This is a genomic window from Methylobacterium sp. Leaf456, assembly GCF_001425465.1.
GTDB lineage: Bacteria > Pseudomonadota > Alphaproteobacteria > Rhizobiales > Beijerinckiaceae > Methylobacterium.
Map to the genome: position 1 here is coordinate 55,820 of NZ_LMQV01000043.1, position 113,066 is coordinate 168,885.

The following is a 113,066-nucleotide window of genomic DNA, read 5'->3' on the forward strand; positions in this document are numbered from 1 at the left end:
GGGGATCGCGGCGGCCCCCAGCGCCAGGAACCACACCACCATGACCGGCCCGAAGAAGGTCGCGACGCGGGCGGTGCCATGGCTCTGGACCGCGAACAGGCCGACGATGATCGCCACCGTGATCGGCAGCACGACACCGTCGAAGGCGGGCGTGACGAGCTTGAGGCCCTCCACCGCCGACAGCACCGAGATCGCCGGGGTGATGACGGAATCGCCGTAGAACAGCGAGGCCCCGAGCAGCCCTAAGACGAACACGAGCTTGGAACCGCCGAGCGCCTGACGGGCCTTGGCCATCAGCGAGAGGATGCCGCCTTCGCCGTTGTTGTCCATCCGCAGCAGGATCGCGACGTACTTGATCGTGACGATCAAGAGCAGCGCCCAGATGATGAGCGAGGTGGTGCCGATCACCTCCTCGGGCAGCAGGATGCCGTCGACGCGGGAGGGGGCGAGCGCCTCGCGGAAGGCGTAGAGCGGGCTCGTGCCGATATCGCCGTAGACGACGCCGACCGAGCCGACGGTCAGCGTCCAGAAGCCGGTGCGGGCGTGGCCGTGGGCCGCTTCCGCGGAGGCGTCCGCGGCCCCGGCGGCGGTCGCAACGGGGCCGCCCTCGCCGGGCGCGGGGCCGCCGGCGCCGGACGCCGGAGGCGTGGCCTGGGCGGAAGCCGGGCGGGGATCGGCCGGCAGGCTCGGGCTGGCAGGCTGGGTCATCGGACCATGGGGTTCGGGTGCGCGCATCGTCGGCAGGACTCTGCCGGAATCGCGTGAAGGGGGTGCGTCGGTCGCCCAGTCGGGCGCCGGCCCGCCGCCGGGGCAGGTGCCCTCGCGACGGAGGGACGCGCCGGGGGCGTCGGATGTCTCGGGGTCGCAAGGTTCGGGCCGGACATCACGGCCTCGCGGGGCGCTCAAGCTCGGTCGGCTTTATCACGCGGCACGGGCCCCGGATACGGCTCCGGGGCCGGCAGTCTTTCCGGGGCAGGCGCGCCTTACTCGGCGGCGTCGCGCTTGCCCTGGCCGAAACGGCGCTCGATGTAGTCGATGACGATGCCCTCGAAGTCCTTGGCCAGCGTCGCGCCGCGGAGCGTCATCGCCTTCTTGCCGTCGATGAAGACCGGGGCGGTCGGGGTCTCGCCGGTGCCGGGCAGCGAGATGCCGATGTCGGCGTGCTTCGATTCGCCCGGCCCGTTGACGATGCAGCCCATCACCGCGACGTTCAGGCTCTCGACGCCCGGATAGGTCTTCTTCCACTCCGGCATGGAGGTGGTGATCCAGTTCTGGATGTCGCGGGCCAGCTCCTGGAACGTGGTCGAGGTGGTGCGGCCGCAACCGGGGCAGGCGGCCACCAGCGGCACGAACGTCCGGAAACCCATGGTCTGCAGGAGTTCCTGGGCGGCCTTCACCTCCACGGTGCGGTCGCCGCCAGGCTCGGGCGTCAGCGAGTAGCGAATCGTGTCGCCGATGCCCTCTTGCAGCAGCACGCCGATGGCGGCCGAGGCCGCGACGATGCCCTTCGAGCCCATGCCGGCCTCGGTCAGGCCGAGATGGATCGCGTAGTCCGAGCGGCGCGCGACCTCGCGGTAGACCGCGATCAGGTCCTGCACCGCCGAGACCTTGGCCGAGAGGATGATGCGGTCCTGCGGCAGGCCGAGTTCCACCGCGCGGTCGGCGGAGGTCAGCGCCGACTGCACCATCGCCTCGCGCATCACCGCGCGGGCATCGATGGGCTTCGCCGAACGGGCGTTCTCGTCCATCAGGTGCGTCAGCAGGGCCTCGTCGAGCGAGCCCCAGTTCGCGCCGATGCGGACCGTCTTGCCGTACTTGATCGCCTGCTCGACGATGGTCGAAAACTGGACGTCCTTCTTCTCCTTGAAGCCGACATTGCCCGGATTGATCCGGTATTTGGCCAGCGCCTCGGCGCAGGCCGGATGGTCGGACAGGAGCTTGTGGCCGATATAGTGGAAATCGCCCACCAGCGGCACGTGGCAGCCGATGCGGTCGAGGCGCTCGCGGATCTTCGGGACGGCGGCGGCCGCCTCGTCGCGATCCACGGTGATGCGCACCAGTTCCGAGCCGGCCCGCGCCAGCTGGGCGACCTGGGCCACGGTGGCGTCGATATCGGCGGTGTCGGTGTTGGTCATCGACTGCACGACGATCGGCGCGCCGCCGCCGACGGTGACCGCCCCCTCGCCCTCGCCGATCTGCACGCCGACGGTGCGGTGGCGCGGGGCGGGCCCTGCGATCTCCGGCCCGCGCATGTTCGGGCTCTGAGCCTCGATCGGGTTTGCCAGGGCGTCGGGAGCTTCCATGACTTCCATCGTGCCTTCGCGGGTCGTCTGAACCTGTCCGCGCGTGCCGGCCTCGGGGCGTCCCGCGGGCGCGGAAACGATCCTATCCGAATCCGGCGCGATCCGCGACCTGCCGCTCACGCCCGCGCGAACGGATGCGGAGCCTGCCGTGTATTCAAGGCCGCTTCCATGTCGCATCCGAAGCGGGATGTCGAGCGCGGGCACCGCGAATGCAAGGATGTCGCCGCGTGGCCCGCGCGTTCACCTGTCATGCACCGGGTGCCTGCAAGCCGCGCTTGCTGAGCGGGTCAAAGCACCGCACGGAACCGGATGCTGCTTTGCACCATCTAAGAACGCACTGCAATAATTCGGCGAGGCACGATGGACAGGATCAGCTCCGAGGCGAGCGACAGCCCGACGGCATCGGAGATGCCCGGCGATGACGCTCACAATCCTGTGACCGTGGTCCCGAGCCCGATCGCCCACACGACCCGTCCGGGCGAAGGCTTTCGCGGGCTGGCCGGGCCGCGGGCCGAGAAGGCGGTGGCGCTGGCGCTCCAGGGCGGCGGCTCGCACGGCGCCTTCACCTGGGGCGTGCTCGACGCGCTGATCGAGGACGGGCGTGTCGCCTTCGAGGCGGTGACGGGCGCGAGCGCGGGCGCCATGAACGCCGTCGTCCTCGTGGACGGCTGGCTCGCGGGCGGGCCGGACGGGGCGCGCGCCGCCCTCGCGGCCTTCTGGCGCGAGGCGAGCCTGGATGCCGACCTCAACCCGATCAAGCAGAGCTGGATCGACGGCCTGTTCCACGTCTGGAAGGGCAATCCCTTCGTCGAGGCATGGCTGAAGATGCTCAATCCCGGCCCCTATGCGGCCAACCCCCTCAACATCAATCCCCTGCGCGGCGCGCTGGAGCGGGTGGTCGATTTCGAGCGCCTGCGGAAGTCTGAGACCGCCAACGTCTTCATCTCGGCCACCAACGTCTGGACCGGCAAGCTCGCGGTGTTCGAGCGCGAGCGCCTGACCGCGGATCACCTCCTGGCCTCAGCCTGCCTGCCCACCGTGTTCCAGGCGGTGGAGATCGACGGCGTGCCCTATTGGGACGGCGGCTATCTCGGCAATCCGGCGCTCTACCCGCTGCACGAGGCGCGCACCCGCGACATCCTGCTGGTACAGATCAACCCTGTCGAGCGCCGCGAGACCCCGCGCACGGCGCAGGACATCCAGAACCGGCTCAACGAGATCACCTTCAACGCCAACCTGATGCGGGAGCTGCGCGCGATCGACTTCGTGCACGGCCTGATCGAGGAGAACGGGCAATCGGTCGAGGGGCTGGCGCCCGTCTTCCTCCACCGCATCGACGGCACCGACCTGCTCGACGACCTCGCCGCCTCCTCCCGCCTCGACGCCCGCTGGCGGATGATCGAGCGCCTGCGCGACAAGGGCCGCGCCGCGGCCAAGGCTTGGCTCGACGAGGGGTATGGCGAGGTCGGCGTGCGCTGCACGCTCGATCTGAAGCAGGCGTATCAGTGAGCCGCTCGCCTGCGGCGCGAACGCCGCCGCAGGCCCCGACGGGCCGTACGGCGAAGGGGGATTCGCCTAGCGAGTTCGCTTGGCGAGCCGGCTGGGATCGCGGGGACGCTTATCGGTCGCCCGCGCCCGACAGCAGTTTTTCGATCTGCGCCATCCCATTCTCGCGCGCTTTATCTTCGGTTCGGAGGTCGCGATCCGATCTTTGGGCGAGCTTTCCATTCTTGCGGATCGCCCATTGGAACGAGCCCCCCTCCTTTTTCGGAGAAAGAATTTCGAGGCTGTAGGGGTGCGTTGCCGAATTGGTCATCAACCGACAATGCCATGCTCAGCCGCCGGGACCAAGAGCGAGTCACGCGGGGCGAATCTCGATCCGACCCACGACCGAAGCCTCAGCTCACGGAGGCGACCGCCGGCGACCGAGGCACATCGGAACGACGGCGCGATTTCGCTTGCGCCTTCTTCGCTGCGCACATAAAGATATCTTTATGTCTAGCGAGAGCAGCCACAGGACGGCCTCCCCCGCAGCGTCGGTGCCCTTCGCCGAGGCGCTGGCCGTGCTGCGCGCCGCCGCCGAGGAGACGCGGCTGCGCATCCTGGCGCTGCTGGCGGAGGGCGAGCTGTCGGTCTCCGACCTCACCGACATCCTGGGCCAGTCGCAGCCGCGCATCTCGCGCCATCTCAAGCTGCTGGTCGAATCCGGGCTGATCGAGCGCCACCGCGAGGGGGCCTGGGCGTTCTTTCGCCTGCGCGAGGCGGCGGTCGGCTTCGTCGAGCCGCTGATCGCCGCGCTCCACCGCGAGGCACCGCCGCTTTCCGAGGACCGCGCCCGGCTCGATTCGGTTCGGGGCCAGCGGGCGGAGGCCGCCCAGACCTTCTTCGCCCGGCTCGCGCCCAAATGGGACCGGCTGCGCTCGCTCCACGTGCCCGAGGCCACCGTCGAGGCGGCCGTGCTCGACGCGCTGGGCGACCGGCCGATCCGCCACATGGTCGATCTCGGCACCGGCACCGGCAAGATGCTGGCCCTGCTGGCCCCCCGCGCGGGCCGCGCCACCGGGCTCGATTCGAGCCACGCCATGCTCTCGGTCGCCCGCGCCAATCTCGAACGGGCCGGCCTGTCGCGGGTCGATCTGCGCCAGGGCGACCTGCACGCGCCGCCCTTCGGCCGGGCCGGCTTCGATCTCGTGGTGCTGCACCAAGTCCTGCACTACCTCGACGATCCGGTGCGCGCACTGCGCGAGGCGGTGCGGCTCGTGGCACCCGGCGGGCGCCTGCTCGTGGTCGATTTCGCGCCCCACTCCCTCGAGCATCTGCGCGAGACCCAGGCCCATCGCCGCCTCGGCTTCGCCGCCGAGCAGGTATCGGGCTGGCTCGTGCAGGCGGGCCTCGGCCGGGTCGAGAGCCGGACTCTCGCCCCAGACGACGGCACCGAGCACCCGCTCACCGTCACCCTCTGGCTCGCGCACGACGCCGCGGCGGCGGAGCAGCCCGAACGGGCGGTGGCCTGATACGGTCAAGCCGACACGACCCAGACACGATCGAACGACAAGACCACACGAGGACAAGGGGACGATTTCGATGCCCAGCGCTTCCCAGCACCGCGCCAGCCGCGACGGCTTCCGCCCGATCCGCGTCTCGATCGAGTTCTTTCCGCCCAAGACCGAGGAGATGGAAAAGATCCTCTGGTCCTCGATCGAGCGGCTGTCGCCGCTCCAACCCAAATTCGTCTCGGTGACCTACGGCGCGGGCGGCTCGACCCGCGAGCGCACCCACAACACCGTCGCCCGGATGGTGCGCGAGACGGGCCTCAAGCCCGCCGCCCACCTCACCTGCGTGAACGCCACGCGGGAGGAGATCGACGCGGTGGTGCAGTCCTACTGGGATGCGGGCGTGCGCCACATCGTGGCGCTTCGCGGCGACCCGGCCGAGGGCGTCGGCTACACCTACCGGCCCCATCCCGGCGGCTACGCCCAGACCTCCGACCTCGTGGCCGGCATCAAGCGGATCGGCGACTTCAAGGTCTCGGTCTCGGCCTACCCGGAAAAACACCCCGAAGCCGCCTCGCTCGATGCCGACATCGACGCCTTGAAGGCCAAGGTCGATGCGGGCGCCGACCAGGCGATCACCCAGTTCTTCTTCGACAACGAGATCTACCTCCGCTACCGCGACAAGGTGCGCGCGGCCGGGATCGACATCCCGATCATCCCCGGCATCCTGCCGGTGCAGAACTTCAAGCAGGCGGCCAACTTCGCCCGCCGCACCGGCGCCTCGGTGCCCTACTGGCTGGCCGCCCGGTTCGAGGGCCTGGAGAACGACGTCGAGACCCGCCGGCTGGTGGCCGCCGCGGTCGCCGCCGAACAGGTGCTCGACCTCGTCGATCAGGGCGTGGAGGACTTCCACTTCTACTCGATGAACCGCTCGGACCTCGTCTACGCCATCTGCCACCTGCTCGGCCTGCGCTCGCAGGCCCCGGCCAAGCTGGCGGCGGCGAAGGCGGCGTAACCGCCTTCCACCCCTCGCCCTCATCCTGAGGTGCCCGCGGCACGCGGGCCTCGAGGAGGGCTCCAGGGATCACTGCGCCTTCTGGAGGGCTCCCCCAGAGCCCTCCGCCTCGCTCCGGCACCTCAGGATGAGGTGGGTTGATGGGACCGACGCTTTCGGCCATCGCCTTCGGAAACCCCCAGGATCGTCCGACATGACCACCTTCCCCCCCGTCGACGGCACCGAGATCGAGCGCGCGCTCCGCGAGCGGGCGGGGCAAAAAATCCTCGTCCTCGACGGGGCGATGGGCACGGTGATCCAGCGCCTGAAGTACACGGAAGAGGACTTCCGGGGTGAGCGGTTCAAGGACCACGGCCACGACCAGAAGGGCAACAACGACCTCCTGATCCTGACCCAGCCCGACGCGATCCGGCAGATCCACCTCGACTACTTCCTCGCGGGTGCCGACGTCTGCGAGACCAACACCTTCTCCGGCACCACGATCGCCCAGGCCGATTACGGCATGGAATCGATCATCCACGAACTGAACGCGGAAGGCGCACGGCTCGCCCGCGAGGCCGCCGCCCTCGCCGAAAGCCAAGATGGCCGCCGCCGGTTCGTGGCCGGTGCCATCGGCCCGACGAACCGCACGCTGTCGATCTCGCCGGACGTGAACAATCCCGGCTACCGCGCCGTGACGTTCGATGGGGTGAAGCAGGCTTATGTCGAGCAGGTGCGCGGCCTCATCGACGGCGGCGCCGAGCTGATCCTGATCGAGACGATCTTCGACACGCTCAACGCCAAGGCCGCCATCGCCGCTGCGTGGCAGGTGTTCGACGAGACCGGCATCCGCCTGCCGATCCAGATCTCGGGCACCATCACCGACCTGTCCGGCCGCACCCTGTCGGGCCAGACCCCGGGGGCGTTCTGGAATTCGCTGCGGCATTCCTCGCCGCTCACCTTCGGTCTCAACTGCGCGCTCGGCGCCAAAGAGATGCGCGGCCACATCGCCGAGCTGTCGCGCATCTGCGACACGCTCGTCTGCGCCTACCCGAATGCGGGTCTTCCCAACGAATTCGGCCTCTACGACGAAAGCCCCGAGGCCATGGGCAAGCTGGTGGGCGAGTTCGCCGAGTCCGGCCTCGTCAACATGGTCGGCGGCTGCTGCGGCACCACGCCGGACCACATCCGCGCGATTGCCGAGGCCGTCGCCGACAAGAAGCCGCGCGAGATCCCCGAGATTCCCCGCCTGATGCGCCTGTCGGGTCTGGAGCCCTTCGTGCTGACGAAGGAAATCCCCTTCGTGAACGTCGGCGAGCGCACCAACGTCACCGGCTCGGCCAAATTCCGCAAGCTCATCACCAACGGCGACTACGCCGCCGCGCTCGATGTGGCCCGCGATCAGGTCGCGGCCGGCGCCCAGGTCATCGACGTCAACATGGACGAGGGCCTGCTCGACAGCCAGAAGGCGATGGTCGAGTTCCTCAATCTGGTCGCCGCCGAGCCCGACATCGCCCGCGTCCCGGTGATGGTCGATTCCTCGAAATTCGAGGTGATCGAGGCCGGCCTGAAGTGCATCCAGGGCAAGCCGATCGTGAACTCGATCTCCATGAAGGAGGGCGAGGACAAGTTCATCGAAGCCGCCAAGGTGTGCCGCTCCTACGGCGCGGCGGTCGTCGTCATGGCCTTCGACGAGCAGGGCCAGGCAGATTCCTACGAGCGCAAGGTCGAGATCTGCACCAAGGCCTACACCATCCTCACCGAGCAGGTCGGCTTCCCGCCGGAAGACATCATCTTCGACCCGAACATCTTCGCGGTGGCCACCGGCATCGAGGAGCACAACCCCTACGGCGTCGCCTTCATCGACGCCACGCGCACGATCCGCGAGACCCTGCCCCACGCCCACATCTCCGGCGGCGTCTCGAACCTGTCCTTCGCCTTCCGCGGCAACGAGCCGGTGCGCGAGGCGATGCACGCGGTGTTCCTGTTCCACTGCATCAAGGCCGGCATGGACATGGGCATCGTCAACGCGGGGCAGCTCGCGGTCTACGACGAGATCCCGGCGGAGCTGCGCGAGCTGTGCGAGGACGTGGTCCTCAACCGGCGCGACGACTCGACCGAGCGCCTGCTGGAATCCGCCGAGCGGTTCAAGACCGGCGCCTCGGCCCAGGCCAAGACCGCCGACCTGACGTGGCGCGAAGCCCCAGTCGCCAAGCGCATCGAGCACGCGCTGGTCAACGGCATCACCGAGTACATCGTCGCCGACACCGAGGAGGCCCGCCAGGGCGTCGAGCGCCCGCTCCACGTCATCGAAGGCCCGCTGATGGCCGGCATGAACGTGGTCGGCGACCTGTTCGGATCGGGCAAGATGTTCCTGCCGCAGGTGGTGAAGTCGGCCCGCGTGATGAAGCAGGCGGTGGCCTATCTCGAACCCTTCATGGAGGAGGAGAAGCGGGCCAACGGCGGCACCGGCCAGCGCCAGGCCGCCGGCAAGGTGCTGATGGCGACCGTGAAGGGCGACGTCCACGACATCGGCAAGAACATCGTCGGCGTGGTTCTGGCCTGCAACAACTACGAGATCATCGATCTCGGCGTGATGGTGCCGGCCGCCAAGATCCTCGAGACCGCCAAGCGCGAGAACGTCGACATCGTCGGGCTCTCCGGCCTCATCACCCCCTCCCTCGACGAGATGGTGCATGTGGCCGCCGAGATGGAGCGCGAGGGCATGGAGATGCCGCTGCTGATCGGCGGCGCCACCACCAGCCGCGTCCACACCGCGGTGAAGATCCACCCGGCCTACGCCAAGGGGCAGGCGGTCTACGTGACCGACGCGAGCCGCGCCGTCGGCGTGGTGTCGAGCCTGATCTCGAAGGAGACCCGCGGGGCGACCGTCGAGCGGGTGCGCGCCGAGTACCGCAAGGTCGCCGACGCGCATGCCCGCTCGGAACTCGACAAGCAGCGCCTGCCGCTCGCCAAGGCGCGCGCCAACGCCTTCAAGGTCGATTGGACCGGCTACGCGCCGAAGAAGCCGAGCTTCACCGGCACCCGGGTGTTCGGCGCCTACGAGGTCGCCGACCTCGTCCCCTACATCGACTGGACGCCGTTCCTGCAGACCTACGAGTTCAAGGGCCGCTACCCGGCGATCCTCGACGACCCCGAACAGGGCCCGGCGGCCCGCGCCCTGTTCGAGGATGCGCAGGCCATGCTCAAGCAGATCGTGGACGAGCGCTGGTTCAACCCGAAGGCGGTGATCGGCTTCTGGCCGGCCAACAGCGTCGGCGACGACATCGTGCTCTACACCGGCGAGAGCCGCTCAGAGAAACTCGCGACCTTCCACGGCCTGCGCCAGCAGCTGTCGAAGCGCGACGGGCGCCCCAACACCTGCATTTCGGACTTCGTGGCTCCCGCAGAGACCGGCATCGCCGACTATGTCGGCAGCTTCGTGGTGACCGCGGGTCTCGAAGAAGTGCGCATCGCCGAGCGCTTCGAGCGGGCCAACGACGATTACCGCTCGATCCTCGTCAAGGCGCTCGCCGACCGCATCGCCGAGGCCTTTGCCGAGCGCATGCACGAGCGCGTCCGCCGGGAGTTCTGGGGCTACGCGCCCGACGAGGGCTTCGCCATCGACGAGCTGGTGCACGAGAAGTACGATGGCATCCGCCCGGCGCCGGGCTATCCGGCCCAGCCCGATCACACCGAGAAGGTGACGCTGTTCGACCTGCTCCAGGCCGAGCGCCGCATCGGCGTGAAGCTCACCGAGTCCTACGCCATGTGGCCGGGCTCGTCGGTGTCGGGGCTCTATCTGGCGCACCCGCAGGCGCATTACTTCGGCGTCGCCAAGGTCGAGCGCGATCAGGTCGAGGATTACGCCCTGCGCAAGGGCATGGACGTGGCCGAGGTCGAGCGCTGGCTCGGGCCGATCCTCAACTACGACCCCAGCCGCTACCTCAAGGCCGCCGCCGAATAAGCCACGCCGAATAGGTCACACTCGGCGCGGGATCGTTCCCGTGCAGGCACTTTGGCCTTGCCGGGCGGGGCCTCACGGGGGCAAGCCGACGGACCGACCGGGGCGGCGACGCCTCGGTCCCTTCAGGAAACACCCCGATGCGCCCCACGCTCCTCGTCCTCGCCGCCGCCCTGGCCTGCGGCCTCGCCGCCTGCAACAGCACGGATTCCCGCGGCTCGGGCCTGTCGCAGTCCTTCGACACCGGCAATTACCGCCGCTCGAACGACACCAACGGCACGATGGACCGCAAGGACGTGAACCGCGCCTACACGCAGCCCTCGCTCCCCTCGATCGCCAACCGCGGTTTCTGATTCTTTTCGAGAACAGGCGGCCGGGTCTCACCGGCCGCACGCGCTTCACCCCACCCGCGCCCTCGGGATGAGGGTGGTGGAAGGGAGGCACCGGGTGGCGGGCGCGGCATCCACAGCCTTCCGCGGGCTTCGCCTCGACCGGCGGGTGGGCCCTGTGCCAGCCTCGCCTTCGTGCAAACCTCCAAAGAACTCTCGAAACACCAGCTCGCCGACCTCGTCCGCGCCGCCGCCCTGACCGAGGGCGCGGCGATCGCCGCCTTCCTGCGCGACGAGGCGACCGCCTTCGCCAGCAACCCGTTTGCCGCCACCAAGGCCGGCGCGGTGCGCCATACCTGGGGCGGGCAGGCCTTCGAGTTCCGCGTGCTGGGTGTGGCCGCCGCCGGCCTGTCCGGGCTGCTGGAAGCGGTCGCCGCGCTGCCCCCCGACGAGGCCCTGGTGCAGGAGATCGTTCGGAGCGGCCCGCACACGTGCTGCGTCCTGCTCGATTCCGATCGCACCCGCGTCGTTGGCGCGGTGCTCTACGCCAAGCCCGGCATCCCGCTGCCCGATCTCGCCCCGCCGGCCCCGCCCGCGCGTCCGGCCCGGCGCGCCAAAATCCCGGCGGCGCAGCTCGACCTGTTCGCCTGAATCCGCCTCACGGCGACGTGTGGGCGGGCGACTCCCGCCTGCACGAAGTTTCCGGTAGGCTCAGTTCACGATCCGGTCCGGCGGGACGCGATGCGGCGCCTTCTCAAGTTCCTGCACACCATGGGGGCCATCGGGCTCATGGGGGCGATGGCCGCCCTGCTGGTGCTGCTCGGGCGGGTGCCGTCGCCGGCCGCGATCGAGAGCTACGCCCTGATCCGCGGCGCCATGGGGGCGGTGGCGACGTGGCTGTTCCTGCCCTCGCTGGCGCTCACCCTGCTCGCCGGCCTGCTCTCGATCGCGCAGCGCGCCTTTCACAATGCCGGCTGGGCCTGGGCCAAGCTCGCCACCGGCATCGTGATGTTCGAGTGGGGGTTTGTGGGCGTGCAGGGGCCGATGCAGGAGGAGGCGCGCCTGAGCGCCGAGGCGCTCGCCGGCCGCGGCAACCCGGCGAGCCTGGGCCAGGATCTCGGCGCGGAGCGCGGCACGCTGTGGGTGCTGTTGTTCATTGCGACGCTCAACGTCGTGTTCGGAATCTGGCGGCCGCGATTGATCAGGCGCCCACAACCGGCAAGCTGATTTTGGCAATCGAGGCCAATCGCCTGATCGGCCAAAGCAATTTATGTTAAATTTGGGCGAAACCTTCCATTAATCGCTCACCGTCATCAATGCGCGCACACATTGCGTGGGGTTGAGTGGTGATTGCGCGTTGGAAGGTTGCGGCCGCCGTCTTCGGACTGTGCTCGTTCATCGCTGTCGAGGTGCAGGCTCAGGAGCGGGTGCTGCGTCTCGGCTATCTGTTCTCGCCGACATCGCAGCTCGGCGCGGGTGCCGAGCGCTTCGCCAGCGAGGTCGCCGCGCGCACCGGCGGTCGGGTCCGGGTCGAGCCCTATCCCAACGGCACCGTCGGCGGCGAGGTCGAGATGGTGGAGGAGTTGCGCGCCGGCCATCTCGACATGGCCTTCATCACCAGCGCGCCCTTCGCCAGCGTCCTGCCGGAATTCGGCGTGTTCGACATCCCGTTCCTGTTCCGCGACGCCGCCCACGCCCACGCGGTGTTCGACGGGCCGATCGGCCGCGACTACCTGCAGAAATTCGCCGCCAAGGGGCTGGTAGCGCTCGCCTGGGGCGAGAACGGCATGCGCCACATCACCAATGCCCGGCGTCCCATCGCCGGCCCGGAGGATCTCAAGGGCCTGTCGATGCGGGTGCCGCAATCCGAGATCATGCTGACGGGCTTCCGCAGCCTCGGCGTGAAGGCCGAGCCGCTGGCCTTCCCGGCCCTCTACGGCGCCCTGCAATCGGGCCAGTTCGACGGGCAGGAGAACCCGATCGCCGTCATCAGCGCCTCGCATTTCGAGCGGGTGCAGAAGCACCTGACGCTCTCCGGCCACGTCTATTCCTGGGCCGCGCTGGTCATGTCGCGATCCGCCTGGGACGCGCTCTCCGAGGACGAGCGGGCGGCCTTCACGGCCTCCGCGCAGCTCGGCGGACAGGTCTCCCGCGAGGTCGCCGGCAAGGCCGAGCGCGAGGGCGTCGCGACCCTGCGCCAATCCGGCATGAGCGTGGTCGCCACCATCGACCGCGCCGCATTCGAGCGGAGCCTGGAGACCGCGACCGCGGGCTTCAGCCAGACCTTCGGTGCCGAGACCATCCGGCAGATCAAGTCCGTCCAGTAAGGCGTCCCGACGTGTTCAGCTCCGCCCTCCGCCTCGACCGTCTCACGGTCGCGCAGCGCATCCTGGCCGGTTTCGGCGTCGTGCTGCTGCTGCTCCTCGCCTCCGCCGCGCTCACCTTCCGCGGCGTCGGTGCCGTCAACGGCGCCATCGACGACGCCAACGCTCGGGTCGAGGCCGCGGAGCGGGCCGGCCGCTTCGACCGGGAGCTGAACGCCACCCGCCGCCTTGTCCTCAACTACACCCGCACCGAGCAGGGCGAGATGCTGGCCGAGCTGAAGGCCGGGCTCGCGAGCCTCGCCGAGGCCGGCAAGAGCCAGCCCGAGGCGAAGACGCAGGTCGAGGCCTACGGGGCCGGCACCGAGCGGCTGATCGCGGCGATCCAGGCGCGCAAGACCGCGCAGGCCGCCCTCGCCAAGCACGGCGCGGCGCTCTCCAACGCCGGCTACGCGATGGCAACGACGGCCTCGGCCGAGCCGGCGCTGGCAGCAGCCGCCTTCCGTGCCGACCGCGCCCTGCAAAGCGCGCTGGCCGCCATCCACCTGTTTCGCGGCAGCGCCAACCCGGCCGATGCCGGCACCGCCCGCATGGAATTTTCCCGCTACGGCCGCGAGCTTGAGGCTCTGGCCCGGCTCGATTCCGCAGCCACGCTCCGCGCGCCGCTGGCCGCGATCCAGGCCCGGCTCCCGGCCTTCACCGCGGCGCTCGACGGCGTGCTCGACGGCGCGGGCGCGATCGACGCGGCGTTCCTGGCGCTCCGCCAGACCGGCGACGCCCTCGTCGCCGCCAGCACCACCGCCCGCGAGGCCTCGCTCGCCGAGCAGCGCCGCATCATGGCGGCGATGACGGGCGACGCCCACGACCTTCAGCGCAACGTCGCGCTGGTCGGCCTCGTCGCGCTCCTCGTCGGCGGCTTTCTGGCGTGGCGGGTCGGCCGCGGCGTCGCCCGGCCGGTGACGGCGCTGACCGGCGCGATGGGCCGCCTCGCCTCCGGCGACACCGAGGCCGCCGTGCCGGGCGCCGCGCGCCGCGACGAGATCGGCGCCATGGCCCGCGCCGTGCAGGTGTTCAAGGACGCGCTCATCGCCAAGCGGGCCGCCGACGCGGCGGCCGCCGCCGAGGCCGCGGCCAAGGCCGAGCGGGCCGCCCGGCTGGACGCCCTCGCTCAAGGCTTCGAGGCCAACGTCTCGGTGCTGACGCAGGGGCTCGCGGGCGCCGCCACCGAGATGGAGGCCACCGCCCGCGCCATGGCCGGCACCGCCGACGAGACCGAGCGGCAATCCGGCACCGCCATGCGCGCGGCGGAGGACACCTCGGCCAACGTCCAGACCGTGGCGGCGGCGAGCGAAGAGATGTCCGCCTCGATCCGCGAGATCGCGGGGCAGGCCGGCCAGTCGGCCCGCATCGCGCGCCAAGCCTCGGAAGAGGCGCAGCGCACCGACGGGCTGGTGCGCCAGCTCGCGGCCTCGGCCGAGCGGATCGACACCGTGGTGGCGCTCATCGCCACCATCGCGGGCCAGACCAACCTGTTGGCCCTCAACGCGACCATCGAGGCGGCCCGCGCGGGCGAGGCCGGCCGCGGCTTCGCGGTCGTGGCCGGCGAGGTGAAGGATCTGGCCGGGCAGACCACGCGCGCCACCGGCGAGATCGCCGGGCAGATCGGCGCGATCCAGGACGCCAGCCGCCAGTCGGTCGAGGCGATCCGCACCATCGGCGCGACCATCGCCGAGATGGCCGCCGCCTCGAACGCCATCGCCGCCGCCATGGAGCAGCAGGACGCGGCGACCCACGAGATCGCCCGCACCGTGCAGCAGGCGGCCAGCGGCACCGGCGAGGTCGCTCAGAGCATCGCCGACGTGCGCGGCGGCGCCGGCTCGACCGGGGCGGCGGCCGCCCAGGTGCTCGCCGCCGCGCAAGAGCTGTCGCGCCATTCCGAGAGCCTGCGCCGCGAGGTCGGCGGGTTCTTGGAGGGAGTGAAGGCGGCTTGAGGCAGCTTGCCGTGCATCCCCTCTCCCCGCCGTGCGGGGAGAGGGCTTCGATGACCTTGTTGTCATCGAAGCGAGGCGGCAGCCGAAGGTGAGGGGGCTTGTCCGAACGAGCTTCTTCTGTCGAAGCCCCTCACCGCCGCTTCGCTTCCTGTAGGGACGACAAGGTCCCTACAGGCCTCTCCCCGCGTGCGGGGCGAGGGGGGAGCGGCTCGCCCCTTCGCGCTCTATCAAGAGGCGAGGGCTGACGCGCTCACGGCCCGCCGAGCCCCGCGCCCCACCGCAGCCTCCCCCGCCGCGATTGCGCTCGCGGCGAATCTCACGAGCGCCTAGAAGCCTCCCATGGTGGCCGGAAGCGCCGCCCGGGTGAGAGGCCCATGACCATCGATCTGCAGACGGCGCCGGTGAGCCCGCGACTCGGCGCCCGGCTCGTGCCGCCGGTGCCGGTGCCGCCGGAGCGGGAACTCTCGACGCTGCGCTTCGTCGCCGCGATGCGCACCAACGGCATCGGCTGCTGGCCGGCCTCGGCCTACGAGGCGCCGCTGCGCCGCCGCCGCGTGCTCGGCAAGGTGCGGTTGACCGTCAGCGACCCGGAGGCGGTGCGCCGCGTGCTGGTGGAGAATGCCGGCAACTACGCCCGCACCGCGATCTCGATCCGTATGCTGCGGCCGATGCTCGGCGACGGCCTGCTCATCAGCGAAGGCGCGGCGTGGCGCCATCAGCGCCGCATCTTGAGCCCCGCCTTCACCCCGCGGGCGGTGGAGACGCTGGTGCCGCACATCGTCTCGGCGACCGACGAGGCGGTGGCCGCCCTCGAAGGCCCGGCGGCAAGCGGGCCGGTCGATCTGTTCGGCGCGCTCCAGCACCTCGCCCTGGAGATCGCCGGGCGTACCATGTTCTCGGTCGGCATGGCCCGCCACGGGCATCGGTTGCGTGGCTTCCTCGCGGCCTATTCCGAGCGGCTCGGGCGCCCGCACCTGACCGACGCGCTGGTGCCGTTGCGCTTCGCCACGCCCCTCGACCGCGCGCGCGCCCGGTTCCGCCGCGACTGGGTCGCTTTCCTGGATACGGTCATCGCCGATCGCGCCTCGGAGCGCGACGGCCGCCCGCGCGACCTGCTCGACCACCTGCGCGCCGCCCGCGACCCGGAGACCGGCCGCAGCTTCACCGCGGAGGAATTGCGCGATCAGGTCGCCACCATGATCCTGGCCGGGCACGAGACCACGGCGCTGACCCTGCTCTGGGCCTGCACCCTTCTCGCCCTCGATCCCGAAGCTCAGGAGCGGGTCGCCGCCGAGGCGGACTTCGCGGAAAAGCCCTACACCCGCGCGGTGATCGACGAGACCCTGCGGCTCTATCCGCCGGCCTACATCATCGCCCGCTCGGCGCTGGGGCCGGACGTGCTGGCGGGTCAAGCGGTCGCGCGCGGCGACAGCGTGACGATCTCGCCCTGGCTGCTGCACCGGCACCGCCGGCTGTGGCGCGATCCTGACGCGTTCGATCCCGGCCGCTTCCTGCCCGGCGCCGCGCCCGTGCCGCGCTTCGCCTACATGCCGTTCGGGGCGGGCCCCCGCATCTGCATCGGCGCCGCCTTCGCGCTCACCGAGGCGACGCTGGCCTTGAGCCGCCTCGTCGGCCGCTTCCGCATCGCGCGGGCGGACGACCGCCCGGTCCTGCCGGCCGCCGTGGTGACGACCCAACCCGACCACGCGCCGGCCTTCCGGCTGACGATCCGGTAGATAAAGGTGGCGTATCCGGAGGTGATCCGGATACGCGCTCAGGCGGTGGCGCGCTTCTTGGCGGCCTTCGCGGTCTCGACCGGGAATTCGATGTCGACGCCCAGCGTCGACACCCCTTCGCCCCGCTCCAGCGTGATCTGCACCTTGTCGCGCTCGACCTCGATATGCTTGGCGATCACCGCGAGGATCTCTTCGCGCAACGTGATGACCAAGTCCGGGCGGCTCGTCTCCGAGCGCTCGTGCGCCAGGATGAGCTGCAGGCGCTCGCGGGCGACGGAGCCGGAGCCCCGAGGCTTGAGGAAGGTCAGGACACTCATGCGGCCCTCCGGGTGAACAGCTTGTTGATCAGGGACTTGCGGTCGGTGGGGATCGACATCGGCACGGTCTCGCCCTTGAGGCGGCGCACCGCGTCGGCATAGGCGCGGGCGGGCGCGCAGAGCGGGTTGTTGAGCGTCACCGGGCAGCCGAGGTTCGACGCGCGCAGGACTTCCAGGCTCTCCGGGATGATGGCGAGCAGCGGGATCGAGAGGATCTCCAGCACGTCGTCGACCTTCAGCATGTCGCCGCGGTCGGCCCGCGCCGGGTCGAAGCGGGTCAGGATCAGGTGCTTCTCGATGGAATCACCCTTCTCGGCGCGCACGGTCTTGGAATCGAGCAGGCCGATGATCCGGTCCGAGTCGCGCACCGAGGAGACTTCCGGGTTCGTCACCACCACGGCGACGTCCGCGTGGCGCATGGCGAGCTGGGCGCCGCGCTCGATGCCGGCGGGGCTGTCGCACACGATCCAGTCGAATTTTTCGCGCAGCTCGCCCATGACGCGCTCGACGCCCTCGTCGGTGAGCGCGTCCTTGTCGCGGGTCTGCGAGGCCGGCAGCAGGGAGAGGTTCTCCAGGCGCTTGTCGCGGATCAGCGCCTGCGGCAGCTTGGCGTCGCCGTTGGTGACGTTGATCAGGTCGTAGACCACGCGGCGCTCGGCGCCCATGATCAGGTCGAGGTTGCGCAGGCCGACGTCGAAATCGACCACGCAGACCTTCTCGCCGGCCTGCGCCAGCGCCGCGCCGAGCGCCGCCGTCGTGGTGGTCTTGCCGACGCCGCCCTTGCCGGACGTGACACAAAGAACCTTGGCCATACTGTTTCCCCTTAACCCAAGGCTGCGATTCTGATTGCGCCGCCGTCGGACCAGATCTGGACCGCTTGACCGCGCAGGTGATTGCCCATGTCCTCGGCCGTGCGGACGAGTCGGTCGATGCCGAGAAGCTCGGGCTCGAACTTGCGGCAGTAGATGCGGGCGCGCGGGTTCTTGGCGGCGCCGGCGATGGCCCGGCCGCGGAGCGCCCCGTAGACGTGGATGGAGCCGCCCGCGAGGATCTCGGCGCCCGAGGACACCGAGCCCATCACGGTCACGTCCCCCTCCGGGTGGACGATGCTTTGGCCCGAGCGCACCGAACCCTCGATGGTGAGGGAGGACACGCCCGGCTTCTCGTCCGGCGCGGCCGACGCTTCCAGGGTGTCGCCCTGCGGGCGGCCCCCGACGAGGCGCGGCGGAAGGTTCGCGGGAAGTGCGGCGTCCGCGCCCTCGATGCCGAGGATGCGCAGGCGCCTTGTGCTCAGTTCGGCGATCAGGCTCTCCAGCTCGCTCGCCGTGGGCTTGAGACCCGCGACGTCGAGGATCACGGCCTTGTCGTCGAACAGCGTCGGGTCGCGCTTCAGGGCGCCGTCCAAGAGGACGAGCCACTCGGCGGCCGGGCCTTGCGGCGCCAGCGAGAGCGCGCGGAACACGCGGCCTCGGAGGGGCAGTGAGAGTGGGGGTGGAGCGGGGCTGGTCACGGGCGTTGACGTTTCCTTACCGACGCCCCCATTGATCGTCGGTAAGGTTACCGGGCGGTTAATTTTTACGCTTGTCTCGGCAAATATTGCCGGCTCGGTCATTTTTGCCGACCGCCGCGCCGAACGGTCAAAGCGCAGCCGGGCCAAGGGCTTGGCCGCGCCGGCGGCGGGCCGGGATAATGGTTAAAGCCGGGCAGGTTCAAGAAAAGTCCTTAACCCCGGGGGATCAGCCGATCCTGTGATCGCGGGTGCAAGGGGCCTCGCGTTTCGGCTCGGCCCATCCGCCTCACCCCATGCCGCGCAAGGCCTTGGTCTTCAGGCGGCGGTTCTGGAACGTCACCGTGACCGAGCCGGACCCGCCCGGCGGCGACCAGACGTAGACCTCGAAGGTGCCGGTCCCGTCGATCACGGCGGCGCTGTCGAGCCGCCCGCGGCAGCCGAACAGCCCCTCGACCTCAGTCAAGCTCATGCCCGCGGCGACGCGCTCGAACCGGTCCCGCGTCACGAGGCAGGCCGGGGCCGGCTCGTCCGCGGCGTCCTGAATGGCGCTCTGTCGGAAGGCCGGCTCGGTGCCGAGCGCCGCGCCGGGTGCGAAGGCGACCCGCGGGGCCTCCCGGCGCGGCGCGGCGGCAGCGACCGGCGCCGGCTCGGACTTGAATTCGGGGGGCGGTGCCGGCGACGAAGCCGCCGCCGGAGCGTGCGCGGCCGCGCGGGCCGGGGCCGGCACCGCCGGGGCGGCGGCGCGGGCCGAGTCCAGCGGCACGAAGGCCGGGCCGGGGCCGCGGCGCCCGGTGCGGCGCGCGGCCTCGCTTCCGCCGCCTCCGGCCTCGGCCGCGGACAGGGCACCGGCGCGCAGGGCCGGATGGGCGGCGGTTTCCTCGACCTCGGGGGGACGCGCGCCCAGCACCACCGCCCGCTGCATCGCCTGGGCGAGGCGGTCCATCCGCTCGGTCAGGCGCCGCTCGCGCTCCGCGGTGTTTCGGCTCTGGCCGGGCCGGGCCGCCTCGCAGTCCCGGATCACCGCGACGAGGTCGCCGATATCCTCGCCGCTCCATTCCACCGCGGGCTTGCCGAACAGCAGGAGCGGGGCCGCCTCGTCGCCCGTCCCGTCGCCTTTGCGCGCCCGCTCGAAGGCGGCGAGTTCCCCCTCCACCAGGGCGCGGCTCTCGGCGCAGCCGCCCTGCTGGGTGATCGCGTCGGACAGCCGGGCGCGGAACGCGTCGTCGGCCGCAGCCAAGCTCGGGGCGAGGGCGATCAGGACCGCCAGGGCAGGCACGCGCATCGGACGACGCCTCCGGAACTGCGATCCGCGATGAAGTCGCGATTCCGTGAAGCGAGGATTAAGCCAGCGGCCAGAAGGTGGCGGCACCGGGCGGAAAACCCGGGACGAAGCCCGGTCGGCTCAGTCGAGGGCCGAGACCACGATGGCGTCGCCGTCGAGCCGCGCCTGCACCGCCTGGCCGCGGCCGGTGGCGCCGAGATCGTCGGCGGTCTTGTAGAGGCCGTCGATGGCGATCAGTTCGGGCTCGAATTTCTTGCAGAGGATGCGGGCGTTGGCATCCCCCACCGCGCCGGCGATGGCCCGCCCGCGCAGCGCCCCGTAGATGTGGATCGAGCCGCCCGCGATCACCTCGGCGCCCGAGGCGACCGAGCCCATCACGGTGACGTCGCCGTCGAGATGCTGGATCACCTGCCCCGAGCGCACCGGCGCGTCGAGCACGAAGGAGCGATGCCGGGGCTGGGCCGGCGCGGCGGCCTGGACCGGCGTGTGAGCCGCGGTCGGCGCGGCGGTGGGCGTCTCGGCACCGGGTTCGGGTGCGGAAAAGTCGTCGATCGGCTTGCCGCCCACCAGCGGCGGCGGGAAGCCGGGGCCCAGCGAGGTCGGGCCGATGCCCTCGATGCCCAGGATCGTGATCGAGCGCTTGTTCAACTCGGCGCAGAGGTCGAGCAGGTCCGAGCGGTCGAAGGACAGGCCGGTCACGTCGAGGATGATGGCGCGGACCGCGAAGAAGGCGGGCGCGCGCTGCTTCAGGGCGTCGAGTTCGGCCAGCCACTGATCGACCGGCGGCACCGGCGCCAGCACCATCGCCAGGAACGAGCGGCCGCGGAAGCGGATCGGGGGACGGGCGGTCACGGGAGGGGCGATCACACAAGAGACATGGTCGGACGGGTCATGGCAGCGAGCTTATGCCAGATCGTACGGCCGTCCGCCCAGGGGCGGGGATTGCTCAACAGCAATCGTCGGGGCGATCCGTCGGCGTGGCGGCGTGGCGGCGTGGCGGCGTGGCGGCGTGGCGGCGTGGCGGCGTGACGATGAAGGCGACGATTGGGATGTCCGTCATGGCGACGACCCCTTGAGCAGCGCGCGCAGCCGCGCCTTGTCGGCTTCCAGGGCCAGCGCGGCCTCGGCCCGGTCGAGGGCCATGCGCGACTGATGCCGCGCGGCTTCACCGAATGCGGGATCGCCGATGCGGCTGAGCGCCGAGAGCCCCTTCTGGATGCGCAGTTGCACCTCGATCAGCCCGGCCCCGTCGCGGGCCATCAGCATGACGGCGTCCTCCAGGAGGTCGGCGGCCGTCAGCGGCGGGATGTGGACGCGCGGATGCTCCGGTTCGCCGTCGGGCGGGGCGGCGCTCTCGCGCGCCCACAGGGCGAGCAGCCGGATCGAGCGGCCGATCACGTCGATGGCGGTGCCGGGATCGTTCGTCGCCGGCGACAGGGCGCGGGAGCCGATCTCGCTCAGGACCGCGAGGCCGAAGCGCGGGTCCTGATCGAACGAGCGCTCGTTGCCGACCGTGAAGGTGCGGGCGACGTTTTGCACGAGGGCGTCGCGGTCGGCCTCCGTCTCGGGCCGCGCGATCCAGGCGACCGGGGCGTCCGGATAGGCGAAGGTGCCGGGCACGGCCCGAACGAACGCCTCCGTCCCTGCGGTCTCGCACAGCTTCGACAGGGCCGGCATGTCGATGTGCTGGATGTAGCCGATCGCCTCCAGGCTTACCGGGACGGCGTCGGCCGGGATGGCGCCCGCGTCGTACAACGGGCGCCCGCCGAGATAGGGCGCGTGGAGCCGCGCCTCGATCGCCTTGCGGGCGGCGGCCTCGACCCGGTCGGTCGTCTCACCGACGCGGCCCAGCCGGGTCAGGTGGTTGATCCAGCGCAGGAGCGCGACGACGATCAGGGCGATGACCGCGATCGTCACCGCGAACAGGATGACCCGCCCCTGCGCGCCGTAGGCCCCGGTCTTCGACACGACGAGGCCGACGATGCCGAACAGGAACGAGCCGAGGAAGGTCGAGAGCACGGTCTGGGTCAGCCCGTCCTCGATCAGCAGCGTGGTGGCCCGCGGCGTGACGTTGCTCGTGGCCGAGCCGTAGGCCGAGACCGTGATGCTGAGCGAGAAGGTCGTCACCGTCAGCATGGAGGAGGCGATGACGGTGAGGATGCTGTCGAGGGCGTCGGTGCTGATCGTGCCCGGCATCTGCCAGGGCAGGTAACGATCGACACCCGCCGCCAGCACCGCGGCCAGCACGCCCGTCAGGCCGATCAGAGTCGCGCGCACCCACAGGCGCCGCGTCAGTTGCGCCATCAGCCATCGCCAGCGCGGCATCCCATGTCCCCTCGCTTCGTCCTCTTCCCTGTCCCGTCCGATATAACAGGGAAGACCCGCCCCGCGTCGCACGCCCTTGCCGGATCGGCCCTCAGCTTATATTGCGACGCGATACCGCCCGAATCGTACTTTGGCGTCACGACCGTCGAACACGGCCCGCGACACGCCGCCTTATGGCCGGGTTTCATCCGCTCCCTTCGAGAACCTCGATGAAGCTGCGCAACATCGCCATCATCGCCCACGTCGATCACGGCAAGACGACGCTGGTCGACAAGCTGCTCCAGCAGTCCGGCACCTTCCGCGAGAACCAGCGGGTCGAGGAGCGGGCGATGGACTCGAACGACCTCGAGAAGGAGCGCGGCATCACCATCCTGGCCAAGGCGACCTCGGTCGTCTGGAAGGACACCCGCGTCAACATCGTCGACACCCCCGGCCACGCCGATTTCGGCGGCGAGGTCGAGCGCATCCTGTCGATGGTCGACGGCGTGATCGTGCTGGTGGATGCCGCCGAGGGCCCGATGCCGCAGACCAAGTTCGTGGTCGGCAAGGCGCTCAAGATCGGCCTGCGCCCGATCGTGGCCATCAACAAGGTCGATCGGCCGGACGCCCGCATCAACGAGGTCGTGAACGAGGTGTTCGACCTGTTTGCGGCGCTGGACGCCACCGACGAGCAGCTCGACTTCCCGATCCTCTACGGCTCGGGCCGCTCCGGCTGGATGAACACCACGCCCGAGGGCGACCAGTCCGAGGGGCTCGCGCCGCTCTTCGAGCTGGTGCTGCAGCACGTGCCGCCGGCGCGCACCGACGAGGGTCCGTTCCGGATGCTCGGCACGCTGCTCGAGGCCAACCCGTTCCTCGGCCGCATCATCACCGGCCGCATCGCGTCGGGCACGGTGAAGCCGAACCAGTCGATCAAGGTGCTCTCGCGCGACGGCAAGGTCGTGGAGACCGGCCGCGTCTCGAAGATCCTGGCCTTCCGCGGCCTGGAGCGCGCGCCCATCGACGTGGGTGAGGCGGGCGACATCGTCTCCATCGCCGGCCTGCTCAAGGGCACGGTCGCCGACACCTTCTGCGATCCCTCCGTCAACGAGCCGATCCAGGCTCAGCCGATCGATCCGCCGACCGTCACCATGTCCTTCATCGTCAACGATTCGCCGCTCGCCGGCACCGAGGGCGACAAGGTCACGAGCCGCATGATCCGCGACCGCCTGTTCAAGGAGGCCGAGGGCAACGTCACGCTCAAGATCGAGGAAGCCGCCGACAAGGATTCGTTCTACGTCTCCGGCCGCGGCGAGCTGCAGCTCTCGATCCTGATCGAGACCATGCGCCGCGAGGGCTTCGAGATCGCCGTGTCGCGTCCGCGCGTCGTCCTGGAGAAGGGCGAGGACGGCGAGACCCTGGAGCCGGTCGAGGAGGTCGTGATCGACGTCGACGAGGAGTATTCCGGCGTCGTCGTGCAGAAGATGTCCGAGCGCAAGGCCGAGATGATCGAGATGCGGCCGTCCGGCGGCAACCGCCTCCGGCTCGTGTTCCACGCGCCCACCCGCGGCCTCATCGGCTACCAGGGCGAGCTGATGACGGACACCCGCGGCACCGCGATCATGAACCGGCTGTTCAAGGCCTACGAGCCCTACAAGGGCGAGATCGCCGGCCGCCGCAACGGCGTGCTGATCTCCAACGACAAGGGTGAGGCCGTGGCCTACGCCATGTGGAACCTGGAGGACCGCGGCCCGATGATGATCGAGCCCGGCGCCAAGGTGTACCAGGGCATGATCGTCGGCGAGCACAACCGCGAGAACGACCTCGAGGTGAACGTGCTCAAGGGCAAGAAGCTCACCAACATCCGCACCACCTCGAAGGATGAGGCCGTGCGCCTGACCCCGCCGATCCGCATGACGCTGGAGAAGTCGCTCGCCTGGATTCAGGACGACGAGCTGATGGAAGTCACGCCGAAGTCGATCCGCCTGCGCAAGGCCGTGCTCGACCCCAACGACCGCAAGCGCGCCGAGCGCGCCAAGGACTCCCTCTCGGCCTGATCTCTTCCAGAGCCAAATAAAAAGGCCACGGTACGCTCCGCGTACCGTGGCCTTTTTTCGTGAGCGGCCTCGAAGGCTCAGGCGGCCCGGACCGTGTCGAGGAAGCGGCGCACCTGCGCGTCGAGCTGCTCGGAGCGTTGCGACAGCTCGGAGGCTGAGGCGAGCACCTGGCTCGCCGCCGCGCCGGTGGTCTCCGCCGCCTCGGCGACGCCCGCGACGTTGCCGGTCACGGCGCCGGTGCCGGCGGAGGCTTCCGTGACGTTGCGGACGATCTCCTGGGTCGCCGCGCCCTGCTCCTCCACCGCCGCCGCGATGCTGCCGGCGAGGCTGTCGATCTCGCGGATGCGGCCCGCGATCCCGTCGATCGCCGCCACCGCCCGCTCGGTGATGCCCTGGACCTGCCCGATCTGGCCGGAAATCTCGTCGGTCGCCCGCGCGGTCTGGTTGGCCAGCTCCTTCACTTCCGCGGCCACCACCGCGAAGCCGCGGCCCGCCTCGCCGGCGCGGGCCGCCTCGATGGTGGCGTTCAGGGCCAGAAGGTTGGTCTGGCCCGCGATGGTCGAGATCAGGCCGATTACGTCGCCGATCTTGGCGGCGGCCGCGCTCAGGTCCTGCACGAGCTGGGCGGTGCCCTCGGCCTCGCCCACGGCGGCCTGGGCCAGGGTGGTCGAGCCCGAGACCTGCCGGCCGATCTCGCTCACCGAGGCGCCGAGTTCCTCCGCCGCCGCCGCGACCGTCTCGACGTTGGCGGCGGCTTCCGCCGCGGCGGATGCGGCCGCGCCCGATTGCGAGGCCGTCTGCGCCGCGGTGCCGGCCATGCTTTGCGCCGTCGCCTGAAGCTCGGTCGCCGCGGAGGCCACCGCCCCGACGATGCCGCCGACCGCCCCCTCGAATTCGTCGGCCATCGCCCGCATCGCCGCCTTGCGCTGCGCCTCGGCCCCGGCGCGGGCGAGCGCCGTCTCCTCTTCGAGCGCGCGGGTGCGGATCAGGTTGTCCTTGAACACCTGCACGGCGGCGGCGACCGCGCCGATCTCCTCGCGCCGCTCCCGGAAGGGAATCGCCTCGCGCGCGTCCCCCGCGGCCAAGCGGCCCATCAGGGCGGTCATCCGGCGCAGCGGACGGGACACGGTCAGCGCCAGCAGCAGGATGCCGAGACCGGACACGACGAGCATCGCCCCGAAGCCCGCGACCACGGCGAAGCGCGAGGCGGAGGCCGCCTCGTCCGCGATCCGGGCACGCCGGTCGAGCAGCGCCTCCTCGGCCTTCGAGATTTCCGCCGCGTTCGTGCGCACGGCATCCATCGACGCCTTGCCCTTGCCCGCGGCGGCGATCTGCCAAGCCTGCGCCCGGGTCGCCTCGTCGCGCATCAGCGCGATCTCGCGCTCGGCGATCTCCGCGGTCCAGGTCTTGGCGGCGGCCTCCAGCGCGTCGAGCCGCTTGAGCTGCTCGGGGTTGTCGGAGACGAGCGTGCGGAGCTCCGTCATCGTCTCGGCGAAGGTCCGGGCGCCGCCGCGGTAGGGCGCGAGGAAGGCGGGATCGGCGGCGATCAGGTAGCCGCGCACGCCGGTCTCCTGATCGACCATCGCGGCGGTGAGCCGATCGACCTTGCGCAGCACGAGGTAGGTGTGGTCGCGCCAGCGGTTGGCCTCCTCGATCGTGCCGAGGTTGCGCCAACTGAGGAGGCTCGAGCCCGACACCGCGCAGACGACCAGTCCGAACGCGAGGGCGAGCTTGGCGACGATGGGGAGGTTCGAGACAGCGCGCATGGCTTGACGTCGGGGTGATCGTTGCGGGGAACGGCCGGACGGCCGCAAGCCTCATCTGCTGCCGGAGCATGACTAACGAACGGTAAAAGGCCGGTCTCGAACCGTTAAACGGGCACGCCTTGTCGCGGAAGGACTGGTCGCCGTGTGCATCATACTGCACAGGCCCGGGCCGTGCTTGCGATCGTCGGTGCAGGCATCGAGTATTCGGTGGCGTCAACCCGAGGCGTCACCCGGAACCGTCAACCGGCATGCACGCTGAGGAACAGGCCGAGGCCCACCGCCAGCAGCACGCCGGCGATGCGGGCGAAGGTGACGGCTCCGACGCCGTCCTCCTGCCGGCGCAGATGGGCGAGCTGCGCGAAGATCGCCGCCCAATAGGCCGCCCACAGGCTCAGCACCGCGTTCATCGATGCCACATGGGCTTTGCCGCCCACCGCGGAAAGGCCCCGCGGACACCCGTCACCGCGCGGCGTAGGCAGCCAAGGTGGCGCGCAGGCCCTCATCCAGGTCGAGGTGGGGATGAAAGCCGACCTCCCCGGTCAGGCGGCGGATGTCGGCCTCGATGCAGGCCGGCTCGGTCGGGGGGAGGGGGCGGGCGCCGAAATCGATCAGGTCGGGGCGGCCGGTGAGGCGGCCCAGCGTCTCCAGCAGGGTCCGCACCGGCACGCTCGCGCCGGAGCCGATGTTGACCGGGCCCTCGACAGCGGAATCCAGCAGCGCCGCGAAGGCGTCGCCCGCGTCCATCACATGCAAAAAATCGCGCCGCTGCCGGCCCTCGCTGGTGGCGAAGCGCCGGCCGTCGAGCAGCGCCCGGGCCGCATCGCCCACGAGCCGGCCCGGCGCCTCGCCCGGTCCGTAGAGGTAGAACAGCCGGCCCCAGGCCAGCGACAGGCCGGTGCTCGCGGCGTAGCCGGTCAGCACGCGGCGCAGCCCGTCCTTGGCGGCACCGTAGAGCGTGGCCGGGCGGCAGGGGGCGGATTCCGACAAGTGTCCGCGGTGGATGCCAGCACCTTCCGCCCGTGAGAGAGGAGCGATTCCAGTCCAATCGTATTCCGCGCACGTTCCCGCCACGACGGCCCGTGTGCCGCCGGCCTCGCGGAAGCCGCGCACGAGGTCGAGGCTGGCGGCCGTCCAGTCGAGGTTTTCGGGAGCCTGCCAGTAGCGGCCGGGCTCGGTCACCCAGGCGAGGTGGAGGAGATGGCCGGCGCCAGCCGCCCGCACGGCGGCGCGGCGGGCCTGTGCGTCGAGGAGATCGGCCGGATGGAAGACGTGGACGCCCTCCGGCGCGCGACGGCCGACGGCGTGGACCTCGAAGCCGCGGGCGGCCAGGGCCGCCACCGCAGGCCGGCCGACGAAGCCGGCCCCGCCGGTGACGAGGACGCGCCTCACCGGCTCGCCCAATCCGGATAGGTGCGGTCGCGCTCGGAGATCACCGTGACGGGCTCGGGCCAGCTCACGGCAAGCGCAGGGTCGTCCCAGCGCAGGCCGTCGGCGGCGCCCGCCACGAACGGGCGGTCGATCATGTAGAGGACTTCCGTGGCGTCGTGCAGCGCCTGGAAGCCGTGGGCGAAGCCCGCCGGGATGTAGAGCGCGTGGCGGTTCTCCGCCGAGAGCGTCACGGCGCAGGAGCGGAGGTAGGTGGGCGAGCCGGGCCGCAGATCGACCGCCACGTCGTGGATCGCGCCGCTCGTGCAGCGCACGAGCTTGGTCTCGGCATGCGGGTCTTTGGCGAAGTGCAGGCCGCGGACGGTACCGCGCCGCGCGTTGAACGACACGCTCGACTGCGCGAACCGGGCGGTCAGGTCATGCTGCGAAAACTCCTCCTCGCAGACGGTGCGGGCGAACAGGCCGCGCGCGTCGGCATGCGGTTCGGGCGCGATCCGGTAGAGGCCGGGGAGGGGGAGGGACTCGAAGATCATGGCGCCGACCGAGCGGCACGCGCGTTCCCACCCACCCCCTCATCCTGAGGTGCCGCGAAGCGGCCTCGAAGGAGGGCTCCAGTCCGCGCACGATCTCTGGAGCCCTCCTTCGAGGGCGCCGCTGCGCGTCGCCACCTCAGGATGAGGGGGAGGGGGGGAGTGACGGCGTGGATGGGAGGAGCCGGCATCCGCATCAAAACACCGTCAGTTCCGGGATCGCCACCGTGAACCGCCCGCCCCAGGCGCGGATCGCCGCCATCTCGCCCGCGATCTCGTCCTTGAGGTTCCAGGGCAGGATCAGCACCGTGTCGGGGCGCAGAGCCAGGAGTTCGTCCGGCGAGACCACCGGGATGCGGCTGCCCGGCAGCCATGTGCCCTGCTTGTGCGGCGAACGGTCGGCGACCGCCGCGATCAGCTCGGGGCCGATGCCGCAATAGTTGAGGAAGGTGTTGCCCTTGGCGGCCGCGCCGTAGGCGCAGACCGTCCGGCCGTCCGCGCGCTCCTCGATCAGGAAGCGGAGTGCGGCGCATTTGATGTCGGCCACCGCCCGGCCGAAGCCCGCGTAGCCGGACGGGTCGAACAGGTTCGCGGCCCATTCCGAGAGCACCACGCGCTCCAGCGCCGGGGTCGGGGCGTGGGCGGCGGCCTCGCGGCAGGCGAAGACGCGCAGCGAGCCGCCATGGGTCGGCCATTCCTCGACGTCGAACACCCGCAGCCCATGCTGGCGCAGGAGGCCGATCACCACGCCGAGCGAGAGGTAGGAAAAATGCTCGTGGTAGATCGTGTCGAATTGCCGGCTCTCGATCATCCGCAGGAGATGCGGGAACTCGAAGGTCGCGACGCCCTCCGGCTTCAGGATTTCGGCAAAGCCGGCCACGAAGTCGTGGATGTCGGGCACGTGGGCGAGCACGTTGTTGGCCGCCGTCAGGTCGGCGCGGTGGCCGGCTTGCGCGAGGCGCCGCCCGGTGTCGCGGCCGAAGAAGGCGACCTCGGTCGGCACGCCGCGCTCGCGTGCGACGCGGGCGACGTTGGCGGCGGGCTCGACGCCGAGCACGGGGATGGCGCGGGCGACGACGTATTGCAGCAGGTAGCCGTCGTTGCTCGCGACCTCGACGACGTGGCTGTCGGGCCCGAGGCGAAAGCGCGCGATCATCGCGTCCACGTAGCTTTCCGCGTGCCGCAGCCACCCGGCGGAGAAGCCGGAGAAGTAGGCGTAGTCGGAAAAAATGGCCTCGGGGCTCTCGAAGGCCTCCAACTGCACCAGCCAGCAGGCGTCGCAGACATAGGCGTGGAGCGGGTGAAAAATTTCGCCCCGGTGGCGGTGCTCCGCGCCGACATAGGCATTGGCCAGCGGCGACAGGCCGAGATCGCAGAAGGTGCGGGTCAGTGCAGCGCCGCAGGCGCGGCAGGTCGGGCGGGTCACGGGCTCGCTCCGGGCGCGCGAAGGGTCCCGTAGCGGGCGATCTGCGCCTCGGTGAGCGCCCGCGGATCGGCGCCGGCGGCGGCGTCGCGGTACCATGCGGCGGTCCAGTCCAGCGCCGCGTCGAGGGGGAGACGGCGGTCCCAGCCGAGGCGGGCGCGAGCCTTCGAGGCATCGACCTTGAGATAGGTCGACTCGTGCGGATGGGTTTTTGGGGAGAGGTGCCAGCCGGCGCTGCCGCCCCAGCCCCGGCTCAGCCGCTCGACCAGATACGAGACCGGGCGGCAATCCTCGTCCGCCGGCCCGAAGTTCCAGCCCTCGGCGAAGGCGGCGCCGTCCGCGCCGTACAGGCATTCGGCCAGCCGCAGGTAGCCGGCCAGCGGCTCCAGCACGTGCTGCCAGGGGCGGATCGCGTGCGGCGCACGGATCTCCACCGACTCGCCGTTCTCGAACGCGCGGACGATGTCGGGCACGAGCCGGTCCTGCGACCAGTCGCCGCCGCCGACGACGTTGCCGGCCCGCGCGCTGGCGATCCGGGCCGCGTGCCCGCCGGGCCCGAAGAACGAGGCGCGGTAGGCGGCGGTCACGAGTTCGGCGCAGCCCTTCGAGGCGCTGTAGGGATCGTGGCCGCCCATCGCCTCGGTCTCGCGGTAGGCGTAGGGCCATTCGCGGTTCTCGTAGGCCTTGTCGCTCGTCACCACCACGACGGCGCGCACGTTGCTGGCGGCCCTCACCGCCTCCAGCAGGTGGACGGTGCCCATGGTGTTGACCGCGAACGTGCCGACCGGATCGAGATAGGACGGGCGCACGAGTGCGCGCGCCGCCATGTGGATCACGATGGTCGGCTGCGCCGCGGCGAAGGCGGCGCCGAGCGCCTGCGGGTCGCGGATGTCGCCGATGCGCGAAGATTCGGGCGGGAAACCGACCCGATCGAACAGGTTCGGCCGGGTCAGCGGTGGCAGGCCGAAGCCGGTGACGCGGGCGCCGAGTTTTTCCAGCCAGAGCGCGAGCCAAGCGCCCTTGAAGCCGGTGTGGCCGGTCAGCAGCACGCTCTTGCCGGCCCAGAAGGCGGGATCGGGCAAAGTCCCCAACGGCGCGCCCATCACCACACCTTCCACGGCGCGTCGCCGCGTGCCCACAGCTCTTCGAGGTGCTTCTTGTCGCGCAGCGTGTCCATCGCCTGCCAGAAGCCCCGGTGGTGGTAGGCGTGGAGCTGTCCCTCGCGGGCGAGGCGCTCCAGCGGCTCGTTCTCCCACACGGTGGCATCATCCTCGATGAGGTCGAGCACACCCGGCGAGAGCACGAAGAAGCCGCCGTTGATGGTCGCCCCGTCGCCCGCGGGCTTTTCGCGGAAGGCGCGCACGGCATCGCCGTCGAGGTCGAGCGCGCCGAAGCGGCCCGGCGGCACCACCGCGGTGAGCGTCGCGAGGCGGCCGTGCGCCTTGTGGAACGCATGAAGCGCGGTGAGGTCGATGTCGGCGACGCCGTCGCCGTAGGTCATGAAGAAATCCTCGTCGCCGAGGTAGTCGCGCACCCGCCTCAGGCGTCCGCCGGTCATGGTGGCGTCGCCGGTCTCGATCAGCGAGACCCGCCAGTCCTCGGCGGTCGAGCGGTGGAACTCGACATGGCCGCGGCCGAGATCGAGCGTGACATCGCTCAGGTGGAGCCGATAATTCAGAAAGAATTCCTTGATGACGTAGCCCTTGTAGCCGAGGCAGATCACGAACTCGGTCACGCCGTGGGCGGCAAAGATCTGCATGATGTGCCAGAGGATCGGCCGTCCGCCGATCTCCAGCATGGGCTTGGGGCGCACCACGGTCTCTTCCGACAGCCGCGTGCCGAGCCCGCCCGCGAGGATGACGGCTTTCACAGGTCGCCCCCGATCTGGTGCGTCGATTGCATCATCGCCACGCCTCTACCATGCGGCACGCAGCTTGCGGAAACCGCTCGGCGTCGAGCCCGAAGGCGGGCGGGCGGATGCCGAAGGCGTCGGGGTAGTACGGATCGCGGGCGATGCGCGCGCCCCAGCGGCGGCGGAAGCGGGCCTGCTCGTGCGGATCGACCACGGGGACGCGGTTGCGGCTCTCGTAATGGTGGAGCGCGGCATCCGCGCAATAGACCGTGCGAAGACCCCGCTCGTGCAGGCGCAGACACAGGTCGATGTCGTTGTAGTTGACCGGATAGGTCTCGTCGAAGCCGCCGACCGCCTCGAAATCGGCCCGCCGCACCATCACGCAGGCGCCGGTCACCGCGAGGTAGTTGCGGTTGGCCAGACTCGATCCGTGATAGCCGGCCTCGTCGCCGGGCCGGCCGCGGCAGACATGGTCGGGAAAGCCTTCGCCGAAGACGACGCCGACATGCTGGAGCGTGCCGTCCTCGAACAGGAGTTTGGGGCCGACCGCGCCGACACCGGGGATGGCCAGCAGCGACAGCATCGCCTCGATCCAGTCGGGCGTGATGACGGCGATGTCGTCGTTGAGGAAGATCAGGATCTCGCCGGTCGCCGCGCGGGCGCCGCGGTTCATCTTGGCGGCGAAGTGGAAGGCCGGATCGGGATAGGGCACGCCGCGGGCGCCGTGCCGCTCCATCGCGCCGCGCGCCGGCTCGGGCAGGACGCCGTGCTCGACGACGACGATCTCGATCCGCTCGTAGGCCGTCCGCTCTCGGAGCGAATCGAGGCAGTTCGCCAGAAGGTTGATCCTGCGCCCGCCCACCATGCTGTCGCGCCCGGCCGTCGGGATCACGATCGAGACCAGCGGGCGCGTCGCGAGCGCCCGGCGCAGCGCGAAGGTGCCCGGCGCGAGGCGGTGCGCGGGGCCGCGCGCCTCCAGCGCCCGCAGGGCCGCCGCGTCGTCGAGGGGCGTGTCCGTGGGGCGGTGGGCGAGCACCTGGGCGATATGATCGACGCCGGCGCCGTCCGCGGTGAGGCGGAGCGCAAGGTCGTAATCGAGCGCACCCGCGCATGCGGCGCGGAAGCCGCCGAGCGCCTGCACCCGCTCGGTGCGGTACAGGGCGGGGCGGCCGATGTAGAAGCCGGCCTCCAGCGTCTCCGGCGACCAGTCCGGCTTGAAATGCGGCTCGGCGCGGCTGCCGTCGGGCGTGAGCCGATCCTCGTCGGCATAGACGAGATCGAGACCGGGGTCGGCGACGAGGCGGCGGGCGAAGGCCAGGAGCGCGTGGGGCGGGAGCTGTGCGCCGGGCTCCACCACCATGAGATGGCTGCCCCGCGCCGCCGCCAGGGCCGCCTGGAGGGAGGCCGCCTCGCCGGGCGCGCCGGGGCGGCAGGGCCGCAGCCGCGGCTCGTCGGTGGGAAACGGAGAGTTTGTCGCGAGGCACAGCTCCCAATCGGGATAGGCCTGCGCCCGCAGGCTCGCGAGAGTGGCGGCGACGCGCTCCGCCTCGTCCGCGCCGGCCGCCATCAGCACCGAGAGCGTCGGGCGGGCGGGCAGAGCGCTCACCAACTCTTGCATCCGCTCGGAGGAAGGGAGCGCGGGCGCCTCGACCGCGGCGATCCAGTCCGCATAGCTAGCGGGCGGGCGCGCGGTCGCGCCGGCCCGGGTGAGGCGTCGCAGAATCTCGCCCGGCGGCACCGTGCGCAGCAGGCCCAGCGCGCGCCGCATCAGGCGCAGCGGCGTGCGCTCCTGCGGCGGCAGTCGTTCGAGGATTTTTCGGACCCGGTACCGGGCGGCGGCGATGCGGCTCAGCGGCTCGACCGAGACGGCATCGAGCCGAAAGAATGTGGCGCCGGGCTCGATCCGCAGGGCGCGGGTGGCCGGCGGCAGGCGGATCAGGTCGTCGATGCCGGGCTCGCCCGGAAGCGGGGTCAGCCGGTAGCGCTGCGGCGCGGCGAGCCCCTCGGCCTCGACGGCGAGCACGGGCACCGCACCCTCGTGGCGGCAGCGGACGCGGACCCGCGCCCCCGACAGACCTGCCACCGCCGCATCGGGGCCGAGCCCCAGCACCGGATCGGGGCCGGTGGCAATCCATGCGCCGTCAGGCCCGCGGCGCAGGTCGCGCAGGGCGTGGAGGTGAAAAGCCTCGCGGCGCCTCATCGCGCGCTTCCGCCGAGCCGAGCCCGCATCCGCCTCATCCGATCCCACCCCATGATCCGCGCCGTGCATCCTCCGTCGAAAGCTGTGAGGCAAGCCCGCCGGATCGGGCGTTCTGTCATCGAAGCTTCATCGCGAGGCGTCAGATGCTGCCCGCGGGGAGCACCGTCACGAGGCGGTCTCCCGGCTCGTCCCGCCTCGCGCTCAAGGAATCCGGATCATGTCGGCGACGGCAAACGAGGCTCTCGCCACGACCGGCAAGGGCGCCGACAAAGGCTCGAAGGCGGATCAGGCCAAGGGGGCGGAGAAGGGGGCGGAGAAGGGCGCGGACAAGACCGTGAAGCGGCTGCGCCCGCCCGCCGCCAAGAGCGTCGGCTGGGCGCTGGTGCAGGCAGCCCGGCTCCATCGCGCCCGCGTCGGCGACCGGCTCGCCGCGCTCGACCTGTTCGCCGGCCAGGAGCAGGTGGTGCAGGCGCTGGCGGCGGCAGGCAGCATGACCATGGGCGACCTCGCCGCGACCCTGCGCGTGCGCCCCCCGACCGCCTCCAAGACGATCTCGCGGCTGGCCGCCCTCGGCTTCGTCGAGCGGCGGGCGGAAGCCGGCGACGGGCGCATCGTCCGGGTGCGTCTCACCGAGACCGGGATGGCCAAGGCGGCGGCGATCGAGCGGATCTGGAACGAGGTCGAGGCCGAATTGCTGGAGGGCTTCGACAACAAGGAACGGCGTCGCCTGCGCAAACTCCTGCGCAAGGTCGCCCGCAGCCTCGCCGAGGCCGCGGGCGTGACCGGCCACGAGGCCGACCACGAGATGGACGGCGAGGGCGACGACGACGAGGCCGACGCCCTGCTCGGTCCCAGCGCCGCCGACGGGGTGGCGACGGCGCCGTGAAGCATCGGTCTGACAAAGTGGGTCCGGGTTTCGGAAAAAGCCGATGCGTCACCCGAACCTATCAAATCAATCCTCGTCGTCGTCCTCGTCGATTTCGTAGACGCGGCGGACCGAGCGGCGCTCGATGACGCGCACCGGGCGCTCCTCGAACTCCTCGACGCGGCGGTACTGCCGGGCGGGCCGGTAGCCGTCGCGGTATCCGTCGTCGAGCACGCGGGCGCAGCCGTAGCCGACGCAGGTGCCCCCGCCCCAATCGTAGGCCTGGGCAGGCTCGGCCAGCAGCGCGGCGGCGCCGGCGCCGGCCAGGATCGCGGCAAGCTTGGTCATGAGCTTCGTCTCCTCAGCTTCGATGGGGCGGACAACGATCTTTTTGGCGGTTCCGTTCCCGTCGCGCCGATCAGGCGTTCCCGGTCAGGGCCGCGCGCAACGCCTGCGCGATCCGGGCGAGTTCCGTCTCGTTCCCGGCGGCGAGGCGGGCGCCGTCGGCCGCGACGATCGCGGTCCCGCGCTCGCCCAGGATGCGCAGGCCGGTCGCCACATGGGCGAGCGTCGCCTCGAGGTCGCGCAGATGGGCGGCCTGGCGCGGCCCGCGGGCGGTGATGCGCTCCGCAATCAGGGCACGGGGCGTCGCGATCGCGACGACGGCGCGCGGCGGCGGCACCATCCGGAAATAGCGCTCGGCGACGGCGGCGGCGTCGCCGTAGGAATTGGCGACGCTCATCCCGCGCTGGATCACGCCCTCGTCGCACAGCACGGGCCGCCCGGCGGCCTCCGCATCCAGCACCGTCGCCAACTCGCGCGACAGCCACTGCTTGCGCCGCCGCCGGAGGGTCTCGTCGGCGTCGCCCCGGTCGAGCATCCGCCGGCCCTCCTCCAGGAAGGCGACGGTGCGGGGATCGTCGCGCAGGGCCTCCAGCCGGCCGGGGCGCGGAGCCTCGGCCGCCGCGGCCGGGGTGAGGACGACATCGCCCAGCCGCTCGCCGAGCACGGCCCACAGCCACGATTTGCCGGAACCGGGCGCGCCGATCATCTCGGCGCGATGCGATGAAGGCGGATCGAACATGCCGTCCGATTTACGGGGCTGGCAAACCGTTGTCAGGCGCCGCCGGTGCCATTTTCGGCTGATGACCGCGCGGTCGCGAAAAACCCGGAGGGATCGAACGCGAGTCGTCCGCCCTTGCTCTCGCAGCCCGGTATCGCCCGTGGTCGGGATGCTCCCGACCGCTCCCTGGTCTAGGACGGGCTCGGACAAGCCGGATGGGGATCATGAGAACGGGTGCGGACCAAGCCGCCGAGGCGGAGCGTACGGCCCTGCGCGATCCGCGCCGGCTCGCCGGCATTGCCCTGATGTGCGTGGCACCCGTCTTGTTCGCGAGCCTCGATGCCACCGGCAAGTGGCTGGCCGGCGCGGGCGTCGATCCGCTGCTGACGACCTTCATGCGCTACGCGGTCAACGTCGCGCTGGTCACCGCCTTCCTCAACCCGGTGACGCGGCCGGGCGTGGCGCATTCGCGGCGCCTGCCGCTGCAGGTGGTGCGCTCGCTGCTGCTGTTCGGCTCCACGGCCTGCAACTTCCTGGCGCTCCGCTCGCTGCAACTGGCCGAGACGGTCTCGATCCAGTTCGCCGCGCCGCTCGCCGTGGCGCTCCTCGCCGGGCCGATGCTGGGGGAATGGTCGTCGCGGCTGCGGCTCGCGGCGGTGGCGGCGGGCTTCGTCGGCGTGCTGGTGATCGTACGGCCCGACACGCTCGCGGCCAAGCCCGCGATGCTGTTCAGCCTCGGCAACATGCTCTGCTACGCGCTCTACGTGATCGTGACGCGTAAGCTCGCGGCCTATGATTCGAGCGCGACGACGATCTTCTACACCGGGCTTGCCGGGCTCGCGCTGATGGCCCCGCTGCTGCCGTGGATCTGGACGGCGCCGGGCTCGCCCCAGGTCTGGGGGATGCTGGTGGCGGTCGGGCTGTTCGGCACCGCCGGGCACTGGCTTCTGGTGCTGGCGCATGCACGCGCCCCCGCGAGCCTGCTCGCGCCGCTGATCTACACCCAGATCCTGTGGTCGGTGCTTCTGGGTTATGCCGTATTCGGCGACGTGCCGGGGGTCTGGACGCTGGTCGGCGCACTCGTCATCGTCGCCTCGGGCCTCGTCCTCATCGGCGAGGATGCTTTAGCGCGCCGCCGGGCGAGGCGGCGCGCCTGAACTGATCCGCTCAGCGGTCGTGGCGATGACGGTGGTTGTGATGATAGCCGCGATGCGAGCGCATGCGGGTGCGGTAGGCGCGCCGGCCTGGATCGATCCCGAGCACGCCGTTGACGCCGCCGACGGCCCCGCCGACCGCACCGCCCACCACGGCGCCGATCGGTCCGCCGACGCGGTTGCCCTCGGACGCGCCGCGCTGCATGCCGCCGGGCACGCCCTGGGCCTGGGCCTCGCCGGCGAGCGGCATGAGGCAGAGCATCAGCCCTGCGGCGGCGGCGGCGAGACGGATCATGTCGGCGTTCCCTTGCATCCCGGAGCCCGGGGCCTGACGGCGCCGCACGGCAGCCGTCCCCGGTCGGGAACCCAACGAAGCTTGAGCATTCCGGTTCCGCGCCGGGTGGGTTGCTGATGGGGATGAGCGGTGGTCAGCACGGCTCTCGCCCGCGCCGACGGCCGCGAAAAACCCGCACCGTCATCGCGAGGCGGAGCCGAAGCGATCCAGAGCGCGACATCGCAGGATGAGGCGGGACGCGACGGCCGTCCCGTCATCGACGGCGTGCCTCTTCCGGGCCATGCGGAGCGCTGGATTGCGTCCGTTTCGCCTCGCAATGACGGCGGAGTGTCGGAAGCCTAAGAGTCGGGCCGTCCCGGCCCGAAAAAGCCGGCCTCGCGGGGCGAGGCCGGCTTCGTTTTCTCTTCGGCCGAAGGGCCTCAGGTCTGCTGGGTGCGGCGGGGGCGGACCTGCCAGCGCTCGAACGCCTCGGCGACGTCCTCGTCCTTGCTCGGCTCCTGCGGGTTGCGGATCGCCGCGCCGAGCGCCTTGGACAGGCTCTCGATCACGTCGTCGATCCGGGCATCCGGCGGCAGGCGTTCCTCGGTCTCGGGGGCGGCGACGGAAGCGGCGACCGGGGCCGGAGCCGGCTCCGGTGCCTTCGGCGGCTCCGCGGCTTTCGGAGGCTCGGCGGGCTTCGGGGGCTCGGCCGGCTTCGGGGGCTCAGCGGCCTTCGGCGGCTCGGGGGGCGGCGCGGGCTTGGCCGGTTCGGCAGCCTTCGGCGGTTCCACGAGCTTTTCGGGCTCCGCTGCCTTCGGCGGCTCCGGGGGCGGCGCGGGCTTCGGAGGCTCGGCGGCCTTCGGCAGCTCCGCCGGCTTGGGCGCCTCCGCGGGCTTGGGCGCCTCGGCCGGCTTGGGAGGCTCGGCGGCCTTCGGAGGCTCGGGCGGCGGCGCAGGCGGCTCCACGGCTTTCGGGGGCTCCGCGGGCTTGGGCGGCTCGGCCGGCTTCGGAGGTTCGGCGGCCTTGGGTGCCTCCTTGGGCGGCGCGGCTGGCTTCGGGGCTTCCTTGGGCGCCTCGGCGGCGACCACGGCCTCGACCGGCTTGGGGGCCTCCGGGGGCTTCGGCGGCTCGGGTGGCTTGGCCGCGGGGGCGGGCGGCGCGGCCGGGCGCGGCGGCACCGCCGGGCGGCCGCCGCCGAAGCGCGGCTCGATCAGATCCAGCACAGCGTCGAGGGCGGCGTTGGAGAGCGGCACCTCGCCGGCCGACGGCACGCCAGTGATCGCGATCGACTGGCCGTGATAGGCCGCATCCGTGCTCACCTCGGCCCCGAACCACACCGGCGGCACGAAGGCCTTGGCGGCCTCGGCCTCCTCGAACACGAGGCTGACGAGATCGAGCCCGGCCGGGCGCACGTAGCGGTCCACCAGCGCTTCGGTCCCGGCGAGCGAGACGGCGGTGCGCTCGTAGATCGCCTTGCCGGCGCAGACGTCGAGCAGGGCGTCGCCGTGGGCGCGCGGCACCTCGGTGCGCTCCTCGGCGGTGGCGCCCTCGGCACCCGTCACGAGGACGAGGAAGCAGTTGTTGCCCTGCAGGCGCACGAACGAGGTCCGGCCGGCCTGGGGCGCGAAGTAGCCCTCGGTGATGCGCGCCCCGCCGCGCTCCTTGCGCAGCAGGCGGACCAGCGAGGGCGCCACGAGAAAGCGGCGAACGACACTCATACACTTCCCTCCGGAGCCGGCTCGCATCCGGTGCGGGCGCCGCCCCGCCGGGGCGGACGGCGCCGACGGTCCCGAGCCTTCACCAAGTCTTGACCATGGCCTTCGTCGCCAAGTGATGGCGCGCAAACAACCACACGGCAAGCCTCGGGGGCGAAAAGTCGTTGATTTCGCGGGAGTACGGCCGGGATTCGAACGTCGGACTTCAGAGTGCCTCGCAAAACTCCCGTTCGCCGCCGGCTTCTCGTTCGGGCTCGACAGCCCGGCGGGAGTCTTGTGGGAGAAACTCAGTCCGCCGGCTCGAAATCGAGCGAGACGCCGTTCATGCAGTAGCGCAGGCCGGTCGGGGCCGGGCCGTCCTCGAAGACGTGGCCGAGATGGCCCCTGCAGCGGGCGCAGTGGACCTCGGTGCGGGTCATCCAGTGGCTACGGTCGACTTTCGTCTCCACCGCGCCCTCCAGCGGGGCGAAGAAGCTCGGCCACCCGCTGCCCGATTCGTACTTGGTGCCGCTCTCGAACAGCGGCGCGCCGCAGCCGGCACAGAAGAACGTGCCGGCCCGCTTCTCGGCGTTGAGGCAACTCGTGCCGGCCCGCTCGGTGCCGTGCTCGCGCAGCACGTGGTACTGCTCGGGGGTGAGGGCGGTGCGCCACTCGTCCTCGGTGCGGGTCTCGGGGGCACTCGGTGCGTCGGTTCCGGCCATGACGGTCTCCGGGGGTTTTTGTCGTTCAAAGGTAGGCACAGCCGACAGGATCCACGAGTGCGGCCCGGCGGCGCGGCTGACCCTGGTATGCCAGATATCAGGCCGCCGCGCCCACCGTATCCGCCATGCGCGCGCCGCGGCGGCCGAGCGGCCGGACCGGGCGGGTGGTCGAGTCGCGGGCGGTCTGGTGCTCGATCTCGGCGTTGATCTCGCCGCCGACCAGCACGATGATCGCCGAAATCCACATCCACGTCATGAAGCCGATCACGCCGCCGAGCGTGCCGTAGGTCTCGTTGTAATTGCCGAAATTGGTGACGTACCAAGAGAACAGGAGCGAGGCGATCAGCCAGAGCACACCGGCGACGGCGCTGCCCGCGCCGACCCAGCGCCAGCGCGCCCGCTCGCGGCTCGGCCCGTAGCGGTAGAGCACGGCGAGCCCGCCCAGCAGCACCGCGACCAGGGCCGGCCAGCGCGCCAGCGCGATCAGCCGCGCCCCGTCGCCGAGCCCGAGGAAGTTGAACACCACCGGCAGCACCACGATGGCCGTGAGCGCCAGGATGACGAACAGCAGCGCCCCCGCCGTGAAGGTGAGCGAGCGGACGTTGAGCCAGAAGAAGTTGCGCTTCTCCACCTCCTCGTAGACCACGTTGAGCGCATCGAACATCGCCTTCATGGCGGCGTTGGCGCTCCACAGCGACAGCGTCAGGGAGGTGAAGAAGGTCACGCCCAGCGTGCCCCCGCCCTTGGCCGCGATGCGCTTGACCTGCTCGCCGATGATCTCGAGGGCGCTTCCCGGCAGCACGCCCTGGAGCAGGGCGAGATGGACGTTGATGGTGTTGGCGTCCGCGATCAGGCCGTAGCAGGTCACCAGGGCGGCGATCGCCGGAAACAGCGACAGCAGCGAGTAGAAGGTGACGCCCGCCGCCACCGACATCACCCGGTCCTTCAGGAACTCCTGGTAGACCCGCACGGCGATGTCCCACCAGCCGGGGGCGGGGATTTCAGCCGGATGGTTCGCGTTGCGCCCGCGGTCTCCTTGCGTCGCCGCCACCCAGCGGGCGGCCCGGCCCTCGTGCGAGTGCGCGCCGCCGTTGGAGTTGGACTTGGGGTTGGACTTGGACTCGTCGCGGGGCTCGCCGCCTTCGTCGTCCTCGACCGGGAGGGCGGGGCCCGTCCGCCGCGGCGCGGCAGCGAGCGCCACCAGCGCCACCCCGGCGAACACCGTCCAGAGCACGGAGGCGGTGGGTGGCGCGGCGGTCTCCCCGGCCGGTCGGGGTGTGGGGCTGGGAGAGGCGGACATCGTTCGAGGGCGGTTTCGACGGCGGGACTGGCCCCGTTCAACGTCACTCAGGCTTGGCCGTTCCCGTGCTGACGGGAACCGAGGGCGGGCTCGGCGCGTCGGAGGGCCAGAACGCGAGAGAACGAGGACAATCCATGACGGACCGGACGGCGACCGGACGGCGCGCGCTCATCGTCGGCGCCTCGCGCGGGCTTGGCCTCGGCCTCGCCGAGACATTCGCCGAACAGGGCTGGCAGGTCGTCGCCACGCAGCGTTCGTCCTCACCGGAACTGGAGCGGCTGACGGGCACGGGCGTGCGCGTCGAGACCGCCGACATCGACGACGACGCCTCCGTCGCCGCCCTGCAGCAGCGGCTCAACGGCCAAACATTCGATCTCGTCTTCGTGGTGGCGGGCGTGGCGACCGAATCGGACAAGCCGCTGCACGCGGTCTCCCGGGCGGTCAACGCGCAGGTCTACCTCACCAATGCCGTGAGCCCGATCCTGTTCGCGGAGGCCTTCGCCGACAGGATCGCCCCCGGCGGCACGCTCGCCTTCATGTCCTCGGTCCTCGGCAGCGTCGCCCTCAACGAGGACGGCGGTTGGGAGAACTACCGGGCCAGCAAGGCTGCGCTCAACACCAACGCCCGCAGCTTCGCCGTGCGCCACGCGGAGCGCGACTACGGCATCCTGCTGTTGCATCCGGGCTGGGTCCGCACCGACATGGGCGGCGCGGAGGCCGACCTCGACGTCGCGACCAGCGTCAACGGCATGGTCGCGGTGATCGAAGCCTTCGCGGGCCGCCGGGACGTGGCCTATCTCGATTACCGGGGCGAGACGCTGGCTTGGTAGCCGGACCGAAGTCCATGGTTTCGCATCGGCTCTTCCGACAAGCCGGTTCCCGCCTTTCGGGCCGATGCTTCAGCGCCGCGGCTCGAACGGGCGCCCGCGGCGCTCAACCACCACGGCCGGGCGGCTGCGGCGCTCGACGATCACCGCGCGGGGCGGGGCGCGGTTGGGGCTCACGGGCGCCATGATGCGCTGCTCGATGCGGTCGGGCATCCGCGCCGGGCGCGCGGCGGCGGCCTTGGCGGCGGCGACCACGTGCGGGCGCACCTCGTCGGAGGGCAGCCCGATCAGCCCGGCGGCGATCTCGACCTGCTGCTCGATGTCGTCGGCCAGGTCCTGCGCGGCGGCGACCGCCTCGGCCACCGTCGGCGGCTCGCGGCGCACCCGGATCGGCGGCAGGTCCTGGAAGCTCTTGGGCGTCTTCTTCACGGCACGACTCGCGGTGTTCATGCGCCGATCTTAGGACGGTCCGCTCGGTTTGTGCATTGCAACAAGCTCGGGCGTGACGGACCGCCGGCCGCATGGCTGCCCGGCGGATGCTCCGGCTGCGAGGCATGCAGGATGCGCGCCGAGTATGTCCGTGCGCCAGCACATTCGATGGAGAGGCCGGAAATCGCAGGTGCCCTGTCGATATGCCGCAGAGCAACAAGCGTGGCGTTTCGTGGGCGGATGCCGAAATCCCGCCCGGATCGTGGGGTCAACCGAAGCGATGTCGCTCGATCCCCGCCTCACCCCCGCCCGGCCCGACCTCGCCGACATCCGCCTGCGGGGACAAGTCGAAGCCGAGCGCTTCGTCGAAGGCCGGCCCGCGCGGATCGCCGTGCCCTCCGCCCCCTTACGCCGCCGGCCGGACGTGCAGGCCGGGCTCGACACGGAAGCCGTGATGGGCGACGCCGTGACGGTCTACGACGTGAGCCACAACTTCGCCTTCGCCCAGATCGCCCGCGATGGCTATGTCGGCTACCTGCCGGAGGCCGCGCTCGGCCCCGCCGACCCGGCCCCGACCCACCGGGTCGCGGCGCTCCGCACCTTCGTCTACCCCGCCGCCGACCTGAAGCGCCCGCACGTCGCGCATCTGAGCCTCGGCGCCGCCTTCGCGGCGGACGGGCGCGAGGGCGAATACTGGCGGCTCACGGGCGGCGGCTACGTCTTCGCCGGCCACGCGGTGCCGCTGGATCACGCCGAGCCGGACGCCGCCGCGGTGGCGGAGCGGCTCGTCGGCACCCCGTATCTCTGGGGCGGGCGCACCAGCCTCGGGCTCGACTGCTCCGGCCTCGTCCAGCTCAGCCTGGAGCGCGCCGGGCTGACCTGCCCGCGCGACGCCGACCAGCAGGAGCGGGTGCTCGGCACCGCGCTCCCCCCCGGCCTCGACGGGCTGGCCCGCGGCGACCTCGTGTTCTGGAAGGGCCATGTCGGGATGATGCTCGACGCGACCCGCCTCATCCACGCCAACGGCCACCACATGAGCGTGGCGATCGAGCCGCTGGCGGTGGCGGTCGAGCGCATCGCCGAGAAGAGCTTCGGGGCCGTCACCTCGATCCGGCGGCTCGCGGACGGGACCATCGCCTGACGGTCCCGGATGTCAGAGAGGGTTCACGGGCTCCCCGGCCCGCGGCCGAGGCCGGCCAGCGTGAACAGATCGACCGAGAGCTTGGCGCCGACGACGAACGCGTCGGGGATGTTCTTGGTGCGGTAGGGGAACCGGGTCTGGTCCGGGTTGACGATGTATTGGAGGTTCGGCGTCAGCCGGATCGCGGGCGAGACCTGGATCCCGTAGTTCAGCTCCATCATGATCTGGTGCTCGGGAATCTTACGGTCGATGCCGAGCGAGGTCTGCGCCGCGACGATGTTCGAGAGCGCCAGCGGCGAAAACTTCTGCGTGTTGATGACGAAGCCGACCGTGTCGTAGGGCCGGCCCGCGAAGGTCCCGGTCTGCAACGCGCCAATCTCTAAAAAATAATCCTCGATCAGCCGTCCGCCGGTGCCGGTCATGGCGACGCCGAACAGGGTCAGGCCCTGGATCGCGGTCGGATCGGGGCGCCACACCATCTGGTCGAAGCGGGCATAGACGCCCGAGCGCCCGAACCGCGTGCGCGGGTCGAGCCCGGTCAGCACCGCGCGCCCGCCCGCCACGTCGCGCACCGGGTCCGCGTAGTCGGAGCGGTCGACCCAGCCGCCGATGCCGTAATTGCGCGGCAGCACGTCGTTGGCGAAGGTCGTCGAGTAGCCGAGTTCGAACGGCATGATCGCGCCGGTGGCGCCCTTGGTCGAGAAGTCGAGGCCGTTGTCGCCGGGCTGCTGGTGCAGCGGGTTCACCTCGTAGACGCCGGCATGGACAAACACCTTGTCGGTCAGCCACGCCTTGGCGTGCCCGCCCCAGCTCGCCACCGGCCAGAAGGTGAAGTTCGAGGTCTTGAACACGAAGGTCGGGTTGCCGCAGGCCGAGTTCGTCTGGAAATTGCAGTAGATCGGCGAATTCAGGAAGGCGATGTTGGCGACCAAGCGCCCGACCTCGATGTCGAGGCGGTTGTCGAACAGTTTCTGCTGGTAGGACAGCAGGGTGAGGCGGGTGGTCTGGCCGCCGCCGTAGATCTCCTGCACGCTGGTGTTGTTGCCGATCAGATCCTGGGCGAGGCTGCGGCCGTGGCGGTTGGTGACCGCGACGTGGACCGAGCCGCCCGCGATCCCGGCGAGCCGGTTGAGGTCGGCGTCGATGCCGAAGAACAGCTGGCCGGCATACGCCGTGCCCTGGCGGATGCCGCCGACGGGGTTGCCCGCGGCCTGGCCGGTGTAGTTCGCCAGAAACGTCAGGCCGTTGCCGAGATCGAACGTGCCCGGCGGCAGGGTCGGCGGCGTGGCGCTCTGACCGAGCACGTCGGCGGCGGCCGCCGCGCTGCCGTCGTTGCCGAAGATTTTTCGCGATGGGGCACGGCGGGCAACGCGGCGGACCACCGGGCGGCGTGCGGCCGGGGCGGCGACGGCGGGCGGGGCGAGACCGGGTTCGGGCGGCGCACCCTGCGCGTGCGCCTGTGTACCGAGCATCGCGCCGAGGCCGAGCACGGCCCATGCTGCTGTCACCGCCTTCATGTCGTCCCCCCGTGTAAACGATTTCTTGAATTCAGCTCGTCCGAGCCTCCGATCTGCGCCGGAGCCGGAAGGTTGCAGGGCGATAGACTTCGCGAAAGAAGTATTCGCCGGTTTTCCAAACCTATGTTGATTTTCGGGCCAGGCGTGGCCCGGATGCCGCATCAAGGTTGTGCGGGCATTCCCCTCCTCCTGCGGGGAGGGGGTAGGGGGTGGTTCAGAAGGAACCAGAACGGTGCCTTCTGCCCCACCCCCACCTCCGGCTCCTCCCCGCAAGGGGGAGGAGAGGGCGCTTCACGCCGCCCGCTTCTTCAGGAGGCCGACCAGCAGCCCCGTCACCAGCGTCCCGGTGACCAGCGCGATCAGCGCGCCGGGCAGGTTCGTCACCGCGTTCGGGATCGGCAGGACGAACAGGCCGCCATGGGGCACCTTGAGGGTCACGCCGGCGGTGAGCGCGAGGGCGCCCGCCACCGCCGAGCCCGCGACCATGGAGGGGATCACCCGTAAGGGATCGGCCGCCGCGAAGGGGATCGCGCCTTCCGTGATGAAGGCGGCACCCAGCACGGCGGCCGCGCCGCCGGCCTCGCGCTCGGGCCCCGAAAAGCGGTTGGGAAACAGCCTCGTGGCGAGCGCGATGCCGAGCGGGGGCGTCATGCCGCCGAGCATCACCGCGGCCATCGGGGCATCGACGCCGGACGAGAGCAAAGCGGCGGCGGAGGCGTAGGCTGCCTTGTTGATCGGCCCGCCCATGTCGACCGCCATCATGCCGCCGAGCACGAGGCCGAGCACCAGCGCGCTCGCGCCCTGCATGCCCTTGAGCCAATCGGTGAGCGCGGCGAGCACGGCCGCCACCGGCACGCCGACGACGTAGACCATGAGGAGGCCGGTGATCGTGGTGGCGAGCAGCGGCAGGATCAGGACGGGCTTCAGGCCCTCCAGATTGCGGTGCAGGCGGATGTGCTTGTTCAGGAACGCGGTGACGTAGCCGGCGATGAAACCCGCCGCGATACCCCCCAAGAAACCGGCCTGGAGGTTGGCGGCGAGCATGCCGCCGATCATGCCCGGCGCGATGCCGGGGCGGTCGGCGATCGAGTAGGCGATGTAGCCGGCGAGCGCCGGGACGATGAGGGCGAAGGCCGCCTTGGCGCCGATCTCGCCCAGCGCGAAGCCGAGCGTGCCGGCATTCTCCGGCTTCATCGCGTCGATGCCGCCGAACGCGAAGGCCAGCGCGATGAGGAGGCCGCCCGCCACCACGAAGGGCAGCATGAACGACACGCCGGTCATCAGGTGCTTGTATGCGCCGGCCTTCTTCTCCGCCGCCGCCGGGCGGGCGGGGCCGTCGGCCTTGGCCTCGCTCGCGGTGCCCGCCGCCTGGAGCTGCGCCTCGGCGAGCGCGGTGGCGATCAGGCCCTTGCCGTCGCGGATCGCCGCCTTGGTGTTGGTGGCGTAGAGCCGTTTGCCGGCAAAACGCGCGCGATCCACCCCGGTGTCGGCCGCGATGATGACCACGTCGGCCGCCGCGATCTCCGGCGCCGTCAGGGCGTCGCGGGCGCCGACCGAGCCTTGCGTCTCGACGCGGATGTCGTGGCCGAGCGCCTGGGCCGAAGCCTGAAGGCCTTCCGCCGCCATGAAGGTGTGGGCGATGCCGGTGGGGCAGGAGGTGATCGCGACAATCTTTTTGGGGCCGGCGGCGGCTACGGCGCCGGGGGCATCCGAGGCACCGGCCAGCAGCCGGTCGAGTACGCCGTTCACGTCGGTGAGCACGTCGTCGATGGCGGCCCGCGCGCGGGTCAGCGCGCCGAACCGGCCCTCGCCGAGATCGCCCTCGCCGACGAGGAGCACGGCCTTGGCCTCCCGGATCGCCGCCTCGGGGATCGGGTTGCCGCCGCCCTTGCCGCGGATTTCCAGCGCCAGCGCCGCGTTGCGCCGCCCGGCCGCCTTGCGCAGGGCCTCCGCCGCGAGGACGGCGTGGGTGGAGAGGTCACCGCCTCCCACCACCGCCAGGAGCTGTGCCATGGGTTCCTCCTGTGATTGGTTCTGATCGGTTCGGGTGCCGCCGCATCCCCTCTCCCCTCTGCGGGAGAGGGTGGGCCTCGCGTCAGCGAGGGTCGGGTGAGGGGAGCGACGTTGCCGAAAAATTCTCGGTGAGGGCGGCTAGGCGGAACCGTGGTTCCCCTCTCCCGCCCGCTCCGCGGGCACCCTCCCCCAACTCAAGTCGGGCTTGCCCGACTTGAGCACTTTGGATGCGGACATCGGGCAAGCCCGATGTCCGTTGGGGGGAGGGTCTTTTCGGGGCGCGTCGCGCCTAGTTCAGAGACTCCACCCGGATGTCCCGGGCGATGGCTTCCACCGCCTCGCGCCCCGGCAGGTTCGCCCCCGTGCGGCTGAGCTTGCCCGCGGCGAAGGCCAGGGCCCGGCAGGCGAGGTCGGGCAGCGCCAGCCCGTCATGCAGGCCGGCGACGAGGCCGGCCACCAGGGCGTCTCCCGCGCCGACGGTGCTTGCGATCTTTGTCGCGGGCGGCAGGGCCCGCAGCGCGCCGTCGCTTGAGACGAACAGCGCGCCGTCCGCGCCGAGCGAGACGCAGACCAGCGCAATCCCCGAGGCCTGGAGCCGGCGGGCGGCGTCGAGCAAGGCGGCGGGGGAGGGGAGCGGGCGGCCGGCCCAGTCCTCCAACTCGTGGCGGTTGGGCTTGATCGCCGAGGGCAGGGCCTCCGGCCCGGCGGCGAGCGCCGCGCTCAAGGCCGGCCCGGAGGCGTCGAGCACCACGCGGGCGCCGCGGGCACGCAGTTCCGCCGTCAGCCGGGCGTAGGTGTCGGGGGGAAGCGAGCGCGGCAGGCTGCCGGCGAGCACCACGAGACTGCCGTCTCGGGCCAAGTCCGAGAGGACGGCGCGCACCGCTTCCAGCGTCGAGGGGCCGAATTCGAGGCCGGGCAGGTTGATGTCGGTGGTCTCGCCGGTGCCGGCGTCGAGGAGCTTGAGGTTGGTGCGGGTCTCGCCCGGAATCCAGACGAAGCGGTCGTCGATGCCCTTGGCCGCGAGCACCTGCTCGAACGGCGCCGCGTTGTCCTGGCCGAGCACGCCGGTGGCGGCGACGGGAAGGCCCCAGTCGGCGAGGCAGCAGGCGACGTTGACGCCCTTGCCGCCGGCATCCGACCAGACCGAGCGGGCGCGGTGGACCGAGCCGGGCGTGAGCACGTCCAGCGTCACGGTCTGGTCGATCGCCGGGTTGAGGGTGAGGGTGGCGATCATCGCTCAGGCTCCCGTCGCGACGGTGGTGTCGAGGGCGCGGACCGACGCCGCGTCCTCCTGCTCGCAGGCCCGCAGCGCCAGGGCCTTCAGTTCGGCCATGTCGGAGGCTCTGAGGCGCGCCTTCACGCCGGGCAGGTCGCGGGGCGTCATCGACAGTTCGTCGACGCCGAGGCCCGCGAGCAGGCAGGCCCCGAACGGATCGCCCGCGATGCCGCCGCAGACGCCGACGAAGCGGTTGTGGCGCGCGGCGCCCTCGCAGGTCATGTGGATGAGCCGCAAAACCGCCGGATGGAGCGAATCGGCCTCCGGCGCGAGGTCGGTGTTCTGGCGGTCGATGGCCAGCGCGTATTGCGTCAGGTCGTTGGTGCCGATCGAGAAGAAGTCGCAGTGGCGGGCCATCGCGTCGGCCTGGATCGCGGCGGCCGGCACCTCGATCATGATGCCGAGCGGCACCTCCGGCGCGCCGATCTCGTTGCGGATCTGCTCGCAGATCTCGCGGAGCCGGATCACCTCGGGGACCGAGGTGATCATCGGCATCATGATCGAGAGCGGGGCCTCCTTGCCCTTGGGGGCGTCGGCAGGCACGTGGTCCTTGGCCGCGCGATAGAGGGCGCGCAGCTGCGGCTCCATCAGGTCGGGCCGGCGCAGCAGCAGGCGGGCGCCGCGCACGCCGAGGAAGGGGTTTTCCTCCTTCGGCAGATGCAGGTGGGCGACCTGCTTGTCGCCGCCGATGTCGAGCGTGCGCACGATCAGCGGGCGCCCGGCGAGCGCGGTCAGCATCGCCGAATAGGTCGCGTACTGGTCGTCCTCGCTCGGCGTGTCGCCGCGCTCCAGAAACAGGAACTCGGTGCGCATCAGGCCGACGCCTTCGGCGCCCTGGTCGAGGGCGAGCGGCACCTGATCCGGGTTGTTGACGTTGCCGCCCACCGCGATGCGGTGGCCGTCGCGGGTCTCGGCGGGCTTCGCCCGCTCCCGCGCCTCGGCTTCCGCCTGCTCGCGCTGCTTAGCGCGCCACGCCTCGGCGGACGCGATGTCGGCCGCGCTCGGGTCGAGGTAGAGGCGGCCCGTGGTGCCGTCGAGGATCGCGCGGGTGTGGTTCTCGATGGCGAGCAGGCCGGGGCCGCCCGCGACCATCGCCGGGATGCCGAGCGTGCGCGCCAGGATCGCGGTGTGCGAGGTCGGGCCCCCTTGCGCGGTCGCGAGCCCGATGACGCGGGCCGGGTCGAGCCCGGCGGTGTCCGAGGGGGCGAGATCGGGGGCGATCAGGATGCAGGGCACGTCCGGCAGATCGTGGCCGCTCTTCAGCGCCGGATCGATCTGCGCCAGCACCCGGCGGCCGACGTCGCGCAAGTCGGCGGCGCGGGCGGCGAGGACGGGGTTGCCCAGCGCCGAGAGTTGGCCCGCCATCCGCTCGACGGCGGCGTTCCAGGCGAACGCCACGCCGTGGCCCTCGACCATGAGCTGGCAGGCGAGCGTGATCAGGTCGGTGTCGGCGATGAGTTCGCCTTGCGCCTTGAAGATGCCGGCATCCGCCTTGCCGAGGCGGCGGGCGGTGTCGTCGGCCAGCGCTCGGAGCTGATCGCCGGTGGCGGCAAGCGCGCGGTGCAGGCGGTCGGCGCCCGAGGTCAGGGGCTCGGGCTGGTCCGGCACCACGATATCGGCGGCGGCCAGCACGTGGACCGGGCCGATGGTGAGGCCGGGGCTCGCGCCGATGCCGGCCATGGTCCGCGGCTTGTCGGCGGGGTTCCAGCCCGCCACCGGGCCGGCGGCCTTGGCCGCGGCGTCGGCCGCGCGCTGGGCCGCCGCCTTCTCGCCGGCGCTGAGGCCCGTCACCGCGGCGCAGATTTTTGCAAGTGCGGCGGCCTCGTCGTCGCCTTCCGCCGAGATCGTTACCTCGTCGCCGCAGCGCAGGCCCAACTGCAACAGCGCGATCAGGTTCTTGGCGTCCGCCACCTCGCCGCCGTGGCGGACTTGGATGCGGGCCGGGCATCCGCGCGCCGTCTCGACCCAGTGCGAGGCGGGCCGCGCATGCAGGCCGGTCGGGTAATCGACCGTCCAGTCGAAGCGCTGGCGCAGGTCGTTGGCCGTGCCGGTGCTGGCGGGCGCCGCCGAATCCTCGGTGAGGGCCTTCGCGATCTCCGCCTCGCTTGCGGTGGAGCGCAGGCGCTCCAGCCTTCCCTCGTCCTGGATCAGGCGGGTGAGGCGGCGCAAAACGGTGATGTGGGTGTCGGACTGCGCCGCGATGGCGACGACGAGGTGAGCCATCTGCCCGTCGTGCCACTCGATGCCGCCGGGCACCTGAAGCACGGCGAGCCCGCTCTCGCGCACCAGATGGCGGTCATCGACCATGCCGTGGGGGATGACGACGCCGTGGCCGAGATAGGTGTTCGACACGCCCTCGCGCTTCAGCATGCTCGCGCCGTAGGCGGCGTCGATGCAGCCCGCGGCGGACAGGAGCGAGGCGGCCTCGCGGATCGCGGCCTCCTTGTCGGCGGGCGCCGCATTCAGGCGCACGAGCAGCCGCGGGCCGGTGCGGGGGCTCGAGAAGTTCGGCGTCGGTGCGAGCATGGCGTGCTCTCCTCCCTGGCGCGCCTCCGACCGATGAAATTGATTCTTGGGCCGTCGGCGTTGTTGTGCCCAATGAAAACGTTTTCATAGTATGTGTCAAGCGCACCCGGCAGAAAAGTGCAGGGTCGCGGCTTGCCCGCACCGGCGAGCGGTGGCAGAACACGCGTCATGTCACTGAAAACGTTTCCCGCATCATGAGCATCGGCATCCGCGACGTGGCCCGCGCGGCGGGCGTCTCGACGGCCACCGTGTCGCGGGCGCTGGGCCGCGGCCCGGTAAGCGACGCGGTGCGCGAGCAGGTCGAGGCGGCGGTGCGCGCCACCGGCTACCGGCCGAACCTCTCGGCCCGGCGCCTGCGCTCGAAAGCGGCGCAGACGATCGGCCTGATCGTGGCCGACATCCGCAACCCGTTCTTCACCGCCGTCAGCCGTGCGGTGGAGGATGCGGCCTACGCCGCGGGCCTGCGGGTGATCCTGTGCAACACCGACGAGGACCCGGCCCGCGAGGCTTTGTATCTCCGCCTGATGGAGGAGGAGCGCGTCACCGGCGTAATCTTCGCCCCCACCAAGGCGACCGCCGACGCGCTGACCGCCGACAGCCTCGGCTTCCCCACCGTGTTCATCGACCGCTCGGGCCTGCCCGGCGCGCACGACAGCGTCGTCCTCGACAACGTTGCCGCGGCGGGGGCCCTGGTCGATCACCTCGCGGGCCAGGGGTTTTCCGGGATCGGCGGCCTGTTCGGCTCGACCAGTTCCACCGCCCGCGAGCGGCAGGCCGGCTACGAGGCGGCGATGGCCCGCCACGGCCTCGCGCCGCTCGTCCGCTCGGTCGCGCCCAACGCGGCCGCCGCGGAGGCGGAGGCCGCCCGCTGGTTGGGCCAAGCGGATCGGCCGGAGGCGCTGATCCTGTCGAACGGCCTGATCCTGATGGGGGCGGTGCGCGCCGCCCGCACGCTCGGCCTCGGCGTGCCCCGCGACCTCGCGCTCGCCGGCTTCGACAACGAGCCCTGGACCGATCTGGTCGAGCCCGGCCTCACCGTGATCGAGCAACCGGTCGCCGAGATCGGCGCCCAGGCGATGCGCCTGCTGTTCGAGCGCATCGAGCACCCGGACCAGCCGGTGCGCAAGGTGGTCTTGAGCGGGCGGGCGGTGCTGCGGGGCTCGACGCGGCGTGAGTGAGAGCTACGGCTCGCCGTCGCCGAGTCGGGCGAGGCGGTCCGCCGCGGCGGCGGCCTCCGCCAGCAGCGCGTCCCAATCGTCCGGCGGATGGCCGCGCCCCAACATGGCACGGAAGACCGCATAGGCGTCGCGCGAGCTTTCGTAGGCACGCAAAGTCGTCTCGTCGTTCACCCAGGCGAGCACGATGATCTGGCGCTCGCCGGCAACCCGGTAGCGGAAGAACAGGCGGTATTGCTGGAGGAATTTCGCCCGGAACCAGTGGCGATGCTCCGGCCCCAGCGTGCCGCCCTGACGGTAGGCTGGACGGCTCGGGTCCTGGGGGATGACCTCGAAGGCGACCTTGCGCACGGCGGCGAGCAGCTTCGCCGCCCGCTTGTTGCGGTAACCGGCGGGGTCGCGGGACTTGGCCTTCTCGACCTCGGTGACGAAGCCCGCGAACTGGTCGAGGAACAGCGGATGCGCGTAGAGGTCCCAGCCGTTGATGCGCAAAGGCGCGGCGCTCACGCGTCGTCCGGCGGCAATGGCTGATCGAGATCGACCTCGATCCCCTCGGTGAGAGCCGCCGCGCGCTCGGATAACGCGACCGGCACCGGCAGGAGGCCCTGCGGCCGATCCATCTCGCGCGCGAGGAAGTCGAGGAAGCGCCCCAGCACCGGGTCGTCGTCCGGCTCGGGAGACCCGGCCCGCGCGAGCGTGACCGTACCGTCGGCAAGCGCGCGGAAGACCACGCGCCCGCTGCGGTCGAGGCCGAGCATCTTGCGCATGGCGGCGGGCACGGTGGTCTGGCCGCGCTCCGTCACCGTTGCGGGGATTTCGAGGATCGCGTCGCTCTTACCCACCGGTCGCTCCTCATGACGTCCGGTATGGTAATGCATTTGCATTGCCATACCAAGCGCCGAGGCGTTTTCGCCTCACTACGCTGAAGCCGGCGCAGGCGCCTGCGTCGGCGCGCCTTCCGCCGCCACCGGCCGCCCCGGCTGGCGGCGCGAGAACGTCAGGATCAGCACCGGCAGCACCAGCAGGATCAGCAGCGGCGCGAGGCACATGCCGCCGACCACGACCAGCGCCAGCGGCTTCTGCACCTGCGAGCCAACGCCTTGCGAGAAGGCGGCGGGCAGGAGGCCGACGCCGGCGACCACGCAGGTCATCACCACCGGGCGCATCTGCGTGTAGCAGGTGCGCAGCATCGCGGGCGTTCGCTCGACGCCGGCCGCGACGAGGCCGTTGTAGTGGGTGAGCACGATGATGCCGTCCATCACCGCGATGCCGAGGAGCGCGATGAAGCCGATCGCCGCCGAGACCGAGAACGAGGTGCCGGTGACCGAGAGCGCGACGATGCCGCCGGCCATGGCCATCGGGATCACGCTGAGCGCGAGAAGCGAATCGATCACGGAGGAGAAGTTCATGAACAGCAGGATCGCGATCAGCCCGATCGCCACCGGCACGGTGACTGAGAGGCGGGCGATGGCGCCCTTCATGTTGTTGAACTCGCCGACCAACTCCAGCCGGTAGCCCGGCGGCAGCTGCACTTCCGCGGCAACGCGGCGCTGCGCCTCCTCGATGGTGCTGCCGAGATCGCGCCCGCGCACCGAGAACTTCACCGGCAGGTAGCGCTCCTGGCCTTCGCGGTAGATGTAGGCCGGCCCTGAGACGAGCTGCACGCTCGCCACCGCGCTCAAGGGGAATTGGATCGGCGCGCCGCCGCTCGGGTTCTGGCCGGCGATGCGCAGGTTGGCGATCGCCTCGATGCTGGTGCGGTATTGCGGCGCGAGGCGCACCACGATCGGATAGTGCCGCTCGGAGCCCGGATCGTAGAGGTCGCCCGCGGCGTCGCCGCCGATGGCGGTGCGGACGGTGGTGTTGATGTCGCCCGGCGTCAGGCCGTAGCGGGCGGCGCGGATGCGGTCCACGTCGATCTCGATGGTCGGCTGGCCGAGCGACTTGAACACCGCCAGATCCTCGACGCCGTGGATCGAGCCCAGCACCTTCTCGACCTGCTTGGCCGTCTCGGTGAGCTTCTTGAGGTCGGGCCCGAACACCTTGAACGAGTTCTCGCCCTTGATCCCCGAGACCGCCTCGGCGACGTTGTCCTGAAGGTATTGCGACAGGTTGAAATCGACGCCGGGGAAGGCCGCCTGGAGCTTTTTCAGCATCTCCTCGGTGAGCTTGTCCTTGTCGATGCCGGGGCGCCACTGCTCCAGCGGCTTCATCGGCGCGAAGAACTCGGCGTTGAAGAAGCCCGCCGCGTCGGTGCCGTCGTCGGGGCGCCCGTGCTGGGAGACGACGCGCTCGACCTCCGGGATCTGGGCGATGATCTTGCGCATCTCGTTGACGTAGCCGTTGCTCTCGCGCAGCGAGATCGTCGCCGGCATGGTCGCGCGGACCCAGAGGTTGCCCTCTTCCAGCTTGGGCAGGAACTCGGAGCCGAGGTTGCGCGCGGCCACGCCCACGCCCACCGCGATCAGCGCGACGACCGCCACCGTGACGAGCCGGGCGCCGAGCGCCGCGCGCACCGCCGGGCGGTAGAGCCGGTCGAGCACGCGCACCAGCAGCGTCTCGGTCTCCTTCACGTGCGCGGGCAGCAGGTAGGAGGCGAGCGCGGGCGTGACCGTGAAGGTGGCGATGAGGCCGCCGAGCAGGGCGTAGGCGTAGGTCGTGGCCATCGGCCCGAAGATGTGGCCCTCGACGCCGGTCAGCGTGAAGAGCGGCAGGAAGCCGGTGACGATGATCGCGGCGGCAAAGAAGATCGACCGCGACACGTCGCTGGAGGCCAGCGCGATGCGCCCGTCCTTCGCGTTGAGCCCGGCCGGGGGATAGCCGGGGATGCCGTGGCCCGACAGCCGCCGGAAGATCGCCTCGACCATGATGACGGTGCCGTCGACGATGAGGCCGAAATCGAGCGCGCCGACCGAGAGGAGGTTGGCCGATTCGTCGCGCGCCACGAGGATGATGACGGCGAAGAACAGCGCGAAGGGGATGGTGGCGACCACGATCAGCGCCGAGCGCAGGTTGCCGAGGAACAGCCACTGGATCGCCAGGATCAGCAGGATGCCGACCACCATGTTGTGCAGCACGGTGTGGGTGGTGACCGCGATCAGGTCGGCACGGTCGTAGATGCGCTCGATCTTGACGCCCGGCGGCAGCAGGCCCGCGGCCTCGATCTCGGCGACCTCCGCCCTCACCGCCTCGATCGAAGGCGTGCTCTTCTCGCCGCGGCGCATCAGGACGATGCCCTGGACGATGTCGTCCTCGTCGTTCATGCCGGCGATGCCGAGCCGGGGCTGATGGCCGATGGTGACCGTGGCGACGTCCTTGACCAGCACCGGCGCGCCGCCGACCTGGGCCAGCACCGTGCCGTTGATGTCCTCGATGTCGCGGATGAGGCCCACCGCGCGCACCACCGCCGACTGGCCGCCGATGGCCACCCGATTGCCGCCGACGTTGAGGTTGCTGTCGTTCAGCGTCTTGACCACGCCCGAGAGCGTGAGGCCGTAGGCCATCAGCCGGTCGAGATCGACCGACATCTCGATGGTCTTGGTCTTGCCGCCCCAGCCGATGGCGTCGATCACGCCCGGCACCGAGCGGAAGCGTTTTTTGAGTGCCCACTCCTGAAGGGTGCGGAGATCCAGCACGGAATAACCGGGCGGTGCCGTGAGTTTGTACCGAAAGATTTCGCCGATCGGGCTCATCGGCGAGATGGTCGGCTTGGCGCCCGCGGGCAGCGGATCGAGCTGCTGCAGGCGGTTCAGCACCTGCTGCTCGGCCTGGAGATAGTCGAATTCGAAGCCGAACTGGAGCTTCACGTCGGACAGGCCGTAGAGCGAGATCGTACGGACCTGCTTGAGGTTGGGCATGCCCGACGTGATCAGCTCGATCGGGATCGTGACGTAGCGCTCCATCTCCTCGGCCGAGAGGCCGTCGGTCTGGGTCACGACATCGACCAGCGGGGGCGTGGGATCGGGATAGGCCTCGATGTTGAGGCCCTGGAAGGCGGCCGTGCCGCCCACCACGAACAGCAGGAAGAACAGGACCACGAGGGGGCGCTGCCGGAGCGCCAGGGCGACGATGCCGTTCATGCCGTTGGTTTCCAAACCTTGTGCCCGAGCCTCGCTCCGCGAGGTCGGACAATTTTTTAGTTTTGGCCTCAGTCGCCGGCGGCCGCCTCCGCGGCCTTAGGCTCTCGCTCCGCTAGACGGCTTCGGCTCACGCCGAAGCCCGCTTCGCGCGGCGCTCTTCGCGCCGTGGGGCCGCTCGCGCGGCCTCGGATTAATTCTTTTGGGTCCGGGCCTCAGCCCGGATCGACCATCCCGTCGATGAACAGCGCGCCGCGCGCGATCACCCGCTCGCCGACGGTGAGGCCCTCGGTCACCTCGATGTCGTTGCCGTCGACGAGGCCGGTCTTGATCGCGCGGCTCTCGACGGCGTTGTCGGGCTTCAGCACCCAGACGCGGGCCTTGTCGCCCTCGAAGATCACCGCGTGGCGCGGGATCGCGCGCGAGACCGTCTCGCGCTCGTTGATGATGTGGACGCTGGCATACATCTCGGGCTTGAGCAGGCCCTTGCTGTTGTCCACCTCGGCGCGCATGTAGATGCGTCGGCTGGTCGGGTCGACCGAGGACGAGATGAAGTTGATCCGGCTCTCGAAGGTCTGGTTCGGGTAGGCCAGCACCTTGAAGCGGATGCGCTCGCCGAGATCGACCTTGGCCGCGTCGGTCTCGCGCAGCTGCGCGATGATCCAGACCTTCGACAGGTCGCCGATGATGTAGGACGGGTCGGAGCCGCCGGTGTTGACGTACTGGCCCGGCCCGATCTTGCGCGAGATGATGGTGCCCGAGAGCGGCGCGTTGATCGCCGTCTCGGGGTTGATCGCGCCCTTGGTCTGGAGCGCCATCATGTCGTCGTCGCGCAGCCCCAGGATGCGCAGGCGGTTGCGCACGGCCTCCAGGCCGACCTCCGCGGTCTTGGCGTCGTTCTGCGCGGTGGCGAGGTCGTTCTGCGCGGTCTGGAGTTCGCGCAAAGTGGTGACGCGCGAATCGTAGAGGTCGTGCAGGCGTTTCTCGGTGTTGGTCGCGTAGGAAAGCTGCGAGCGGGCCTTGTTGAGGACGTTCAGCGCGGCGAGATAGTCGTTCTGCGCCTGGACCATCTCGTTGGCCTGGAGCGAGAACAGCTTGTCGCCCTGGCGCACGCGCTCGCCGGAGCGGGCGAAGATGGTGATGACGCGGCCCGGATAGGGCGAGAAGACCGGGGTCGCCCGGTACTCGTCGACGCCGATCTTCCCCTCGGTGGCGATGTCCTCGAAGAACAGGCGCTGCTCGACCGGGGCGGTGGTGACGGTGGCGAGCTGGTTCGGGGTGAGCACGAAGCGCCCGTCGGCACCGGCCGCCGCGGTGACGGCGGCGGGCGAGGGCACCGCGGCGTCGACCTCCTTGGGCCGGCCATACCAGACGGCGGCGCCCGCGCCCGCGCACAGCACCAGCGCGATCACGACCTGCGCCGGCCAGCCCATCCGCTTCGGGGTCAGGCTCCCGGGCGGCAGGTGCTCTTCCTCGTGCGATCCGCTCATCGACCCATGTTTCCCGGCTGGACCCGCTTGAGGGTCGGCCCGTCGGCGTGACCGATTCGCTCGGCCCTTTGATTGCGCGCGACCGAAGCGCCCGAATTGCGCCGTTACCGTGGCGACTTGACGGGTGCGTGACGGCGCCCGGCACGGTGCGCGAATGCGATGAACGGAGCGCCCTGTCGAGGCGCCCGATGCGGGCTTTTTTCGATCAGTACTGGATCGTCGCGCGCAGGCCGAACACGCCGGCATTGCGCACCCGGCGCCCCTGCGCGTCGGCGATGCCGCCGCCGGGATGCAGGATCAGCTGCACGTCCGGCTGCAGGGTGAAGCCCGGCACCACCGCGGCCTGATAGGTCGCCTCGATCACGGTCTCGGCCCGCCGCCGCGGCATCGGCATGCCGGAAGTCACGATGGTGTCGCCGTCGGCCCGGCGGGCGTCGTCGGAGAGGCGGGCATGCGCGACACTGATCCCGATCGTGTCGTCGTCGCGGCCCGGAAACAGACCCTTGTAGGCCAAGCCGGTATCGACATAGGCCGAGATCAGGCTGGAGCGGGTCGGCGAGTACGCCGCGCGCACGAAGAAGCCCAAACCCTCGTCGTCCTTGCCGGTCTCACGATAGAGCGTCTGATCCCAGATCGCGTAGATCCCGGCATTGCCGCGCAGCGGGCGGCCGATGCCGTTCGAGCGCGGATCGGCGAGCGGCAGGCCGGTGGTGTCGAAGCGCAACGAATCGAACCGGCCGAAATGCTGCCAGCCGCCGAGCGTGATGTCGCCGGGCAGGCCCTTGGCGCCGTCCGCCGTGTTGTAGGCGTAGGTCGCCTCGGCCACGATCAGCGCCGGGTCGCGCAGGCGGAAATTGGTGCCGGTGCGGTCGAGGCGCTGCGCCTCCGGGTCCTGTCCGGGCCGGTTGGCGCCGGCCGGATCGCCGTCGTAGAGCCCGGCCTGAAGCGAGAAGCCGCCGCCCGGCACGTATTTGGCCCGGATCGCGGGCGCGGCCAGCGGATAGGCCGGCCCGCCGCTCGGCAGGTCGAGCCCGGTGATGACCGGCCAGCCGAAGGTCGAATTCACGAACACGGTCGCGGTCTGACTGACGAAGAACTCGGTGTCGGCGGCCTGCTGGCCGATGCGGATGCCGAGCTTGCCGTCGAACAGCTGCTGGTCGAGCCACAGCACGTAGAGCCGCGAGGACGGCAGTGCCTCGATCACGCTCGTGGTCAAGAGGTTGCCGACATAGTAGCGCGACAGGCCGGTGCCGTGGATGAAGTAGGCGTTGGCATGCACCGTCGCTCCGTCCCAGCCGACGAGCTTTTGCAGATCGAGGTTGAGCCGCAGGTTCAGCCGGTCCTGCACGATCGCCCCCTGCCGCAGCCCACCGAAGGCGTTGCCGAGCGTCTCGCCGACATAGGTGAGGCTGTACTCGATGCCCTTCTCTTTCAGGACGGGGCGCAGGCCCAGCGGATCGCCGAGCGGCCCGAGCGAGGGCTCGATCGAGCGCACGTAGCCGCCCGAGGCTTGGCTGGTCGATTCCGGCTGGGAGACGGAGACGCGCGGATCGCCGCCCGCGCCTTCGAAGACGGGTTTTCCGGTGGGCTGCGCCAGGGCCGGGGTGGCGGCGAGCGCGGCGATGAGGAAGGCGGGAGCCGGGCGGCGGAACACGGGCGAGGCCTCGCGGGGAGGGCGACGCTTTGTTCTACGGGGTGCGGGCCGGGGCTGCCAGTCGCGATAGGCAGGAGGCGGACACCGAAGGTCGGTTATGCGGAGCGTCTTCCGACTGCGATGCCGTTCCGAGTTCCTCAACGCCCGTCATTCCGGGGCCGCGCAGCGGAACCCGGAAACCACCGGTGATGCGACGCTGAACAATACGTCGCGGCCAGTCGTGGATTCCGGGTTCGCCTTCGGCGCCCCGGAATGACGACGGTGGCTCAATCGTCCATCTTCAGCGCGGCGATGAACGCCTCCTGCGGGATCTCCACGCGGCCGAACTGGCGCATGCGCTTCTTGCCTTCCTTCTGCTTGTCCAGAAGCTTGCGCTTGCGCGAGATGTCGCCGCCGTAGCACTTGGCGGTCACGTCCTTGGACAGCGCCCGGATGGTCTCGCGGGCAATGATCTTGCCGCCGATGGCCGCCTGGACCGGGATCTGGAACAGGTGGCGCGGGATCAGGTCCTTGAGCTTTTCGCACATGGCGCGGCCGCGGCTCTCGGCGCGGGTGCGGTGGACCAGCATCGAGAGGGCGTCGACCGGCTCGGCGTTGACCAGGATCGACATCTTCACGAGGTCGCCCTCGCGGTAGTCGGAGACGTGGTAGTCGAACGAGGCGTAGCCCTTCGAGATCGACTTCAGGCGATCGTAGAAATCGAACACGACTTCGTTGAGCGGCAGGTCGTAGACCACCATGGCCCGCTTGCCGACGTAGTTGAGGTCGATCTGGACGCCGCGGCGGTCCTGGCACAGCTTCAGCACGCCGCCGAGATACTCGTCGGGCGTGAGGATGGTGGCGCGGATCCACGGCTCCTCGACGGTCTCGATCTTCATCGGATCGGGCATGTCGGCGGGGTTGTGCAACTCCTTCAGCTCGCCGTCGCGCATCGCTAAGCGGTAGACCACCGACGGGGCCGTCGAGATCAGGTCGAGGTTGAACTCGCGCTCGAGCCGCTCCTGAATGATCTCGAGGTGGAGAAGTCCCAAGAAACCGCAGCGGAAGCCGAAGCCGAGGGCTGCGGAGGTCTCCATCTCGTAGGAGAACGACGCGTCGTTGAGCCTGAGCTTGCCCATGGCGCCGCGCAAGCTCTCGAAGTCGGCGGCGTCCACGGGGAAGAGGCCGCAGAACACCACCGCCTGGACTTCCTTGAAGCCCGCCAGCATCTGCGTGGTCTGGCGCTTGTCCTCGGTGATGGTGTCGCCGACGCGGGTGTCGGCCACCTCCTTGATCGAGCCGGTCAGGAAGCCGACCTCGCCGGGGCCGAGTTCGCCGATGTCGGACATCTTGGGCCGGAACACGCCGATGCGATCGACGCCGTAGGCGGCGTCCGCGCCCATCATGCGGATCGTCATGCCCTTCTTCAGCACGCCGTCGATGATGCGCACGAGGACGACGACGCCGAGATAGACGTCGTACCAGCTGTCGACCAGCAGCGCCTTCAGCGGCGCGTCGCGGTCGCCCTTGGGCGGGGGCAGCCGCGTGACGATGGCCTCCAGCACCGCCTCGATGTTCAAGCCCGTCTTGGCCGAGATCGGCACGGCCTGGGAGGCGTCCAGCCCGATCACCTCCTCGATCTGCTCCTTGACCCGGTCGGGCTCGGCGGCCGGCAGATCGACCTTGTTGAGGACCGGCACGATCTCGTGGTTGGCATCCAGCGCCTGATAGACGTTGGCGAGCGTCTGCGCCTCCACCCCCTGCGAGGCATCGACCACCAGCAGCGAGCCCTCGCAGGCCGCGAGACTCCGCGACACCTCGTAGGCGAAGTCGACGTGGCCGGGCGTGTCCATCAGGTTGAGGATGTAGTCCTTCCCGTCCTCGGCCCGGTATTCGAGGCGCACGGTCTGCGCCTTGATGGTGATGCCGCGCTCCTTCTCGATGTCCATCGAGTCGAGCATCTGCTCGCTCATGTCGCGTAGCGCCACGGTGCCGGTGGTCTGGATCAACCGGTCGGCGAGCGTCGACTTGCCGTGGTCGATATGCGCGACGATGGAGAAGTTGCGGATGTTGTCGATGGGCGAGGTGGTCATCGGGGTCTCCGGCACGGCGCGGCTCAGCGGGGCTCGCGCGGCGCACGGCAGGGCTGTCGGGAAGGGCAGCGGCGGAGATAGCAGCGGCGAGCCGGCACGCCAAGGCGCACCGTAGTCGCTCCCGTCTTGCCCCCTACAGATGCGCGATCAGCGCCGAGACCTCCACGGGCGCCACGCCCACCACTTCGTCCATCGCCCGGCCGACGAGGTCGCGGGCGACGTGGCAGCGGCGCAGGGCCGCCGCGTCGCCGTCGTCCGCGAGTCCGTCGAGGGCGGCGGCGAGGTCGGTCAGGCCGAAGCGCCGGGCGCCGGCCGCGATGGTGGCGGCCTCGGCCCGCAGGGTGGCGGCGTCGGCGAAGGTGGCGTCGAGGAGCGCGACGAAGCCCCGCAGCGCCCCGCGGGCGCTCTCGGTCCCGAGCGAGCCCGCGAGCCGGTCGTAGGCCGTCCGGTCGATCACCGGCATCGGCGCGGGCGCGGGCGTGCTCGCCTCCGCCATCATCACCGCGGGCAGATGCTCGGCGATGGTGGCGCAGAACTGCGCCCGGTCGATCGGCTTGGCGACGTGGCCGTTCATCCCGGCCTCGCGGATCGCGTAAACCTGCTCGGGCAGGACGTTGGCGGTGAGCGCCAGGATCGGCACGTGGCGGCAGGGATGGGGCAGGGCGCGGATGCGCCGGGTCGCGGTCAGCCCGTCCATGCCGGGCATCTGCACGTCCATCAGGACGAGGTCGTAGACGCGCGCCTGCACCGCCTCCAGGGCCGCCGCGCCGTCGTCGGCGACATCGACCCGGCAGCCCTGCCGCTCCAGGATGCGGCGGGTCAGCTCCTGGTTGATCGTATGGTCCTCGACCAGCAGGATTTTTGCGCCCACGAGCGGGCCGTCGGCAACCATGGGCTCGACGGCTTCGGGCTCGGGCGCCGCGGGGGCGGCCACGGGCTCGGGCGCGGCGAAGGCCGTCTCGGTGGCGGGCAGGTGCAGGCTGAAGCGGTAGCTCGACGCCTCGCCCGCGAACGACACCGTCTCCAGCCGCCCGCCCATCCGGGCGATCAGGCGTCCGGCGATGGCGAGCCCCAGCCCGTCGCGCTCGGCCGGCCGGGCATGGCCGCCGCTGCCGGTGAGCGCGAAGCTGATCCGATTCTCGGCGCCGCGCAGCGTGTAGAGCGAGAGGGTGACGAGGCCGCCGCGGCGCTCGCGCAGGTTGACGTTGAGCAGGTTGAGCAGGATCTGGCGCAGCCGCCGCGGATCGCCGTGCACCGCCCGCGGCAGGCCGGGCTCGATGCTGAGGCCCAGCGTCACGCCCTTCTCGGCGGCGGCGGGGCGGACGAAGGCGGTGACGCTCTCCACCGCCTCGGCGAGCGAAAAATCCTCCTCTCGCAGGTGGAAGTCGCCGGCCTCGATCCGGGCGACGTCGAGGATGTCGTCCACCGCCGTCAGCATCGTGCCGGTGGCCTCGCTGACCAGCGCGAGGGAGCGCGCCTGCTCGGCGCTCAGGGGGCCGCTGCCCCCGAGCAGCTCGGTGTAGCCGCGGATAGTGGCCAGCGGCGTGCGAATCTCGTGGCTCATCATCGCCAGGAATTCCGATTTCGCCCGGCTGGCGTTCTCGGCCTTGGCCTTGGCGAGTTCGGCCATGTCGCAGGCGATGCGCAGCTCGTCGGCCTGCTGCTTGCGCGCGGTCACGTCGCGCATCACCGCGATGACCTGCGGCTCGCCGGGGCCCGCCCCTTGGCCGACCCCTTGGATGCGGCTGCCCACGCATTCGAGCCACAGCCACGCGCCGTCGCGGTGGCGGGCGCGAAACAGCCCGGTGGCCGGGGATTGCCCGGTCCCGAGTGCGGCGCGCATGTCCTCGACGATGCGCCGGTCCTCCGGATGGACGAAGCCGGTCAGCGTCAGGCTGGCGCGGGCGCCCGCGTCGTAGCCGAGCATCCGCTCGAACGAGGGCGAGACATCGCCGAAGGTCCAGGCGCCGGCGCCGAACAGCACGATGATGTCCCCGACGTTGTCGGCCAGCATCCGGTAGCGGCTCTGGCTCGCCTCCGCCCACGCCGCGAGCGCGCCCTGGGCGGCGTCGAGGGCGGCGCGCTGCTCGTGCAGCGTGCGCGAGGCCGAGGCCAGCGCGTGCTCGACCACGCGCACCTCGCGGATCACGCTGTCCTGCGCCGCCACGGTCTCGCCCCGGCCGATCGCCTCGGCCTTGGCGGCGAGCCGCGCGGCGGCGCGGGCGATGCGGCGGGCCATGCGCAGGGCGAACCAGCCGCCCAGCCCGATCAGCGCGAGGGAGAACGTCAGGAGCAGGAGCAGCGAGCGCCGCAGCGGCGCCTCCAGCGCGTCGCGCCCGACGCCCGCGGCGAAGCGCCAGTCGGAGCGGCGCGAGCTTTCCTCGATCCGCAACACGCCGTTGGCGACCTTTGCCTGCGGAACCGAGGCCGCCTCGCCCACCGCCTCGGCCTGCCCGATGCTGGCGACGATGTCGCCGTCGCCGTCGATCACCGCCGCCCAATAGGGGTCGCCGACGTGGGGGTTGCGGATCAGCGTCTCGAAATGATCCGCCAGCGTCACCAGGGCGACCAGCTTGACGACGACGCCGTCGCGGATCACCGGCGCGTTCACGCTGACGATCGGGCGCCCGGTCAGCTTGCTGGTCATCAGGCCCGAGATCACCGGGCGGCGGGTCTCGACCAGCCGGGCGATCAGGTCCGGCCGCGGCATGGTCGGCAGGGTGGAATCGTCGGGGGCGCGGGTGTTGACGATCTGGCGCCCGTCGAGTTCGGCCAGCGTCACCGTCGCCTCGGCGGGGTCGAAGCTCGCCAGAGCCTGGGCGCGGAAGGCGGGGAGATCACCCGCATCGATCGAGGGCGAGGCCGCCAGCGTGCGGGCCACCGCCTCCATCCGGGTGAGATCGTGGTCGATCCGGTCGCGGACCTCCTCGCCGATCAGCGCGAGGGTGTGGCTCAGGCGCTCCTGTTCGCTCGCCACGTACCAGTGGGTCGCGATCACCGCGACGGTGGCGGGCGGCACCATCAGGGCCAGCGCGAACAGCGCGAAGGAGACGACCAGCGGTCGAGAGCGCACACCCCGGGTCATCACGCCGCCACGTCGTCTCGCCCTGGAGTATCGGCCCGGAAGACGGCCGCCGGCTTTCGGGACGATGGTCTAGCCGCCCGCACCCGTTCTACGGGCGCAGCCGTTAACGCTTCGCCCTTCGCGTCAGAGCGTCGCCAGGGCGGCGGCGAGGCCGAGATTGGTGAGCTGGTGCAGGAACTGGTCGAAGCCGATCAGCCACCAGAACCGCACGTCGTCGGTACTGAGCCCCAAGCGATGGCCGAGCATCGACTTGCCGCGATCGGCGCAGAAGTGGATGGTGAAATCCACGGGCGCCAGCCACCACAGGCGCGGCGCCAGGGCGAGCGCGAGGGCGAGCGTCAGCCCGGCATGGCCGAGTGCGTGCAGGGCGAGCGGCGCCAGCCAGCCGTGGCGCCGCTCCTTCCCGCGGGCGATGGCGCCGGTCTGGAACAGGAAGTCGGCCACGACATGCTTGAGCGCCAGTCCTGCAGCGAGCAGCACGAACGGGACGAGCGGGACCGAAAGGGAAGCGGACGGCACGACGATCGGTCTCGGGGGCGCGAAGGCCGGTGATTGGAACGGCTCGCGTTCGGTTCGGCAAGGCGTTCGGGTGGATTCGGAGCCGGGGAGCGGCCGGGGCGACCCGAACGCGATCATAGGTGAGCGATCCCGGAAGTTTTCCTGAGCGTACCGGCGGTCGTTACGTCCCCACCGGAGCAGGATGCGGCGTTCTCCTCCCCACAAGGGGGAGGGGACAGGCGCTCTTCGCGGCCCCGTCAGCGAGGCCCACCGCCGCCGAACCCACCGGGCCCGCCGCCCCCGCCGAAGCTGCCCGGCCCGCCGCCGAAGCCGCCGGGGCCACCGCCTCCGAAGGCTCCGCCGACCCCCCCGCCGCCGGGGCGAGGTCCGCCGACGCCCGGCGGGCCGCCGAAGCCGCCCGGCGCGGGGCCACCGTAACCGCCGCCGCCGAACCCGCCGCCGAACCCGCCCCCTTGGCCGGGCGCGGGCCGCGTGTCGATCGGGAAGTTGCTAGGGCCGACGCCGCCACGGCCCGGTCCGATGCCGCCGGCCGGGTCGCGCCCGCCGGGCCGCATGGAAGGCCCCTCGCCTCCGCCCGGACGGGCGCCCGAGGGTCCGCTTCCGGCCGGACCGCCGGGGCGTCCGCCGTCCATCGGCCCGCCGCGCGGGGCGGTGCTGTCGCCGCGCACGGATTCGACGGTCATCCGCCCGTCGCGGCCGATGCCCGCCTCGATCACCGCCGGGCCGGCGCCCGGCAACGGACTGGGGCCCGCCCGGCCCGCCACCGCGAGGCCGGAGCCGAGGCGCAGGGCGCCGCCGCCCGGCACGACGTAGCCCTCGACCGAGGCGCGACTGAGCCCCGCCGGAAAGGGACGGCTGACGTCGCGCGCCGTGGTGACCGAAAGGCCCGCCCCGTCGGGCCGCCCTTCGACCGACACGCGCCGCCCCAAAAACCCGGGCTTGAGGCCGTCGAGGGCGAGGGCGCCGATGCGGGCGGTCCCGTCGGGGCCGCGCCGCACCGGCCCGGCGACGCGGTCCGGCCCGTCGGGGCGGGGCTCGATCAGGCTCGCCACGATGGTGCCGTCGCCCCGGCGCAACCCGCTCACCGCCACCCGCTCGCCGACCGGAAAATCCTTTCCGGAGGCGAGGCCCTCGGTCGCGACCGTTTGGCCGAGCACCGTCAGGCGGCCGGGGGCGAGCGCCTCGACCGGGCCGACCACCTCGCGCGTCACCGCGATGGCCCGCGTGCTCAAGTGACCCTCGGCACCGCGGGCGACGACGCGCACGACGTGGCCGATGCGCAGGTCCGCCGCGCGGGCCGGGCGCCCGTCGATGGTGATGCGCACGTCCGCCGGGTAGGCGATGCGCAACCCGTTGACCCAGACCGAGCCGAACCGGCGGATCGTGCCGATCACCCCCGTGCCGCCGATGCCGCGGTCGCCACCCGGAAGCTCTTCGGGCTCGGGCCGCGCCCCGGTGCCACTGATCCCGCGATCCTGCGGCGGCTCGGCCCCCGCCTGGGGCCGGACGGGATGCGGCCACGCGAGCGCGGTGCCCGCGAGTAGCGCCAGCAGCCCGCGGCGGGTCGGGTGATCGGGCCGGCTCACGGCGCGCCGGCCTTCTCGGCGTCGGTCTCGAGCGCTGCCGCGAGCTCTGTCTCAGGCGCTGCCGCGGGCTCTGTCTCAGGCGCTGCCGCGGGCTCGGGCGCCTCCACCTCCTCGCGAAAGATGTAGATGCCAAAATTCCAGCGGTGGCGTCCCCCCGGATCGTCGGCGCAGGCCGCGTGCGCCTCGGCGTTGGCCTGCTTAAGCGCGTCCATGGCGATGACCCGCGCCCGCTCCTCCAGCCGCCCGGCGAGGTTTTGGGACAGCCCGTCGTAATGGACGGCGCGCTCGAAGAAGCGGGGGGCGGGGCCAGAAATGTTCTCGACCGCCGCCGCGAGATGGTCGTGCAGGTTGCGGCCGAAATAATGGAGCTGCGGCTCGCTCCCGCCGCGCGGCAGGTAGGCCGACTCCAAGAGCTGCACCCGGCCCTCCGCATCGAGCACGGCCACGCCGCGGTCGAGCCATTCGTCGAGCACGGCGCGGGGGCGCACGTCCTTGGTGACGCCCGCGACCAGGGTCTCGAACGAGGGCGCGCCGGCCTCGGCCGTGCGCGGCAGCGGCAGCGGGTGCCCGCCGCCGTCGGTGAAATCGGGCGCGGCGAGCCAGCGGGCGACGATCCGGCTCGTGCGTGAGACGGTGGCCGACACCCGGCTCACCGGTGCACCCGCGCCGCGCAGGCGCCGCACCTCCTTGCGGTGGATGCCGGTTAGCAGGCTGACGCGGCTGTCGGTCTGCTCCTTGCCGGGGAGCGCAAAGTCGTACTCGGCGACGTTCACGTAGAGTTCGCGCAGTAGATTCGTCAGCGCCGGGAAGGTGATGCCGCGCTTGACCAGCAGCCGTACCAGCGGGCGCAGCAGGCGGGCCACCGGCCCGTGCAGGGCGGCGCCGTCCGGGCTCGGAGCGGGGTCGGACGTCTCTGACATCGTCCGACCTTAGCGGCGGGGCTGTGGGACACAATCCCACGACGTGCGCTTCAGCACCGTTGCAAAGAGGTTTCCGGTTGACGTGGGATTTTTGCACACGCATATTTTTGTGGTCAATTTTCCCACGAAACGATGGAGCGGGGCGATGCGCGTGTTGAGGCCCCTTCTCGCGGTCGGTGAGGCGCCCCTGATGTTGGCACCTGCGCGGCGTCCGGTACTCGACGGTTCGTTGCGACCGCTCTGCCGCGGGTTGGTGCTGGCGACGGCCCTCGGCCTGCCGGCGCTGGGGGCGCTCGCGGCGGAGCGCCTGTCGGAGCCGAGCCCGCAGCCGGAGCCCGTGCGCCTCGCCCTCGCGACGGGCGCCGCCCGATGAGGCCCGCACCCGCCGCCCACCCGATGCCCCGGTTCGACGAGCGCGACCCCTGCGGCGGCGAGACGGTGATCGACCTCGCGCTGTGCCTGATCCTCGCCGTCGCGGTGGTCAGCCTGCTGCTGCTGGCGGCATTTTGAGCCGCCGATCGCGAGACCGGAATGGTGCGGTGCACCTGCCGAAATGAACCAGAGCCGCAAACAACCGTTGAGACCGCTCAGTCAGCCCCGCGGCGACGGCAACGGTCGCGCCGGCCGGAGGGCTGCGAGGGGAGCGTTTCGAACGGAGAGTACGACCTTGCCTATTCCCTCACTGCATCCGGCGATCCGGCGGCTGTCGCTCGCGGCCGTCCTCGTCTGCGCCCCGCTCGCGGCGTCCGCGCAGGACATCGAGGCGCCGGACGCGCCCGAGATCGAGATGCCCGCGACGCCGAAGCTCGGATCGAACCTGCCGAAGGGCGCGCTGGTGTTCCACGGCAATTACTGCGGCCCCGGCAGCCGCGGCGCCGGCCTGCCGCCGGTGGACGCCCTCGACCGGGCCTGCATGCACCACGATGCCTGCTCGCCGCCGGCGGGCCGGGGCTTGCCGTCCTGCGCCTGCAACGATCAGTTGGAGCGCGAGGCCTCGCTGGTGGCGCACACGCCGCGGCTGCGCGAGGATCTGCGCACGACGGCCGAGTTCGTCGCCGTCGGCGCCAAGGTGCTGGCCTGCGAGCCCTGACGGAAAAGGGGGCCGGATGCTCGGCATCCGACCCCCCTCTTTCGCGTTACGCCTCCGGCGGGTCCATCGCGATGCCGAGGCTGTCGAGGCCTTCCTCCAACAGAGCCGCGGCGTCCGGCGTGCCGAGCAGTTCGCGTACGGGGCTGTCGCCCGCGGCCTCGCGCTCTTTGGCCATGCGCACCGCCTCGCCCCATTCCGCGGCCTCCAGATCGCCGCGGCCGATATAGAGCAGCGCCATCAGGTTGCTGCGCTCGTCCTCGTTGAGGCCGGCGATGGCCGAGGCGATCTCCTGCTCGGTGGCGTCGTCGGTGCCGCCGACGAGCACGTCCGCCGCCCCGTCGTCGATCGGGTTCGAGCCCGAATCCGGATCGGTCGCCCCCTCCTTCGCCTCGACCGCCCGCAGCCGCAGGATGATCTCGGTGACCTTGTCGAGGGCGATGTCCATGTCCGACTCCAAACCAGCGCTCTTGTCCGAAACGCCGCGCCCGACGGGCGCGCGCTCGCGCCCGCAGTGAACCCGGAACTCGGCGTCCGGTTCGAGCGGGGGTGACGAAAGGCTGGAAGGGGGAAGGATCAGTCGCGCTTCGCGTTGAGCTCCTCGGCGCGGCGATGCCACATCAGCATCAGGCCGGAGACGATGAGCCAGGGACAGGCGATCCCGATGAAGAACAACATGAACGTCTCCCAGGCGGCGGGCGCTGTTCTGACGTATCGCCGGCCCGGCGCGAGGCCGGAGGTGGCCTCTGCCCTGTTCCGCTTACGTGATGATAGCCGGCGCCGCCCTTCCGGCAAGGCTCGGGTCGGCACAAAGTCCGGGCAGGGGAGGCGGTTTCACCGCCCGCGCCGCTCCCCTCCGTCGTCAGTCCGGGGCCGCGAAGCGGAGCCCGGAATCCACGACGGGCCGCCGCATCTCGTACCAGCCGCGCATCACGGGTGGATTCCGGGTTCGCCTGCGGCGCCCCGGAATGACGGCGGTGTTTGAATCGAGGGCGTCGTCGTTCACTCGCCAGGCCGCGTATTCGTGCGAAAAATCAGGCGAACAGGTCCGGTCGCCGCAGGCGCAGGGCCTGAACCAGGGTGTAGGTCTTCAGGTCGGTGAGTTCGCCGGCCTCCGCCAGGGCGGCGAGGTCTGCGAGCGGCATCTCGACGACGGTGATGCCCTCGTGCTCCTCGGCCAAGCCGCCGCCCGCGCCCTCGCGGTCGGCCGGGGCGTAGGGGCCGAGGAACAGATGCATCCGCTCGGTCGAGACGCCGGGCATGGTCCAGACCGTGGCGACCGGCTCCAGGGCGCCGAGCCGCACGCCGGCCTCCTCGAAGGCCTCGCGCCGGGCGCCCGCCTGCGGGTCGGCCTCGTCGAGGATGCCGGCGGGGGCCTCCAGCATCTCCGGCAGGGCGGCGGCGAAGAAGGGCGCCGCCCGGAACTGGCGGATCACCAGGGCGACCCGGCGCGTGGCATCGTAGGGCAGCACGCACACAGCCTCGCCGTGATCCTCGATCTCGCGGACGGCCTCGTGCCCGTCGGGCAGGGTAACGTCGGCGATGAGGAAGCTCGCCCAGCCGTCGTGGACCGTGCGGGTGCCGCGGATCTTCGGGGGCGAGCTTTCGGCAGGCATGCTGTCTCCTCAGGCCGGGCGGCGGATCAGGAAGCGGAAGGCGGCGCCGTCGCGCTCCTGCGCTTCCAGCGCGGCGCCTTCCTCGCGCACGGCGTTGGGGATGTCGATGCCCGCCAGCGGATCGGTGCAGATGACCCGAAGCCGCCCGCCCGGCGCCAGACGCCGCAGGGCCTTGCGGGTGCGGAGCGCCGGCAGGGGGCATTTGAGCCCGCTCAGGTCGAGGTCGATCGTGTCTTCGGAAGGGGGGGCGTCGGGCATCGGCGCGGCCCATAACACGACGAAGGCCCCGCCGGCTTGCGCCGACGGGACCCTTGGAAGCGCTTCGCGGAAGGCGCTTCCTACCAGCCGTAGTAACCGCCGTACCCGCCATAGGCCGGGTAACCGTAGCCGCCATAGCCGCCGTAATAGGCCGGGCGGGCATAGTAGACCGGGCGGGCATAGCCGTAGCCGCCGTAGCCATAGGCCGGGTAGCCGTATCCGCCGCCGTAATAGCGGTAGCGCGGGGCCGCGCTCGCCGCGATGGCGCCGCCGATCAGGCCGAGCGCCGCGCCGGCGAACAACGCGCCGCCGACACCGCCGCCGCGGCGATAGCCGTAGCCGCCGCCGTAATAGCCGCGGCGCCAGCCGACGTGATCGACAGTGGTCTTGGTGCCGCCGACGAGGTCGCCCGTCAGCGCCGGGAGCGGCGCGGCCTGGGCGGGGGCGGTTCCGACGACGGCCAGACCGGTGGTGGCGAGGCCGGCCAGCATCAGGGACGTGATGCGCGACGACATGGGTGGTTCTCCTGAAGGTGTCACGAGCACCCTCAGGAACTTTTTGTTAGGATTTGCGTTCCGCGGGCCAAACTTGGCCGGGAGCGAAATGTGCCCGGCCGCACATTCCGACGTGTCGGGGCGAACCCGCCGGGATCGGCAGGCGCCTCAAAACGTGCAGGCGACAAACGCCGGGTCGACGCTTTTGGCCCATTCGCCCTCGTAGGCGGCCAGCAAGTCCTCGGCCCGGCTGCGCCCGGCGGCGACGATGGCCTCCAGCGGCTGGAGATAGATCGCCTCGTCCCGGCCCGACCCGTCGCGGCGCGCCCGCGTCTGGAGGCCGGCGCGGGCGATGGCGAGCGCCTCCGCCGCCACCGCGCCGAGGCTGCGACCGCCGATGCAGGCCGCCAACCCCAGCCGCGGCACCGCGGCGCGTAAAGCTTCGCGCTCGGACGCGGTCCAGCCGCGCACGAGGTCCCAGGCGGCGGCGAGCGCGCCCTCGTCGTAGAGCAGCCCGGCCCAGAGCGCGGTCTGCGCCGCGATCATCGCCGGCCCGCCGACATCGGCGCCGCGCATTTCGAGGAAGCGCTTCAGGCGCACCTCGGGGAAGACGGTCGAGGCGTGGTTTGCCCAGTCCGACACGGTCGCCCGTTCACCGGGGAGTTGCGCGAGGCGCCCCTCCATCAGGTCGCGGAACGAGGCGCCGGAGACGTCGTGGTAGGTCTCGCCGCGCTTGACGAAGTACATCGGCACGTCGAGCAGCCAATCGACATACTGCTCGTAGCCGAACCCGTCCTCGAAGGCCTGCGGGAACATGCCGGTGCGATCGGCATCGGTGTCGCGCCAGATCTCGGAGCGGCGCGAGAGGAAGCCGTTCGGCCGCCCGTCGGTGAAGGGCGAGTTGGCGAACAAGGCGGTCGCCACAGGCTGGAGCGCGAGGCCGACGCGGAGTTTCCGCACCATGTCGGATTCGGACGAGAAGTCGACGTTCACCTGCACGGTCGCGGTGCGCAGCATCATGTCGAGGCCGAGTGTACCGACCTTCGGCATGTAGCCGCGCATGATGCGGTAGCGGCTTTTGGGCATGAACGGCGTGCCCTCGCGCGTCCATTTCGGGCTCATGCCGAGATCGAGGAAGCCGATGCCGAGCGGCTCGGCCGCGCGCGCGGTGGCCGCCAGATGCTCGTCGAGTTCCGCGACCGTGGCATGCACGTCGGGCAGCGGCGCGCCGGACAGCTCGAACTGCCCGCCGGGCTCGATCGAGATCGCGCCGCCGCCCTCGTTGTTGGACAGCCCGATGATGTTGGCCCCGTCGAGGATCGGCTCCCAGCCGGTCTCGCGGCCGAGGTTCTCCAGCAGCGCCCGGATGCCGCGCTCGCCCTCGTAGGGCACGGGCGTGCGGTCGGCCGTGTAGAACGGAATCTTTTCGTGTTCCGTGCCGAGCGCGAAGCGCGTCGCCGGCTTCTCGCCGTCGGAGAACCACGCGATCAGTTCGTCGCGCGAGGTCAGCGGGGTCGTGTCGGACGTGTCGCGCGCCATGCGCTGCCTCGTCGAGCCGGTGGTGGGGCAGGCGCGAAAAAAGGCCCGGTCCAGGGACCGGGCCTGCGATCGGCCACGCCGGAGATGTCGTGTCCTTAGAGCAGGCCGCAAGAGCCGACAACGCGGGGGCGCGTCACGGTGCGGGTATGACGGGATTACCGCGAGCCGAAGACGGAATATCGATCCCTGCCGTCATTCCGGGGCCGCGGAGCGGAACCCGGAATCCACGACTGGCCGCGACATTTCGGCTTCAGCCGGGCTTCGCGCATCACGGGTGGATTCCGGGTTCGCCTGCGGCGCCTCGGAATGACGGCGGAGGACCGATTAGGGAAGGCTGGGTGTCGCCGGCTGGGTACGACGATCGCCTACCGCCCATCCCCCAGCACCGCCTGCACCAGCGCCATGACGGCCACCGCCGCCGTGTCCGCCCGCAGGATGCGCGGGCCGAGCGAGAGCGCCACCGTGTTGGGCCGCGCGGCGATCAAGGCGCGCTCCTCCGCGTGAAAGCCCCCCTCGGGACCGACCAGCACGGCGAGCGGCGGAGTCTTGCCGTCGGTGGCGCCGCGGAGCGCCGCGACCGGATCGGCGACGGGGGCGTCCTCGTCGCAGAACACCAGCAGGCGCTCCGGCTCCAGGGCGGCGAGCGCGGCGGGCAGGCGCTCCGGCTCGGCGACCGTGGGGATCGCCAGGATGCCGCATTGCTCGGCGGCTTCGATCGCGTTGGCGCGGAGCCGATCGAGCTTGATCCGCTCGCCTTGGGTGAAGCGGGTGAAGACGGGGCGCAGCGTGCCGGCCCCCATCTCCACCGCCTTCTGCGCCATGTAGTCGAGCCGGCCGGTCTTCAGCGGCGCGAACAGGTAATGCAGGTCCGGCGGGGCCGGCTGGGGCCGCGTCCGCTCCACCACCTTCAGGTCGGCGCTCTTGCGGCCGTTCGGACAAATATCGGCGCGCCACTCGCCGTCGCGGCCGTTGAACAGCAGCACCGGCTCGCCCTCGGCCTTGCGCAGCACAGTGAGCAGGTAGTTGGCCTGCGCCCGCTCCAGGGGCAGGACGCGCCCCTCCGCCAGATCCGCCTCGACGAACAGGCGCGGCGCGGTGAAGTCGTAGAGGGCCATGCCGGCCTCCTCGCGTGAGGGCCCGGCGCTGTCAATCGGAGGCCCTGTGGCCGATCGGCCACACGACCTGATTTTCCGCGATTTGCCCACGACCTCGACCGCCTGGAGGCCCGCGGCACCATTGGCGCCACATTCCCGTGCAGGAACAAACTTACGAAACATCGCAAGGCCTGATCGGCGGATTCGGGGCGCGCACACCGCGCCGGGAGCCGGCATCGGGTGGGGGCTGCGAAAGCGGGGACGACACCCGCCGCGGCCGACAGGGAAAGGACCGAGCCCTCATGACTGCGTCGTCTGCCGCCTTCACCAAGATCGCCGGTTCGCTGGTGACTCTCGCGCTCCTGTCCGGCCCGGCGCTGGCGCAGGGCGCCTTCGGCCAGATGCCGGCCCCCTCCATGGAGGCCAACGCCGAGCCGGCGCCCGTCGCCCCGCCGATGAGCATGCCGATACCGACCACCACGGCGCCCGCGCCCGCGGCGCCCCAGGGCGGCACCGATTGCAGCGCGATCCAGAAGACCCTGATCGAGCGCAAGAACCTCGTCGGCAAGGCCAACGCCGCCTCGAACTCCAAGCAGAAGATGACGCCGCAGCAGGCCTGCGCCTTGTTCGGCCAGCTCCAGTCCAACGGCACCGCGGGCATCAAGTGGATCGCCGCCAACAAGGAATGGTGCTCGATCCCGGATTCCTTCGCCGAGGGCTTCCAGGCCGACCACAAGCGCGTCGGCGACATCCGCTCCAAGGTCTGCAACATGGCGGCCCAGGCCACCAAGATGGAGGCTCAGGCCCGCGCCCAGGCCCAGAACGGCGGCGGTGGCGGCGGCCTGCTCGGCGGCCCCGGCCTGACCGGCAGCTTCAAGATGCCCCAAGGGGCGCTGTGATCGGCGCGCTGTAAGCGCCTTACTTGCCTCCCCATCCCGACGCCGGTCGCGTCGCCGACGCGGTCGCCGACCACTGGGTCGATCGGCTCGCGCCGACCCGCGCCCGGCCCTATCTGCGCCTCGCCCGGATCGAGCGGCCGGTCGGCTGGTGGCTCCTGCTGCTGCCGTGCTGGTGGTCGGCGGCGCTCGCCGGCATCGCCGGGGCCCAAGCGCCCGATCCGCTCCACCTCGGGCTGTTCCTGATCGGCGCGGTGGCGATGCGCGGCGCCGGCTCGACCTACAACGACATCGCCGACCGCGACCTCGACGCCCAGGTCGAGCGCACCCGCTCGCGCCCGCTGCCGTCGGGGCAGGTGAGCACGCGGGCGGCCGCCGCCTTCCTCGTGGCGCAGGCGCTGGTGGGCCTGTGCGTTCTGCTGCAGTTCAACGGCACGGCGATCCTCGTCGGGATGCTCTCGCTCGCCCCCGTGGCGATCTACCCGTTCATGAAGCGGATCATGCCGCTGCCCCAGGGCGTGCTCGGCCTCGCCTTCGCCTGGGGCGCGCTGATGGGCTGGGTCGCGGTGTTCGGGCGCGTCGAGGCCCCGGCCCTGTGGCTCTACGCCGGCACGGTGGCCTGGATCGTCGGCTACGACACGATCTACGCGGTGCAGGACATCGAGGACGACGAGATCGCCGGCATCAAGTCCTCGGCCCGCCTGTTCGGCGCCCGGCTCAAACCCCTGGTCGGGCTCTGCTACGGCCTCGCCGCCGCCCTGATGGTGCCGGCGCTCTATGGCGCCGGGGCGCATTGGCTTGGTTGGCTCGGCCTCGCTCTGTTTTCCGCCCATCTCGGCCAGCAGGTGATCCGCCTCTCCCCCCGCGATGGGCGGCTCGCCCTCACCCTGTTTCGCTCGAACCGCGACGCCGGGTTGATTTTGTTTGCGGGGCTCGCCGCGGATGCGCTGTGGCGGGCGGTTAGTTGAGGGCATCGCCTCGGGCTCGCTGCGCGCCATATCCAGCCCATGAGCGACTCCGATCCGCACGCCTCCGCCGACGAGGCGGTTTCCGAAGGCGCCCGTGCGCGGGCGCAGGGCCGTCCCCGCGACGCCTGTCCCTACGGGCAGAACACGCCCGAGCGCACGGCCTGGCTCGAAGGCTACGACGGCGCGACGATGGACCGGGCGCCCGATCTGCCGATTGGGAACGGGTAGGATCGAACCTCCCCGCAGGACGACTTTCCGGTTCAGCCGGCGTCGTGCAGACGATCCCCGAGCGGTCGATGATGTGGTATGAAAGGTTCATACCGGCAGCCCATCAGTTGAGGAGCCTTCCGTGGCGGTGATCGAGAAGCGAACCTTCAGCCTTCCGGCCGAGCAGGCGGCCTTCATCGACGCGCAGGTGAGTGCAGGTTCGTTCGCGAGCGCGAGTGAGGTGGTACGAGCGGGACTGCGCGCGCTTCAAGAGCAGGATGCGGCCATTGAGCGGTGGCTGCGTGAGGAGGTGGTCGCGACCTACGACGCGATGAAGGCCCGGCCGGAGGACGAAATCTCCGCGCAGGATATGGCCGAGCGCATGCGCGCGCGTCACGCAGCGCGGCTCAAGAGGGACACGTGAAACGGCGGACCGTCGGTTACGCGCCAGCGGCAGCGGCCGATCTCGAATGGATCTACGACACGATCGCCGAGGCGAGCGATCTGAGCATCGCGTCCCGCTACGAAGAGCGTATCAGAAGCTTCTGCGACAACCTCGCACACGCCGCGGAACGCGGCACACTTCGGGACGACTTGCGTCCGGGCCTGCGTGTCGTCGGTTACGCCCGGCGCATCACGGTCGCCTTCGTGGTGGGAGAGGAGCGCGTGACGATCCTGCGCCTGTTCTATGGCGGGCGAAACTGGGAAGATGATTTCTGATAGCCAGCGATAAACCGCCGCTCACCCCCGCGAAAACAGCTCGCTCTCACCGCGATGGATGCAGGGGCGCGCCGGCAACCGGGTCACCTTGCGGCGGGTGAGGAAGCGGGGGCGGCGACCGCTCAGCGAGCCGTTGCGGCGGCGCTGGCGGCTGCGGCCGAGCGCGAGGCGGCCGATCTGCTGCGAGACCGGGACGAGGCTGCCGTCCTCGCGCAGGAGCATCCGGGTCAGGCCGCCCTTCGCCGAGAGGTCGCGCCACTGCGCCACCACGTCCTCCTCGGTGAAGCCGGCGAGCCGCATCAGCACCTCGCCCTCGGCATCGACGAGAAGCAGCGCGAAGCGGTCCTCGCCGGTGATCTCCGCCGCGTCGTCGTCGAAGGCGAGCGCCGCGCCGACGGGGGCCGCGCCCATCGCCGCACCGAGGATCGGCAGCGGCGTCCGCGCGACGGTGACGGGCTCACGGATCGCACCGTCTTCGTTCGCGGCCGGGCAGTCCAGAGCGGTGATCTCGAAAGTCATCATCGGTTCGATGCCTTGTCCCTGGTCGCGGTCTCTGGCGGACCCGCTGTCATGACAAGCATATGGCCCCACCACACCCCCCAGGCGCCTTAAGAGTGAGCGTTAAGCGATGGTGGACGACCCCGAAGTCTCCGGAATGCTCAACGGACCCTTTTCGCGATGGGTGAAAGACATGTGTATCGCGGGGCGGCGCCCGACCGGGGCACGGCAGGGCTGCGGCGGCGCATCCTTGTGAGGGAGTGGGCTTCCCCCTTAGAACGAGAGTGCGCTCCGCCGGCTTTCCGCGGAGCACATCATTGCAAGCGAGCCCATGACCGACACGACATCCTCGTCCGGGGCGCCGTCCGTCGCGGCGCTGGCGCCGCTGCTGCGCACGGCCGTGCGCGAGGCGGCCGGCCTTGCCCTGCCGTTCTTCGAGCCCGGCGGGCAGACGCGCGCGCGGGTCTGGTCGAAGTCCGGCGGCTCGCCGGTGACGGAAGCCGATGTCGCCGTCGACACCTTCCTCAAGGTACGCCTGTCGGAGGTCGAGCCGGCGGCGGCGTGGCTGTCCGAGGAGACGATCGACGATCCCGTGCGCCTCGGCGCGGAGCGGGTCTGGATCGTCGATCCGATCGACGGCACCCGCGCCTTCCTGTCGGGCCATCCCGACTGGTCGATCGCGGTGGCGCTCTTGGTGGCGGGCGAGCCGGTGCTCGGCGTGGTGTTCGCCCCCGCGACCGGGCGCTTCTACGAGGCGATCGCGGGCGAGGGCGCGACGCTGGACGGCGCGCCGATCCGCGCCTCGGCGCAGGCCGCCCTGGAGGGCGCGCGCATCACCGGCCCCAAGCCGATGCAGGACCGCCTGCTCGGTGGCGCCGCCCGGCTCGGGGGCGAGCCCGCGGTGACGCGGGTCGAGCGGGTGCCTTCGCTGGCGCTCCGGCTCGCCAGGGTGGCCGAGGGCGTGATCGACCTCGGCCTCGTGTCGAAGGATTCGCGGGATTGGGATCTCGCCGCCGCCGACCTGATCCTGCGGGAGGCGGGCGGGCTGGTGTGCGACCTCGACGGCCGCCCGGCGGTCTACAACCGGCCGGAGCCGCGCCACGGCGAACTCATCGCCGTCCCGCGGGCCTTGTGCGAGCCCGCGCTCGCGGCGCTCGCGCGGGGGAGCGAATAGAGCATCGGCCCGACGCAGGACGCCGGAGCGGACCACGAATCGAAAGAGCCGCCCCGGACCCGATGGTCCGAGGCGGCTCTTCGGAAACGCGAAGGGTGGGACGAAGCCCACCGCCCATGTCGGAACCGAAGCCCCTGGGACCGCGTCGGCTCCGCCGCGCGAGGATGCGCGCAGGCCAGCCCGAGGCGATCGGCCGAGTGCCGGTTACGCCGCCTCGCTCAGCCGCACGGCGCGAGGCGAGAGGCCGAGGCGCTCGGCGAGGTGCCAGCGCAGCTCGCGCGGCGAATGATACTCGTAGGAGGAATCGATCAGGTGGCTGAGATCGGCCGAGGCGTGGACGGCGGTCTCGATCAGATGGTCCACCCGGAAGGTCGCCGCATCGGTGACGGGCGAGCGGGTGCCCGAGTGGCGTCGGAATTCGAACTGCATTTTCTTGTCTGTTCTTTCTCTCACCGGATGTCCGCGGCTCTCCTGAGCCGGCCGGTGTCGTTTCTGATTGTCGTTGATGTGCGTGTCGTCGGTGTATCGCGGCACCCCGATCCGCCATGCGGGCGGGGGCCGCATCGTCGTGGGGAACGAAAAGGCCGTTCCCGGGGCGGATCAGACCGCCTGGAGGTTTCCGGCGGCGTCCTTGCCGCTGCGCTTGTCCGTCAGGACTTCGTAGGAAACCTTCTGGCCCTCGACGAGATTGCGCAGGCCGGCGCGCTCGACGGCGGAGATGTGGACGAACACGTCCTTGCCGCCGTTATCCGGCTGAATGAAGCCGTAGCCCTTGGTCTCGTTGAACCACTTGACAGTACCAGTATCCACGAACACTTCCTTCGTTCTGTCTCGCTCACGCGCAAAGGCATGCGCGCCGCGAGCGCGTCGTTTCATCCGTCGATGTACGGATTGACGGGCTGCGAGCCGTGGAAAGCATGCGGCATGGCTGCCGCCGCTCCCGTCATGTCCCTATTTAGGCTCTCGATGCGGCCTTAACAAGGCGCCTCGGCCCGGCAGGGACGCCGCAGGCTTCGGCCCCGCCCCGCCTCGGGCGGGCGCCTCCCCCGCACGCGCCCACCCTGTGACAAAGCCCGGTGCAGGTGCATATAAGGGAGAGGGGCCAGGCGGTTACGCCGGGGCATCCCCAGAGGCATTCCCCATCGCAGTCGGGCGGTTCATGGCGGGCATCTCGGTTTCCCTCGAAGGCGCGAACATCCAGCTCTCCTTCCAGAAGGACGAGCAGTCGACGGCTGTGGTGATGGACGCCCGTGCCGCCCGCGCGCTCGTGCGCGCCGTCGGCCAGCTCCTCACCGCGATCGACGACGGCGACGAGGTCGATCTGCCCGACGAGAACGACGAGGACATCGCCATGCTCGACGTGACCTCCTCGGCGATCGAGGTCGGCACCGACGAGCAGGGTCAGGCGGTGGTCGCCCTCCAGGCCGGCGCCCTGCCGCCGTTCCAGCTGCGCCTCACCGACGAGGAGGCCCGCCATGTCGCCACCAGCCTCAGCGAGATCCTGGCGGCGCCGCGGGACGTGCGGACGTCCCACGGGGGGCATTGAGGGCGGGGCTTTCCATTCCAAACCCCCTCCTTCGAGGCCCGCCGAGGCGGGCACCTCAGGATGAGGGGGATGGGTGGGGCGAGCCTGTGGAAAAGGCTCGCACCGAAAATCGGAGAAAATCAGACGCCCGGACGGCCGCGGCGGGGCCCGCGCGCGCGTTCGGCGCTCGGCAGGGTGTCCGGCACCATCGTGACGATGACCGGGTTCGGCACGTGGTCGAAGGCGGCGCCGTTATAGGCGTCCACGCCCATGCCGATCACGCCGCCGGCCAGTACGTTGCCGGCAAAGCCCGCAGCCCCCGAGCCGACGAGCTTGGTCCGCACCGGCACCGTCTGCGGCCGGTAGCCCGGCAGGGTGAAGGTGGCGTCGAACTCTTCCGAGCGCGGGATGTCGAGCGAGCAGGGCGTGGTCGGGCAGGAGCGGTTGGTCGAGGTCGTCATCGCCGCGCCCGCGGGCGCCGAGGTGAACGTGATCATCTCCGACGTGCCGCGCGTGATGCTGCCGCACGCCGAGACCCCCGCCGCGACGAGCGCGACGGCCAGACACTGACGAACCATGGAAGAATGCCCCCGAAACGCCGCCTCTGCGGGCGGATGAGCGGGTTGTCCGACGGACAAATCGGCAACGCAAGCGTGTCGAGGCGGAAGGCGGGGAAAACCGTTTCGCGAGAGGGGGCCTGTCTCCCAAAAGTAACAAAAGACCGCCCCTGCCGTCGGAAGGCAGGGGCGGTTGCATCGTCCTACATGCGGATGCCGGGATCGGTCGGGCCGCCGGGGAGGTAGTCGGGCTCGGAGCCCGGCCCCCGCGGCTCGTCGATGCCGGGCTCGTCCACCGGATAGGGCGAGCGCGGGCCGGTCGGGCCGATATCGGGCTGGTCGTCCGGCTGGGGCGGCGGCGGCAGGTCGCCGGGGGTGGGATCGGGGGTCGGGATGCCGGGATTGGCCATGGAGCCTCTTCCTGCTCGCGGTTTCGGGGCGTGTGGGTCCAACACCCGCTCGCCGAGGCGGTTCCGCCTTCGCCCGTTCATCCCAACCCCAACCCCTCATCCCGAGGTGCGCAGCGAAGCGCAGCCTCGAGGGAGGGCTCCAGTTCGCTCAGCGATCCCTGGAGCCCTCCTTCGAGACCGCTTCGCGGCACCTCAGGATGAGGGGGATGGATGGGAAGAAAACGAGAAGAAATCGATCAGCGCCGGGCCGCCGCCTTCTGCGCCTTGGCCGCGGAGGCCCCGGCCATCAGCTTGGCGAGGTGGTCCTGATCGAAGCCGTCGGCGCTCGCGGTCTGCACCGCGGCGCCGGCGAAGGGGGCGACCTTGCGCGGGGTGATCGAGCCGGTGCTCACCGGATCGGGCAGGGCCGCCGCGACGGGGAGCGCGGGGGCCGGGGGCTCCCGCTGGAGGCGAAGGGCCCAATGGGCCGCGGTGGAGAGCACGGCGATGGCCAGGATCGCCTTGATGCCGCTCGTCAGGAAACGCCGCATGATCGTGGGCCGTCGAACGCGAGGGGGACGCGACCGGTTCCCCGGTCTTTTCCATCATCGCGCAGGATCGTGAACGAACCGCGTCGCCCGGTTCGCCATGACCGTGCCGGATCGGGTCAGGTGCTGGGCGCGGCCTTTCCGTGCACGCCCCCAGTCCTCGCCTCCCGGCTGGTTTCCCCGCGGGTGCGCCACAGGCTGTAGCCGATGCCGCCCGCGAGCAGGACCACGGTGACGGCGAGCGACACCCACGGCGGCAGATGCACGAGGTCGAACGTGTCGGCCACGATGATCTTGGCGCCGATGAACAACAGGATGAGCGCAAGCGCGGTCTTGAGGTAGGCGAAGCGGTCCACCATCGCGGCGAGCGCGAAGTAGAGCGCGCGCAGCCCCAGGATCGCGAAGATGTTCGACGTGTAGACGATGAACGGGTCGGTGGTGATGGCGAAGATCGCCGGCACGCTGTCGACGGCGAAGATCACGTCGGCGACGTTGACGAGCACGAGCGCCACCGCGAGCGGGGTCAGCCAGAGCACGGTCTTGCCGGTCTTCGGGTCGGGCTTGCGCACGACGAAGTGCTGGCCGTGCAGCGCGTCGGTGATGGGCACGAAGCGCTGGAGCAGGCGGAACGCGGCGCCGTCGCGCACGTCCTTCTCCTCATCCTCCTTCGAGAACAGCATCTTGAGGCCGATGAAAAGGAGGAACACGGCGAAGATCGAGAGCACCCAGTGCGCCTGCTGCACCAGCGCGGAGCCGAGCCCGATCATCAGCCCGCGCAGCAGCACGGCGGCGAGGATGCCCCAGACCAGGACGCGGTGCTGGGCCGCCCGCGGCACGCCCAGCGATGTGAGGATCACCGCGATGACGAAGACGTTGTCCATCGACAGCGACTTCTCGATCACGAGGCCGGTGACGTATTCCTGGCCCGCTTGCGGCCCGAGCATCCACCACACCCAGCCGCCGAAGAGCAGGGCGAGGGTGAAGTAGAAGGCGGTGAGGAGCAGGCTCTCCTTCACGCCGATCTCGTGGTTCTTGTCGCGGTGGAGCAGGCCGAGATCGAAGGCGAGCAGGCCCGCCACGAGGGCGTGGAAGCCCGCCCACATCCAGACAGGCTTACCGAGCCACTCGTCAGTGAGGAATTCCATAGAGCTGGGACCTTGATGCTTCTGCCAGAAGGAGAGCATCGACTCCGACATCACGTGACGCGTCGGTGCGTCCTCGGGCGAAAAAAGTCCCGCCGGGGCGGCGGGAGGGCTTCCCAAGGGGGCAAGGGGGAAGCGTCGCGATGAGGTACGCCCGCGCATCCCGCCAGAGGGGCCCGCAGCCGATACGGCGCAGGTGGAGGGCGGGTTGCGGCGATTCAAGGGGCTGCCCGCGCCATGAGGCGATCACGTCTTTCGTGATCGCTTGACAGAACCGGCCCGGCGGGGCCTCCCCCCGTCATGGACCCCGATCTCATGGACCCCGATCACAGCGGCCACGCCCGAAAAATCGCGATCGTCGGCGGTGGGCCGGCGGGGCTGATGGCCGCCGAGACCCTGGCCGGGGCGGGGCAGGCCGTCACCGTCTACGAGCGGATGCCCTCGGTCGGGCGCAAGCTCCTGATCGCCGGCCGCGGCGGGCTCAACCTGACCCATACGGAGCCGCTGCCGGATTTTCTGGCCCGCTACCATCCGGCGCAGCCCGCCCTCACGGCGGCGATCGAGGCCTATCCGCCCCAGGATTTGCGGGATTGGTGCGAGGGGCTCGGTCAGCCGACCTTCGTCGGATCGAGCGGGCGGGTGTTTCCCCAGAGCTTCAAGGCCTCGCCGCTGCTGCGGGCGTGGCTCGCGCGGCTCAGTGAGCGCGGCGTCGCGATCCGCACCCGCCATCGCCTGACCGGGCTCGGGGCCGACGGCACGCTCACCTTCGAGACGCCGAAAGCCCCTCACAGTGTCCGCCCACGGGCCGCGCTGCTGGCGCTCGGGGGGGCGAGCTGGCCCCGGCTCGGCTCCGACGGGGCCTGGGTGCCGCTTCTCGAAGGCGCCGGCCTCGCGGTGGCGCCGCTCAAACCCGCCAATGTCGGCTTTACCGTCGCGTGGTCGGCGCATGTCGCCGAGCGCTTCGCCGGCGCCCCGCTCAAGCGGATCGCGGCCCGGATCGGCGATGCGCGCGCCCGCGGCGAGGCGGTGGTGACGGCGGGGGGAATCGAGGGCGGCGTGATCTACGCGCTGGGCCGCCCGATCCGCGAGGCGGTGGAGCGCGAGGGGAGCGCCACCCTGATCCTCGACCTGCGGCCCGATCTCGATGCAGCGGCGCTCGCGAGGAAACTCGGCCGGACGCGCCCCGGCGAGAGCCTTTCGACCCGCCTGCGCAAAGCGGCGGGGCTCGACGGCGTCGCCGCCGCGCTGCTGCGCGAGGCCCATTCCAACGCGCTGCCGGTGGATGCGACGGACCTCACCGCGGCGATCAAGGCGGTTCCGCTGCGGCTGGGTGCGCCGGCCCCGATCGCGCGGGCGATCTCGACCGCGGGCGGGCTCACCCTCGGCGAACTCGACGCGCGCTTCATGCTGCGTACCCGACCCGGCCTGTTCGCGGCGGGCGAGATGCTGGACTGGGAGGCCCCGACGGGTGGGTATTTGCTGCAAGCGGCCTTCGCGAGCGGGCGGGCGGCGGCGCTAGGGATGATCGCGTGGTTGGGGGAGGCGGCCTGACGGTCGTTCCGATGGATCGCGGCGGCGACCGCGCATCCCCTCGCCCCGCACACGGGGAGAGGGCTCTGCCGACCTTGTCGTCGGCAGGGCGAGGCGGTAGCCGAAGATGAGGGGCTGTTTCCGGATGAGCCTCTTCCGTCGAGTCCCCCTCACCGCCGCTGCGGCTTCGCCTCCGCTTCCTTCATGGACGACAAGGTCCATGAAGGCCTCTCCCCGCGTGCGGGGAGAGGGGGAATGCGGCTGCACCCGGGTGTCTCGAACTTATGCCGTCGCCCCTTCATCCCCGTTTCAGGATCGCCCCGGCACAACGGCCCGACCATCCGCCGGAACCCGAGCCCCGTGAGCCACATCAGCGTCGTCACGCTCAACAAGGGGCGCGAGGCCCATCTCGCGCGCCTGATCGAGGGGCTCGCCCGCGGGCCGGCACCCGCTGAGTGCATCGTGGTCGAGATGGGCCGCGATCCGGCGCCGCTCCCCGAAACCCCGTTTCCGCTGCGCCGCGTGGCGCTGCCGAGCGACGGGCTGCCGCTCGCCGCCGCCCGCAATGCCGGGCGCAAGGCGGCGCGGGGCGACCTCCTCGTCTATCTCGACGTCGACTGCATCCCCTCCGCCGGGCTCGTCGCCGGCCTCGCCGCGGCCGCGGAAGCGCACGACGCCCTGGTCTGCGGGCCGATCCGCTACCTGCCGGCAAACGCCGTGCGGGACGGGTGGGTAGAGGCCGACCTGATGCGCGTCGGCGTGCTCCACCCCGCCCGCCCGTTCCCCGAGCACGGCGTCAAACTCACAAAGAATCCCGGACTGTTCTGGTCGCTCGCCTTCGCGGTGCGGGCCTCGACCTGGGACCGGCTCGGCGGCTTCGACGAGGGGTTCGACGGCTACGGCGCCGAGGACACCGATCTGGCCTTCCGCGCCGCCGAGGACGGCGTGCCGGTGCTGCTGGCCGGCGTGCCCCCGGCCTTCCACCAGCACCACTTGTCCTGCGATCCGCCGCTCCAGCACTTTTCCGACATCGTCCGCAACGCCCGGCGCTTCCGCGCCCGCCACGGCCTGTGGCCGATGGACGGCTGGCTCGACGCCTTCGCCCGCCTCGGCCTGATCGCGCCCGAGCGCGCGCCCGACCTCACGGTGCTGCGCCCGCCGAGCGCGGACGAGATCGCCGCCGCGCGGGTGCCGGCGGACCGGCCGTTCTGACTCCTTGCGACCGATCTATCGTCCCCGCCCCGGCCATTCCATGTCGAGCCGCAGGCGCGTGCGGAACAGGACGGCGCCGGCCGCGTCGCGGATTTCGGCGGCGATGCAGCGCTCGCGCTCCCGGAGCATCGCGATGCGGCGGCGAGGGCCTTGCACCGCGTCGCGGGCAAGCGCGGGGAGCAGGGCGACGGCCGCCGCGCTGGCCTCGTCCAGATTGGCGAAGTCGATTCCGTCCTCGTCGCGGGTGAGCGTGTCACCATCGACGACGTCGATGTAGAGGAGCATGGCCGCCTTCTCGAAGGTTGCCCAACACCTTGGGCTGCTTCGCGCGGCGGCGTCTTTAACCTTTCCGCGAATTCAACGTTCGGTACGGTATCGGTCTATTCTCCCGCCAGAGTGTCGAGCCCGGCCCGGTCGAGGAGGCGCAGGCGGCTGCCTTTCAGTTCCACCATGCCGGAGCGGCGCAGTTCCTGCAGTACGCGGTTGACGTGGACGGTGCTGGTGCCGATGCACTCGGCCATGTCCACCTGGGTCAGCGGCAGCGGGCCCTCGTTGCGGTCGGCCAACCCCAGGGCGTGCATCCGGTCGATGATCTCGCGAAACAGCCGCAGCAGCCGCTCCGTCGCGTGCCCGATGCCCAAAGCCGCCAGCCACGCGCGGCTGCGGGCCTCGGCCTCCAGCTTCGTCCGCCGCAGCGCCAGCGCGACGGCCGGGCGGGTGGCGATCAACTCCTCCAGGGCCGCCCGCGGCACCCGCGCGATCCGGCAATGCGAGAGCGTGGCGATGCCGTGGTCCCAGTGCTCCAGATGGGCGAGGTCGGGATCGCACAGGTCGCCGGGCAGCAGCAGGGCGAGGATCTGGCGGGCGCCGGAGGCCCGCTGGACGTAGCTGGCCGCGATCCCCTCCACCACGAGGAAGGCGTTCTCCGCCGGCTCGCCCTGGCGCACGAGATCGGTGTGGGCGACGACCACCGTCTCCCGGACGGCGAGCCGGGACAGAGCCGCGAGGTCGTCGCCGGAGAGAGGGGCGTGCACGCCGAGGCGCCGGCTCAGGGGGCCGGCCATCCCGTCGAGCGGCCCCGTCGGGGGGCGCTGGCCCATGGCCTGATTGGTAGTCGGACCGATCATCGAGCGTCCCGCGCCGCCATCGTGTCTAAAGCATCGGCGAGGTGGCCATCAAGCATCGATCCCGATGCGGTCAAGTCCATCCATCCAGCCCTGCACTTTAATTTAACATATGTTATGTATTTGTCGCGCAGGAATAGACTTCATAGGCCCAAGGCGACTTTGGGATCGTCGTAGCCGACTGAGCCTCGCGCCGGAATAAGCGCGAGGGCTTCCGTCCGAAACCGTACAAAAGCCCTCGCCGTGCCCGCGAAAGCATGCGTTCGGCTGCGGTGGCCGATGACCGGACGCCCGGCACTTCCTACATGAGGACCATCGCATGCCGAATATTTCGGGCGCAGGCGACTGGGAGACGGTGAGTGCTCTTGCCCCGCGTGGGAGCAACGCCATGCCACGACTTCAGCAATCCGGGCTTCGTAACCGGCTCCTCGGTGCCTTGACGGCGGAGGACTTCGCGCTCCTCGCCCCGCATCTGGAGGCGATGCCGATGACGATCCGCGAGATCCTCGTCGCCGCCGACCAGCCGATCGCCCATGCGCTCTTCGTGGAGGAGGGGATCGTCTCGCTGATCGCCGACACGCAGGGGGGGCGGGTCGAGATCGGCCTCATCGGCTACGAGGGCATGGTCGGCGTGCCGTTGCTGCTCGGCACCGATCGCACGCCTCAGGTCGCCGTGGTGCAGGCGGACGGCACGGCCCTGCGGATCGGAGCCGCCGAACTCGGCACGGCTCTGGCGACGAGCCCGGTGCTGCGGGGCGTTCTCGGGCGTTACGTACAGAGCCTGATCGTGCAGGTCGGGCACACCGTCTACGCCAATGCCGGCTCCAACATCGAGGCGCGCCTCGCACGCTGGATTCTCATGACGCAGGACCGCCTCCGCCAGGACGAGTTGCCGCTCACGCACGAGTTCATGGCGATGATGCTCGGCGTGCGACGGCCAGGCGTGACGACGGCGCTCCACATCCTGGAGGGCGCCCACCACATCCAGGCCAAGCGCGGCCGCATCACCGTACTCGACCGGGAGAGCCTGAAGGTCTTCGCCGGCGACAGCTACGGCCCGGCCGAAGTCGAGTACGAGCGGCTGCTCGGGGAGGGGTGATCCTGCCCCGCTTCTTCCTCAACATCCGCCGCAACGGCGTGCTGATCCGCGACGAGGAGGGCGACGTGCTGCCCGATAGCGCGGCGGCCCGCACGCTCGCCCTCGATACGCTGCGCGAGATGCTGCGCCTGCCCCACATCTACGGTCCGCCGCGGGCATGGCGGGGCAACGTGTTCGTCATCACCGACGAGGCCGGCACCGTGGTGGCGGAGGTGCCCTACGACGCGCTGCTGTAATCGATCGCGTGATCGGTGCGCTCCGCCTCACCATGGCCGTGCAGGGGGCCGATCAGACGATCGTACTCGGCCTCGGCCGGTCCGTAGGCCGGTCCCGCAGCCGCGATGAGGCCGGCGCGGTTCAGCACCCGCACGCGCCCGCGCTGCGCCCGCACCAGCCCGGCGCCTTCCAGCATCTGCAGGGCGACGGTGATGGTGGGGCGGCGCACGCCCAGCATCAGCGACAGGAACTCGTGGGTGACCGAGAGTTCGTCGCCGTCCTGGCGGTCGTGGTACATCGCCAGCCAGCGGGCGAGCCGCTCCTCGGCGGGCGCGCTGGCGTTGGCCAAAGCCGTCTGCGCGGTCTGGATCAGGAAGGTCTGGATGTAGCGCAGGAGCAGGCGGCGCAAGCTCGGGCTGGCCTCGATCGCCCGCGTCAGCGCCTCGGCCTCGATCCGCAGGCCGGTGCCCGACACCTGCATGAAGGTCTGGTGCGGCACCCGGGTGCTGCCCAGCACCAGGGCCGTGCCGACGAACCCGTCCCGCCCGAACAGGCCGACCTCGACGCTGTTGCGCTCCTGCAGATTCGCGATCACCGAGCACAGGCCGGTCTCGGGGAACACCGCGTGGGTGATGGGCTGATCGGGCTCGATCACCACCAGGCCGACGGGCAGGTCCACCGGCTCCAGATGCGGCTGCAGGAGCGCGAGATCGTTCGCGCCGAGCCGGGCCAGCAGACGGTTCTGGTAGGTCGTGAGAGTCGTCAAGGATGTTCGGATCGGGAGCTGAGCAGGAGAATGCACCCGGCGCATATCCGATTGGCAGCGGAAGGCGATGGGAAATTGCGTGAATGCGAAGAAGCGTCTGAAATCGCACACTTCGCTTTGTCTCAGGATTAACATGCGTAGTTGTAAACGGTATTGAAACGAGGCTGAATTTTAAATATTTGTACGGTAGCGTACAAAACAACGTGGCTGCTTTGTACAGGAGCGGTGCTGTTCGCGGGCGCGCCGGGGGTTGAGTCGCCGCGGCAGTCGGCAGCTCGTATCGGTCGTGTTTGGGGCCGGACTCGAGCGATCCGGTGCGCGCGTTTTCGCCATGGCACCGGAGATGGATCCGTTCGGCGTTGATAATGACAACGCCTGGAATAAAGTATGATTTTTACAGCGTATTGGCGAAAGGCCGTTCTGATTATCGCTCGGCCGGTGGTGAGCATCACCTCTCCCCGCGTGCGGAGAAAGGGAAGTGCGGCTGCTCGCGCTGCGCTTTACCGGAGTACGTGTGAGGGGGGCGGACCGCCCGCGCCCGCAACGGCGGAAACTCGCTCCGTCAGCCCCGGCACAACGCCTCGATCGCTCCCGCCGTGCGGTGTACCGCGTCGGGTTCGGCCAGCGCCCGGATGCGGGCCGGGTCGAGGGCGAGGGCCTGCGCGATCAGCGCCGGCCAAGTGCCCGTCTCCGGCCGGCCGGGGTGGACGACGGCCGCGCCGAGGCGGGCCAGCCCCTCGGCCTTGGCCTCCTGCTCGCCATAGGCGCGGGGCTCGGGCAGGCAGAGGAAGCGCTTTCCTTCAGCCGCGACCGCGGTGACGAGCCCGTCGCCCGCGCCGCCGACCACGAGGGCGGCGGGCGCGAGATGCGGGCGCACGTCGCCGACCCAGCCGTGCAGATGCAGGTTTTCTGGTGCGGGGCCGGAGCCGCTGACCGGCCCGAGTACGTGCCAGTCGCGATCCGGCACGGCGGCGGCGGCCTCGCAGAGCCGGGCGTGCTCGCCGCCCTCGCCGCCGCGGCCGAACACGACGACGATGCGCCCGTCCTCAGGCTGAACTGGCGCCGGCTCCGCGCCCAGAAATCCCGAAAAGATCGTCTTGTCCCGCACCCAGTCCGGCACGTCGCCGCCGTCGAGCGCTTCGGGGAACGGCGCGAGCAGGCGGCTCGCCGCGCGAAACGCTTCCAGGTGGGGCGTGTCGGTGCGGTTCCCCGAGAGCCGCACGACGAGGCTCGGCACCGAGAGGAGCCGGGCGAACAGGGCGACCTCGCAGGACACATCGACGATCAGCAGCGCCGGATTCGTCTCGGCGGCCCAGGCGGCGATCCGGCCCATGCGGGCGCGAACGCCTGCATGGTCCAGCGGCGCGTAGTGGAGCGCGTCGGGGCGGCTTGCCGTGCCGTCCCGCCCGTCGAAGGCGCCCGTCATGCGATCGTCGGGCAGATCGAGCACGGGCCCCGGCGCACCCGCCGTGTCGATGTCCGAAAACGTGCCCATCAGGGTGCAGGGCCGCCCGAACGCTTGCAGCGCGCCGGTCAGCGCCACCGCCCGCTGCCAGTGCCCCGCGCCTTGATGGTGGACGTAGTAGCCGATGGCGCGGGTCACGCCGCCGCGTCCTGCCGGAGGTCGGCGGCCAGGGCGTCGAGGTCGGCGAGCGCCCGGTCGAGCGGGCCTTCGGGGGCGGGCGGATCGTGGGGGGCGAGGCGGGCGAGCGTGCGCTCGACGAAGGCGATGTCGTTGGGGCACTCGCTGAGGATCGCGGCGTGGTCCTCGGGGCTCAGACCGGCCAGCGCCTCGGCGGCCCGACCCTCGCGCCAGAGCCGGCGCAACCGGGCGCGGCGCGCGACGTGATCGCGCCAGAACGCGGCGGTGGGCAGGCGATAGGCCTCGCCGCCCTGCACCACGCGGGCGCGCCGCAGCATCTCGACGGCCATGCCGCCCTCGGCACGTCCCGCGGTGCGGGCCGAGACCTGCACGCAGACGGCGGGGCAGTGGCGCAGGCGCCCGCCCGCCCGCTGCACGGCGGCGACCAGCGCGTTGTCCTCGCCGCGCGGGATCGCGGGCAGCCCGCCGACCGCGCGGTAGAGCGAGGCGCGCAGGCTCAGGCTCCCGCCGGTATGGTCGCCGTGGCGCGGGGCCGGATCGTGCGGCGGCGGATCGAGGGCGTCTTCCAGGCGGCGCACGCCGGCCCAGTAGCGCTCGACCCGCGCGTGGAAGGCGGCGAGCACGGGGTCGGCGTCGCCCTCGTCGTCGATGACGAGGCGCCCGCCGACGATGTCTGCGCCCTCGAGCGCGGAAACGTTCGCCGCGACCCAGGACGGATCGAGCCGGGCGTCGGCGTCGGTGGTGAGCAGCACGCCGTCCGGCGCGCCCTCCGCCTCCAGCCAATCGGCGCCGACATCGAGCGCCCGGCGGCGCGCGGTGCCGACATGGGCGTCCGTGCCGGAGAAGGTCGCCTCGATGAGGCGCAGGTCGATCGTCTCCAGGGCCAAGTCGCGCACAATTGCGGCGGTGCCGTCGGTGCAGTTGTTGGCGACCACCACCACCCGCAGGCGGTGGCGGGGCGAAAAGCCGTCCTGTCGGTCGAGGGCGGCGAGCAGCCGCGGCAGCCGCTCGACCTCGTTGCGGGCCGGGACGCAGACGACGGCCGGGCCGGGACAAGCCAGCATGGCTCAGGCGATCAGGCGTTCGAGGACGGGCCGGCGCGCGGGGGCGGCGCCGTAGAGAACCTCGCGGTAGAGGGCCTCGTAGCCGTCGGTCATCACCGCGGCGTCGTAGAGCGTCTCGGCGCGGTGGCGGCAGGCGCGGCGCTCCAGCCCGACCGCGCGGGTGACGGCGCGGGCGAGATCCTCGACGTCGTCGGCCCGCGCGAGCGCGCCGGACCAGCGATCGACGATGTCGGGGATGGCGCCGCGGGCGAAGGCCGCGACCGGCGTGCCGCAGGCGAGCGCTTCGGCGACGACGAGGCCGAACGGCTCCTCCCAGCGCGGCGAGACGATGGCGGCCCGCGCCCCCCCGAGTTCGCGGGCGAGCTCGGCATGCGAGAGATGGCCGACATACTCGACGCCCGCGCCGAGGCGCGGGGCGATCCACTCGTTCCAGTAGCGCGGGTTGGGCTGCGGGCCGGCGAAGCGCAAGGAGATGCCGGCGGCGCGCGCCGCGTCGATGGCCAGATGCGTGCCCTTTTCCGGCACGATCCGCCCGCTCCAGAACACGTAGGCCGCGGGGGCCGCCGCATGGCTGAAGGCGAAGGTCGAGAGATCGATGCCGTTGCCGACGATGCGGGCGTTCGGCGCCAGCTCGGCCCATTCCTGCGCCAGCGAGGGCGAGACCGCGGCGAAGACCATGCCGGGCTTGGCCGCCGCCACGCCCTCGCTCAGCGAGTCGAACGGCGGCGTGTGGAGCGCCGTCACCATCGGGGCCGCCAGCGTATGACTCGCCTTGAGCGGCAGCGGGTGGAGGCTGTTGTTGTGGATCACGTCGAACCCGCCGCGATCCACCATCGCGACGATCCGCTCGTAGGCCGCCTGCTCGGCTGCCGCGATCCGCTCGAAGGCGATGGGGTCGCCGAGCGCGTCGCCGGTGGGCGGGCAGACCGGATCGGGCACGAGCGCCGGATCGGACCCTTCGGAGGCGAACAGCGTGACCCGATGGCCCCGCCGCCGCAATGCGCCGGCGAGGTGATGCGTGTGCATCTCCAGGCCGCCGAGATAGGGCTGGCCGATCGGGAACTTGAGATGGGCGATGACGGCGATCTTCAAGGGAGGCGTCCGGCGTCGGCGTTTCGATGGACGGGCCGCGGGGGCTCCCACGGCCAGGCTTAACGCCCCACCATCGCTCGCCTCGGTCGAACCGCAGATGAACGGGAAAGTTCAGGAGCGGAAGATTCGCCGGGGCGGCGGCGGGCGATACATCGCGGTGTCCCTGCGGCCGACACGAGGCGGGCAGCCCGGCGTTGAAGCTTGGCCAATATGTGCGCCGGCCTTGCCGGGTGTCCGATAGATATCGATCCACGCAAAGCCGTGCGATGACAGTATCCATCGGCAATTGCGGTTCCACCCGTTCGAAATCATCGATGAAGACGCGACAACCTCTTGACGGGATGATTGACACATGAAATCGATGTCGGAGGAAATTAAAATTCCAGATTATTTGAGGAGGTTTTCATGCACAAAAGAGCCGAAGAAAATAAGCCGCTGCCGCAGCGCGATTCGAATCATGACGTGGATCTAAAAATCGAATTCAAGGGTGAGGATGCTGTGCGGGGAATCGGGAGTTTCCATAAGTCGCTGCGTCACAATAAATTCGGCGAGGTCTGCGCCGAGGACTTCGATGCTCTCGTCGCGGCGACGCGTGGCGATGGACGTGGATTCGCAGGGCTCAAGGGGGGCGAGCGCGAGCCGGGCAAAGGTACGGCGAAGCTGACCAATCCCCAGGGCGGTCTGGCCCGCGACCAACTGATCGACAATCCGAAGCGTTACGTCATGCCGCCGGCGCCCCAGGTGCTGTCCGACGCGACCGCGGCGGAGATGACCGAGCTGTACTGGATGGCCCTGCTGCGCGACGTGCCCTTCGACGGGTTCGCCCAGAATGCGGACGTGCAGGAAGCCGTCAAGGAACTGAACGAGGTCTATGGCAGGGCCGCCGTCTTGACCGACGCGAACCGCATCCTGCCCGGCATCGACCTGCCCGGCGGAGCCGACCGTTTCGAGCCGTTCAAGCCCGAGACCCTGTTCCGGCTCGGCCTGCCGCGCGAAGAGGTCGGGCCGATGGTCAGCCAGTTCTTCATCCGGCCGGTCCATTTCGGCACGCAGACCATCGACCAAATGCAGCGCCCGTACAAGGCAGGCCGGAATTACCTGACGGGATTCCAGGACTGGTTGGGCGCGCAGAACAGCGGCAAGGACCACAGCGACCAGGATTATCCGAAGTCGAACGAGGATGTGGAAGAGAATTTCGAATGCGGCAACCGCTATATCAGCACCATGCGCGATCTCGCACGGTTCGTGAACAAGGACGCGCTGCACCAAGCCTATTTCAACGCGGCCCTACTCATGCTCTCGGGCATGGCCAAGTGGACACAGGACAACCCGTACCGTGACACGCTGAAGCGAGAGGCCGGGTTCGGCGTCCTGGGCGGACCGCACATCCTCGCGCTGGTCTCGGAGGTGGCGACGCGCGCCCTGAAGGCGGTGTGGAACCAGAAATGGCAGGTGCACCTGCGGCTGCGCCCCGAGGCCTATGGCGGCCTCGTCCATGTCCAGAACATCGGAGCGGACGAGCACGGCAAACGCGCCTACGGCTTGCCGGCCTGGGTGGCGGAGACGGAAGCCGCCCAGCGCGTGAGGAAGCGGTACGGCAGCTACCTCCTGCCGATGGCCTTCACGGCCGGGAGTCCAACTCATCCCGCCTACGGCGCCGGTCACGCGACCGTCGCCGGTGCCTGCGTGACGATCCTCAAGGCGTACTTCGCGACGCTGGACGGGAAAGATCCGGTGAAGTTCACCACCTTGTACGAGCGGGCGCAGCCCTTCGGACCGGCGCACCCAATACGAGCCTACGTGACGGGCAGGGTAGACGATACGTGGCAGCGCATCGAGCTACCCGAGAACGTCGCGGACACGCTGACGATCGAGGGGGAGTTGAACAAGCTCGCTCAGAACGTCGCCATGGGGCGCACGATGGGCGGCGTCCACTGGCGGACCGACAATGCGCGCAGCCTGATCCTCGGCGAGGCGCTGGCCGCCGAAATCCTGGCCGACATCACCGCGGATGTGAACGAAGAGATCCGCTTCGTCTTCCGGACATTTGCACGGCAGGCCAACGGTCAACCGTACATCGTCACCATCGCCAATGGCCAAATTCTCGTCGGTGGCCAAGCGCCGACGAGGAAGGGAAGCCTCATCCCGGAGGCAACGAGCCCCTCGACCGCCAACGTGGCGCAAAACACGTCGGCCCCGAAGTCCGGCGGCTCCGGCCAGGCCTGAGGGGGCCGCATCCCGAGGCGGCGCGGCTTCAGCAGGTCGGCATCAGACCCTTCAGCCGCGCCAAAATATCCTCGCCCGCGCACGGCCGGGCGATGAACTGCGCGCCCGCCGGCATCCGCTCGGGATCGGGCGAGGCGCGGCCGGAGACGATGAGGATCGGCAGTTCGGGCCGGGCCTGGGCGACGGAGGTCGCCAGTTCGAAGCCGTTGACGCGGCCCGACAATTCCACGTCGGTCACTAGGCCGCAGATATCCGGCCGGGTCTGGAGGATCGACAACGCCCGCTCGGCGGAGGCGCATTGCACCGTGTCGTAGCCGCCGTCTTCCAGCACATCGCCGAGATCCATGATGGTCAGCGCCTCGTCCTCCACCAGGAGGATGACGGGGCGATCGCCTGCGCGCTCGTCCTGCGGATTCGTCGTCTCGATCTGGCTCGCCACCTGGCTCTCCCCGATTGCCCCACCGACCCAAGGTGTTCGCGGATTTGTTCGTTTCCGGCGATTGAACCATCGTGGGGGCTGCGATGATCCAACGAGAAACCCCGCTGCGGGTTGCAGGGTCCCGCGCGTGCGCTGCGGGGTCAACCGGTTCTTTCTCGCTCGGCCTCAAGCGCCGGCGACCGCATCCGCGGACATCGAGTCCCCTTGGGCTTCTCGCTCCGCTAGACGCCACGGCTGAGAGCCGAGGCCGCTACGCGCGGCGCTCTTCGCGCCGGGTCGTACGGCCGTTCCTCCTTCGCGCGATCGCTCACGCGATGCCTTCGGTCTCCGCCGCGACCGCCGCGATCAGCTGGTCGAGGTCGGCCTGCGCGATGGTGAGCGCGGGCGTCAGGTAGAGGATGTCGCCGAAGGGCCGCACCCAGACGCCGCGCGCGACGAGGCGCTCCTTCAGCGCCGCGAGATCGGGCGGAGACGCGAACTGCACCGCACCGACGGCACCGAGCACCCGCACGTCGCGCACGCCCGGCAACCGCGCCAGCGGGCGCAGACCTTCCTCCAGCCGCGCCGCGATCGCGCGGGCCTGATTCAGCCGCGGCTCGGTCTCGAACAGATCGAGGCTGGCATTCGCCGCCGCGCAGGCGAGCGGATTGGCCATGAAGGTCGGGCCGTGCATCAGCGCCGCCGTCGCATCGTCCGACCAGAAGGCGGAAAAGATCTCGGTGGTCGCGACCGTGGCGGCGAGCGCCATCGTGCCGCCGGTGAGCGCCTTCGACAGGCACAGGATGTCGGGCACCACCTCCGCCTGCTCGCAGGCGAACAGGGTGCCGGTGCGGGCGAACCCGGTGAAGATCTCGTCGGCGATGAGCGGCAGGCCGTGGCGGCGGGCGAGCCGGGCCACCGTGGCGAGCACCTCGGGCGGATGGGTCAGCATGCCGCCCGCGCCCTGCACCAGCGGCTCGACGATCACGGCGGCGAGTTCGTGGCGATGCCGGGCGAGCGCCGCGTCGAGCGCCGCCGTCCGCTCCGCGTCGCGCGGCAACTCGCAAAAGACTTGCGTCGGCAGGTAGGCGCCGAAGCGGCGGTGCATGCCCTCCTCGGGGTCGCAGGCCGACATCGCCCCCATCGTGTCGCCGTGATAGCCGCCGCGGAAGGCGAGCACGCGGGTGCGGCCGGTCTCGCCGCGGTTGAGCCAGAGCTGCACCGCCATCTTCAGCGCGACCTCGACGGCGACCGAGCCGGAATCGGTGAAGAACACGTGGTTCAGGTCGCCCGGCGACAGGGCGGCGAGCCGCCGCGCCAGCCGCTCGGCCGGCGCATGGGTGAGCCCGCCGAACATCACGTGCGGCATCCGCCCGAGCTGGTCGGCGACCACCCCCGCGATGTGGGGATGGTTGTAGCCGTGGACCGCGGTCCACCACGAGGCGATGCCGTCGATCAATTCGCGCCCGTCGGCGAGGACGATGCGCGAACCGTGCGTCGCCACCGCCTCCAGCGGCGGGGCGGCGGACTTCATCTGGGTGTAGGGGCGCCAGAGCGGGTGAGAGCCGGGGGCGGACATGCCCCGGCCTTCGCGGAGGCCGGGGCGGTTGTCAAACTTGGCCTTCTTTGGCCTCAAGCGCCGGCAGCCGCGTCCGCGGCCTCGCCTATCGCTCCGCTGGACGCCTCCGCTAGACGCATCGGCTGGCGCCGAGGCCGCTCACGCGGGGCGCGCTTCGCGCCCGGAATGCAGCCTGAGCCTCACACGAACAGCACGTCCGAGGCCTTCAGTTCGGCCAGCGTGGCGATCGTGGCGAGGTGGGTCGCGGCGAAATTCTCGCCCTTGCCGTCGTAGTCGAACCACAGTTCGCGGGTCTGCGTGTCGAAGCGCAGGACCGGCCCCGAGGCCTGGCTCGCGTGGCCGACGCCGTTCTCGATCGTCACGCCGATGGGTGCCGTCGCCTCGCCCCGGGCGAACCATTGCAGCGCCTCGCGGTCGAACAGCAGCCGATCCTGGCCCGCGGTGAAGTCCGTGATGGTGTCCCGGTCCGCGACCGGGTCGCCGGGAAAGATCACGCCGAACTCCGTCTCGGGCGGCTCGCTCAGGACGAACACGTCAGCGCCCCGCCCGCCGGTCAGGGTGTCGGCACCCCAGCCGCCGGTCAGGGTGTCGGCCCCGTCGCCGCCGCTGAGGATGTCGTCGCCGCCGCCGCCGTCGAAGGTGTTGGCGCGGCCGTCGCCGCGCATGACGTCCTCGACGGAGGTGCCGACGAACGTCTCGATCGAGCGGAAGGTGTCGCCCTTGATGTAGCCGTCGTTCTTGCGCTGGTCGGTCAGGTCGAGGACGACCGAGATGTCGTAGGTCCCGAAGACGACGGTGTCGTCGCCCGTGCCGCCGTCGACGAGGTCCGCGGTGAGGGCGATGGTGCCGGCCTGATAGTCCTGGTCGGCGGACAGGTAGACGACGTCGTCGCCGCCCCCGCCGTAGAGCCCGTCGGCACCGGCGCCGTCCGAGAGGATATCGTCGCCGTCGCCGCCGTGGAGACGGTCCCGGCCGGCCCCGCCGGACAGCTCGTCGTCGCCCGCGCCCCCGGTGACCGTGTCGTTGCCGGCGCCGCCGCGGAACAGCAGGATCTCGAAGCCGCTGATCGTGGTGCTGTTGGCAAGCGTCAGGGTGTCGCGGCCGATATCGACGGTCTCGCCCCGGTTGCTCGACCACCAGTCGAGGGCGAGCGTGTCGCGGCCGTCGCCGCCGAGGATCACGTCCTTGCCGTCCTCCACTGTGGGCACGGACAGGCGCACGGTGTCGTCGCCGGACCCGCCGTCGAGCCGGTCGTCGCCCCAGCCGCCGGACAGCGTGTCGTTGCCGCTCCCGCCGAGCAGCGTGTCCTTGCCGTTGCCGCCGTAGAGCCCGTCGTTCCCGGCCCCGCCGTCGAGCCGGTCGTCGCCTTCGCCGCCGTTCAGGCCGTCGTGCCCCGCCCCGCCGTAGAGCCCGTCGTTTCCGGCATCGCCCGAGAGAAAGTCCTGGCCGGCCTCGCCCTTCAGCCGGTCGCCGCCCGCGCCGCCGTAGAGGATGTCGTTGCCGCCGTTCCCGACGAGCTGATCCCGCCCGGCACCGCCGCTCAGGCTGTCCTCGCCGTCATGCCCGGTCAGGATGTCGTCGGCGGAGCCCGCGGTGATCGTGTAGCCCTCGAAGCCCGTCACGGTGGCGCCGGCCACGGAGAGGGTCTGGCTCGCCGGGCCGGCCCGGAACACCAGGGCGGTCGTCCGGTCGAACAGGGAGAGCCGCAGGATATCGTAGCCCGCGCCCCCGTCGAGCCGGTCGCCGGTGAGTTCGGCGGTGCCCGTGACGCTGACGACGTCGCCGCCCGCGCCGCCGAGCACGATGTCGGCCCCGAGGCCGCCGGTCAGGATGTCCGCTCCCCCGCCGCCCTCGAGCCGGTCGCGCCCGTCGCCGCCCTCCAGGGTGTCGTCGTTCATCTCGCCGTAGAGCCGGTTGTCGCCCAGGCCGCCGACCAGCCGGTCGTTGCCGTAACTGCCGAAGATCGTGTCGTTGCCGCTTTGACCGCCGATGTTGTCGCTGCGGTAGGTGCCGTAGAGGGTGTCGTCGTCTTCGGTCGGGCGGATCAAGGACCTCTCGCGGGTCGCCGTCGCGAGGGCATCCGGGCCCGCGGCGGCCATGCATCCAGGCCCACCGGCCGTCCGCACCCGCGCCCCCGGCGGATCGCCGGGAAGACGCGCGGCGGGACGGGATTGCGCCGCAAGAGCCGACCTCCTGTCTGCCTCGAAGCTTGGCTGTAAGCAACGAGAAATGGAAGCCCGGGTTCGATTCGTCCCGAGCCCATCGCCGACTGCCGCGTACTTGCGGCGGTCCGGGCTTTTCGGAGGAGGACGCCCTTGGGGCGCCCTTTGTCAGTCGAGGCGGGGCGGCCGAGCCGCCGGCCCCCGTCTTGGACCGGGGCCGGCGGTGGTCTTTTAGACGAACAGCACGTCCGAACTCTTCAGCGTGGCGAGCGTGTCGATCGTGGCGAGGTGGACGGCTTCGAAGTCGGTGCCCTTGCCGTCGTAGTCGAACCACAACTCGCGCGCCTTCGTGTCGAAGCGCAGGACCGCGCCGGTCGTCTGGGTGGCGCTGCCGACGCCGCTCTCGACCGTGACCTTGGCGGCCTCGCCGTCCAAGAACGAGCGGATGTCGAGCCGGAGCTTGTCCTGGCCGGCGACGAAGTCGGTGATGACGTCGCCCTTGGTGTCGCCGTAGAAGCCGCTGGCGTAGTCCTCGTCGCCGTTCGGAAGGCCGAGATAATAGCTGGTGTAGTATTCGGTCAGGTCGAACACGTCGTTGCCGGCCCCGCCGGTCATCGTGTCCGAGCCCTGGCCGCCGATCAGCACGTCGGCGCCGGCCCCGCCGCTCAGCACGTCGTCGCCCGCGCCGCCGTCGAAGGTGTTGGCGGCCGTATCGCCCCGCATCACGTCGTCCTGGGCGGTGCCGACGAACTTCTCGACCTCGCGATACGTGTCGCCCTTGATGAAGCCGGCATTGTTGGCTTGGTTGGCGAGGTCGAGCACCACCGACGGGCCGCTCGACTCGTTGGGGAACCCGCCCGGCTGTCCGAAGAAGACCGTGTCGAAGCCCCTGCCGCCGTTGACGTAATCCTTGTCGGTGCCGGAGCCGGGCTGGCCCGGGGTGGGACTGAGGTTCGGCAGCATGACGAAGGTGTCGGCACCGTCGTCGCCGTAGAGCCCGTCGGCGCCCTGGCCGTCGCTGAGGTAGTCGTCGCCGCCGCCGCCGCGGACGACGTCGTTGCCCGCGCCGCCCGCGAGATAGTCGAACGCGGCGCCGCCGCTGACCTTGTCCTGGCCGGAACCGCCGGTGAAGTTCAGATGCTCGAACCCGCTCACGGTGGTGCCGCCGGAGAGCGTGAAGTTGCCGCTGCCGAAGGCGAGGGTGACGCCCTTGGTGTCGAGGCCGTAGCCGAGAATGAGCGTGTCCTGGCCGTCGCCGCCGATGAGCACCTCCTTCTCCACCGGCCCGTTCGGTCCGTTCGAGAGCACGGTGACGGTGTCGTCGCCGGCGCCGCCATCGACCCGATCGTTGCCGAGGCCGCCCTGGAGGTAGTCGTTGCCCTCGCCGCCCTGGAGGTTGTCGTCGTCGGCGCCGCCGTCGAGATAGTCGTTGCCGGCGTCGCCCTTCAGCGTGTCGCGGCCGGAATCGCCCGAGAGCGAATCGGTGCCCGCACCGCCCGAGAGGGTGTCCTGCCCGGCCCCGCCGCGCAGCATGTCGTTGAAGCGCGCGCCGGTCAGGGTGTCGTTGCCGGAGCCGGCGGTGATCCAGAAGCGCTCGAAGCCGGTCAGCGTCGCGCCGGCGAAGCTCGTGGTCTGCTTCCCGTCGAGGGCTTTGAAGGTGAGCGCGGTGGTCGCGCTCGACAGATCGAAGCTCGCCGTGTCGACGCCCGCGCCGCCGTCGAGCACGTCGCCCTTGGCATCGGCGAGGCCCGTGACGGTGACGATGTCGTCGCCCGCGTCGCCGAACACCGTGTCGGCGCCCGCGCCGCCGATGAGGTTGTCCGAGCCCGAGCCGCCCTCCAGCCGGTCGCGGCCGTTGCCGCCGAGGAGGGTGTCGTTGTTGGCGCCGCCGTAGAGGATGTCGTTGTCGTCGTCCCCGCTCAGGTAGTCTGCGCCGAAGCCGCCGGTGAGCGTGTCGTCGCCCGCAAGCCCGAACAGGTAATCGTTCCCGTCCGTGCCGACCAGATTGTCCTTGCCGGTTGTCGGTCCCGCCATGATCTTCCCCCTTCGATGATGCCGGAGCGACTGTTGTCGTCACCGGCTTTTCGCCTTTCGCGCCGAACGGTTTTGAGAAAAACCGATTATCGCCGCGGATGTCCGTGTTCGGTGACACACGAAAACGGCCGGGCACCGCCTCGGTGGGCCCGGCCGTCTTGCTGCGAATCATGATCTACGGTTTTCGCGGGATCGTTTCAAGCATCCGGCTGTGACCCTTCGGCATCTTTGACCAACAACCCGCCGAAGAGACCGGTCACGGTCCGTTAGTAATTGATGGGGCGCGGGCGCCCGATCCGATTTTACTCCGCCGCCTCGTTGTAGGCCTCCGTCGGCGGGCAGGAGCAGACGAGGTTGCGGTCGCCGTAAGCGTTGTCGACGCGGTTCACCGGAGGCCAATACTTGTCCATCCGCAAACTCCCGGAGGGAAAGCACGCGGCTTCGCGCGAATACGGCCGCTCCCAGGCGCCGATCAGGTCCTGCACCGTGTGCGGCGCAGCTTTGAGCGGGTTGTTCGCCTTGTCCATCCGCCCGTCCTCGATCGCGCGGATTTCCTCGCGGATCGCCAGCATCGCGTCGCAGAAGCGGTCGATCTCGGCTTTGGTCTCGGATTCGGTCGGTTCGATCATCAGCGTGCCGGCGACCGGCCAGCTCATCGTCGGCGGATGGAAGCCGCAATCGATCAGCCGCTTGGCGATGTCCTCGACCGAAACGCCCGCGCTCTTCTGGAAGGGCCGCACATCGACGATGCATTCGTGCGCGACCCGGCCGTTCCGACCGGAATAGAGGATCGGGTAGGCCCCCTCCAGCCGCTTGGCGATGTAGTTGGCGTTGAGGATCGCCACGCGGGTGGCCTGGGTCAGCCCGCGCCCGCCCATCATCAGGCAGTAGCTCCACGAGATCGGCAGGATCGAGGCCGAGCCGAAGGGGGCGGCCGAGACCGCGCCCTCCTCGCCGTTGCGCGGATCGGAGGGCAGGAACGGGATCAGGTGCGCCTTGACGCCGATCGGCCCCATGCCGGGCCCGCCGCCGCCATGCGGGATGCAGAAGGTCTTGTGCAGGTTGAGATGGCTGACGTCGGCGCCGATGTCGCCGGGGCGCGCCAGCCCCACCATGGCGTTGAGGTTGGCGCCGTCGAGATAGACCTGTCCGCCATGGGCGTGGACGATGTCGCAGATCTCGCGCACCCGCGCCTCGAACACGCCGTGGGTGGAGGGGTAGGTGATCATGCAGGCCGCGAGTTTTTCGGAATGCTGCGCGGCTTTCTTCTCGAAGTCTTCGACGTCGATGTTGCCCTGCTGGTCCGCGCCAACCACGACCACGCTCATCCCGCACATCTGGGCGGAGGCCGGGTTGGTCCCGTGGGCCGAGGACGGGATCAGGCAGACGGTGCGGTGCCCGTCCCCCCGCGACAGGTGATAGCGGCGGATGGCCAGCAGCCCGGCATATTCCCCCTGCGCGCCCGAGTTCGGCTGCATCGAGATCGCGTCGTAGCCGGTGATCGCGCAGAGCTTTTGGTTCAAATCGTCGATCATCTCCTTGTATCCGAGCGCCTGATCTTCCGGCACGAACGGATGCAGCTCCGAAAACTCCGGCCAGGAGACCGGCAGCATCTCGGCGGTGGCGTTGAGCTTCATCGTGCAGGAGCCGAGCGGGATCATCGCCCGGTCGAGCGCGAGATCGCGATCCGCGAGGCGGCGCATGTAGCGCGTCATCTCGCTCTCGGCCCGGTTCATGTGGAAGATCGGATGCGTCAGGTACTCTGAGGTCCGCTCCAGCGCGGCCGGCAGGCGCGGCGCCGGATAGGCGTCGTCGTAGGCGAGGTCCGTGCCGCCGAAGGCGCGCCACACCGCCTCGACGATGTCCGAGCGGGTGCGCTGATCGACGCTGATGCCGATGCGGTCGTCGCCGATCTTGCGCAGGTTCACCCCGTTCTCGACGGCGCTGCGCAGGATCACCCCCTGGAACGGCCCGACCTCGACGGTCACGGTGTCGAAGAACGTTTTGGGCTCGACCTTGAAGCCGAGGCTTTCGAGCCCGGCGGCGAGCCGCACGGCATCGCGGTGGACGCGCAAGGCGATGGCCTTCAGCCCCGCCGGTCCGTGATAGACCGCGAACATCGAGGCGATGACGGCGAGCAGCACCTGTGAGGTGCAGATGTTCGAGGTCGCCTTCTCCCGGCGGATATGCTGCTCGCGGGTCTGGAGCGCCAGGCGATACGCGCGGTTGCCGCGGGCATCGACCGACACGCCGACGATCCGCCCCGGCAGGGCCCGCTTGTGGGCGTCGCGGGTCGCCATGTAGGCGGCGTGCGGGCCCCCGAACCCCATCGGCACGCCGAAGCGCTGCATCGAGCCCACTGCGATGTCGGCTCCCATCTCGCCGGGCGGTTTCAGCAGCGTCAGCGCCAGCGGATCGGCGGACACGACGGCGAGCGCCCCTGCTTCGTGCAAAGCCGCGATGACTTGCGAAAAATCGTGGATGGCGCCGTTGACGCCCGGATACTGGAACAAAGCCCCGAACACCGCGCCGGGATCGAGTTCGGTCAGCGGATCGCCGACCACGATCTCCCAGCCGAGCGGCGCCGCGCGGGTTTTCATGACGGCGATGGTCTGGGGCAGGCAGTCACGATCGACGAAGAACGTGTTTTTTTCAGACTTCGCCACGCGCTTGGCCATGCCCATGGCTTCGGCCGCCGCGGTGGCCTCGTCGAGCAGCGAGGCGTTGGCGACATCGAGCCCGGTGAGATCGCAGACCATGGTCTGGAAGTTGAGCAACGCCTCCAGCCGCCCCTGGCTGATCTCCGGCTGGTAGGGCGAATACGCCGTGTACCACGCCGGATTCTCGAAGATGTTGCGCTGGATCGCGGGCGGCATCGTCGTCCCGTGATAACCCTGGCCGATCAGCGAGACGAGCAGCCGGTTCTTGTTCGCGGTCGCCCTGAGCTTCTCCAGCGAGCGCCGCTCGGTGAGCGAGACCCCGAAATCGATGTATTCCGCCTGCCGGATGTCCGGCGGCAGGGTCTCGTCGATCAGCGCGTGGAGCGATGTCGCGCCCACCGTCTCCAGCATCTGGTCGATCTCGGAGAGTTTGGGGCCGATATGCCGCCTTGCGGCGAAGTCGAAGGGATCGTGACGATCGTATTTCATGGGAGAATCTTTCAAGCGCAGGTGCCGTGCGCGCCCCGCACCTCCCACCCCTCCCCCTCATCCTGAGGTGCCGCGCAGCGGCCTCGAAGGAGGGCTCCAGGGATCGTGTGCGAACGGGAGCCCTCCTTCGAGGCCTCCGCTGCGCTCCGGCACCTCAGGATGAGGGGGAGGGGTGGGGGAGGCGGGGCGGTCCGCTACTTCGAGAACGCCGCGTAGGCCGCCTCGTCCATCAGCGCGTCCATGTCGGACGGATCGTCGAGCTTGAGCCGGTAGAGCCAGCCCGCGCCCTGCGGGTCGCCGCCGACGGAGGCCGGGTCGCTCACGGCGGCCTCGTTCACCTCGCTCACCGTGCCGGAGAGCGGCGCGTAGACGTCGGAGGCCGCCTTGACGGATTCGACCACGGCGGCCGCCTCGCCCTTGGTGAGCCGGGCGCCGACCTTCGGCAACTCGACGAAGACGAGGTCGCCGAGCTGTTCGGCGGCGTGCGCCGTGATGCCGATGGTGGCGGTGTCGCCGTTAAGGCGCAGCCATTCGTGCTCGTCGGTGAAACGCAGCATGAGTCCGATCTCCTGGGACGATGATGAAGGAATCAGCCGCGCTTGAAGCCGGCCGGGACGAAGGGAAGCGTCGCGACGGCGAGCGGCAGGCGCGCCCCGCGGACCTCGGCGAAGACGCGGGTGCCGGGAGCCGTGAGCGCCGTCGGCACGAAGCCCATGGCGACGGGCGCACCCACGCTCGGCCCGAAGCCGCCGGAGGTGACGTGGCCGATCGGGCCTCCCGCCGATTCCTCCCCGAAGAGCGGCGCCCCGGCCCGCACCGGCGCCCGGCCCTCCGGCCGCAGCCCGACGCGGCGCCGGGCCGGCCCGCTCGCGAGTTCGGACAGAATCCGGTCGGCCCCCAAAAACCCGCCGGCGCGGGCGCCGCCGGGGCGGCGGGCCGGCGCGATCGCCCAGGCGAGCCCGGCCTCGACCGGGCCGGTGCCGGGATCGATGTCGGCGCCGTGGAGCGGCAGCCCGGCCTCCAGCCGCAGGGAATCGCGGGCGCCGAGGCCCACCGGCAGCACGGCGGCGTCCGCCAGCAGCGCCTCGGCGATCTCTTCGGCGCGCTCTTCCGGCACGGCGATCTCGAACCCGTCCTCGCCGGTATAGCCCGAGCGGCTGACGAGGCAGGGCGCGCCGAGGATCGCGACCTCGCGCACGTCCATGAACCGCATCGATTCGATGTCGGCGAACCGCCCGAGCACGGACGCCGCCCGCGGCCCCTGGAGCGCGATCAGCCCGCCCGGCACGAGTTCGGCGGCCACATGCTCCGGCAGATTCTTTCGGAGATGCGCGAGGTCCGCCGCCTTGTTGGCCGCGTTGACCACGACGACGAGGCGACCGGGGAGGCGGGCCACCATCAGGTCGTCGAGGATGCCGCCCTTCGCGTCGGTGAGCAGCCCGTAGCGCTGGCGCCCCTCGGGAAGCCCGAGCAGATCGACCGGGATCAGGGCTTCCAGCGCGCGGGCCGCGTCGTCGGCGTCGCCCGAGCGCGGCGTCAGCACGATCTGGCCCATATGCGACACGTCGAACAGCCCGGCCGAGGCGCGGGTGTGCCGGTGCTCGGTCATGAGCCCGGCCGGGTACTGCACCGGCATCGCATAGCCGGCAAACGGCACCATCTTCGCCCCGTGGCGCAGATGGAGCGCATGCAGCGGCGTACGCGCGAGCGGTGGGTGTTCGGGGGCAGCGGCGACAGGGGGCGACGCCCCGGCGGCGAGCGGGCTCATCGGGCAACTCCACGACGTTCGGCTCTCGCCAGGCGGATGCCCGAGCGAGTTGCCCCCATCTGTCGCGGTTACCTGAGAGCTTCCCCTAGTCCCGGAAGACTAGAGTTTCTCCTTCGGTGGACGCCGGTCGGCGCCTCTCTCCAGATTGTCCAACGATACGGTGATTGTGCCTGAGAGTTTCCGGGGGTGGTTGCTCCGTCGGCGCCATAACCCCTCTTCACGAGCGGCCTGGGCTCTCCCGTATCGTCTGTATCGGACGCGGCGAAAGTTGCACGGGTGCGGCGCCCCGCGCAAGCCGCGTCCGGGCTCAGGGGTGACAATCAGCGCCGCATGCTACGAAACCGGCAGAACCGCCCGATCGCCTCGTAGCCGGCCGGGCAACGGCGCACGCAGGCCCCGGCGGCGTATTTCAGCGGCGGCGGGCAGGCGTTGCGGAAGCGCTGTTCGCCGAAGGTGTAGTCCTGCGCCGGGCCGGCCCAGGCGACCGCCGGCACGGCGGTGAAGAGCAGGAGGGTGGCGAGGAAGGGGCGCATCGAGGCTCGTTCCGGCGGATTTGACGCTCCGGCAACGTCCGAGCCGGTCGGCGGTTCGGGCGGCAGCGCGGCCCTGCGCCGGGTGCGTCTCGAGGTGAGCTTAGGCTCTTGATTAGGGTCAAAACCTCATCGGCTTGACCGAGCGAGGGGCCGCTATCGATCCTTCTCGGACCCTCGTGAGGTCTGCTTGCAGGCGTTTGAGCGTAGGCGCGGCCTCACGGTGAGGTGCGGCGCATCCTCGACCCCGGAGCCTCCCTCAATCCACGACCTTGAGGTCGTTCACATTCACGTCGCCATCCTGGGTAGAGAAGCTCGGTGCCCGGCCGTTCGATTGAGATACGCCGCTGATGCGGTGGTCGCCGCTATCGTAGGTGGCCAGCTTGCCGTCGGTCTCGACGAGGAGCCGTTGCTTATCGGGGAAGAACGCGTAGCGCATACCGTCCTGGCCACCGCTGGTCGAAGGCTGGCCGAGCTCCTGCGGCCACCAGGGCTCCGAGCCTTTCATCGGCTCCATCGACTTCATGGGTTCCATGGGCTTCATCGGCTCCATCGCGCTCGGTCCTCTGGCGGAATGTCTGAGGCCAACGCTACGCTCGAGGCGCCGAAAGGTTTCCCAGAAAACGAGGACGACGACGTCTGCCGTTCTACCTGACGCCCCCACCGGCGCAGGCTAAGGTCGTCGGTCCGTTCACGACCGCGAGTTGACCATCGAACGACTCGCTTGCCGCGATGGCCCGCGTGACCATTTCGCCCATCTCGGCCTGCCCTTGCGGGGTCATGCGGTCCGTGAAGTCTGCGAGCCCCCGAGGTTCGTTTGAGGGCGGGAAGCCCCGGAGATTGAGGAACGCGGCGTCGCCCCAGATGAACTTGTCGCGCAGGTCCCGGCACCACGTTCCCATGCGACCGCCTGTGATCGCGAGGCGATACCGTGCCTTACTCTGTACAAGACGACGTTCGAGGTTGGCGATGGTGGTGCGGTCATCCATCGCGCCATTGAACTTGGAGCGGAGATCAGGTGCAAACTAACGTCAGCTCTCGGTCGCGTTGGCGCTGGCCGCTTTCCACCCCGAGCGGTCATTCCACCTGTCGGGGCTAATGTGCAGAAAACGACCGTTTTCCAGTCACTTGGATGTGTGAAGAAGCTGTGTGAGGAGATCGAATCTCGACGAGCGGTGCCGCTAGGCTCGGTTTCGGATGCCCCAAAAAGCATCGTTCAAACTCATGATTTACGAGCGCGGCCATGTGGGTCAATTCGGCTCTGCCTCAGCAGAGCCGGGGTGAGAAGGTCAACCGAGATCGCCGCCCCGTCGCCCTTACTGCGGTTTGGTCTGATCGGCTTTATTGAAGCTGACACCGGGCACGGCCGACAGAAGTCCGCTGAGCAGGTTGACCAGTTCCACCGCCGCCGTCGGCGTGAGGGCGAGGCGCGCGGTCACCTGCGCGACGGGTGCCTGGTTCGGCGGTGCGCCGGTCGTCTCGGGGAGCGAGCGTTGTGCGGCCAGCGTCACGAACAATGTGTTGTCCGACAGAAGGCCGCCGACCGTGTTGGTGGCGACGCTCTCGCGCACGCTCGGATCGTCGACGACCCGCAGCTTCGGCTTCTCGGTCATTGGCATCGGCTCCCACGGTCGCCCCTCGCGCGCCGTTCGGCCTGCTCTTTCGCACGATGCGCCGCCGTTCGACCAGATCAAGGCTGACGCGCATCTGCAACAGCTTGTGAAAAATTCCCGATCATCAATCCGCGCCGTAGCAATAGCAGTAGGGTTTTTTACTTAGAGTGCTATCGACTCTCACTCCCCTGCGGGGATAGGGAATGCGCTCACGCTGGCTGCTTGATCGAGGCGTGGCTCGGCCTCGTTGGGCATGGTTGGCAACAACCGGCACGCAGGTCCGATGCAGTCGTCGTCAACGTCCAGTCTCCCGGTTGCGGATGGACTGGCTTCACCGAAGGGTTCGTGTCGTGGCCAGCATCGAGACCCTCGTCACGTTCGACAACGACACCGGCGTCTACCTGAATGGCAGTCTGATCGCGGACCCGCAGGGTAACCTCTACGGCACGACGGCGGCTGGCAGCGCGAACAGCGGCGGCACGGTATTCAAGCTGACGGTGGATGCGAGCAGCCCCACGGGCTACACCACCTCCACCCTCGTCTCGTTCGACGGCACCAACGGGAGCGGTCCCAGTGGCGGCCTGATCGCGGATGGGCAGGGCAACTTCTACGGCACGACGGCGAGCGGCGGCTCGGGTGGCCGAGGCACGGTGTTCAAGCTGACGGCGGATGCGGGCAGCCCGACCGGCTACACCACCTCCACCCTCGCCTCGTTCGATGGCGATAACGGGAGCTTTCCCAACAGCAGCCTGATCGCGGACGGGCAGGGCAACCTCTACGGCACGACGATCGGCGGCGGCTCGGGTGGCCGAGGCACGGTGTTCAAGCTGACGGCGGATGCGGGCAGTTCGACCGGCTACACCACCTCCACCCTCGCCTCGTTCGACTTCGACAACGGAGCCAGTCCCTTCGGAAGCCTGATCGCGGACGGGCAGGGCAACCTCTACGGCACGACACAGTCCGGCGGCACGGGCGGCGGCGGCACAGTATTCAAGTTGACGGCGGATGCGGGCAGCCCGACCGGCTACACCGCCTCCACCATCGTCGCGTTCGACGGCACAAACGGTAGCAGTCCGACCGGAAGCCTGATCGCGGACGGGCAGGGCAACCTCTACGGCACGACGTCGTCGGGAGGCGCGGGCGGCGCGGGCACGGTGTTCAAACTGACGGCGGATGCGGGCAGCCCGACCGGCTACGCCACCTCCACCCTCGCCTCGTTCGACGGCACCAACGGTGGCAGTCCGATCGGAAGCCTGATCGCGGACGAGCAGGGCAACCTCTACGGCACGACGTCGTCGGGAGGCGCGGACGGCGCGGGCACGGTGTTCAAGCTGACGGCGGATGCGGGCAGCTCGACCGGCTACACCACCTCCACCCTCGCCTCGTTCGACGGCGATAACGGGCGCACTCCCAGCAGCAGCCTGATCGCGGACGGGCAGGGCAACCTCTACGGCACGACCTCGATGGGAGGCGCGAACGGCGAGGGCACGGTGTTCCGGATCACCGATACCGGCTTCGTCTGCTACGGCCCCGGCACGCATCTGCGCCTGTGGCGCGGCGGCTGCGAGGCGGAGGTGCCGGTCGAGCATCTGCGGCTGGGCGATCTCGCCGTGACCGCGTCCGGAGAACACCGCCCGATCCGCTGGATTGGCCACCGCACGCTGGCTCCGCGCCGCCAGCGCGAGCCGCAGGTCGCCATGCCGGTGCGCATCGCGGCGCATGCCTTCGGCCAGGGCCGGCCGGCCCGCGACCTCACCGTGTCGCCGGCCCATGCCATCGCCGTCGACGTCCTCGGCGAGGTGCTGATCCCCGCCTGCCGCCTCATCAACGGCACCACCATCACACAGGTCGAGGCCGAGACGATCACCTACTGGCACATCGAACTCGACAGCCACGACATCCTGCTCGCCGAGGGGTTGCCGTCCGAGAGCTACCTCGATTGCGGCAACCGCCGCTTCTTCGCCAATGCCGAAGCGACCGATCTTCTTGCTGGCCCCGACACCCGGTCGGACGGCCCGCTGCCGTTCTGCCGCCCGTTCCACGAGGCCGGGCCCCTGGTCGATCTGGTGCGCGCCCGCCTCCGGGACCGCGCCGTGGCCCTCGGCTGGTGCAAGGTCGAGGAGGCGTTCGCCGGCCTGCATCTCGTTGCCGACGGACGCGCGATCCGCCCCGACATGCAGGGGCTCACTGCCCGCTTCGTCGTCCCAGCCAGCGCCCGCGACGTGCGGCTTGTATCGGAGACGAGCGTGCCGGCGCATGTCGTGCCGGACACGAGCGACGACCGTCGCCTTGGCGTGGCGCTCGCCGCCCTGACGATCGACGATGGCCTGACCAGCGCCCGCCCCATCGCCCTCGACGACGCCCGCCTGGGCGAGGGCTTCCATGCCGTCAACGGTGGCGCTCGTTGGACGGACGGTTCCGCGGCGCTCCCCGCCGACCTGTGGGCCGGCTGCAAGGGTTCGTTCTTCCTGCGGGTGGAGCTTGCCGTGGCCGCCCTGCCGCGCTGGATCGCGCCAAGCGAGACGGCTGGTGTGGTCAATCTGGCGGACCGTCGAAAGGCCTGAGGCCCGCCGCCTCACGCTTCGATCCGATCGACAGCAACGGCCCTGCTCAGGCGGGGCCGTTTTGCGTTGAGCCATCGTCGGCTCGGCAAGCCGTTCCCATGCGAATGCCGAAGACCGCCATGGCTGATGTCCGCTGTTCGGCGCATTGCGGATGACTGCTCACCACCCTCAGAGGCCCTTCGCGCGCTCAAGCTGATTTGGTTTTGACTCCCGGCCCCAGCGGCAAGGCCGAGGGCGTCGGCGAGCGGGCCGACGGACGCTTCCGGAGGCGCGGCCGGTGGGCCGCTCTCATGGCCCACGAAGTTCCCATAATTTTGCAGCGTATTCCGGATTGTTTTTCGGACCCAGCCGACCGAACCCAGGTTTGTACGATGCAGGCTGCCGGTGAGTTCACCGTCGCGGCCGCCCTCGTTCAACATTGCAGAGATGAATCGCCATGGCTGTCAAGCAGAAGACCTTGCAGGATGCATTCTACGAGACGCTGAAGGATGTCTATTACGCTGAGCGGCAATCGGTCAAAGCGCTGAAGAAGTCCGCCAAGTCGGCCGAGCACGAGGAGCTGCGCCAAGCGTTCGAGACCCATGCCGAGGAAAGCGCCGAGCAGGTGGAGCGCCTGCAGCAGGTATTCGAGATCATCGGCAAGCCGGTCCGCGGCAAGACCTGCGAGGCCATGCAGGGCCTGACCTCCGAGATGGAAGAGGATCTGGAGGATTTCGAGGACAGCCCGGCCGCGGATGCGGTGCTGGCGGCCTGCGCCCAGGCGATCGAGCATTACGAGATCGCCCGTTACGGCACCCTCAAGACCTGGGCGAGCCAGCTCGGCTATGCGGATGCCGCCAAGTTGCTCGACGCGACGCTGCAGGAAGAGAAGAAGACCGACCAGCTGCTCACCGAGATCGCCGAGCGGATCAACACGGAAGGCAGCGATCCCGGCACCGACGAAGAGGCCGCCCCGAAGAAGGCCGGCAAGGCCAAAGCCGCGTAGGGAGCCGATCCATGGTCGATACCCATCTGATTCGGGAGCACATGCCGGTCGTCGGCTCCGACGGCGGCCATGTCGGCACGGTCGATCACCTCGAGGGACAGCGCATCAAGCTGACGCGGACCGACCCGGCCGCCCACGGCGTCCACCACTTCATCCACGTCGATTCGATCGAATCGGTCGAGGGGGGCGAAGTCCGCCTGAACCGTACCACGGCCCAAGCTCAGGACGAGTGGGGCACCTCGGAATAGGTTTTCTGTTGTTGGGCGTACTGAGCAAGGGGCTGCCGAGAGGCGGCCCCTTTGCATGTGGTGAGTGCGAACATCTTTTGAGCGCTTCGACATGTGTTTGGAAGCTGTTAGAGAGTATCGAATCCCGAGGGGTCGCTCCTCATGCCAAGCGGTCTCCGGTCTCGGCTTACGGACCGTTCCTCGGCCTGGCGCTTGACATCGCTCGTCCCCCGGTCGCTTGAGGCGTCATGTCCGACAGCCTCGACGCCTTCGCCGCCGAAAAACTCGCCGGCCTCGACGCGGCGGCGCTCCGCCGCCGGCTCGTGCCGACATCGCGGGGGCCCGCGGCCTCCGCCGAGCGGGACGGGCGCTCGCTCGTGTCGTTCTCCTGCAACGACTATCTCGGCCTGTCCCACGATCCGCGCGTCATCGCCGCCGCCGCCGAGGCGCTCGCCCGCTACGGCGCCGGGGCCGGCGCGTCGCAACTCGTCACCGGCCACTCGCCGCCGCTCGCCGCGCTCGAAGCGCGGCTCGCCCGGCATAAGGGCAAGGATGCGGCGCTGGTGTTCGGCTCCGGCTATCTGGCCAATCTCGGAATCGCGCCGGCTTTGGTCGGGCCCGGCGACCTGATCCTGATCGACGAACTCGGCCATTCCTGCCTGTTTGCCGGGGCGCGGATGTCGGGGGCTCAGATTCGCATCTTTCCGCACAATCGAATCGAGCAGCTTCGGGCAGACTTGCGCGATTATCGCGGCGCGGCGCGGCGCGCCCTGATCCTCACCGAGCGCATCTTCAGCATGGACGGCGACCGGGCGCCGCTGCCCGAAATTTTGCGAATTGCCGAAGACTACGACGCCTGGACGCTCGTCGACGACGCCCACGGCCTCGGCGTGGTCGAGCCCGGTGCCCGGGCCCCGCTGGAGATGGGCACCCTGTCGAAGACGCTCGGCTCCTACGGCGGCTATCTCTGCGCCTCGCGCCCCGTCATCGACCTGCTGACGAGCCGGGCCCGCAGCCTCGTCTACACCACCGGCCTGCCCCCGGCCTCCGCCGCCGCCGCGCTGGCAGCCCTCGACATCGTCGAGACGGAGCCGGCGCTGGCCGCCCGGCCGCTCGCGCTCGCCCGCCGCTTCACCGCCCGGCTCGGCCTGCCGGAGGCGCAGAGCCCGGTGGTGCCGGTGCTGGTGGGCGAGGCCGAGGCCGCGCTCTCCTTATCCAAGGCTTTGGAGGAACGGGGCTTTCTCGTCGTGGCGATCCGCCCGCCGACGGTGGCGCCGGGCACCGCCCGCCTGCGGGTCGCCTTCTCGGCGGCCCACAGCGAGGCGCAGGTCGATGCCCTTGCCGACGCGCTGGCCGCGCTAAGGTGACGACCGCCCCGGCTCGTGAATCGGGCAGCCGTTGTGCTCGGCCCGGAACCCGGCGGAGGCCGGATAGGCGGCACGCCGCGCCCGCATGATCGCCCCGAGGGGGCGGTGGGCCTCGATCCCGTGCCAGGGGTTGAAGGCGAGGCCGTCGTCGATGCGGCGCTGCTTCTCCTCGCTCCAGGCGTCCTGCCGCGGCACGGTGAGGCGGGCCACCGCGACGTAGGGGCTCTCGCCCTCCGGCCACAGCACCGAGGCGTCCTCGACCGGCATGCTCGCGTCGCTCGTGCGCAACTGCGCCCGCAGCTCCCACACGCCCTCGTGCTCGGAAAAGAACGCGCTCACCGCTTCGCGCAGGCCGTTCGGCTTGCCGTTGACGTTGAGGGCGGCGCCCGTCAGCGCCGTCAGCTCGGGCGAGACCGGGGCCACCGCGACCTTGGCGACGTAGTCGCCCCAGCGCACCGGCACTTGGGTGAAGAAGGTCTCGCCGAGGATGTGCGTCTCGGGGTGGCCGCCCAGGGAGATCAGGGTCGGGCTCTTGGTGCCCACGCTTTCCAGCACGGTCTCGACGCCGCGCAGCACCGCGGAAAAGGCCTTCTTGAACACCTGCGGGGTGTCGGTGGTGGCGGCCAACAGCTTGAGGCTCTTGAGGAAAGCGGCGTCGTCCGGCGCCGTGAAGGCGGGCGCGTTGGCCATCACGAAATCCTGCGTGGCCCCGTCGGCGCCGGGCAGCCGCGCGCCCTCGACGCCGACGAGCTTCAGCGCGAGGCCCCGCGGGGTCGAGACGCTGTCGTCGAGGATGTCGCCCGGATTGGTCGAGAACCGCAGGATCGCGTCGTAGGTGCGACCTTGCACGAAGGCGCCCTGCGCCAGCTCGGGCGGCAAGTCGGAAAAGACCTCAAGCTTGCCTTCGAGCAGGCCGTGGCTCTTGGCGTGGACGCCGCGCACCGCCCGGCCGTAATCCTCGAAGGTCGTGGACTGGATCTTGGCGAAGGTCGCCAGCATCTGAGCGTGGACGTCGTCCTCGTCGGTGCGCGGCTGCTCGATGGAGGGGTGGTAGGGGATCGGCACGTTCACCTTCGTCTCCGTGGAACCGGCGGCTCCCGGACGGAAGGCGCATGCCGGACCCAACCGGGAGCGAAACGCGGCCGTTCCGGCGGCCCTCTCACGCCTTCGCGAGCGGACCGTCGAGGGGGGCGAGGCGGGGCTCGGAAGCGAGCGGGCCGCCGACCGGGCGCCGGGGCCGGGTGAGGGCCTTGGCCAGCGCCGCGAGGTCGGGCGCGGGCGCCGTCCCGTTGCCGAACAGGTGCGTGTCGAGGGCCTCGAGGCCGGGCGCGATCACGGGATCGTCCCGCCACAGGGCGGCGAGGTCGGGATGCGCCCGCATCGCTTCGCC

The 113,066-nt window shown here is 70.6% G+C and carries 105 protein-coding genes and 1 riboswitch (2 of these 106 running past the window's edge); of the genes, 35 read left to right on the forward strand and 70 right to left on the reverse strand.

From position 1 onward, the window contains the following. Together ASG52_RS21800 and ispG are read right to left on the reverse strand one after the other, a co-directional pair. Positions 1–708, reverse strand: partial view of a potassium transporter Kup gene (locus ASG52_RS21800; RefSeq protein ID WP_056247751.1) — the start only. Its footprint begins 1,311 nt before the window's first position; the window shows 708 of its 2,019 coding nt (coding positions 1–708); it begins with the start codon at positions 706–708; the stop codon falls past the left edge of the window. 275 nt (positions 709–983) lie between these two features. Next, positions 984–2,312, reverse strand: coding sequence for a flavodoxin-dependent (E)-4-hydroxy-3-methylbut-2-enyl-diphosphate synthase (ispG, locus tag ASG52_RS21805; protein ID WP_056247753.1), 1,329 nt, complete (start codon positions 2,310–2,312; stop codon positions 984–986). Between the two features lie 351 nt (positions 2,313–2,663). Between ispG and ASG52_RS21810 the strand changes: the two genes are divergently transcribed. Continuing rightward, positions 2,664–3,812: a patatin-like phospholipase family protein gene (locus tag ASG52_RS21810; RefSeq protein ID WP_056247755.1), complete on the forward strand. Its 1,149-nt coding sequence runs from the start codon at positions 2,664–2,666 to the stop codon at positions 3,810–3,812. Between the two features lie 109 nt (positions 3,813–3,921). Here ASG52_RS21810 and ASG52_RS26695 read toward each other — a convergent pair whose 3' ends face one another. Beyond that, positions 3,922–4,119, reverse strand: a complete 198-nt coding sequence (locus ASG52_RS26695) for a hypothetical protein (RefSeq protein ID WP_082552682.1) — start codon at positions 4,117–4,119, stop codon at positions 3,922–3,924. A 178-nt stretch (positions 4,120–4,297) separates the two neighbouring features. On the opposite strand from ASG52_RS26695, the gene ASG52_RS21815 reads away from it, so the two are divergent. The 9 genes from ASG52_RS21815 (at position 4,298) to ASG52_RS21855 (ending at position 16,631) form a co-directional block, all read left to right on the forward strand. Next, positions 4,298–5,317, forward strand: coding sequence for an ArsR/SmtB family transcription factor (locus tag ASG52_RS21815; RefSeq protein ID WP_056247757.1), 1,020 nt, complete (start codon positions 4,298–4,300; stop codon positions 5,315–5,317). Positions 5,318–5,387: 70 nt separating this feature from the next. Further along, positions 5,388–6,311: a methylenetetrahydrofolate reductase [NAD(P)H] gene (gene metF, locus ASG52_RS21820; RefSeq protein WP_056247759.1), complete on the forward strand. Its 924-nt coding sequence runs from the start codon at positions 5,388–5,390 to the stop codon at positions 6,309–6,311. 193 nt (positions 6,312–6,504) lie between these two features. After that, positions 6,505–10,257 carry a methionine synthase gene (gene metH, locus ASG52_RS21825; protein WP_056247761.1) on the forward strand — a complete coding sequence of 1,251 codons (3,753 nt, stop codon included), beginning with the start codon at positions 6,505–6,507 and terminating at the stop codon, positions 10,255–10,257. Positions 10,258–10,394: 137 nt separating this feature from the next. Continuing rightward, the gene (locus ASG52_RS21830) at positions 10,395–10,607 is read left to right on the forward strand and encodes a hypothetical protein (protein ID WP_056247764.1); all 213 of its coding nucleotides are present in this window, start codon (positions 10,395–10,397) and stop codon (positions 10,605–10,607) included. A 171-nt stretch (positions 10,608–10,778) separates the two neighbouring features. Continuing rightward, on the forward strand, positions 10,779–11,234 hold the full coding sequence (locus ASG52_RS21835; protein ID WP_056247769.1) for a hypothetical protein: 456 nt from the start codon (positions 10,779–10,781) through the stop codon (positions 11,232–11,234). A gap of 90 nt (positions 11,235–11,324) precedes the next feature. Beyond that, the gene (locus tag ASG52_RS21840) at positions 11,325–11,810 is read left to right on the forward strand and encodes a hypothetical protein (RefSeq protein ID WP_056247772.1); all 486 of its coding nucleotides are present in this window, start codon (positions 11,325–11,327) and stop codon (positions 11,808–11,810) included. Between the two features lie 116 nt (positions 11,811–11,926). Next, a complete protein-coding gene (locus tag ASG52_RS21845; protein WP_286159135.1) occupies positions 11,927–12,910 on the forward strand; it encodes a DctP family TRAP transporter solute-binding subunit in 984 nt (327 codons plus the stop codon). An 11-nt stretch (positions 12,911–12,921) separates the two neighbouring features. Further along, positions 12,922–14,895, forward strand: a complete 1,974-nt coding sequence (locus tag ASG52_RS21850) for a methyl-accepting chemotaxis protein (protein ID WP_056247774.1) — start codon at positions 12,922–12,924, stop codon at positions 14,893–14,895. Positions 14,896–15,269: 374 nt separating this feature from the next. Next, a complete protein-coding gene (locus ASG52_RS21855; protein ID WP_082552683.1) occupies positions 15,270–16,631 on the forward strand; it encodes a cytochrome P450 in 1,362 nt (453 codons plus the stop codon). Positions 16,632–16,669: 38 nt separating this feature from the next. On the opposite strand, the gene minE is transcribed toward ASG52_RS21855, so the two are convergent. The 6 genes from minE to ASG52_RS21885 form a co-directional block, all read right to left on the reverse strand. Then, the gene (gene minE / locus ASG52_RS21860; RefSeq protein ID WP_056247777.1) at positions 16,670–16,948 is read right to left on the reverse strand and encodes a cell division topological specificity factor MinE; all 279 of its coding nucleotides are present in this window, start codon (positions 16,946–16,948) and stop codon (positions 16,670–16,672) included. After that, complete coding sequence (gene minD / locus ASG52_RS21865) at positions 16,945–17,760, reverse strand: septum site-determining protein MinD (protein ID WP_056247779.1); 816 nt, start codon at positions 17,758–17,760, stop codon at positions 16,945–16,947. Before minD ends, minE begins: the two co-directional genes overlap by 4 nt. A gap of 11 nt (positions 17,761–17,771) precedes the next feature. Next, positions 17,772–18,410, reverse strand: coding sequence for a septum site-determining protein MinC (minC, locus tag ASG52_RS21870; RefSeq protein WP_056247783.1), 639 nt, complete (start codon positions 18,408–18,410; stop codon positions 17,772–17,774). A gap of 334 nt (positions 18,411–18,744) precedes the next feature. Next, positions 18,745–19,740: a hypothetical protein gene (locus tag ASG52_RS21875; protein WP_056247785.1), complete on the reverse strand. Its 996-nt coding sequence runs from the start codon at positions 19,738–19,740 to the stop codon at positions 18,745–18,747. A 120-nt stretch (positions 19,741–19,860) separates the two neighbouring features. Further along, positions 19,861–20,592 carry a septum site-determining protein MinC gene (gene minC, locus ASG52_RS21880; protein WP_056248796.1) on the reverse strand — a complete coding sequence of 244 codons (732 nt, stop codon included), beginning with the start codon at positions 20,590–20,592 and terminating at the stop codon, positions 19,861–19,863. A gap of 204 nt (positions 20,593–20,796) precedes the next feature. After that, positions 20,797–22,065, reverse strand: coding sequence for a DUF2254 domain-containing protein (locus tag ASG52_RS21885; RefSeq protein WP_200945648.1), 1,269 nt, complete (start codon positions 22,063–22,065; stop codon positions 20,797–20,799). 209 nt (positions 22,066–22,274) lie between these two features. On the opposite strand from ASG52_RS21885, the gene typA reads away from it, so the two are divergent. Then, positions 22,275–24,101 (forward strand): translational GTPase TypA, encoded by a 1,827-nt coding sequence (gene typA / locus ASG52_RS21890; protein WP_056247787.1) that lies wholly within the window; start codon positions 22,275–22,277, stop codon positions 24,099–24,101. 77 nt (positions 24,102–24,178) lie between these two features. Here typA and ASG52_RS21895 read toward each other — a convergent pair whose 3' ends face one another. From ASG52_RS21895 to ASG52_RS21925, 8 genes are all read right to left on the reverse strand, one after another. After that, positions 24,179–25,867, reverse strand: coding sequence for a methyl-accepting chemotaxis protein (locus ASG52_RS21895; RefSeq protein WP_056247788.1), 1,689 nt, complete (start codon positions 25,865–25,867; stop codon positions 24,179–24,181). A gap of 239 nt (positions 25,868–26,106) precedes the next feature. Beyond that, a complete protein-coding gene (locus ASG52_RS27980; RefSeq protein ID WP_200945649.1) occupies positions 26,107–26,274 on the reverse strand; it encodes a hypothetical protein in 168 nt (55 codons plus the stop codon). Positions 26,275–26,326: 52 nt separating this feature from the next. Continuing rightward, the gene (locus tag ASG52_RS21900; RefSeq protein ID WP_056248802.1) at positions 26,327–27,256 is read right to left on the reverse strand and encodes an NAD-dependent epimerase/dehydratase family protein; all 930 of its coding nucleotides are present in this window, start codon (positions 27,254–27,256) and stop codon (positions 26,327–26,329) included. Continuing rightward, positions 27,253–27,786 carry a dTDP-4-dehydrorhamnose 3,5-epimerase gene (gene rfbC / locus ASG52_RS21905; protein WP_056247791.1) on the reverse strand — a complete coding sequence of 178 codons (534 nt, stop codon included), beginning with the start codon at positions 27,784–27,786 and terminating at the stop codon, positions 27,253–27,255. Before rfbC ends, ASG52_RS21900 begins: the two co-directional genes overlap by 4 nt. A gap of 193 nt (positions 27,787–27,979) precedes the next feature. Beyond that, positions 27,980–29,209, reverse strand: a complete 1,230-nt coding sequence (locus tag ASG52_RS21910; RefSeq protein ID WP_056247794.1) for a class I SAM-dependent methyltransferase — start codon at positions 29,207–29,209, stop codon at positions 27,980–27,982. Further along, entirely contained in the window at positions 29,206–30,309 is a 1,104-nt protein-coding gene (gene rfbG, locus ASG52_RS21915) for a CDP-glucose 4,6-dehydratase (protein WP_056247796.1), read from the reverse strand. Before rfbG ends, ASG52_RS21910 begins: the two co-directional genes overlap by 4 nt. Further along, entirely contained in the window at positions 30,309–31,076 is a 768-nt protein-coding gene (gene rfbF, locus ASG52_RS21920; protein WP_056247798.1) for a glucose-1-phosphate cytidylyltransferase, read from the reverse strand. The genes rfbG and rfbF overlap by 1 nt, the downstream gene beginning before the upstream one ends. A 31-nt stretch (positions 31,077–31,107) precedes the next feature. Continuing rightward, positions 31,108–33,258 (reverse strand): glycosyltransferase family 2 protein, encoded by a 2,151-nt coding sequence (locus ASG52_RS21925; RefSeq protein ID WP_056247802.1) that lies wholly within the window; start codon positions 33,256–33,258, stop codon positions 31,108–31,110. A gap of 217 nt (positions 33,259–33,475) precedes the next feature. Here ASG52_RS21925 and ASG52_RS21930 point away from each other — a divergent pair, with 217 nt between their 5' ends. Then, positions 33,476–34,144, forward strand: a complete 669-nt coding sequence (locus ASG52_RS21930) for a MarR family winged helix-turn-helix transcriptional regulator (protein WP_056247804.1) — start codon at positions 33,476–33,478, stop codon at positions 34,142–34,144. A gap of 66 nt (positions 34,145–34,210) precedes the next feature. On the opposite strand, the gene ASG52_RS21935 is transcribed toward ASG52_RS21930, so the two are convergent. Next, complete coding sequence (locus tag ASG52_RS21935) at positions 34,211–34,471, reverse strand: hypothetical protein (RefSeq protein WP_056247806.1); 261 nt, start codon at positions 34,469–34,471, stop codon at positions 34,211–34,213. A 70-nt stretch (positions 34,472–34,541) separates the two neighbouring features. Beyond that, a complete protein-coding gene (locus tag ASG52_RS21940) occupies positions 34,542–35,207 on the reverse strand; it encodes an AAA family ATPase (protein WP_056247810.1) in 666 nt (221 codons plus the stop codon). Positions 35,208–35,410: 203 nt separating this feature from the next. Between ASG52_RS21940 and ASG52_RS21945 the strand changes: the two genes are divergently transcribed. Continuing rightward, positions 35,411–36,343, forward strand: coding sequence for a DMT family transporter (locus ASG52_RS21945; RefSeq protein WP_286159136.1), 933 nt, complete (start codon positions 35,411–35,413; stop codon positions 36,341–36,343). 10 nt (positions 36,344–36,353) lie between these two features. On the opposite strand, the gene ASG52_RS21950 is transcribed toward ASG52_RS21945, so the two are convergent. From ASG52_RS21950 to ASG52_RS21965, 4 genes are all read right to left on the reverse strand, one after another. Continuing rightward, complete coding sequence (locus ASG52_RS21950) at positions 36,354–36,635, reverse strand: hypothetical protein (RefSeq protein ID WP_056247815.1); 282 nt, start codon at positions 36,633–36,635, stop codon at positions 36,354–36,356. Positions 36,636–37,054: 419 nt separating this feature from the next. After that, a complete protein-coding gene (locus ASG52_RS21955) occupies positions 37,055–38,332 on the reverse strand; it encodes a CYTH domain-containing protein (protein ID WP_056247818.1) in 1,278 nt (425 codons plus the stop codon). 284 nt (positions 38,333–38,616) lie between these two features. Further along, entirely contained in the window at positions 38,617–39,030 is a 414-nt protein-coding gene (gene msrB / locus ASG52_RS21960) for a peptide-methionine (R)-S-oxide reductase MsrB (protein WP_056247821.1), read from the reverse strand. A gap of 97 nt (positions 39,031–39,127) precedes the next feature. Continuing rightward, the gene (locus ASG52_RS21965; RefSeq protein WP_082552685.1) at positions 39,128–40,330 is read right to left on the reverse strand and encodes a YihY/virulence factor BrkB family protein; all 1,203 of its coding nucleotides are present in this window, start codon (positions 40,328–40,330) and stop codon (positions 39,128–39,130) included. A gap of 134 nt (positions 40,331–40,464) precedes the next feature. On the opposite strand from ASG52_RS21965, the gene ASG52_RS21970 reads away from it, so the two are divergent. Continuing rightward, positions 40,465–41,160, forward strand: a complete 696-nt coding sequence (locus ASG52_RS21970; RefSeq protein ID WP_056247826.1) for an SDR family oxidoreductase — start codon at positions 40,465–40,467, stop codon at positions 41,158–41,160. 69 nt (positions 41,161–41,229) lie between these two features. Here ASG52_RS21970 and ASG52_RS21975 read toward each other — a convergent pair whose 3' ends face one another. After that, positions 41,230–41,607 (reverse strand): hypothetical protein, encoded by a 378-nt coding sequence (locus tag ASG52_RS21975; protein WP_056247829.1) that lies wholly within the window; start codon positions 41,605–41,607, stop codon positions 41,230–41,232. 259 nt (positions 41,608–41,866) lie between these two features. On the opposite strand from ASG52_RS21975, the gene ASG52_RS21980 reads away from it, so the two are divergent. Continuing rightward, positions 41,867–42,727, forward strand: a complete 861-nt coding sequence (locus ASG52_RS21980) for a C40 family peptidase (protein WP_056247833.1) — start codon at positions 41,867–41,869, stop codon at positions 42,725–42,727. Between the two features lie 23 nt (positions 42,728–42,750). Here ASG52_RS21980 and ASG52_RS21985 read toward each other — a convergent pair whose 3' ends face one another. The 4 genes from ASG52_RS21985 to ptsP all read right to left on the reverse strand — a co-directional run bounded on the left by ASG52_RS21985 (position 42,751) and on the right by ptsP (position 50,059). Beyond that, positions 42,751–44,244, reverse strand: coding sequence for a carbohydrate porin (locus tag ASG52_RS21985; RefSeq protein ID WP_056247836.1), 1,494 nt, complete (start codon positions 44,242–44,244; stop codon positions 42,751–42,753). A gap of 291 nt (positions 44,245–44,535) precedes the next feature. Beyond that, complete coding sequence (locus tag ASG52_RS21990; protein WP_056247839.1) at positions 44,536–46,257, reverse strand: fructose-specific PTS transporter subunit EIIC; 1,722 nt, start codon at positions 46,255–46,257, stop codon at positions 44,536–44,538. A gap of 289 nt (positions 46,258–46,546) precedes the next feature. Continuing rightward, the gene (gene pfkB, locus ASG52_RS21995; protein WP_056247841.1) at positions 46,547–47,491 is read right to left on the reverse strand and encodes a 1-phosphofructokinase; all 945 of its coding nucleotides are present in this window, start codon (positions 47,489–47,491) and stop codon (positions 46,547–46,549) included. A 3-nt stretch (positions 47,492–47,494) separates the two neighbouring features. Next, entirely contained in the window at positions 47,495–50,059 is a 2,565-nt protein-coding gene (ptsP, locus tag ASG52_RS22000; RefSeq protein ID WP_056247843.1) for a phosphoenolpyruvate--protein phosphotransferase, read from the reverse strand. Between the two features lie 194 nt (positions 50,060–50,253). Between ptsP and ASG52_RS22005 the strand changes: the two genes are divergently transcribed. Next, positions 50,254–51,237, forward strand: a complete 984-nt coding sequence (locus ASG52_RS22005; RefSeq protein WP_056247846.1) for a LacI family DNA-binding transcriptional regulator — start codon at positions 50,254–50,256, stop codon at positions 51,235–51,237. 3 nt (positions 51,238–51,240) lie between these two features. Here the strand turns inward: ASG52_RS22005 and ASG52_RS22010 are convergent, their stop codons facing one another. From ASG52_RS22010 to ASG52_RS22055, 10 genes are all read right to left on the reverse strand, one after another. Next, positions 51,241–51,741, reverse strand: a complete 501-nt coding sequence (locus ASG52_RS22010; protein WP_056247847.1) for a type II toxin-antitoxin system YhaV family toxin — start codon at positions 51,739–51,741, stop codon at positions 51,241–51,243. Next, positions 51,738–52,076, reverse strand: coding sequence for a type II toxin-antitoxin system PrlF family antitoxin (locus ASG52_RS22015; RefSeq protein WP_056247850.1), 339 nt, complete (start codon positions 52,074–52,076; stop codon positions 51,738–51,740). The genes ASG52_RS22010 and ASG52_RS22015 overlap by 4 nt, the downstream gene beginning before the upstream one ends. 75 nt (positions 52,077–52,151) lie before the next feature. After that, positions 52,152–55,313, reverse strand: coding sequence for an efflux RND transporter permease subunit (locus tag ASG52_RS22020; protein WP_056247851.1), 3,162 nt, complete (start codon positions 55,311–55,313; stop codon positions 52,152–52,154). Between the two features lie 212 nt (positions 55,314–55,525). Next, positions 55,526–56,800, reverse strand: a complete 1,275-nt coding sequence (locus tag ASG52_RS22025; RefSeq protein ID WP_056247855.1) for an efflux RND transporter periplasmic adaptor subunit — start codon at positions 56,798–56,800, stop codon at positions 55,526–55,528. Between the two features lie 205 nt (positions 56,801–57,005). Then, positions 57,006–58,454: a carbohydrate porin gene (locus ASG52_RS22030; protein WP_056247858.1), complete on the reverse strand. Its 1,449-nt coding sequence runs from the start codon at positions 58,452–58,454 to the stop codon at positions 57,006–57,008. A gap of 266 nt (positions 58,455–58,720) precedes the next feature. Beyond that, positions 58,721–60,526 carry a translation elongation factor 4 gene (gene lepA / locus ASG52_RS22035; RefSeq protein ID WP_056247860.1) on the reverse strand — a complete coding sequence of 602 codons (1,806 nt, stop codon included), beginning with the start codon at positions 60,524–60,526 and terminating at the stop codon, positions 58,721–58,723. A 133-nt stretch (positions 60,527–60,659) separates the two neighbouring features. Next, positions 60,660–63,611: a response regulator gene (locus ASG52_RS22040; RefSeq protein WP_056247863.1), complete on the reverse strand. Its 2,952-nt coding sequence runs from the start codon at positions 63,609–63,611 to the stop codon at positions 60,660–60,662. Between the two features lie 123 nt (positions 63,612–63,734). Continuing rightward, positions 63,735–64,130, reverse strand: a complete 396-nt coding sequence (locus ASG52_RS22045) for a DUF3307 domain-containing protein (protein WP_056248805.1) — start codon at positions 64,128–64,130, stop codon at positions 63,735–63,737. Between the two features lie 236 nt (positions 64,131–64,366). Next, positions 64,367–65,716: a DUF5666 domain-containing protein gene (locus ASG52_RS27715; protein ID WP_056247865.1), complete on the reverse strand. Its 1,350-nt coding sequence runs from the start codon at positions 65,714–65,716 to the stop codon at positions 64,367–64,369. Then, the gene (locus ASG52_RS22055) at positions 65,713–66,636 is read right to left on the reverse strand and encodes a DUF6502 family protein (RefSeq protein WP_056247868.1); all 924 of its coding nucleotides are present in this window, start codon (positions 66,634–66,636) and stop codon (positions 65,713–65,715) included. Before ASG52_RS22055 ends, ASG52_RS27715 begins: the two co-directional genes overlap by 4 nt. 190 nt (positions 66,637–66,826) lie before the next feature. On the opposite strand from ASG52_RS22055, the gene ASG52_RS22060 reads away from it, so the two are divergent. The 3 genes from ASG52_RS22060 (at position 66,827) to ASG52_RS22065 (ending at position 67,726) form a co-directional block, all read left to right on the forward strand. Continuing rightward, complete coding sequence (locus ASG52_RS22060; RefSeq protein ID WP_156384079.1) at positions 66,827–67,009, forward strand: hypothetical protein; 183 nt, start codon at positions 66,827–66,829, stop codon at positions 67,007–67,009. Beyond that, positions 67,006–67,146 (forward strand): hypothetical protein, encoded by a 141-nt coding sequence (locus ASG52_RS27510; RefSeq protein WP_156384080.1) that lies wholly within the window; start codon positions 67,006–67,008, stop codon positions 67,144–67,146. Before ASG52_RS22060 ends, ASG52_RS27510 begins: the two co-directional genes overlap by 4 nt. A 157-nt stretch (positions 67,147–67,303) precedes the next feature. Beyond that, on the forward strand, positions 67,304–67,726 hold the full coding sequence (locus ASG52_RS22065) for a phospholipase A2 family protein (protein ID WP_156384081.1): 423 nt from the start codon (positions 67,304–67,306) through the stop codon (positions 67,724–67,726). Positions 67,727–67,772: 46 nt separating this feature from the next. On the opposite strand, the gene ASG52_RS22070 is transcribed toward ASG52_RS22065, so the two are convergent. From ASG52_RS22070 to ASG52_RS22095, 6 genes are all read right to left on the reverse strand, one after another. Next, a complete protein-coding gene (locus tag ASG52_RS22070) occupies positions 67,773–68,171 on the reverse strand; it encodes a DUF3775 domain-containing protein (protein ID WP_056247870.1) in 399 nt (132 codons plus the stop codon). 586 nt (positions 68,172–68,757) lie between these two features. Continuing rightward, a complete protein-coding gene (locus tag ASG52_RS22075; RefSeq protein ID WP_056247873.1) occupies positions 68,758–69,339 on the reverse strand; it encodes an NUDIX domain-containing protein in 582 nt (193 codons plus the stop codon). 9 nt (positions 69,340–69,348) lie between these two features. Beyond that, on the reverse strand, positions 69,349–69,597 hold the full coding sequence (locus ASG52_RS22080; RefSeq protein ID WP_056247876.1) for a sulfurtransferase TusA family protein: 249 nt from the start codon (positions 69,595–69,597) through the stop codon (positions 69,349–69,351). Between the two features lie 80 nt (positions 69,598–69,677). Next, complete coding sequence (locus tag ASG52_RS22085) at positions 69,678–70,112, reverse strand: hypothetical protein (RefSeq protein WP_056247878.1); 435 nt, start codon at positions 70,110–70,112, stop codon at positions 69,678–69,680. Positions 70,113–70,259: 147 nt separating this feature from the next. Then, positions 70,260–71,630 carry a glutamate--cysteine ligase gene (locus ASG52_RS22090; protein WP_056247879.1) on the reverse strand — a complete coding sequence of 457 codons (1,371 nt, stop codon included), beginning with the start codon at positions 71,628–71,630 and terminating at the stop codon, positions 70,260–70,262. A gap of 365 nt (positions 71,631–71,995) precedes the next feature. Next, complete coding sequence (locus tag ASG52_RS22095; protein WP_056247881.1) at positions 71,996–72,745, reverse strand: 16S rRNA (uracil(1498)-N(3))-methyltransferase; 750 nt, start codon at positions 72,743–72,745, stop codon at positions 71,996–71,998. A 281-nt stretch (positions 72,746–73,026) separates the two neighbouring features. On the opposite strand from ASG52_RS22095, the gene ASG52_RS22100 reads away from it, so the two are divergent. The 5 genes from ASG52_RS22100 to ASG52_RS22120 all read left to right on the forward strand — a co-directional run bounded on the left by ASG52_RS22100 (position 73,027) and on the right by ASG52_RS22120 (position 75,515). Continuing rightward, positions 73,027–73,623 carry a hypothetical protein gene (locus tag ASG52_RS22100; protein ID WP_056247882.1) on the forward strand — a complete coding sequence of 199 codons (597 nt, stop codon included), beginning with the start codon at positions 73,027–73,029 and terminating at the stop codon, positions 73,621–73,623. A gap of 23 nt (positions 73,624–73,646) precedes the next feature. After that, complete coding sequence (gene ubiA / locus ASG52_RS22105; RefSeq protein ID WP_056247885.1) at positions 73,647–74,588, forward strand: 4-hydroxybenzoate octaprenyltransferase; 942 nt, start codon at positions 73,647–73,649, stop codon at positions 74,586–74,588. Positions 74,589–74,627: 39 nt separating this feature from the next. After that, positions 74,628–74,816 (forward strand): ribosome modulation factor, encoded by a 189-nt coding sequence (gene rmf / locus ASG52_RS22110; protein ID WP_056247888.1) that lies wholly within the window; start codon positions 74,628–74,630, stop codon positions 74,814–74,816. Between the two features lie 121 nt (positions 74,817–74,937). Further along, entirely contained in the window at positions 74,938–75,219 is a 282-nt protein-coding gene (locus ASG52_RS22115; RefSeq protein WP_056247890.1) for a type II toxin-antitoxin system ParD family antitoxin, read from the forward strand. After that, positions 75,216–75,515 (forward strand): type II toxin-antitoxin system RelE/ParE family toxin, encoded by a 300-nt coding sequence (locus ASG52_RS22120; RefSeq protein WP_056247893.1) that lies wholly within the window; start codon positions 75,216–75,218, stop codon positions 75,513–75,515. Before ASG52_RS22115 ends, ASG52_RS22120 begins: the two co-directional genes overlap by 4 nt. A 21-nt stretch (positions 75,516–75,536) precedes the next feature. On the opposite strand, the gene ASG52_RS22125 is transcribed toward ASG52_RS22120, so the two are convergent. Further along, positions 75,537–76,037, reverse strand: a complete 501-nt coding sequence (locus ASG52_RS22125; protein ID WP_056247894.1) for a DUF6101 family protein — start codon at positions 76,035–76,037, stop codon at positions 75,537–75,539. 307 nt (positions 76,038–76,344) lie between these two features. On the opposite strand from ASG52_RS22125, the gene ASG52_RS22130 reads away from it, so the two are divergent. Next, complete coding sequence (locus tag ASG52_RS22130; protein WP_056247896.1) at positions 76,345–77,187, forward strand: inositol monophosphatase family protein; 843 nt, start codon at positions 76,345–76,347, stop codon at positions 77,185–77,187. 204 nt (positions 77,188–77,391) lie between these two features. Here the strand turns inward: ASG52_RS22130 and ASG52_RS22135 are convergent, their stop codons facing one another. Next, positions 77,392–77,616, reverse strand: a complete 225-nt coding sequence (locus ASG52_RS22135) for a hypothetical protein (protein ID WP_056247898.1) — start codon at positions 77,614–77,616, stop codon at positions 77,392–77,394. A gap of 171 nt (positions 77,617–77,787) precedes the next feature. After that, positions 77,788–77,997, reverse strand: a complete 210-nt coding sequence (locus ASG52_RS22140) for a cold-shock protein (protein ID WP_009866236.1) — start codon at positions 77,995–77,997, stop codon at positions 77,788–77,790. Between the two features lie 349 nt (positions 77,998–78,346). Between ASG52_RS22140 and ASG52_RS22145 the strand changes: the two genes are divergently transcribed. Beyond that, on the forward strand, positions 78,347–78,733 hold the full coding sequence (locus ASG52_RS22145) for a hypothetical protein (protein WP_056247901.1): 387 nt from the start codon (positions 78,347–78,349) through the stop codon (positions 78,731–78,733). Between the two features lie 119 nt (positions 78,734–78,852). On the opposite strand, the gene ASG52_RS22150 is transcribed toward ASG52_RS22145, so the two are convergent. The 4 genes from ASG52_RS22150 to ASG52_RS22165 all read right to left on the reverse strand — a co-directional run bounded on the left by ASG52_RS22150 (position 78,853) and on the right by ASG52_RS22165 (position 81,351). Then, positions 78,853–79,290: a hypothetical protein gene (locus ASG52_RS22150; protein WP_056247903.1), complete on the reverse strand. Its 438-nt coding sequence runs from the start codon at positions 79,288–79,290 to the stop codon at positions 78,853–78,855. Positions 79,291–79,472: 182 nt separating this feature from the next. After that, entirely contained in the window at positions 79,473–79,679 is a 207-nt protein-coding gene (locus ASG52_RS22155; RefSeq protein WP_056247906.1) for a hypothetical protein, read from the reverse strand. Positions 79,680–79,915: 236 nt separating this feature from the next. After that, positions 79,916–80,209, reverse strand: a complete 294-nt coding sequence (locus ASG52_RS22160) for a hypothetical protein (protein ID WP_056247916.1) — start codon at positions 80,207–80,209, stop codon at positions 79,916–79,918. A gap of 116 nt (positions 80,210–80,325) precedes the next feature. Then, positions 80,326–81,351 carry a TerC family protein gene (locus tag ASG52_RS22165; RefSeq protein WP_056248810.1) on the reverse strand — a complete coding sequence of 342 codons (1,026 nt, stop codon included), beginning with the start codon at positions 81,349–81,351 and terminating at the stop codon, positions 80,326–80,328. 312 nt (positions 81,352–81,663) lie between these two features. Between ASG52_RS22165 and ASG52_RS22170 the strand changes: the two genes are divergently transcribed. Both ASG52_RS22170 and ASG52_RS22175 read left to right on the forward strand, forming a co-directional pair. Continuing rightward, positions 81,664–82,899: a TIGR03862 family flavoprotein gene (locus ASG52_RS22170; protein ID WP_056248819.1), complete on the forward strand. Its 1,236-nt coding sequence runs from the start codon at positions 81,664–81,666 to the stop codon at positions 82,897–82,899. A 339-nt stretch (positions 82,900–83,238) separates the two neighbouring features. Further along, positions 83,239–84,090 carry a glycosyltransferase family 2 protein gene (locus ASG52_RS22175; protein WP_056247918.1) on the forward strand — a complete coding sequence of 284 codons (852 nt, stop codon included), beginning with the start codon at positions 83,239–83,241 and terminating at the stop codon, positions 84,088–84,090. A 15-nt stretch (positions 84,091–84,105) separates the two neighbouring features. Here ASG52_RS22175 and ASG52_RS22180 read toward each other — a convergent pair whose 3' ends face one another. Next, positions 84,106–84,375 carry a DUF6894 family protein gene (locus ASG52_RS22180; protein WP_056247921.1) on the reverse strand — a complete coding sequence of 90 codons (270 nt, stop codon included), beginning with the start codon at positions 84,373–84,375 and terminating at the stop codon, positions 84,106–84,108. A 95-nt stretch (positions 84,376–84,470) separates the two neighbouring features. Further along, positions 84,471–85,217, reverse strand: a complete 747-nt coding sequence (locus tag ASG52_RS22185) for a Crp/Fnr family transcriptional regulator (protein WP_056247923.1) — start codon at positions 85,215–85,217, stop codon at positions 84,471–84,473. Positions 85,218–85,602: 385 nt separating this feature from the next. Here ASG52_RS22185 and ASG52_RS22190 point away from each other — a divergent pair, with 385 nt between their 5' ends. Then, positions 85,603–86,313 (forward strand): Crp/Fnr family transcriptional regulator, encoded by a 711-nt coding sequence (locus ASG52_RS22190; RefSeq protein ID WP_056247926.1) that lies wholly within the window; start codon positions 85,603–85,605, stop codon positions 86,311–86,313. Next, positions 86,310–86,549, forward strand: a complete 240-nt coding sequence (locus ASG52_RS22195; protein WP_056247929.1) for a DUF6894 family protein — start codon at positions 86,310–86,312, stop codon at positions 86,547–86,549. The genes ASG52_RS22190 and ASG52_RS22195 overlap by 4 nt, the downstream gene beginning before the upstream one ends. Here ASG52_RS22195 and ASG52_RS22200 read toward each other — a convergent pair. From ASG52_RS22200 to ASG52_RS22215, 4 genes are all read right to left on the reverse strand, one after another. After that, positions 86,531–87,295, reverse strand: a complete 765-nt coding sequence (locus ASG52_RS22200; protein WP_056247932.1) for a Crp/Fnr family transcriptional regulator — start codon at positions 87,293–87,295, stop codon at positions 86,531–86,533. The genes ASG52_RS22195 and ASG52_RS22200 overlap by 19 nt on opposite strands. Positions 87,296–87,857: 562 nt before the next feature. Continuing rightward, a complete protein-coding gene (locus ASG52_RS22205) occupies positions 87,858–88,898 on the reverse strand; it encodes a glycosyl transferase (protein ID WP_056247935.1) in 1,041 nt (346 codons plus the stop codon). Beyond that, a complete protein-coding gene (locus tag ASG52_RS22210; protein ID WP_056247938.1) occupies positions 88,895–89,962 on the reverse strand; it encodes a glycosyltransferase family 2 protein in 1,068 nt (355 codons plus the stop codon). Before ASG52_RS22210 ends, ASG52_RS22205 begins: the two co-directional genes overlap by 4 nt. Positions 89,963–89,965: 3 nt before the next feature. After that, complete coding sequence (locus ASG52_RS22215) at positions 89,966–91,054, reverse strand: glycosyltransferase family 4 protein (RefSeq protein ID WP_056247942.1); 1,089 nt, start codon at positions 91,052–91,054, stop codon at positions 89,966–89,968. 405 nt (positions 91,055–91,459) lie between these two features. On the opposite strand from ASG52_RS22215, the gene ASG52_RS22220 reads away from it, so the two are divergent. Beyond that, positions 91,460–93,280, forward strand: a complete 1,821-nt coding sequence (locus ASG52_RS22220; RefSeq protein ID WP_056247944.1) for a vanadium-dependent haloperoxidase — start codon at positions 91,460–91,462, stop codon at positions 93,278–93,280. A gap of 28 nt (positions 93,281–93,308) precedes the next feature. Here ASG52_RS22220 and ASG52_RS22225 read toward each other — a convergent pair whose 3' ends face one another. The 11 genes from ASG52_RS22225 to ASG52_RS22275 all read right to left on the reverse strand — a co-directional run bounded on the left by ASG52_RS22225 (position 93,309) and on the right by ASG52_RS22275 (position 106,533). Then, positions 93,309–93,719 (reverse strand): response regulator, encoded by a 411-nt coding sequence (locus ASG52_RS22225; RefSeq protein WP_056247947.1) that lies wholly within the window; start codon positions 93,717–93,719, stop codon positions 93,309–93,311. Between the two features lie 307 nt (positions 93,720–94,026). Next, positions 94,027–95,277 carry an adenosylmethionine--8-amino-7-oxononanoate transaminase gene (locus ASG52_RS22230; RefSeq protein WP_056247950.1) on the reverse strand — a complete coding sequence of 417 codons (1,251 nt, stop codon included), beginning with the start codon at positions 95,275–95,277 and terminating at the stop codon, positions 94,027–94,029. Positions 95,278–95,456: 179 nt separating this feature from the next. Beyond that, positions 95,457–97,325, reverse strand: coding sequence for a calcium-binding protein (locus tag ASG52_RS22235; protein WP_162250020.1), 1,869 nt, complete (start codon positions 97,323–97,325; stop codon positions 95,457–95,459). A 345-nt stretch (positions 97,326–97,670) separates the two neighbouring features. Beyond that, a complete protein-coding gene (locus ASG52_RS22240; protein WP_056247959.1) occupies positions 97,671–99,473 on the reverse strand; it encodes a calcium-binding protein in 1,803 nt (600 codons plus the stop codon). Positions 99,474–99,775: 302 nt separating this feature from the next. Then, positions 99,776–102,622: an aminomethyl-transferring glycine dehydrogenase gene (gene gcvP / locus ASG52_RS22245; RefSeq protein WP_056247962.1), complete on the reverse strand. Its 2,847-nt coding sequence runs from the start codon at positions 102,620–102,622 to the stop codon at positions 99,776–99,778. Between the two features lie 194 nt (positions 102,623–102,816). Next, positions 102,817–103,179, reverse strand: coding sequence for a glycine cleavage system protein GcvH (gcvH, locus tag ASG52_RS22250; RefSeq protein WP_056247967.1), 363 nt, complete (start codon positions 103,177–103,179; stop codon positions 102,817–102,819). A gap of 32 nt (positions 103,180–103,211) precedes the next feature. Continuing rightward, a complete protein-coding gene (gene gcvT, locus ASG52_RS22255) occupies positions 103,212–104,390 on the reverse strand; it encodes a glycine cleavage system aminomethyltransferase GcvT (protein WP_056247971.1) in 1,179 nt (392 codons plus the stop codon). A 148-nt stretch (positions 104,391–104,538) separates the two neighbouring features. Then, a riboswitch (glycine riboswitch) is annotated at positions 104,539–104,641 on the reverse strand. Between the two features lie 69 nt (positions 104,642–104,710). Beyond that, positions 104,711–104,923 (reverse strand): hypothetical protein, encoded by a 213-nt coding sequence (locus tag ASG52_RS22260; protein WP_056247974.1) that lies wholly within the window; start codon positions 104,921–104,923, stop codon positions 104,711–104,713. 256 nt (positions 104,924–105,179) lie between these two features. Continuing rightward, positions 105,180–105,473 carry a hypothetical protein gene (locus ASG52_RS22265; RefSeq protein ID WP_056247977.1) on the reverse strand — a complete coding sequence of 98 codons (294 nt, stop codon included), beginning with the start codon at positions 105,471–105,473 and terminating at the stop codon, positions 105,180–105,182. Positions 105,474–105,567: 94 nt separating this feature from the next. After that, positions 105,568–105,909, reverse strand: a complete 342-nt coding sequence (locus ASG52_RS22270; RefSeq protein WP_156384082.1) for a PAS domain-containing protein — start codon at positions 105,907–105,909, stop codon at positions 105,568–105,570. A gap of 327 nt (positions 105,910–106,236) precedes the next feature. Continuing rightward, complete coding sequence (locus ASG52_RS22275; protein WP_056247982.1) at positions 106,237–106,533, reverse strand: hypothetical protein; 297 nt, start codon at positions 106,531–106,533, stop codon at positions 106,237–106,239. A gap of 350 nt (positions 106,534–106,883) precedes the next feature. Between ASG52_RS22275 and ASG52_RS22280 the strand changes: the two genes are divergently transcribed. The 4 genes from ASG52_RS22280 (at position 106,884) to ASG52_RS22295 (ending at position 111,676) form a co-directional block, all read left to right on the forward strand. Beyond that, entirely contained in the window at positions 106,884–109,097 is a 2,214-nt protein-coding gene (locus ASG52_RS22280) for a choice-of-anchor tandem repeat GloVer-containing protein (protein WP_056247986.1), read from the forward strand. Between the two features lie 436 nt (positions 109,098–109,533). Beyond that, positions 109,534–110,082 (forward strand): YciE/YciF ferroxidase family protein, encoded by a 549-nt coding sequence (locus ASG52_RS22285; RefSeq protein ID WP_056247997.1) that lies wholly within the window; start codon positions 109,534–109,536, stop codon positions 110,080–110,082. Positions 110,083–110,093: 11 nt separating this feature from the next. Continuing rightward, positions 110,094–110,330, forward strand: a complete 237-nt coding sequence (locus tag ASG52_RS22290; protein WP_056247999.1) for a DUF2171 domain-containing protein — start codon at positions 110,094–110,096, stop codon at positions 110,328–110,330. 227 nt (positions 110,331–110,557) lie between these two features. Beyond that, the gene (locus ASG52_RS22295) at positions 110,558–111,676 is read left to right on the forward strand and encodes an aminotransferase class I/II-fold pyridoxal phosphate-dependent enzyme (RefSeq protein ID WP_056248001.1); all 1,119 of its coding nucleotides are present in this window, start codon (positions 110,558–110,560) and stop codon (positions 111,674–111,676) included. On the opposite strand, the gene ASG52_RS22300 is transcribed toward ASG52_RS22295, so the two are convergent. Together ASG52_RS22300 and ASG52_RS22305 are read right to left on the reverse strand one after the other, a co-directional pair. Beyond that, on the reverse strand, positions 111,668–112,747 hold the full coding sequence (locus tag ASG52_RS22300) for a catalase family protein (protein WP_056248004.1): 1,080 nt from the start codon (positions 112,745–112,747) through the stop codon (positions 111,668–111,670). The two genes, ASG52_RS22295 and ASG52_RS22300, sit on opposite strands and share 9 nt — an antisense overlap. Before the next feature lie 88 nt (positions 112,748–112,835). Next, positions 112,836–113,066, reverse strand: partial view of a hypothetical protein gene (locus ASG52_RS22305; RefSeq protein ID WP_286159159.1) — the final stretch only. Its footprint extends 999 nt past the window's final position; 231 of the gene's 1,230 nt are visible here — the last part of the coding sequence; its start codon lies beyond the right edge, outside the window; its stop codon occupies positions 112,836–112,838.

What these genes read in the sequence shown, in the direction of transcription:
- ispG (WP_056247753.1), bottom strand. Translation starts at nt 2,312, where the DNA reads ATGGAAGTCATGGAAGCTCCCGACGCCCTGGCAAACCCGATCGAGGCT.
- ASG52_RS21810 (WP_056247755.1), top strand. Translation starts at nt 2,664, where the DNA reads ATGGACAGGATCAGCTCCGAGGCGAGCGACAGCCCGACGGCATCGGAG.
- ASG52_RS26695 (WP_082552682.1), bottom strand. Translation starts at nt 4,119, where the DNA reads ATGACCAATTCGGCAACGCACCCCTACAGCCTCGAAATTCTTTCTCCG.
- ASG52_RS21815 (WP_056247757.1), top strand. Translation starts at nt 4,298, where the DNA reads ATGTCTAGCGAGAGCAGCCACAGGACGGCCTCCCCCGCAGCGTCGGTG.
- metF (WP_056247759.1), top strand. Translation starts at nt 5,388, where the DNA reads ATGCCCAGCGCTTCCCAGCACCGCGCCAGCCGCGACGGCTTCCGCCCG.
- metH (WP_056247761.1), top strand. Translation starts at nt 6,505, where the DNA reads ATGACCACCTTCCCCCCCGTCGACGGCACCGAGATCGAGCGCGCGCTC.
- ASG52_RS21830 (WP_056247764.1), top strand. Translation starts at nt 10,395, where the DNA reads ATGCGCCCCACGCTCCTCGTCCTCGCCGCCGCCCTGGCCTGCGGCCTC.
- ASG52_RS21840 (WP_056247772.1), top strand. Translation starts at nt 11,325, where the DNA reads ATGCGGCGCCTTCTCAAGTTCCTGCACACCATGGGGGCCATCGGGCTC.
- ASG52_RS21855 (WP_082552683.1), top strand. Translation starts at nt 15,270, where the DNA reads ATGACCATCGATCTGCAGACGGCGCCGGTGAGCCCGCGACTCGGCGCC.
- minE (WP_056247777.1), bottom strand. Translation starts at nt 16,948, where the DNA reads ATGAGTGTCCTGACCTTCCTCAAGCCTCGGGGCTCCGGCTCCGTCGCC.
- minD (WP_056247779.1), bottom strand. Translation starts at nt 17,760, where the DNA reads ATGGCCAAGGTTCTTTGTGTCACGTCCGGCAAGGGCGGCGTCGGCAAG.
- ASG52_RS21875 (WP_056247785.1), bottom strand. Translation starts at nt 19,740, where the DNA reads ATGCGCGTGCCTGCCCTGGCGGTCCTGATCGCCCTCGCCCCGAGCTTG.
- ASG52_RS21885 (WP_200945648.1), bottom strand. Translation starts at nt 22,065, where the DNA reads ATGCCGCGCTGGCGATGGCTGATGGCGCAACTGACGCGGCGCCTGTGG.
- typA (WP_056247787.1), top strand. Translation starts at nt 22,275, where the DNA reads ATGAAGCTGCGCAACATCGCCATCATCGCCCACGTCGATCACGGCAAG.
- ASG52_RS21895 (WP_056247788.1), bottom strand. Translation starts at nt 25,867, where the DNA reads ATGCGCGCTGTCTCGAACCTCCCCATCGTCGCCAAGCTCGCCCTCGCG.
- ASG52_RS27980 (WP_200945649.1), bottom strand. Translation starts at nt 26,274, where the DNA reads ATGAACGCGGTGCTGAGCCTGTGGGCGGCCTATTGGGCGGCGATCTTC.
- rfbC (WP_056247791.1), bottom strand. Translation starts at nt 27,786, where the DNA reads ATGATCTTCGAGTCCCTCCCCCTCCCCGGCCTCTACCGGATCGCGCCC.
- rfbG (WP_056247796.1), bottom strand. Translation starts at nt 30,309, where the DNA reads ATGGGCGCGCCGTTGGGGACTTTGCCCGATCCCGCCTTCTGGGCCGGC.
- ASG52_RS21925 (WP_056247802.1), bottom strand. Translation starts at nt 33,258, where the DNA reads ATGAGGCGCCGCGAGGCTTTTCACCTCCACGCCCTGCGCGACCTGCGC.
- ASG52_RS21930 (WP_056247804.1), top strand. Translation starts at nt 33,476, where the DNA reads ATGTCGGCGACGGCAAACGAGGCTCTCGCCACGACCGGCAAGGGCGCC.
- ASG52_RS21935 (WP_056247806.1), bottom strand. Translation starts at nt 34,471, where the DNA reads ATGACCAAGCTTGCCGCGATCCTGGCCGGCGCCGGCGCCGCCGCGCTG.
- ASG52_RS21940 (WP_056247810.1), bottom strand. Translation starts at nt 35,207, where the DNA reads ATGTTCGATCCGCCTTCATCGCATCGCGCCGAGATGATCGGCGCGCCC.
- ASG52_RS21945 (WP_286159136.1), top strand. Translation starts at nt 35,411, where the DNA reads ATGAGAACGGGTGCGGACCAAGCCGCCGAGGCGGAGCGTACGGCCCTG.
- ASG52_RS21950 (WP_056247815.1), bottom strand. Translation starts at nt 36,635, where the DNA reads ATGATCCGTCTCGCCGCCGCCGCCGCAGGGCTGATGCTCTGCCTCATG.
- ASG52_RS21955 (WP_056247818.1), bottom strand. Translation starts at nt 38,332, where the DNA reads ATGAGTGTCGTTCGCCGCTTTCTCGTGGCGCCCTCGCTGGTCCGCCTG.
- msrB (WP_056247821.1), bottom strand. Translation starts at nt 39,030, where the DNA reads ATGGCCGGAACCGACGCACCGAGTGCCCCCGAGACCCGCACCGAGGAC.
- ASG52_RS21965 (WP_082552685.1), bottom strand. Translation starts at nt 40,330, where the DNA reads ATGTCCGCCTCTCCCAGCCCCACACCCCGACCGGCCGGGGAGACCGCC.
- ASG52_RS21970 (WP_056247826.1), top strand. Translation starts at nt 40,465, where the DNA reads ATGACGGACCGGACGGCGACCGGACGGCGCGCGCTCATCGTCGGCGCC.
- ASG52_RS21975 (WP_056247829.1), bottom strand. Translation starts at nt 41,607, where the DNA reads ATGAACACCGCGAGTCGTGCCGTGAAGAAGACGCCCAAGAGCTTCCAG.
- ASG52_RS21980 (WP_056247833.1), top strand. Translation starts at nt 41,867, where the DNA reads ATGTCGCTCGATCCCCGCCTCACCCCCGCCCGGCCCGACCTCGCCGAC.
- ASG52_RS21985 (WP_056247836.1), bottom strand. Translation starts at nt 44,244, where the DNA reads ATGAAGGCGGTGACAGCAGCATGGGCCGTGCTCGGCCTCGGCGCGATG.
- ASG52_RS21990 (WP_056247839.1), bottom strand. Translation starts at nt 46,257, where the DNA reads ATGGCACAGCTCCTGGCGGTGGTGGGAGGCGGTGACCTCTCCACCCAC.
- pfkB (WP_056247841.1), bottom strand. Translation starts at nt 47,491, where the DNA reads ATGATCGCCACCCTCACCCTCAACCCGGCGATCGACCAGACCGTGACG.
- ptsP (WP_056247843.1), bottom strand. Translation starts at nt 50,059, where the DNA reads ATGCTCGCACCGACGCCGAACTTCTCGAGCCCCCGCACCGGCCCGCGG.
- ASG52_RS22005 (WP_056247846.1), top strand. Translation starts at nt 50,254, where the DNA reads ATGAGCATCGGCATCCGCGACGTGGCCCGCGCGGCGGGCGTCTCGACG.
- ASG52_RS22020 (WP_056247851.1), bottom strand. Translation starts at nt 55,313, where the DNA reads ATGAACGGCATCGTCGCCCTGGCGCTCCGGCAGCGCCCCCTCGTGGTC.
- ASG52_RS22025 (WP_056247855.1), bottom strand. Translation starts at nt 56,800, where the DNA reads ATGAGCGGATCGCACGAGGAAGAGCACCTGCCGCCCGGGAGCCTGACC.
- lepA (WP_056247860.1), bottom strand. Translation starts at nt 60,526, where the DNA reads ATGACCACCTCGCCCATCGACAACATCCGCAACTTCTCCATCGTCGCG.
- ASG52_RS22040 (WP_056247863.1), bottom strand. Translation starts at nt 63,611, where the DNA reads ATGACCCGGGGTGTGCGCTCTCGACCGCTGGTCGTCTCCTTCGCGCTG.
- ASG52_RS22055 (WP_056247868.1), bottom strand. Translation starts at nt 66,636, where the DNA reads ATGTCAGAGACGTCCGACCCCGCTCCGAGCCCGGACGGCGCCGCCCTG.
- ASG52_RS22060 (WP_156384079.1), top strand. Translation starts at nt 66,827, where the DNA reads ATGTTGGCACCTGCGCGGCGTCCGGTACTCGACGGTTCGTTGCGACCG.
- ASG52_RS27510 (WP_156384080.1), top strand. Translation starts at nt 67,006, where the DNA reads ATGAGGCCCGCACCCGCCGCCCACCCGATGCCCCGGTTCGACGAGCGC.
- ASG52_RS22070 (WP_056247870.1), bottom strand. Translation starts at nt 68,171, where the DNA reads ATGGACATCGCCCTCGACAAGGTCACCGAGATCATCCTGCGGCTGCGG.
- ASG52_RS22075 (WP_056247873.1), bottom strand. Translation starts at nt 69,339, where the DNA reads ATGCCTGCCGAAAGCTCGCCCCCGAAGATCCGCGGCACCCGCACGGTC.
- ASG52_RS22080 (WP_056247876.1), bottom strand. Translation starts at nt 69,597, where the DNA reads ATGCCCGACGCCCCCCCTTCCGAAGACACGATCGACCTCGACCTGAGC.
- ASG52_RS22085 (WP_056247878.1), bottom strand. Translation starts at nt 70,112, where the DNA reads ATGTCGTCGCGCATCACGTCCCTGATGCTGGCCGGCCTCGCCACCACC.
- ASG52_RS22090 (WP_056247879.1), bottom strand. Translation starts at nt 71,630, where the DNA reads ATGGCGCGCGACACGTCCGACACGACCCCGCTGACCTCGCGCGACGAA.
- ASG52_RS22095 (WP_056247881.1), bottom strand. Translation starts at nt 72,745, where the DNA reads ATGGCCCTCTACGACTTCACCGCGCCGCGCCTGTTCGTCGAGGCGGAT.
- ASG52_RS22100 (WP_056247882.1), top strand. Translation starts at nt 73,027, where the DNA reads ATGACTGCGTCGTCTGCCGCCTTCACCAAGATCGCCGGTTCGCTGGTG.
- rmf (WP_056247888.1), top strand. Translation starts at nt 74,628, where the DNA reads ATGAGCGACTCCGATCCGCACGCCTCCGCCGACGAGGCGGTTTCCGAA.
- ASG52_RS22125 (WP_056247894.1), bottom strand. Translation starts at nt 76,037, where the DNA reads ATGATGACTTTCGAGATCACCGCTCTGGACTGCCCGGCCGCGAACGAA.
- ASG52_RS22130 (WP_056247896.1), top strand. Translation starts at nt 76,345, where the DNA reads ATGACCGACACGACATCCTCGTCCGGGGCGCCGTCCGTCGCGGCGCTG.
- ASG52_RS22135 (WP_056247898.1), bottom strand. Translation starts at nt 77,616, where the DNA reads ATGCAGTTCGAATTCCGACGCCACTCGGGCACCCGCTCGCCCGTCACC.
- ASG52_RS22145 (WP_056247901.1), top strand. Translation starts at nt 78,347, where the DNA reads ATGGCGGGCATCTCGGTTTCCCTCGAAGGCGCGAACATCCAGCTCTCC.
- ASG52_RS22150 (WP_056247903.1), bottom strand. Translation starts at nt 79,290, where the DNA reads ATGGTTCGTCAGTGTCTGGCCGTCGCGCTCGTCGCGGCGGGGGTCTCG.
- ASG52_RS22155 (WP_056247906.1), bottom strand. Translation starts at nt 79,679, where the DNA reads ATGGCCAATCCCGGCATCCCGACCCCCGATCCCACCCCCGGCGACCTG.
- ASG52_RS22160 (WP_056247916.1), bottom strand. Translation starts at nt 80,209, where the DNA reads ATGCGGCGTTTCCTGACGAGCGGCATCAAGGCGATCCTGGCCATCGCC.
- ASG52_RS22165 (WP_056248810.1), bottom strand. Translation starts at nt 81,351, where the DNA reads ATGGAATTCCTCACTGACGAGTGGCTCGGTAAGCCTGTCTGGATGTGG.
- ASG52_RS22170 (WP_056248819.1), top strand. Translation starts at nt 81,664, where the DNA reads ATGGACCCCGATCACAGCGGCCACGCCCGAAAAATCGCGATCGTCGGC.
- ASG52_RS22180 (WP_056247921.1), bottom strand. Translation starts at nt 84,375, where the DNA reads ATGCTCCTCTACATCGACGTCGTCGATGGTGACACGCTCACCCGCGAC.
- ASG52_RS22185 (WP_056247923.1), bottom strand. Translation starts at nt 85,217, where the DNA reads ATGATCGGTCCGACTACCAATCAGGCCATGGGCCAGCGCCCCCCGACG.
- ASG52_RS22190 (WP_056247926.1), top strand. Translation starts at nt 85,603, where the DNA reads ATGCCACGACTTCAGCAATCCGGGCTTCGTAACCGGCTCCTCGGTGCC.
- ASG52_RS22210 (WP_056247938.1), bottom strand. Translation starts at nt 89,962, where the DNA reads ATGCTGGCTTGTCCCGGCCCGGCCGTCGTCTGCGTCCCGGCCCGCAAC.
- ASG52_RS22220 (WP_056247944.1), top strand. Translation starts at nt 91,460, where the DNA reads ATGCACAAAAGAGCCGAAGAAAATAAGCCGCTGCCGCAGCGCGATTCG.
- ASG52_RS22230 (WP_056247950.1), bottom strand. Translation starts at nt 95,277, where the DNA reads ATGTCCGCCCCCGGCTCTCACCCGCTCTGGCGCCCCTACACCCAGATG.
- ASG52_RS22240 (WP_056247959.1), bottom strand. Translation starts at nt 99,473, where the DNA reads ATGGCGGGACCGACAACCGGCAAGGACAATCTGGTCGGCACGGACGGG.
- gcvP (WP_056247962.1), bottom strand. Translation starts at nt 102,622, where the DNA reads ATGAAATACGATCGTCACGATCCCTTCGACTTCGCCGCAAGGCGGCAT.
- gcvH (WP_056247967.1), bottom strand. Translation starts at nt 103,179, where the DNA reads ATGCTGCGTTTCACCGACGAGCACGAATGGCTGCGCCTTAACGGCGAC.
- gcvT (WP_056247971.1), bottom strand. Translation starts at nt 104,390, where the DNA reads ATGAGCCCGCTCGCCGCCGGGGCGTCGCCCCCTGTCGCCGCTGCCCCC.
- ASG52_RS22260 (WP_056247974.1), bottom strand. Translation starts at nt 104,923, where the DNA reads ATGCGCCCCTTCCTCGCCACCCTCCTGCTCTTCACCGCCGTGCCGGCG.
- ASG52_RS22265 (WP_056247977.1), bottom strand. Translation starts at nt 105,473, where the DNA reads ATGGAGCCGATGAAGCCCATGGAACCCATGAAGTCGATGGAGCCGATG.
- ASG52_RS22270 (WP_156384082.1), bottom strand. Translation starts at nt 105,909, where the DNA reads ATGGATGACCGCACCACCATCGCCAACCTCGAACGTCGTCTTGTACAG.
- ASG52_RS22275 (WP_056247982.1), bottom strand. Translation starts at nt 106,533, where the DNA reads ATGACCGAGAAGCCGAAGCTGCGGGTCGTCGACGATCCGAGCGTGCGC.
- ASG52_RS22285 (WP_056247997.1), top strand. Translation starts at nt 109,534, where the DNA reads ATGGCTGTCAAGCAGAAGACCTTGCAGGATGCATTCTACGAGACGCTG.
- ASG52_RS22290 (WP_056247999.1), top strand. Translation starts at nt 110,094, where the DNA reads ATGGTCGATACCCATCTGATTCGGGAGCACATGCCGGTCGTCGGCTCC.
- ASG52_RS22295 (WP_056248001.1), top strand. Translation starts at nt 110,558, where the DNA reads ATGTCCGACAGCCTCGACGCCTTCGCCGCCGAAAAACTCGCCGGCCTC.